A 115,343-nucleotide genomic window follows, 5' to 3' on the forward strand; every position below is an offset into this window, starting at 1 on the left:
GTCGTATCTGGTGCCTATTTTGGTGATAAAATCTCACCACTGTCAGATTCAACTAACTTTGCACCTGTCGTTTCTGGCACTACCTTGTACGAACACATTCAACATATGCTTTACACCACTCTTCCGGGATTTGTAATTGCATCTGTGGTGTTCTTCTTCGCTGGTCAAAGTGCTGATATTTCCAACATTCACGAACCAGAGAAAGTCGTTCAAATCATCTCGGGTTTAGATAATCTCTACAACTTCAACATCCTACTTCTTATTCCACCAGTCATGATCCTGTGGGGCGCGTTGACGAAAAAGCCTGTCCTGCCATTGATGCTTGGCGCTTCAGCTATCGCAATTGTTTTAGGTATGGCTTTCCAAGACTTTAGCCTAAATCAAGGCTTCCAAGCTTACGTCGATGGCTTCAACCTAGCGATGTTTGAGGCCAACGGTCACTGCGTAAATGGCTTGGTTCCTGATATCGCGAAACTGCTTAACCGAGGTGGCCTATTCTCGATGATGAGCACAATTCTATTGGTGTTCTGTGCCTTTGCCTTCGCGGGTATCTTGAGCCTGACAGGTGCACTAAACGTGGTGCTAGGTAAGTTCCTGCATGCAATTCACACTACAGGTCAGCTGATTGCTTCGACTGTAGTGGCAACTATCACCGTGGTTTTCACCACTTCTGATGGCAAACTGGCACTGTTGATTCCGGGTGAATTGTTTCAAAACGCTTACCGCAAGATGGGCTTAGACACCAAGAACTTGTCTCGCACCATCGAAGATGCAGGCACCATCATTGAACCGTTAGTCCCTTGGACTGCCGCTGGTATCTACATGGCAGGTACATTAGGCGTGGCGACATTAGATTACCTACCATGGGCGATTCAATGTTACACCGGTGTGATCTTCGCTCTGATTTACGGCTTCACTGGCTTTGGTATCGCAAAAGCAAAGCCACAGCAAAACGAGCAACAGATTTCTGACGAGCATTCAAATACACCAGCAGTAGAAACAAAATAAGGTAAATCATTGATGAACGCTTTCGACCAAATTCTGAACCGCAAGGAAAGTGGCTCTGTTAAATGGGACTTTATGCAGCAAAAGCTGGGATTAACAGGAACGGATTTGCTCCCAATGTGGGTATCTGACTATGATTTTAAGGCGCCACAAGTGGTGTTGGACGCACTACACCAACGTGTTGAGCATGGGATCTTTGGTTACGCGGAACGCGATAACGCGTATTACCAAGCGACAATCGATTGGTACCAGAACCAACATGATACTCATATTCAACGCGAGTGGATTACCACAGTGCATGGTGTACTTCCTGGGCTTGCGATGGCACTGCAAATGCTCACCGAAAAAGGTGACAGTATTGTGGTGCAGAATCCGGGCTATGGTTCTTTCCGTAAGACCATCGAACTCAACGATCGTGTTGTCGTTGAGAACCCATTGACGGAAACTAAAAGCGAATATCAACTCGACTTTGACCATCTTGAAACCTGTTTCTCCAATGGAGCAAAAGCGATGATCTTTTGTAACCCACACAATCCAACAGGGCGAGTTTGGTCAGAAAGTGAAATCACAAAGGTAGCCGAGCTGTGTGAGCAGTACCAAGTGTGGCTGCTAAGTGATGAAATATGGGGCGATTTAGTGGTTGGCGATGCGCAGTATTACTCTGCTTTGCGCTTGCCACAAGCGCTCACTAAACGCCTGATTGTGGCAACCGCTGCAAGTAAGACATTTGGTTTGTCTTCACTGCGTATCTCTAATTTTATGATTCCAGATGAGTCACTTCGAACTCAGTTTATTCGTAGGCTAGACGCACATGGCATGGACGTTTTCAACAGTCTCTCTATGAGTGCCGCGACTATTGCTTATCAAGAATGTTCTGGTTGGTTAACCGAGCTAAAAGACTATCTTCGCGCAAACATTGCTAAGCTTGAGCAGTTTTTGCAGGCGGAACTGCCTGTGGTGAAATTTACTACGCCGCAAGCCGGGTATTTGGCTTGGCTAGATTGCCGCGCCCTCAACCTGACAGACACCGAGTTGGAGCAAAAGTTTGTCGCGGCGGGGCTTGTCCCAAGTATGGGGATTGCCTTTGGCAAAGAAGGTTCCGGTTTTGTCAGACTTAACCTCGGCTGCCCAGTTAGTACATTAGAACAAGCAATGCAACGCTTGAAGCAAGCACTGAGTTAACTCCAAATAAAAGAGGTCGCAGTTCGCGACCTCTCTTGCATCCAAGAATCGTACTATCGACTTGCTAGCTCTTCAAAGATTGCTTCAGCATCAACGATACCACCAGAGATAGACAAAGTACTGAATGGGACTAAGTCTTCCGGAGACGATGGCTTCTTCACCAACAACTCTGGATAAGTACGTGATTTACTCATTAGCAGTTCTTTCAACTCTTTCGCTGATAGCTCTGGGTAATGAGACCACACTAACGCAGCAACACCAGAAACCACTGGCGCAGCCATACTTGTGCCACTGTATGCTGCATAGTTGTTGTCAGGTGTTGACGACAATACTCGATAACCAGGAGCGAAAACATCTACCGTTTCCTGACCAAAGTTACTAAAGCTGGCGACCATAGAGTCATCTGCATATTTTGCCGATGCACCGACATCCATCCAAGTCGAAATTGGACGAGACCATTTATGCTTAGCGAAACGGTTAGGGAAGCTAGGCTTAATATCGTTATCCGTTTTGCTGTTACCGGCAGAGTGAACAATTAGTACACCTTTACGCGCTGCATAGCGGAATGCGTGGTCAACAATATGCTTACGTGGTGAATAGCTCTTACCAAAGCTCATATTGATGATTTTTGCCCCGTTATCAACCGCATAGCGGACTGCATTCGCGATATCTTTATCACGCTCATCCCCATTTGGTACCATACGTACAGCCATGATCTGCGCGTGATCGGCAATACCATCAATACCCAAGCCATTGCGGCGTTCTGCTGCAATGATACCCGCGACGTGAGTACCATGTGCACCAACTGGTCCCTTGACATCGTTATTGCCGTAGCCTTTCTCCCAAGGGTTGGTGATATCATCCATAACGATATCTCTGCGGGTATCGAAGTCTAGGTTGTAGTGATAATCCAAAGACTCCTTATAACGGCTTGTACGTGACTCTAGATATTCAAATGAATACCAAGAATCAAACACACCAAGTAACCCTTGAGCCGCTGCAACTACATCAGCATTCGAGTGAGAAAGCAGAACTTGCAGTCCATCAACGGTAAAGTCTTTATGCTCTACTAGAGCAAGAATCTGAGCCTTGAATTGGTTCGCTTCTTCTGTAGCGGCTGTTACTTGTTCTAGAGCAGAAGTGTAATATTCAACATTCTCTAAATAATCCGCTTCAACACCTTGATAGTATTTACGTTTCTTCGGTGGAATCCAATGATGGTTTTCTTTTAGCTCTAGATACTTTTTGTACTCACGGGTCACTTCTAACGTATCTTGATCAACGTTAATGCCTAGTGAATTACCTAGGTAGTTCCAGCCATGTACATCATCAATGTAGCCGTTACCGTCGTCATCGATACCGTTGTCAGGGATCTCATCTTCATTGGTCCAAAGTTTGTTTTTTAGATCTTCGTGGTCAATGTCTACACCCGAATCTAAAACCGCAACAATGATAGGCTGTGGCTTAAGTGGCGGCCTCAAAAAGTCATACACAATATCTGCACCCACACCTTGGAAGTTCGAGTAGTTTGCAGACATATTGAACCAATCACCTCGTTGATCAGATGGTTCACTCAACATACGCATTGAGAAAAATGCTGGTTGAGCTGGCTTGGGCGAATAGTCTTCTACAATGTTGCCTTTGACGTCTGTGATGAAAGGAGAGTTAGCTGGAGTTGGATCAGCACTGACGTTGGCTGAAACCGACGCTGAAGCCAAAATAGCCACAGCAAGAGCGGAAAGTTTATATCCGTTATTCATTATGTTACATCCTATATTATTTTTATGCTTAAAAAGCGCGCAAAAGATAAAATGCAATACTACGAATATCATTCATGAAATTGATTAATTGAGTTTAAGATCTCATTGTGAGTGTTATTTTTCCTCCAAAGTTTGAGCCACATTCTATTGATACTTTTAATACAAACTAATAACAAAAATCTTAATTATCATACATTTAGTATGACAACCCATAAATTAGCATAACGAAACGTTGCGGGTTTCTTCATTACGAATACAGACCAATGTCATTCATCCTTAAATAGAGCCGTTGACACCAATTTATGACTGCTTATCTCAATCCAACAACTATTCGAAATCGACATAGTATTGTTTCTCGACGATTCAAACAGGAGAAAAGTAATGAACGGACAATTGGTACGATTAGTTTTAAGATGGACACATATCTTATGCGCTCTTTTAGTTGGGGCAGCCCTATACTCCCCCTTAAAAGCCAATGAAAGTTTTATGTGGGTCATTCTGTTCGCTCTTTTACCTTTGGTCGCATTAACGGGGGTATTGATGTGGAAACAAGGTAAAGTCATGCAAATGCTCAAACGAGTAAGTTAATCAGATAGCAACTGATCGCAAACCGTGCTTTATTGCTCTCGCGGCTGAAAACTCAGATTAGAGACTTTATAGTCTTTAACGGTATAGGAACGTTTCACGTAACGGCTTAACTGCGCGTTTGAACCCCACAGCCCTTGATAATAAGCTGAGTGATGAATTGAGCAGCTTGGTGGTAATCGTCGCTATCGAGTTGCTCCTTGTTCATCACATTACAAATTTGCCAACCAAAATCGGCATACGTTTGGGTGGCGGCCCAGATGGTAAACATCAAGTGATGAGCTGGAACGTCATCCATAAGCCCCTGCTGTGACCAGGTTGAGAATTTATCGATGATCATTTGTGACTGCTTAAACAGCTCTTGAGCGATGTCTTCTGGTAAGGCCTTCGCCCCAGACATCACTTCATTAGCAAATACCTTTGACGCATGAGGATGGTCACGTGAAATTCGCAGTTTTGCCTCGATATATTCAGTTAAAGCTTGAACTGGATCGCTAAGCTCTTCAATCGGTTTAGATGCCTCTAACAGCGGTTGGGTAACGGTCTTTAATACCGCGTAATAGAGCTTATCTTTGGAGCTAAAGTAGTAAAATACATTCGCTTTAGGAATATCAGCCGATTTGGCAATATCTACCATTTTTGTCGCGGCGTAACCATGAGTCGCAAACTGTTCACTTGCAACTTCAATGATGAGTTGCTGATTTTTCTGCCTAATACGACTCATTCGATATCCCTATACTTCTCAAGCGATTCCAGTGTAAACAATATGTTAGTGAAGGCAAGGTTTGAAACTGTACTGCATAGTCTGTGTCACAGTCATGGGTAATACGCCCTAGCGACCAGGCCACACTGCATCTTAAACAATTAAAATGGCGACCTACTTGTCGCCACTTGGTGCAGTCCTCTCAACTTACAATGTAAACTAACGCCAAACACCCCACTCGCCAGTGGTTCCAGGCTCTTCACCTTTGGTCCACCATTGTGCTGTCCACTCTTTACCGTCATGGGTTACCACATCGCCGCTATTGTAGACTTTTTCTTGGTCCCACAAGTTAGTAGGTTCAACTGGGGGAGGAGTATCGGCTTTGATTAACGAAAGCGCATAGCTGAAGGTATTGTTCGGTGCCAGTACCTGATTGGCATATATGTTATTGGCATCAAACATATAGTGGTTCATCTCTTGGTGCCAAATCCCCACATACCAGTCACCTGTTTGCTGAGAGTTAAACTGATCAGCAATTTCAGCCGCCCAAGTCGTGGTATTGTTGGCACTAATAGCTAAAGACACATCAGCAATTTCTGCACCAGTGGCATCAAAAGTACGAAAACGGATCGTATCTCCAGATTCTACCGGACCAAACCCTTGTGGCACAAAGTAGCCTAAGGCCGTCAGATTGTTATTCGGATCCGTTGGGTCAGTAGGATCGGTTGGAGGATTGGTTCCACTGCCTCGCAAGGTGATATCACTACAGTTGTAGAAACCCTCGCCAGCGACATCAATTCGTTGCCAGCGAGTATAAAGAATTGCGTCTCCAGAGCGATCAGCGGGGAACGTCACTTTCATCCGATAACGCTTCTGATCATCCACTGCAACATCACCTGCGGTATCAATTAGCTCAAGGTCATCCCACGTTAAAGGTAACGTAGAGTCGTAACTTGGCCTGGTTAAGTAAAACTCCCAATAAGAAGGGTTATGTGGAGCTTGGCCGTAGAAAACAAAATCAATCTGGTTGTTTGCGTCTAAAGCAACATCCGTACGCTGCCAATGGGGCGACGTGACGTTGAGCCCTTTCTTGGCAGAATCTCCCGCCGAGCACAGTTCTCCATCAGGCACTATGGCTTTAACATGGGCCATATCTCGATAGTTTGCTACATTCGCTGCGACCTCACTTCGCTGTACAAATGGGTATGCACCAGATTGGTCGTAAGCTGCCTGACACGCCTGATTAGGGATTTCATCGGTCCAAAATCCACCATCTTGATAACAAGTGTTCTGACGAGCGCTTGGAAATTCCGCCCAGCCATGAGCACTGACATTCAATGAACAGAGTGCAGCAAGAGCACTCATATTCATTAGGGTTAGATTTGCTTTCATTTTTTGATCCTTTTTAATTGCCAACTGACTGTGCAAACAAAGAACAATCACTGTGTTTGCATCACAAAGCTAGCAGGATGAATGCATTCTATCGGTTTGATTGGGAAGATGAATTGTTAGAGTTTTGCCTGCTTTCCAAGATTTTTGTCGATTGGCTCAAGTGTTGAATCACTCTTTCGAGTCACTTCAAACTCTTAATAAAATGCGGCTCTTCTTCAAAACTGAAGCTCTCACATGTCTTTTTACTCTCTAATCTTAATAACTGTATTATTCTTAAAGATAAAGATGGGCGGGTATTCTATAAAGCTTACTGGGGACTGTCGTACATGCAAAACATCGTCAAAATCATCACTTTTATCGGTCTCACTTTTTTACTCAGTTGCTCCGAGCCTGTTACACCGATCAAAATCGGCGTTGTTCTGCCTTTAAGCGGAACGTATAGCGTGTATGGAGAACAAGCACTAAAAGGGGCTCAATTGGCGGTTGAACAAATCAATACCCAAGGAGGGGTAAAGCGTCGCCATATAGAACTTATCGTCCGCGACAATAATACTGATCCCGCTAAAACCGTCTCTTACAGCCGTGAGCTTATTCAGCAACACAATGTTCATGCTTTGATGGGGCCTGTAAGCAGCTCCTCTCGATATGCGATGAGTGATATCGCCAGTAAGTACAAAATCCCTATGCTATACGGCATTGACTATGAAGGGGGGCACTACGATGATTATCTCGTTTGTTACAGCACCATTCCGGAACACTACGTTGATCCAGTCATTCCCTATTTCATCGCTACGAATAAAACTAAGTTTTACATCTTTGGTTACGACTATATCTGGCCACACCGTATGTCACAGCGTGTCAAAAAGTCGGTCAACGACAATAAAGGCCAAATCACTGGAGTGGAGTTCACTGCCTTTGGCGTTCGTAATTTTCGGCCTGTTTTAGAACGCCTAGAGGCTTCAGGAAGCGATATGTTGATGTTGATTCTTCCAGGTACAGATGGATTCGAATTTATTAAACAATTTCGTCGTTTTCCATTTAGTAAGCCAATAGATATCGTTGCTTTTGCGGCTGATGAAACTTATCTCATGGAGTTAGATGCGGAGCATCTAGAAGGGATCTACACTCCTCTTCATTTCTTTAGTCAACTGTCGTCAGATTTCACCAAAGCATTCATCAAACAATTTAAACAATTTCATGGCAAAGCATCCTTGGTCACCTACTCGTCTAAGGCTCATTATGACCTCATCTATTTGCTTAAAGAAGCCATAGAAAAGTCTGACATCGCAACTCATCAACAGGTAATGGAGAACTTACACGGTTTTTCTCGATATGCTGGTGCAGAAAAAATCACTCTTAGAGATGACAATCATTTTGATTTGCCAATGTATCTAGGCCAGTTTCAGCAAGGGCGACTTGAGGTCATCAAACATTTTGGAGTTATCACTCCCCCAGATCAAAGACTAGGGGCCCAATGAGCAGACTAAGCTACAAGATTTTTCTGTTATTTGTCCCTTTGATCACCTGCATCTTTTTGTTTGGTCATGGCTATTATGTCGCCCGGAAAAACCTCATGTTGGAGCATATTAACCAGACAAGTCGTCTAGCCACGGCTCAAGTCGCTGCAGATATAGGCTATTTTGCAGAAAGACGTTTAGGTGAGTTTGACGAGATCAGTGATTTGTTACAGCAATGCCACCAACTAGAGTTGACAACATCGCCACGTTCCATTGCCAATGCTCTCAGTTATTCAATGGGGTTTTCCGCTGTTATTGTTTCAGATACCAATGGCCATGTTACGCAGTTTACACTCTCCTCGAATCCAAGTAATCGCTATGTCCTCAGAAAGAAACTTAGCGGAGACACATTACTCGATAACCACACCTTGTCTCTGTTAAGCAAATCATTGGCCCAATGGCAAACTAACGGCCCTATCCGCGAACGGCAAATGAAACGATTGGTTAAACAACTCTCAGAGCTAAATAGCCGTGGAGAAGAGAACTCATATACCAGTAGGAACCTCACCCAAGAGCTAATCAAACTTCGAAGGGTTAAACACTTACCAACCACTGTCGTGACACTTATCGATGCACCGGTTATCAGTAAACTCGGACTAATCTATGACTCATCGACATATTTTTTTTCTCGCCCCCTTGTCGACTGTAAGCAAGAATTGGCAGGCTATTATACCGTAGTGGTCGATAGAACCATTTTAGAAGACCACCTATTCACGGTAAAACAAAGCTTCCTTGAACAAGGGTTGCACGCTGTAGATCTTGCTCTGGTGCGGAACAAAGATGCGCACATCATTACTGGCTATCGTTATCTTAATCAAGACTTGCTCAAACGCCACAAGTTAAACTCCAGCGCACTTCCCATTATGCGTGATGATCTAGGTGGTATGCTGACAAATCAAGCAGTGCTAATCAATCCGACATTAGCCTCTTCCCTGTTGTTAGATAAAGATGTTCGCGATAACGCAAACGTGACAGGTGTCAGCGTCGTTCTTTTCGTAGATCAAGATGAAATAAATAGGGTAACCCAAACTATTAGGCAAGAGGTCACTCTCTACATTGTTACTGCTATTTCACTTTTCTTGATTCTATTTTGGTTTGTCTCCCGTTATGTTGCTATGCCAATTATCGGACTACGTAAGCAAGTACGTTTGTTAGCAAGTGGAGGATATCCAAAATTAGAGCGAACTCAACGAAAGGACGAAATTGGAGAATTACTCAATGCATTTGAAAAAATGACTCAAACTATTCGCCACAAAGAGCAGCAATTAACCAAGCTAGCTCAATATGATCCTCTTACTGGTATTTACAATCGTAGGGCGCTTATAGAGGCAGTGGAGGATATAGAGATACTCCCCCACCATACCACTGTCATTTTAATGCTGGACTTGGACCACTTTAAGCGTGTCAACGATAAATATGGTCATGCTGTGGGTGACACGGTTCTGCGCTACGTGGCCTCTTTGATTAAGCAGGAAATTCGTAAAAGCGACATTTTTGGCCGAATGGGTGGAGAAGAGTTTATCGTGATTCTTCCTGAAGCTCAGCTCGATAAAGGATTACAAATCGCCGAAAGAGTTCGTAAGACGATAGAAATATTCTTAAAAGATTCGCTACCGGATGCACCTTCAAGCCCTCTAACTGTCAGCATAGGTGTCAGTGCGTGGCAAGGCGGCAGCTTTTCAAAGGCCCTTGCCAAAGCAGATAGGTGTTTGTATCGCGCTAAAGAGCAAGGGCGTAACCGTGTGGTTTATGAAGACAGATGAGAATCTAAGTAAGCTTGTGCGTGTTCTTTACCCATGTATTTGCCTAACGTTCGCACGGGTACCGTCGTTAGGTCTACAACGATCAAACCGTCTAGTGCAAAGTTGAATGCTGGGTCTACATTAAAGCACACCAGTTTGCCGTTCATCCCTAAGTACTGCCTTAACAACACAGGCAACCCCATACCTTGCTCTAGACGACTCAACACCTTAGACAACAGTGGTAACTTAGACAATGAACTGAGCATATCCGGACGCCAGAATTCCTGGCCACTTTTTTCTAGCGGAGTTGTCGGTGCCACCAGCTTAGCTTTTTCATCATCGTAATAGTGGACTGACATTACCGATGCGATCAACTGCCTAGCAACTGGGCTGTAGTCATTGCTAATACTCACCGGTCCAAACAAATGAGTGTACCTCGGATTACGCTGGACAAAGCCTGCAATGCCTTTCCATAAAAGTAGTAAGGAGTGCATATTGCGCTGATACTGCTTGGCCACCACAGATCGCCCGAGTTCAATAGACAGACCTAAGCTCTCGACAAAAGCTTCGTCGTATTTGAACAAGCTCGTTGAATACAGCGAACTAATGCCCCCCTTAGCCATTAACTCATCAACTAAACCCAAGCGATAAGCGCCAACTAAGTCACGACTGGCTCGATTCCAGACAAAAAGCTGATGATAGTGCAGATCAAACTGGTCAATATCGCAACTTCGACCACTCCCTTCGCCGACTTCCCTAAAGCTCTCTTCACGTACACGACCTATCTCACGCATCATGCTCGGCATTTTGGGCGTAGGTGCACAGTAGACTTCGAAGTCACCTTGCTCCAACAGTTTGTACTGCTCGAGTCTCGACAGCTCATCTTCTAATGCCTCCACAGATACTGGAGCAATGATAGGCTCAGCATTCTCATCTTGCAGGGTTGGCGCTTGGTCATTATCCATACTTCCCATCAGATAAGTGTTTAAGCGAAAGTACTGAGTAATATCCTCTTCGTTATCAAAATCTTTAATTTCACTGTAAGGGATGGGATTTCCCACAGAAACAGAGATGGTTTCTCCAGACTTATTGAGTAACTCGCGCCCTAGCAATGCCGTTCTAAGCAGTGGATGAATTCTTCCAGCCTGATAAAACAGTTTACTGTTCATTCCATTGATAAATAGAGGTACAGTGGTCGCCTGAGCATGTTTAACAAACTTGGCTACCGATTTACTCCAAGCTTTATCTGTAATCTTGTTCTCATTCGCTTGCCACGAAGACACCTCTCCAGCAGGAAAAAGAATCAGCACTCCCCCTTGCTTTAGATGATGGTTTGCCTCTTTAATGGCTCGTCGATTGGTTTGTTTAGCTTTCTCACCACCAAATACATCAACACCTATGAATAGCTCATCAAGTTCAGGGATACGTTTTAGCAACTCGTTGGCGAGCACTTTGACATCTTTACGCACTTTAGAAATCAATGAAGCGAGAATAATCCCTTCGATACCACCAAATGGGTGATTAGCAACAATCAAAACCGAGCCTTCAGTTGGGATATTGTCAAGGCTGCCATGATTAACCTGATACTGAGTTCCGATTCGAGCCAACGCCTCATGCATAAACTCAAAACTGTCTTCAGGTAAAGCATCTTGCTTGTAAAGCGAATCAAGCGTAGAAAGGCCCGTCGCCCACTCTACAACAGACTCGCCAATACCAAATGGCGTTTTACGTGGTAATCGAAAAGGACTATCAATCATACTAAGCTCCTTTTACTAAAAGGCTGTTAGTGAACGTACCTTTGGTTTTAACGTCGCGAATAAATAGGAATACCCCGCAACTCCAAACGATACATGCCATACCAAATAGTAAGCCTCCATCATTGCCAACCACTTCACCCATCGAGTTAAACTCTGGCATTACGATACCTAGCGGTGTAAACAAGTGGAAGAAAATCGCGCCCGTCATAATGCCAGCACTCATCGCAGCACCCACACCATGTAAGCGAGTAAACAGCATGATTGAGGCTATTAACTCAGCAAAACCAATCAAGTAACCACCATAGACTCCGAACCACTCTATACCCGACCACTCACCCAAGGTGCCGAAAATATGATCGGTTTCGTATGAGCCAGAAAACTTAAAAAACAGTGATTGAACAAACACAAAAGCGATAAATGCAGATGGAATATGCTTTAGCGGAGAAAACTTCATGGAATAGATCCTTATTATTATTGAATGAGTGTTGGCCAGTTTTTATCAGCAGCGGAAATATGACCGGCGCGGTCGTCATCCCACCAGCTTTTAACATCTGCGTCATAGTTCAGGTAAAGCTTGCCATCGACGATTGCCCACTGCTTTGGATCTGCTGAAGCAAAATCATTCTTGGCAGAAACCGCCCATGCACAGTAACCACCATATTGCGGCGCATAGGCTTCTGGATCTGCTTTAAATTTGTCGAGGTTTTGTTGTGAAGAGAAGTACCAGTCGGCACCTTTGTATTCAGTTTGCCATTTGCTGTCCCCCTTCACTGGCTTACCCTCGGAAAAATAGGCAACCGTGTCATAACCACTGACAGCTTTATTGCTGAAGATTCCGGTATAAATTTCGTCGGCGGCAAAGGAAGGAACGCTAACCAACATGATCAGCAGGGCAAATAACTTTTTCATTTAAAAACTCCTTGTTCAGCAATGTCGTTTTTCATGCAACTTAAACGAGTAAGAAAATCAACATTGCGATGATTGTCGATAGATTGGTATTTCATTTCTTGTCTAGTAGAAGACACGACAACCGAGGTAAAACTTACAGTGCGCGCATCATTTCTTGCCATTAATGGTGAAAGGTGCGGATAACTAGCGTCATAGGTTTGATGAAACAGTCGCCCGACTTCATGATCAGGCAAGGTGGTAACCAGTTCATTAAACAGCTTTAGGCGATACTGGCATGCTTCGTCAAAATGCATAGCAGCAGAAACGATTGGGGCAAACGCATGAGTTCGGCTAAGTTGTTCCCCATCCCAAGTCCAAAGTACGGTTTCGTTGGCGGTACGTCTGGTGTCAAAAGAGACGACAGTAAAAGGGGCAAACGAGCTTAAATCCATCTCCAGTAGACGACTATCTGCAGTCTGACTCGAACAACTGCTTGCGAGGCGTTTTATGATAACACCTCGGCTAGTTAACTCTCCATTTGGCGTCATGCCTTGATAAAAGTTGAGCAGGCAGACCGTGACACCATGTTCATTGGTTGAAATCCAGCTTCCACCACCAACAGGATCTATCGGCATCAGACAATGAACACCGTCAATCAAAACACTTTGAGGCTCAAGTGCAGGTAAGCGAGAGCGTTGCTCATCTCGATTGAAGTAAACTTCATAGTGATTATTGCCATGATAAACCCAAGATAAAGTGCACATTCCTATTGAGCCCTCTGGTAAGTTGCCGTTGTTGGTGCGACACCAAAGTGGCTGTCAGAGTCGATACCACGCAAAGATGCAACGACTTTAGCCATCGCAAAATGATGGGTAGCATGCAGTGCAGCGAATGTTAGCTCACGAACGAATGTTGAAGAGACTTCCTCAACATGGGTTTGCGACAATAAGACTTCCGTTTCAACACTGACGGATTGGTGAAGCTCATTGGATGGCAATTCAAACAACCACTCGACCAACTCTCTGATTTCCTGTTTGGCGACGTCTAAACTTCTTTCTACCGCATGTCCGCGACGACGAACGTTGTAGTCGATTTTGAGCGAATCAAGTTTGATGGCGTGAAATAAGTCGAGCCAGTGACGAAAGTGCTCACCTATCGAGCTACTCACATGCGGTTGAGCAATAAAGACATAATCTTCCTGACTGAGTGTTTCTAAAAACTCATAACCTTGATTGAGTGTTTCAATACATCCCACCACAGCTTGGGAAGGGCGCGTCTGAGCGTTTGTAGCTAAGCGTGTCATTACGTTTTTCATGGTTTCTTCCTAAGCGCGGCGGTTAGTCAGTCATCGGATAAAGCTGAGTTAAGAGTTTCTCTTCCCGCCAAGCCTGCAGCAATGCACCAAGTGTCGGGGTTTTGTGGCCTTGTTTTTTATGCTTAGAGCCAATCTGGTAAAGCAAGCGATATTGTTTTAAAAGCGTAGTAAAGATATCGCTTAGCGGAGTATCGCTGTCCCAAATATGTGCGGCTTCGCTGCTCGCCCCATTGATTTCCAAGATATCGAAACACTCACCATTCATTAGGGTTTGGATATCTTGGAACTTAATATCGAGACGACCATAGTGGAAACCTTCAAAATCGCCGAGAATCTGATCTAACTTTTCTTCCAGAGCTTGTGTGATGAAATGGTTACCATCGCGGAAAATAGCACCGCGAGAATGGCTACCTGCAAACGCCAACTGAAACTCGTCCTTATCAGCGACAACCAAATCGAGATGCTCACTATGGCGAGGAAGATAAAGATGCTGAAGCTTGCCTGCCCTTGGACACTTTTCGATTAGGTCTTTCAGGGTAGAATAACCATCCCCAATCACTCTTGGGGAATACTTCAAAGTTATTGAGATTATTTTTCCCCGTGATTCTCCGGGCTGTCTGACATAGAACACCCCCGCTTCTGCACTGTATTGCGACTTCTCTTGCAGCAAGAAACGACCTGATACTGGAAACGTTTCAATATAATTTTGTAACTGTTGATCAGAATGAATAAGTTTCACTCCAACCCCCCGGCAACCCAAATCAGGTTTCGCCACTAACGGGTATGTCAGATCGGCTTTCTCAAGCTGGGTCTTAGCCTCACTGAGTAAGCTTTGAGTGTGTTGTTCGGTTTTAGTCAAAGTAATAAATGGCAAAATCCATTCTTTGGTTTGTTTGCCGGCAGAAGTGAAAATATCGTGCTTTGACTCTCCGACCATGCCACTCAATTTTATAGCTGGATTGGCGATCAATGGTAGTGCCCAATCACGATGGACGACACTTAACGCCGCACTTTGCAGAACAACAGGTGTGTAGAAAAACCAAGCAGGCAAGAATTCAAACGGAGAAATTACTCGTTTCGGTTCTTGGAGTACAGGCATACCCGCATTGACCATTCCCTGTGGAATCATTTCAACGTTAGCGAGCTGTGTCATACGCATCCCTTAAAAGTGTTTTAGTAATCAGTTTGTTTAGAAGCAACATCAGGCACAAACCCAGTGGAATAAGTAGCCAGCTCACTTGGCTATCTTGAAGCCATTGCGCGTTGCCAAGTTGGAAGAAGGAACCAAAAACCAGCGCTGTCCACAGGCCCGTCGCCGTCAAGACGGCAACAAAGAATTTGATTTTTGGCACATCTAGAAAGCCACTCAATGTAAAACCTATCGTTCGAAGGCCGGGAATAAAGCGAACAATGAACAAGGTCATAAACGCTTGTTGATGAAGCTTACGCTGCATACTCCTTGCTCGCTGATAACGGAACAAACGATAACGAAGAAAACGTACTTTTTGCGCAGCCTTGCCCATCAAATAAAGGCCAAGATCACCAGTGCTGATACCAACGAATATCGCCATCAAGGCAACAGAGGTTGGCATCAATTGCTCGACAGCTAACGTTGCAGCGGTCACTATCGCAAGGTCTTCTAATAAATAAGAAAGTAAAACAATGCCAAAAAACAACATCGAAAGGGGTACATTGTCTTGCAACAGCCAAGCTTCTATTGTCGCCGCTAACTCTGTCATAATTTGCCCCAAACTACCTTTATCTAAAAAACAACACGCAAATGGCGCGTTAACTGAGTGTTACATTCTGCAGCAACGACTGGGTTAGTAAGTTTATGATTAACACCCATTTCATACGCCACATTGATAAAGATAGGATAGTCCGCAGAAAAATTTCACTGTGAGACGATTTTTACTGTTATGAGAGGGTGGGTATATCAAAATTGGCCCACAAAATGTTAAAAACAAGAAACAAACAGGAAAAGGCATCACAGCATGAAATCACTCTCTTTGCCTCAAGCGCAAAAACTCGCATTATTGGCACAAGGGCTACCAATAGGCACATCAAAAGGCAGTGCTTACAGCAAAACTCTCAATGCTTTCGAGCAGCTAGGATATGTGCAGATAGATACGATTTCCGTTGTGCAAAGAGCCCATCACCATACACTTTGGAGTCGTAACCCAAGCTATCAACCGAAGCACCTTGATCAGCTTGTCGCCGACCGTAAAGTATTTGAGTATTGGTCCCATGCCGCCGCTTATCTACCCATGAGCAACTTTCGCTACAGTTTACCGCGAAAGGCAGCTATCAAGTCCGGTCAGCAAAAACACTGGTACTGCAATGATCGTAAATTGATGAACGACGTTTTTAAGCGTATCGAGTCCGAAGGCCCACTGATGGCAAAAGACTTTGAATCGAAGCCGCATAAAACGGATGGGTGGCATACTAAACCGACTAAGCAGGCGCTGGAAAACCTCTATATGCAGGGCGATCTGATGATTGCTCAGCGAAGAGGTTTCCATAAAGTCTACGACTTAACTTCACGCGTGTTACCCAGCAGCGTCGATACTTCCATGCCAACACCTCCGGAACATGCACGATTTCTTGTCATGAGCTACCTTAAAGCTCATAGCTTTGGCACCCTCGCAGAGATGACCTATCAGCTTAAAGACGTCAAACAGCATGTGAAACAAGCGATACATGATTTAATTGAGAGTGGAGAAATTGAGCAGATAAAGATAGGTGGGGGCGAGTATGTGGTGGAAAGCGAGGCACTTCGCCTGCTCGACAAACGCATCAATCGTAAACGGGCCAAGATACTTTCTCCGTTTGATAATCTGCTTATTCAAAGAAAGCGCGCCAATGCCGTCTTCAATTTTGACTATCTGATTGAATGCTACGTTCCACAGGCTAAAAGGCAATTTGGTTACTTCTGTTTACCCATTCTTTGGGATGGGAAGTTAGTCGCACGCGCAGACTGCAAGGTTGATAAGAATAAGTCTGTGCTAAACGTACTTCACCTATTCACCGAGCCTTCAATAAAGGATAAAGCAGCATTTTTAACAGCGTTAGAAGAAGAGCTTCAAGCATTTGCCAAGTTCAACCAATGTGAACACTTTACGATTTTGAAGCTCTCCGAAAACGCTAATTAGTCAAGATAACTTTACCCACTTCCAACTCAAATCTATACTAGCTCGCCTCTCTCTACATACCGATGCGCGAAAGATTGAGTTCTCACTCGCCCACTCATTAGGATTATCTATGTCATCTGCCAATTCAGTTATTGTCCTCGATTTTGAGACCACAGGCTTATCTCCAAATATGGGCGATCGCGCCATTGAAATAGGCGCAGTAAAACTCGTTAACGGCGAAGTGGTGGATACCTTTCAGCAACTGATGAACCCAGGCTTTCGAGTCAGTTCCTTTATCGAAGGTTATACGGGTATTACCAACAAGATGTTGGCAGATGCGCCAAGCTGTGAAGTTGTGATGGCAGAATTCTGCGACTTTATCTCTGACAACAACCTCGTCGCGCACAATGCTTCGTTCGATAAACGTTTTTTGGACGGAGAACTAGAGCGTATTGATCTTTCCTATCAAGGTCATTTTGCTTGTTCACTATTGGTTTCTCGTAGACTGAATCAGGAAGCACCAAGCCATAAACTGGGTGACTTAGTGCGTTTCAAAAATATTGACAATGATGGCGTGCTTCACCGCGCTTTAGCCGACTCGCAAATGACAGCAAAATTGTGGCTAATGATGATTGATGAAATGGAACAACAAGGTATTCACCAACCTTCCTTTGAGCTGATGCAGAAAATAAGTAAGACCAGCAAACATGCGGTGGGTAAGCTCCTCGAGCAGCATCGATAAACTCAATGCCACTAATGAGTCGCTAGGGAGCAAGCAGCTCCCCAATATAAAAACACAGATCCATTTGGCTAATTGTATACTCGAGCAAGGGTTCCCATACCTTGGTAATGATACATTATGGAGTCATGGGGGATAAAAGCAGACTCACCTGGTTCTAATCTTATCTGTGTGTCGTCGGTAGAAAGTGTCATTTCCCCTTCTACACAAAATACGATCTCGGCGCTGCGAACGTACTGACAGCTTGGCGTTTGTTCTGAATACAGGATATCAAAACAAAAATCATCCACTGCGATAGGATAGGTAATCTTACCTTGCTTCTTAACAGGAGTTAACTTGACCTCTTCAGGCTTGATCGATTCAAATTTGGTGTTGTCGATCAGCTCAGCGATATCAATGTGTTTTTGAGTTAGCCCTGCGCGTAAAACATTGTCTGAGTTTGCCATTACCTCAAGCCCTGTACCTTCCACGTAAGCATGAGGAGTCTCCGCGTCAAGAAACATAGCCTCACCAGGTTCTAGCTCGACCGTATTGAGCATTAGCGGAGCAAATAAACCAATATCTCCGTCATAGTAAGTTCTGAAATCCGCGCAGTATGATAACGCCTCTCGGCACATAGCGGTTCTAGTAGGGCGCTCAATCGCACGGTACAATTCGCTGAGCGCTTTCGCTTTACGTTTATCACTCACCGACATCACCGAGGTAAAAAACGCCCTCAAACCTTGGCTCGTCTGATTACTTTCCAGTAGTGAAACTTCATCATTAAAGGTAGCTATCGCGGCTTGCTGAAACAATTCTACTATATGTTCAATCGGACGAAAGCCATTGATTGCTTTATAGAAAGTGAGTGCGTACACAAGCTCTGGTTTATGGTTGGGATCTTTATAGTTTCGATTTACTGCGCCTAGCGCAATACCTTGGGCATTTTCTCGAGCAAAGCCTATTTCAGATTTACGCTTATTAGGATGCACCTGAATAGAGAGCGGGGTTTCTGCCGCAAGCACTTTAAATAGATATGGAAGCTCTCCAAATCGAACCGAAGTATAATTGCCAAGAGCGTCCTTTCGATTTTTCTCAATGAAATCAGACAAAAGGTGGCCTGACTCGGCAATTTTCGAACAGCCTCCCGGGTGCGCCCCCATCCAAACCTCGGCCTGCGGATCATCGTTGGGGTTTTCCATACGAAATAACTCTCGAAGCGACTTTTTACTGCCCCAAGCATAGTTCTGTATGACGTTTTCCAGTTTATACAAAGGCATTACAGACCTCACTCAATATCATCCCGTTACACCACTTAAGACAGAATCAGTAGTGTTTCAAACTTAAACATGTTGTCGAAGCGACAAAACTCGACAGCTCCATGTCGAAGACGCCCAAACGCTTGCTTAAAGCGCTCTTCAATACGCTCCGAAGTCTGCTGCAACTCCTGTTTCTCACCCTCGTCAAGTTCCAGAATTCGATAACTCAATGTGATATGAAAATGATAAGAATCGAACTCTGGCATGTTAATGCCTGTCGATGTTCTCAATCTCTCTCTGCAATTAACTAGTGCTAGTCGCGACGATTCTGTCGCTGGCTTCAATCGAATTGAAGTACCACCAGTTGGGCAGTTGTATACATAGTCAAACTCCATTTCGAAACCTGAATGCGCACCAATCTGGCTAACTTCAGTGGCAAATAGATCGGTCGCATGAGCCAGAGGTGTATCCAACGGCAGTTTAGTAGTCCATTTTTCTGGCGACCTCACTTGATCACAAATCCCTTCAAATACCGTCATGTGCATTGAAGATATCGGCAAGAATGAAAATTTAGCCCCACACTGCATTTGCTTAAGTTCGTTTTGGGCCCATTCAAGCAAAATGATGAGTTCAGAAGATTGGTCGACATGGCAAATAAAGGTATTACCCGGAAATTGCCTTACCGTGCCATCTTGGTTGAATTTTATTCCTACTGCTGGTGCATAGTTCATTATTAGCTCTCCACATAATTTTCGATATATACTACCCTTAATAAATTAATTTAGTTAAGTTAATTTATTAAAATGTGAAATTGTGAGCTTTACAGGGAACTGGTTCCCTTTATTGGTGACAAACCATTACCCGGAAAAGCCCACCAACCTGTCAAACAGACCGTAAAGCTAATCAATAACGCAACAATACATAAGGGTAATGAATGAAAAAGCTAACATGCTTTAAGGCTTATGATATTCGAGGAAAACTCGAGCATGAGCTCAACTACGACGTGGTTTATCGTATCGGCCGGGCATTTGGTCAATATCTGAATGCAAAGAAAGTCGTGATCGGCGGTGACGCCCGAGCCACCTCCGAACCACTTAAACTGGCACTGGCCGATGGCTTGATTGATGCAGGTACTGATGTCATCGACCTTGGCATGACAGGCACCGAAGAAATATATTACGCTGCACAAGTTATGGATGTTAACGGCGGCATTGAAATCACCGCCAGTCATAATCCTATAGATTACAACGGGTTAAAGCTAGTTCGAGAGAATGCCAAACCCATCAGTGGCGACACAGGTCTGAAAGACATTCAGGCTTTGGCAGAAAAGGCTGAGTTTATTGAGCCCCCACAAAAAGGTCGCTATCAACAATCCACTCACCTAAATGAGTACACAGAACACCTGCTCAGCTATATCGATGCCGATAATATCACCCCCCTGAAACTGGTCGTGAACTCCGGCAATGGGGCAGCAGGGCACGTGGTCGATGCCTTGGAACAGCGCTTTAACCAACTGCAGGTTCCTATTGAGTTCATTAAGGTTTTCCACGAGCCGGACAGCAACTTCCCCAATGGAATTCCTAACCCTCTGCTCCCTGAAAACCGCCACGCCACCTCATCCGCAGTACTTGAGCACCAGGCTGATATGGGTATTGCTTGGGATGGTGACTTTGACCGCTGCTTCTTGTTCGATGAAAACGGGCAGTTTATAGAAGGCTATTACATCGTCGGCTTATTGGCTGATGCATACCTAGCCAAGCATCCTGGTGCAAAGGTGATTCACGACCCACGCCTTACCTGGAATAGTATTGATATTATCGACCAAGCTGGTGGTGAGGCTATCATGTCCAAGACAGGGCACGCCTTTATTAAAGAAAGAATGCGCAGTGAAGATGCGGTCTATGGTGGAGAGATGAGTGCTCATCACTACTTTCGCGACTTTGGTTACTGCGATAGCGGTATGATTCCTTGGTTGTTGGTCAGCGAGTTATTGTGTTTGAAAGGCCAAACACTGTCGAACTTGGTGGCTAAACGTATTGCAGCTTTCCCTTCCTCCGGTGAAATTAACTGCAAGTTAGTCGCTCCAGAATCGACTCTTCAGCGCATTAAATCTATCTTTGAGGCGGATGCATTAACGGTTGATCACACCGATGGTGTTAGTATGGAATTTGCCAACTGGCGGTTCAATTTAAGAGCTTCTAATACCGAGCCTGTAGTACGCTTAAATGTCGAAACAAGGGCATGCACTCAATTATTGAAGGACAAAACCGAGCAGCTTTTAGCACTTCTGAGCTCGAACTAATTCCTTTCCCAGAGCTGCCGATTTGGCAGCTCTATCTTATTTGTTACTTAAATTAACGACCTTAATAAAACCCCATCATTTCTATAAACAAGATCACACTTTGATTATCTTTTATCAATAAAACCTCTAACAAAGCTCAAGCCGTGAACACTTTCACAAAAACATTAAATTAACCAAGTTAATATAATTGTCATATTAGTGCCCTACTCTACGCTTTGATAAAAGACAAACTTCGACAATAAAAGGCAATCGAATGTCACGACTAGAACTTAAAAATATCTGTAAAAACTTTGGCGACTTTGTTGCTTCAAAAGACATCAGTTTTGTTGCAGAAGAAGGGGAAATGGTCACCCTTCTGGGTCCATCCGGTTGTGGCAAAACAACGCTGCTGAAGATGATCGGTGGTTTCCATACGCCAGATTCTGGTGAAATCGTGATTGGTGATGAAGTGGTCAACACTGTTTCACCCGAAAAGCGCAACACCTCGATGTGTTTCCAGTCTTATGCTCTTTTCCCTCACTTGAGTGTTGATCACAATATCGCTTTTGGTCTGCAACAGAAAAAAGTGAGCAAACAGGATCAAATAACGCGTGTAGAAGAAGCCGTCACTCAGGTTGATCTAGATGAGCACGCACATAAGATGCCCAACGAGCTATCTGGTGGTCAGCAGCAACGTGTCGCACTCGCCCGTGCCATGGTCACTCGCCCTGCGGTGATCTTATTCGATGAGCCTCTGTCTAACCTAGACGCCAAACTGCGTGAATCAGTACGTTTTGAGATCCGTGAACTGCAAAAGCGCTTTAACCTTACCGCCATCTACGTCACTCATGATCAAGCCGAAGCATTAGCCATGTCCGATAAGATTGTCGTGTTGAACAAAGGTCGTATCGAACAGATTGGCACGCCAGAAGACATCTACTACCGCCCAGCTAACCGCTTTGTCGCAGATTTCATTGGTGCGGCCAACATTATGCCTGCACAGGTCAAATTGCTGGGGCAGGATAATACCTATCAAATCAAGACTGAACTTGGTGATTTTATTGTCGAATCGGATGAGCACCCAAAAAGCGAATACATCTATGTTAGCTGGCGTCCAGAAGATGCCGAAATCGCCACCAGCAAATGTGAAAACAGTTTTGCTGCTAACGTGCAGAAAATGGCGTTCATGGGGAATGTCACTGATTTGGTTTTGCAGCCTGTCGAAGGTTCAACCATGGAAGTGCGTGTTCAGCTACCGAAGAAACCTGTATTTGACAACCAGTCACTAAACTTTTCAATCCCAAGAACAGGTATCCGCTTCTTAGAAGAGGTCACAGCATGAACAACAATCTCACCAGCTGGAAAGTTTGGCTGATGCTGCTTCCCGGTGTCGGCACTATCATGCTTTTGATGGGGTCAACCTTCTATATGGTGATCTCTCAAAGCTTGGGATTTCACAATATGATGGGAGAAAGTGGCTTTTCACTCACTTTCTGGCAAGAAGCGCTCAGCGATGCAAAACTACATAAATCTCTGATTTATTCGATTAAAGTCTCAGTGATCGGTGCACTTGGCGCCGTTGCAATGGCCTATCCGTTAGTACTTTGGCTGCGTAGACCGTTTCCAGGGTCAACGACTATTACTGGTGTTCTTAGAGCACCAATGTTTATCCCTGGTCTGGTTGCAGCGTTTCTCTTAGTTAACGTGATTTCTTACCACGGTATCGTAAACCAAATTCTGCTGGGACTAGGGATCACTGATAAACCAATCCGAATGCAAAACGACGACTTTGGCTGGGGCGTGATCATGCTGCAAATTTGGAAACAGCTACCATTTGCCATGATCTTACTGGCAGGTGCGGTGAACTCTATCCGAAATGATGTGTTGGATGCAGCTTCAGACCTCGGTGCATCTGCGTGGAACAGATTTAAAGGCATCATCTTTCCCATTTCGATTCCATCACTTCAGGTTTCGTTGATCCTAATCTTCATTGGTGCCTTAGGAGACTACTCATTTTACTCTATCGCCGGGCCGAAAAACACTTACTCATTGTCAATGCTCATGCACATTACCTCTACAGAGTTTATGGAATGGAACAAAGGTGCAGTTATTGCCGTGATCATTATGATTACAGCAGTTGTTGTCGCCCTAGCTATCTCTCTGTTAACCGCGCCACTCGCTTATAAGAAAGGGAGATTGAAATAATGACTTCTTTGGTATCTAAAGCTCTACCAAGTGGGAACACGCCAAAAGTGAAAACCAAAAATGGCAAGCTGATCAACAAAATCGCTATCGGTCTGTTTATCGCAGTGAACTTCTTTTGGCTTGGCGTGCCCTTCATTATGGCTTTGCTGTGGTCTTTGGTTGACCCAGAACATCCATGGAGCTATCCAGATGTATTGCCTCAAGTATTGTCATTTGGCCGCTGGACAGACATGTGGGAAAACTCGGGGCTGGTCGAAGCACTACAAAACAGCTATACCATTGCACCTGCTGTGGCGATTCTGACCGTCCTATTGGCCTTACCCACTGCCTACGCTTTTGGCCGCATTGATTTCAGAGGCAAACGAATTGCCGAGGTAATCACTCTGCTACCTCTTGTGATGCCGGGTATGATCATTGGTGTGTTCTTCAGTTCAATGTTGATTGCTCTAGATTTCTCCAACGCATACATAGGTATCGTCGTTGGTCATACTGTCCTAGCGCTGCCCTATGCTATTCGTATTTTGTCAGCGAGCTTTAAGGGCGTGCCTCAAGACTTAATCGACGCGAGCCGAGATTTGGGTGGGAATTCATGGGCTACGTTTAAAAACGCCTACCTGCCGATGCTAAAGCCTGGATTATTGGCATCACTGATCTTCTGCCTAGTGATCAGTATTGAAGAGTTCAACATTGCATTTGTGCTTGGTTCACCAGATTACGTCACTGTACCAACCATTCTCTACTCTTATCTGGGCTACTCATTTATTCGTCCGAATGCCGCGGTGGTTTCCCTGATACTGGTGATTCCAAACGTCATTCTAATGCTGATTATTGAACGTCTGCTTAAAGGTAACTACCTAGCAGAGTCAACAGGCAAGGCCTAGATCATAACGAGCTGTACCCCTACAAACAGAAAAATATAAAGAGACACAACAATGAAAAAACTCCTTCTTACTGCTGCCATAGCAACAACTGCCAGCCTATCGACTAACGCCTTTGCTTATGACCTAAACACCATGACTTGGGAGCAAATCGTCGAGCAAGCAAAAAAAGAAAAAATGGTCAACGCCTACATTTGGTACCTTCAGCCAGAATTCCGTAAGTTTTTCCGTTCATTCGAAAAAGAGTATGGCATCAAGGTGCGTGTGCCAGAGGGAAATGAAGCAGGTAATCGCAACAAACTACTCGCTGAAGCTCGTAAAGATCAAGGCACCATTGACGTTATGGCACTAGATACTGTCAAACTGCCAATGATGATTCAAAGCAATGTTGTCTATGGCCCGCTTACTGATATCATTCCTGGAAGTGACAAGTTGCGCACCAACTTAGTCGGAGTCGATACCCAAGGGTATGCTTACGCGTTTTGGGGTAACCAAACCGGTTTTGCTTATGACCCAATGCGTGTTGATAAGAAAGCGCTACCGCAATCTTTTGATCAGTTAACTCAATGGATTGAAAAACATCCCGAGCAGTTTGGAGTCAACGACCCGAACAAAGGTGGTGCTGGTAATGCGTTCATTCAGCGCGCTATCTACCACGTGTCAGGCAATAGCGATGCTTACTTCCAAAGCACCATGGACAAAACAGCGATGACGCAATGGTCTAAGACGTGGCATTGGTTTGAAGAGCAAAAAGACAACATTATCATCACCGCCTCTAACGCTGACAGCCTGACCCGCATCAACGATGGTGAAATTGCCATGGCTCCTGCATGGGAAGATCATTTAGCAGGTTTACAAAAAGACGGAGCGATCACGCAACGAATTAAATTCTACATTCCAGAGTTTGGCATGCCAGGTGGCGGTAATATTATCATGATTCCAAAGAACGCTAAAAACAAAGCCGCCGCCGCTGTCTTCATTCATTGGATTACCTCAGCGCAGGCTCAGACAGGACTAAACACTGTCTTCGGTGCAGCCCCTCAACACCCAGATGCAGATGACTCCAACGCACTGGTCGATAGCACGCAACGTTCATACAGCTCTGAGTTCTTTACATCAGAGTACGCAACTGAAGCGAAAAAAGCGTTTGTAGAGAATGTATTAATGTAATAATTCAGGCTCGATTTCGATCGAGCCTATTTGATTAGCCACTTGAATCTTAATGCACAGGTGATTAATCAAATAGTAGTGTCCATTGGCAGTATAACCAACAAAATACGTAGAGTTTGTTTGGTTAACCAGCGGATGAATAATAAGAAATTAGACCCAAACGGTTAAGGATTGAATGTGATTGATTTTGGCTCCGGTACACAGCGTCAAATACTATCGATAATTCATCGCAATGCACCAACAACACGTGCCGCTATCGCAGAAAAAAGTGGCCTGACACCAGCAGCGATAACAAAAATCACTAAGAAGATGCTGGATGACGAGTTGATTAAAGTCACTGGTAAGCAGAAAGGCTCACGTGGTCAGCCGGGGATAGAGTTAGGGATAAACCCCAACGCCGCATACAGCCTAGGTATCAATATTGAACTTGAGAAGATCAGTATCGAGCTAGTCGACTTCACTGGTGAAAGCGTCTTCTCACGTGCTATTCGCGGTATTTTTTCTGACCCTGAATCCGCCATTGAGGAGCTGTCTGACTTGCTCAAAGTCACTTCGAAAGCATTCGAGGAAGAGTTTGCCAAGCTGATCGGAATCGGAATGACCACCAGCTGTAACTTTGTTCAAGGCAGCAATAACATCACAATGCCGCCACATTTAAAAAAATGGGAAGAGATCGATATTCCAAAACGTATTGGTGATCAATTTAATTGCCCATGCTGGATAGACAACGATGGTAACGCAGCAGCGCTTGGCGAATCTGTACGCTCAAAACGTGCTCGTCATGCCAACTTTTTCTATCTCTACCTAGGTTATGGTATTGGAGGTGGTCACTTCTTTAATGGCCAAACCTATCGTGGTGCAGGCGGGAACGCCGGTCGTATCGGTAAATTGTTTCCCGATCGCAATAATCGTCCATCTTTGTCTTGTTTATATGACTATCTGGGTATGTCAGATCCAAGCCCACACCGTGAAGAAATCCTATCAACCTTGCTAGCCAAGAACCCAGAAAAAGTCACCGAGTGGAAGAAAAACGCTCAACAACAGTTGGTTTCTGCACTGCAAGCCATTCGCGCCATCTGTGACCCGGAAGAGATCATTGTCGGTGGACTCCTTCCCTCTCAATTAGTGAAAGATCTACATAGTGCAAGCATCAATTCGCTACAGCACTACCTCGAAGATGAAGAAGTTATGCCCAACATCACACCAGCGACACTCTCTGGCGACAAAATGGCCGCAACAGGTGCCGCCATGATACCTCTATACCAGCTGGCCTATTCTACATCATAAACTCATATGGGTGCGCCTAACCGCACCCTTCTAAAAACCTGTTCCCAATCGTGTAAATCGCCCATGAAAAATCAGACACATAGCCCAAAAACTAAGCAAAATTCGTCAAAATGCGACCAAAAGCTAGCAAAACAGCATTGGGTTCCACAAACCATCGCTGCCGGAGCTTACTTTAATTCAGCCCCAATAACTGGGTTCAAAATGGCCCAAGGACCACTTGGCAATCCACTTCACCCTAATACTGAAACGACTTTTGAAACAGATTTAAAAGCTAGATTTAGCGCGACCAAAAAATCGCATCCAGAAATTGAATTAAAACGCATCCATTTTGAAATGCCACATTTCGAGCCAGACTCACTTCCAAGCGTAGATGATTATACCCCTATTGAGTTACCTAAACCGCTAGCAAGTACGTCTGTAACTCTAGCGTGGGCAAAACAGAAGAACCTGAAAAAGACTCGTGTAGGCTATCATTTTACTGGTAACCAACTGGCTAACTTAAGAGATAGACTCGATGCAGGTCCTTCATTTCGTGGTTTAGTCGGCAATCTAGGTTACTTCATGACCCGAGACCTTAACATTGGTACTCATAGATGGTCACACCAGAATCGCTATTCTAATCCTGACTATCAGCTGCCAGAAATACTTTCCTATTTGGGTTTTTACTGCTTTACCGACGCACAAGGCAATATTGAAACGGCAGGATTTGACAGTGCACATAGTGCTGCAATTGGCATTAAACATAGCGGTGAAGTCAAGGTTCTACCTAATATTCGCAACTACGCTTACGACATTACCATCGCGGGCCACACTATCAAAGCAGAGAACATTAACCCACCGATGGACCAGGTTGAACAACTTGACGTAGCCCTGTTTAATCCAAACTACCCATATGAATATCAGGGCTCGCTGGAGACCTTTGCCCCTATGCTGACCGTTAAAGATCGCGTCAATGTTTTCATTAGCAATCAGGGGGAGGGGCAAAAGCCGTATGAGCAAGTAGTTAAGGTTTGGTATGGCGAATGTCCGTTGCCTTCTTTTGGTGCCGTGTTGTCACTTAAAACTGAACAGTTTAACCAACTCTACCCCAACGGATTGCCAGCTAGAACCCCTGTTTCAGTGATTCCTTACTCACGCTCTTGTGATTTCTCAGAATATGCCCAGATTCTAGGTGGGTTGGTGCCCTCGGTCATTGATGGACAAAGTATTGTTCCAACCGGAGCTCAGTTTAGTGCCCAGCAAGCAGAAAAAGCCCTAGATGAAGTCGCAAAAACTGACGCGGCTCTGTCACGCACGGGAAAAGAAACCAATAACTTTGACGCTATCATCCGTGAACCTGGCGGTTTGTTCATTGAAACTGACAACCATGTGGGTTATCTGCTGTTTGATGGGCGGCACGAAATGAGCGTCGGAGTAAACATTGTTGATGTCGCAAACCTTGTGAGTCGCTTAGCGCAATCAGACATCAATTTCTTCGACGGCGAGATAATACGAAATGCCATCTCAATCGATGGTGGTTCAGCAATGAAAGCATACGCGGTCGAGGTTCAAAGCGGCGATGTTTCAATGGATATTTTAAATCGCGTTGCCGCAGGAAGCCGAAATGCTCCTGGGAACGATGAACAAGGCTTAAACCTTTACTCTACAGTTGTTATGGAACTATAAGTTATGAGAATTTTGTTAACTCACTACCGTGTCGGCGAAACGGACGGCGTTTCACTTGAGATGGATAAATGGAAATGGGCGCTCGAGCAACAAGGGCATCAAGTCTTTTACATGGCAGGCAGTTCTGGCAGTGTTAAAGCAGAATGCATCAACGCTCTGCGCTATGAAGACGAACTCAATGCCAAGATTACTCAAGATGCGTTCATTGCACCTCAGTATTTCGAAACCGAACAGTCTCTGCTTGAAGCCATTCACTCTCAAGCTAAAGAGATCGCATCTCAAGCCACGGCAATCATAGAAAAACTCAATATCGATGTGATTGTACCCAACAATATCTTCGCTGTTGGGCACAGCTTACCCGCCGCGATTGGTCTAGAAACAGCTATCGAGAACACTGGGGTTAAAGTGGTCAATCACCACCACGATTTTCACTGGGAACGTGAGAAATTTAGTCAGCCTTGCTACCCAAGCATTCAGCAGATACTCGACAAGCACTTCCCCCCTCAACGCCCACAAGACAAACACTGCGTTATCAACAAGTTAGCTAAGGAATCATTAAAAAATGCGACAGGCTATGAATCGACTGTTGTACCGAATGTGTTCGACTTTGACCATTCAGATTGGAAGATCGATGAATATAATCAAGACCTTAGAAGTGAGTTTGGCATTCGAGAACAAGACATTGTCATCTTACAAGCCACGCGAATTGTGGCACGTAAAGGCATAGAGCTCGCCATTGACCTCATTGCCGCACTAAACAAAAAGCTACCTGACTGGGCCGGTAGGACTCTCTATAGTGGGCAGAAAATTCAGCCAGATAGCCAAATCATCCTTGTGCTTGCAGGTATGAATGAAGAAGATGAATACTACGACAAACTCAAAGCGAAAGCACACCAGATGAATGTGACTTTGCTTGATATTAACCATCGCATCGAGCACTCGCGTGGTAACAAAAGCGGCATCAAAACCTACTCATTGTGGGACGCTTATGTCCACGCTGATATTGTAACCTATCCAAGCTGGCTTGAAGGTTGGGGGAACCAGTTCCTTGAGGGCTTGATCGCCAACGTTCCGCAGGTCGTTTATCGCTACCCAGTATATAAGACAGATATTGAACACTTTGGCTTCCACATCATAGATCTAGGAGAAGAACTAAGTTGGGATGCGAATAATTTGGCTCAAGTGTCTCCAGAACGTATCGACAGTGCCGCAGAGAAAACGGAATCTTACTTATTTGATGATGCACTTCGTCAGCAACATATGCAAGAAAACTACACCATCGGCCAGACTTCCCTTTCCTACAAAGCACTTGGCGATATACTCAGCACAGTATTCTGATCGCAAAGTCAATATTGGCTCACAAGTGGTAAAAGCTAATACGTATTAATCAGTACCTAAGTTCATTGTCAGGCGTGAGCCTACTGCTAAAACAAATACACCCGCAGTTATCTCGCGGGTGTATGTTTAATAGGGAACACTGAAGCTAATTAAACATCTTGCCCGACATCTTCTTCTTCAAGCATTGAGGTAAACTTAATTTCAAACTGATTGAAATTGAATGTGCTTGGGCCATGAACACGTTTGGTGGTGACTTTCTCTTCACCAAACTGGACAGTAACATGGGTAAAGACTTTGTTTTTCACCTCAATAATAGATTCTTCCAAAGCAGCCTCAAGTTCCTGTTCATGGGTATCTCGCACGTGTTTTACTTTTTCTAGATGAGCATTGGCATTACTCTTGTCCGCTTCGAGCTTCTCTTCCTGTTCTGGAGTGCGCTCTGATTTAGGAATTTTCTTTAACTCCAACTCCTTACGCACCATATCCATGGTTGCTTCTTGAGCTTGAGTGTATTGCTCTTTCAACTTCGCTTGCTTGTCTTTGAACATTTGGAAGCGAGCAAACGCATGCACATGCGTGGCGGTATCCCCCTCGACCCCAAGATTTACACAAGTCACTTTGTCGCCAACTTTTGCGCTACCACCGCTAAGTGTTCCTTGCCTTTCATTGGCGTCACATACCACTAAATTGTGTCCGCATCGTATTTCATTGTTCATACAGTGTACGGCTAGGTGAATATCAGTGGCTGCTTGCAATTCGCTAAACTGCGCGTAATTCGCCGTAATTGAACCACCAGATTTCACTACGCAGCTCTTTTTCTCATCTTCGGAAACATTGTGACCTATGATTCCTTTCGCAACCTCTATGTCGCCTTGAGCCTGTATATCTGCAGATTCAATAAAGCCGCCAACCGTCAATGAGCCTGTAGTCCGTACGACCATATCGGACTCGATATTGCCAAATACCACTACATTGCCTTTAAACTTTACGTGCCCAGTAGAAACACCAATTGTCGGTAGACATAGAGCATCTTCTACATCAACACTCTTCTCTTTTAATACAGGCATTCCAGAGACTTCTGCAACCAGAAGGTTTGGGTTAGCGGGCGACACTTGGGTTCCTTTCCCGGCTTTTAGCACAGAGTCATTACCGGGTTTAGGGGGAATTATTTTTCCCTGCACGGTCATTCCAGGTTTGCCTTTTGTAGCAGGGACTCGCTTCATTAGGTGGTCATTGGCCGAAACAGTGATGGTTTCCCCAAGATTCAGCATATCGACTTTGCCGTCGTCACCTGACGCCTTTGGAGCAAGCACTTGTTTGGTTGGGTCTTGAACAAGAGGAATGAATTTAGCATCGACGCCTTGGACAGGATTCTTCCCCTTAGCAACTGGCTGCGTAAAGGTCTCACCAGCCTTCAACTGGTGGCTCATTACCAGCACCTTTTTCAGTGCTAGTTTGTTGATCCCTTTAGTAACATGGGCCTGCGCAAGTGCCTGAACAATCTGAGGGCCTCTGAGTGGTTTGCCTTTATAAGCACCGACCACAACCATACTCGCCAACATATCATGCTCGGACAACACCACTTCAACCGTTGCATCTTGTACTTCAGCAATTGCTATTCCGACGTAAGCTTCACTTTTCATATCCTTTGCAAGATTGATAAATCGCGCGACTTCCTCTTCAAGCAGTTTATACTCCGCTGCATCAATTGCTGTTAGAGCTTCATTTAACCCTCTAGTATCAAAGTTATTATCCACCGTGATATCTGGTGATAACTTTGCGACTACCTGTTCCTTGTCTTCAGAAAAAGCGACAAACTTGTTCCACATGCCATTCTGCCCTATAAACTTCCTATCTTGAGTGTATAGAAGTTATTCCCACAACTGTATCAAGTGTGTAACAATTTAGGGCGTACGTCACTAGAAGGCGTTTTTACACTGTAAATAACGTTAGCTAGAACTCGGAAAGTGATGAGCAGCTCCTAAAGAGTACACAGCTTTGACACGGCAACCTTGCTTTGAATACTCCAACAAGTCACATAATTCGGAAGCAAGAATAATGCCTCTGCCATGAGTCAGGTTCTTGTCTGACAGGTTATAAGTCCTCTCATAATCGAATCCTACTCCGTTGTGTTCAAGTTCAAAACTTATCGTCTGGTTGACAGGTTCATAGTCAACCTTGAGCTCGACCCAAGCAGTGTCATCGAGCTGTTTAATTTTTTCTTCTCTCATCTGATAAAACAGGAAGAAACCATCTGATTGCTCTTTGATTGATGAATCTAGCTTTAGCAAGCCATGTTCAATTGCATTAGCGAATAACTCTGAGAGGACCGAACAAACGAGATCTAAATGCGCACCACTTATGAGAATGCCTGCTAAGAACTTACGTACCTCTGTCATAACGGTCACTTCCCGAAGAATACTACCGTCTAAGCGTAAAGTTGAACTTGATGGCACCTTACTCAATGGAATAATGTCACGAGGTGCTTGTTGAGAATTACCATTCAGAATTGGAAACTTCATGGTAAGTATCGACAAATCATCGCCGACAGATTTGTTAGCAAATTGACGGACAGATTCATACAGAACGGGAATTAAGCTCTGATCGCCAGAAAGTGACGCTTCTAGCCGCTTCTGACCAAACTGCTCTCCACTCTCGTTAGTCGCCTCAATAACACCATCGGTATAACACACAATCTGCTGGTCAGGCTCAAGCTTAAAATGGACAATGTTGGATTCAAATTCGTGTGTATTGAGCACCCCAAGTGGCATATGAGTCGAGGTTAGCCTTCTAACAATAGCTCCGTCGTCGTCAATCAAATAACCATCAGGTAGCCCACCTCCCCACCAAGACACTTCAAACCCATTCGCACGCACTTCAAAAATGCTGGCGGCCAACATCATACCCATTGGCAGGAAACGAACTAACACATCGTTAATTTCACGAGCGATCTCTCCTAAAGAGAGTCCTTTTGCCGCCATTGAAAAAAAGGCCCGAGTCGCAGGAATTGCTGAAATAGCCGCTGGTAAACCATGACCAGTCGCATCGGCAATCATCACGTAAACGCCACCATGAGGCCGATTTGCGACTACGATCAGATCGCCATTGAAAACAGTCGAAGGTGTCGATAAATAGTTAATGCCGTAGATGTTTTTAACTTGAGAACTCATCTCATGCATTAGGTTGGAAAATATAGACTCGGCAATAGCGTAGTCATAACGAACTTGCTCGCGGAACTGGCTAAGTTCATCACGTTGCTCTTTAACCTCATTATGCATTCTAACAATACGGCAATGTGCCTGAACTTTGGCAATTAAAACACTTCTTTCTACAGGTTTAAGAATGAAGTCATCGCCAACCGTTAAACAGCGCTCAAAAGAAACATCATCATCAAGCACCGTTAGGAAAATGATAGGAATATGAACATCAGAAAACGCTTGTTTTATCTCTTCCGCTGTAGTGAAGCCATCCTTGATCGGCATCATGACGTCGAGCAGTATCACGTCAGGCAAGCTGTCCATCTTTTTCATAGCTTCGACCACCCCTTCACCGTTTTCAAAAGTCGTTACGGTGTCTGACAGATGGTTGAGCATGAATCGACACAATTCTCGATTGGTCGCGTGATCATCGACAATCATTACATGCATATAAACCTCCGAGTATTTTACTCAATGGCAAATTTTTTATCGAATCGAGATATGGTCAATATCTTCCTCACTTGAGGTAAAGTGTTGGTAATTCGAATCATACCGTCTTCTTGCCCCAAGTAATTGTGCATATTGAGTAACATACCAAGACCCGCACTATCGATGTAATCAACTTTTCTAAGATCTATAGTGAAGCGAAACTCTTGGCGGTCGTTATAGCACCGACGAAACTCTTGAACCAAATTGAAACCAAAGGCTCCCTCAATCAAGATAGTGATGTGTTTAGTTGCCGAATCAATCACAGTTTCTACTGACATACTCTTCCCCTTTCACCTTATGTTGTAAACGAAAGTTTAATTGTTAGAAAAGCTCTACTTCCCCTTCTTGGATGTTTTCTTGCGATGCAGCCGGAGCGCCTCTGCTTTCTATTTCTAACTGTAGTGCAATTACCCCATCGGTAAAGTCTTGTTGATCAATATCTTGGCGAGCCCACTGCTCGCACAAGCTAGTAAACTGTTGCAAAAACGCCACCGACTGTTTGGCATAATCACCTTGTTGAACAATGATATCGGCAAACTGTAAAGCTCGAATGCCGTTGTCAACTTGCGCATGAAGCAAATCGCCGCTTGAGCGGATCTTGTGAACCTCTTGTTCGACAGTTCGGTTAACCTCCTGAACACCGCGTAGCATGTCATCAACCTTTTCTTTAGATTCAATCGCTTCAGTCATGTCGATTGAAGCCATCTCACCTACTGTCTTATTCGCTTCTTTAACCGTTTTCTGAGCGATGTTAATTTCTGCCTCAATTTCATCATTAAGCTCTTTAGCTTTGAGAGAAAGATTACGCACCTCTTGGGCAACGACAGCAAAGCCACGCCCAGCCTCTCCAGCTCGAGCCGCTTCAATCGCTGCATTTAAAGCAAGAAGATTGGTTTGTTCAGACAGTCCTCTAACTTGCGCCAACAATTTAAATACCGAGTCTAACTTGTCGGACATATCATGAATGCTATGCACAGCCGAAATACTTTTTTCTGAGACAACAACCAACGTATCGACGAAGTGACGAATTATTGCCTCCGTTTTTGGTAGCACCTGGCTGATATCGCTGTCCTTATCTTGATTACCGAGTAAGTTATCTACCAGCTCAGTGGTGATTTGATTTTGACTTTCAGCGAGTTTTTGTAACTCGAAATAGCTTTCATTAAGCGTTTCAACAGATTCGTCAACCACGCTACGCTGATGGTCAAGCGGCTCAATAAGCTGGTGCGCTATCCTACTTAGCATAGGAGAGACTTCTCGAGGTGGTTGGATCTTCGACTTCGCGGCTTTCTCAGTGGTACTTTTTAATGCAACATTTTCGGCTGCACGCTTTGGCAACACAAACCAAGGAATCGCTGCTGCTAACACGGTCAAAGCAACATGAGCAATTGAAGTCGACATACTCATTGCGATGGACAAAAGCACAATTTGTGAGCCAATTGCGATGAAGTATCGGACTTTTAAACTATGGGTTATGGCTTTCATCAGACTTCCTTGAAGTTGTATACCGTCTGACTAAGCGTCAGTCGACAAGTATTGACATATCTGCTTGGGGACCTGAGCTAGATCAAGCACTGATAACGCCGCGTTCATCTCGATAGCAACGCGAGGCATCCCCCAAACAACCGAAGAGGCTTGATCTTGGGCAATGGTTTTCCCACCAGCTTGCTTGATCCGCAACATGCCTTGAGCACCATCCTTTCCCATGCCCGTTAAAATAACGCCAATCGCATTCTTACCCACCGTTTCCGCCACTGCATCAAACATGACATCGACAGAAGGTTTATGAAGATTGACGGCTGGCCTATCATCTTGCTGGCAATACAGATGGTTACCGCGGCGAACAACCACAAGATGTTTATCTCCTGGTGCCACGTAAGCGCAACCATTAACCAAAGGGGCACGATTTACACTAAGTTCTTTTACATCGATTTTGCTACTGTCGTTTAATCTTGCGGCAAATGACGCAGAGAACATAGCGCTGATATGCTGGGTGATAATAATCGGTGGTAGCCCTGCGGGCAGTGCACTAAGCACCTGTTTAACGGCTTCTGTTCCCCCAGTTGAGGCACCTATTGCTATGACCTCTACTTTATGATGACCCTTTGATGGTGAGATAACATGTTCAACTTCCAGCTGTACTGGTGATTTGTTGGCTACGTTCGCTCCCGCCGCCATCTTGATTTTGTCATTAACCAGTTGCTTGTAGTTGACCATCTCTGCGGTGCTTTCCACGGCAGGCTTAGGAAAATAGTCAACCGCACCTAGCTCTAGAGCAGTGAGCGTCGCTTCGGCACCATGCTGAGTTAAAGTAGAGATCATCACAACAGGCATCGGACGCAATCGCATTATGTTTTTCAAAAACTTAACGCCATTCATTTTCGGCATCTCAATATCGAGCGTAATCACATCAGGGTTATGCTGCTTGATGAGTTCTCTCGCCTGAAAAGGATCTTCCGCCATCGCCACTACTTTCAGATCGGGATCAGAGTTGATCAACTGTGACAGCAGCGCTCTAAAAACGGGGGAGTCGTCAACAATGAGTACTTTTATTTTTTTCATTAGAACAGCTCCACATCATCGTCATGTGGACGATGACTTTCTTTATCCAATTGACTGGCATATTTTTCTTCTTGATGCTGGAGGTTGTGAACTTCGGTAAATGGAATGCGTTTAAGCCAGGCTTTACCACTAATCGGATCAAATAACACTTTTCGCGGTTCTAACCCTCCGAGATCTTGAGCAATAACATCAAGCCCTTCTTGTTCGACATAATTAAGAATAAAGGCAATGTTCTTGCCTCCAACCATACTGTTGAGTCCTAACATCTGCGCACCACCAAACAGCTTTACTTGCAGAGCGGCGCGTCGGGCACCTCTCTCAATTAAAGCGTTGATCAACATCTCCATCGCATAACTGCCATAGCGAGAGGCTGTTGACACCACCTCTTCTGGTTTCCATGTTTTTAGCTGTGACTTGTTATCAAATGGCAGCAAGAAATGATTCATCCCACCAACTTGCGCTTCGAGATCCCATATACAAGCAGCAATACATGATCCCAAGCCTGTCGCGATGATTTCATCCTTTTTTTGGCTACAGTACACACCACCAGGTAGCACCTTCACGATATGCTTCCCTTTGGACGGATGATAAAAGCGATTAAAGTGACTGTTTTCGTACTTAGGTGTATCGGTTCTTGCCCAGTTCATGGTGCGTGCCTATTTCTTAACGTAAATGGTGTGCCCTAGATGATGAAAGATATCTAAGTCTGCTGGTACACCCTCTGAATGACCGATAAAAAGTACCCCATTAGGTTTCAATTGGTGGTGAAAACGTTTGAGCAACTTTTCTTGAGTTTGCCTATCAAAATAAATCATCACATTACGACATGAGATGAGGTCGAACTTGTGTTCAAAATCCCACTTATCTAATAAGTTCAGGCGTCGAAAGTGAATAAGTTTTTGTAAACCTGCTTTACATTTAATTTTGCCTTGATACTGACCGGAACCTCTGACAAAACAGGGCTTAAGGTATTGCTTAGGAATACTCGCTATAGCCTCATCGCTATACAAGCCACTCTGCGCATGGGTTAATACTTTCGTATCTAAATCTGTAGCTGTGATCCTGACATCTTCAAAATAGCTAAGGGCATTCGCCCAATGCAAAGATGAAATCAGGCTGTAAGGTTCTTCGCCCGTAGAACATCCAGCAGACCATAGTTTGAGGTTTTTTATCCCTCGCTCTCGCCACTCTTTAATCAAGACCTTCTCTATAAATTCAAAGTGATGGAATTCACGAAAGAACTGAGTTTTATTGGTGGTCAAGCTGTTGATAAACGTCATTTGCTCGGCCGGATCTTGTTCAATGATCGGACGATACTCACTAAAACGCTTCAAACCGAGCCGTCTAAGTTGTCGACTGACTCTGCCATATACCATGGTTCGCTTTCTATCTGAGAAGAATATGCCAACGTTCTTATGCATAAACCACTGAATAAACTTGAAATCTTTGTCAGTAAGTTCAAATTCATCTGCCGCTGGCATTGCTCTCTCAGTTTGAACTAGAACTCTTCCCATTCGTCTCCATCCTCTTCAAGCTTAAAGCTAGAATTGGCGACCTTAGGTGTTCGAATATCTCGAATGTTGGTCTCTCGGCTTGCCCTCTCAGACGGCTTTGATTCAAATGTCGTCACATTGCTGTCCGTCGCAAAGAAGTTCATCAGATGCAGTAACTCTTTACCTTCATCTTTCAGTGATTGACTCGCTGCGGAGGTTTCTTCAACCAGTGAGGCATTTTGCTGGGTCATCTCATCCATGGTGCTAATTGCGCGATTAATTTCATCAATACCTGTTGACTGCTCAAGGCTAGAAGAAGCAATTTGCGCGATAAGCTCTGTCACCTTTTGTACCGCTGCTACTATTTCGTTGAGTGTTTCGCCAGATTCGTCGACTAAACGAGAGCCTTCATCCACTTTCTCGACACTATCGTTGATCAATCCTTTGATTTCTTTCGCTGCTGCGGCACTGCGCTGCGCCAAATTGCGCACCTCACCTGCGACCACAGCAAAACCTCTACCTTGCTCACCTGCGCGAGCGGCCTCTACTGCGGCGTTCAGAGCTAGTAGGTTGGTTTGGAAGGCGATCTCATCAATGACACCGATAATGTCAGCAATTTTTTTACTCGCAGTATTAATTTCAGACATCGCAGATACCGCTTGTCCAACGACCTCTCCCCCTTTACTGGCTTTTTTCGCGGCATCATCAGAGAGTTCATTCGCACCTTTGGCGTTGTCAGCATTTTGGCGTACCGTTGCCGTCATTTGTTCCATACTCGCCGCGGTCTCTTCTAGATTAGACGCCTGCGCTTCAACACGTTGGCTCAAGTCATTATTACCTTCAGCAATCTCAGTCGAAGCTGTTGCCACGCGGGCAGAAGATTGGGTGATCTTGTCGACCATATTCCGAATATTGAGAATTGAAGTATTGACCGCATTAGACAGCCGAGCAAACTCTCCGGTGTTATCTTCAGACATGTTGGTATTGAGATTACCATCTGCCACCTGACTCATAACATCAATGCACTGACCAATTGGTGCAACCATAGTATCGAGTAAACTATTGATTCCATCTCCAAGTTCCTTCATAAAGCCGTTGTAAACACTGGTGTCAATACGTTCGTTTAAATCACCAGCAATGGCTTTTTGAATCAAGGACTCTACTTGTCGCTGCCCATCTTGTTGCTCGGTTATATCAATCCATTGTAAGGCAGGCCCAATATAATTCCCCTCGCCGTCGCGCATGGCGATACAGGTGAGGTTAAACTCCAGACCGCCAACCGCGATATTGGATGAAAATGGCAAGCGATCAGGATTACTAATAATGCTACGCTGGTGCCCTGGATTCTTGTGGAAGATATCAATGTTTTTTCCAACTAGGTTACTCGCATCGAATCCTGTCAGCACCTTTCTAAGGTCGCTTTCTCTGCTGCTGAGTAGTGTTTGTAAAGCAGGATTTAGATAGGTGATAATGCCATCTTTGTTGGCCATCATTAGATTTGTTGTCATACCGGAAACGGCGGAAGCAAGTCGTCCAATTTCTTCTTCTTTTGCACGCTCCTCTGTAACGTCCCGCCATTCAAGCGTGTTACCAATGTAGTTACCTTGAGCGTCGTTGATCGCGGCGACATTAAGCTCGATCTTGATGTCGGCAATGGCAATGTCTGTGCTGTATGGCAGGTTACTTGGATCTGCCAGTAATTGTCTTTGATGAGCAGGGTTGCGATGGAACTCGTCGATGCAACGCCCCAATAACCACTCTTCACTTGCTGTAAACCCAGACCACACGGATCGCATGGTCGCTTCATGCTTTTTAAATAAGCTGATGGTTTCTTGGTTGGCGTAGGTAATAGTTAGATCTCTATCAATCATCACCATAGCGGTTTGAGCTTGATTAACAGCTGCTTGCAAGCGCGATATTTCATTGTTTTGTTTGACTCTTGCTGTGACGTCAGACCATTCCAGTGTATTACCCACATAATTACCTTGAGCATCAATGATGGCCCCAACATTAAGCTCAATTAGGACATCTTTGACCGTAATTGTCGTGGTGTAAGGCAAGTTTGAAGGGTTGGAAAGCATTTGACGCTGATGGCTAGGGTTAGAATGGAATAAGTCGATACAATAGCCAAGAAGGAACTCTTCCGTGGCATGGAAGTTAGGCCAAATAGACTGGAATAAGGCCTCATGAGTTTTGAGAAGATCTACTGACTTCCGGTTTAGGTACGTTATCTTAAAATCGCGATCGATCATCATTAACGCGGTTTGAGCAGCATTCAATGCTGAAAACAACTGCTCTGTGGTTACACCTTGTTCTTGTTCAGGTTCAAAATCTTCTGTTAGCGTATCCTGCGTTGGTGCTTCAAACTGAGCAGCAGGTACTGTTTTCCTATTCCAAAATGCCATGAGTTATCCCTCACTGGTTGCTTCTTCTGACGTATTTCACCAATATAAATAGACACGACTTGACTTACATTGGTATTAGGCCCAACTCTCTTCCTCTTGGTTGGGTACCGGAAGCTCAGCAACATCAAAAAGAGCTTCCATGTGAATAAGTATTAAGTGACCGTTATTAACAGATGCGATACCACGCACGTAGCTATGATCAACACTTGTCGAGACATGGGGCGACGGTTTGATTTCCTCTTCGGTCAGCGGGTAGACCTCTGAAACTCCATCAACAATGATGCCAAGCGGGTGTTTATGTGAGTCGTTAAGAACAATCACGACTGTCGTAGAACTGATTTCGGCTGGCGACAAGTCAAAACGCATACGGAGATCGACAATAGGTACGTATTCCCCTCGAATCTCTAGTACACCTTTCATATAGTTAGGAGAATTAGGGACTTGCCTTACAGCGCTCCACCCTCGAACCTCGCGGACATCTAAAATAGGCACTCCGTACTCTTCTCCCTCAAGAACGAAGCTAAGAAACTCTTCGGTCATAATCATCTATCAGCCCTCAGAATTCGGTCGATATTGAGCAGTTCTTCAGTATCAAGTAGCGACATCACATGATCTCCGACATTAATCAAGCCTTGGAGGTATGGTGTAACAAGAGACTCTCCCACCGCAGGGTAAAGCTCATTACTTCCCTGGCTAACCACATCACTGACCGCATCGACAACCAGACCCATCAAACGCTCTTGCTCATCGTCACTGTATCGCAGCACAATAACCACGGTAGTAGGACGATAGTCATTAGTGCCAATTGAAAAACGCAGTCTTAAATCAATGACGGGCACAATCATACCCCGCAAGTTAATCACACCACGCACAAACTTCGGTGCTCTAGGTATAGGCGTTGGTCTCTCCCAGACACGGATCTCTTCGACATCTTTAATTTCTACACCATACAGCTCATGGTCGAGTTTGAAGCTCAGAAAATCAGCGCTCTCGCTCACTTCGCCACTGACATTTTCCAGCATCGCCGCAGTCTGAGCCTCAATATTCTGCTTAGCCGCTCCCGAGATATCATTGACATTGGTGATGTCACTCGTCACTGTATCCATGTTTGCTCCTTAGGCCGCCACGCCTTTGTGAGTCGTTTCAGACGTTCGTTTTAAGAAGTTCGTAATAAGTCCCTGAATATCTAAAATGAGCGAAACAGAACCGTCACCTAATATCGTTGCTCCAGAAATCCCAGCGACTTTACTGTAATTGGACTCAAGGCTCTTGATGACAACTTGCTGCTGATCAAGCAACTCATTTAGCAACAAACCCACTCGATTACCGGCCCCTTCAACGAAACAAAGGATGCCATTATCCAGCCCATCGCTACTTCCCATTTCTAGTTCATCTTGAAGGCGAAGTATTGGTATGTTCTCTTCCCGTAGGCGGTAGAGTTCAATGCCTCCAGACGCGAGCTTTATACAGTTCGGATCAATTTGGATAGACTCCACAATGGTTAGCAGCGGGATGACATAAACCTCCCTTCCGACTCGCACCAATTGGCCGTCCAGAATGGCTAGGGTTAAAGGCAAACTGATAGTAAAGCTGCTTCCCCTACCCAGCTCAGATTCCACTTCGATATGACCACCAAGCTCCTCAATATTTCTTCTCACCACATCCATACCTACCCCTCGACCAGAGATGTCTGAGACTTCTTCTGCGGTAGAGAAACCGGGGGCAAAAATAAGGTTCATGATTTGCTTGTCAGAATACTCTTCTCGACGAGAGTCCTGTGCAAGCACTCCTTTTTCTAGAGCTTTGTTCCATAGCTTGTCACAATTTAATCCTGCGCCATCATCGTTTATTTCAATGACTATTGAGCCACCTTGGTGATAAGCATTAAGCTCTATTGTCCCAACTTCACTCTTACCAGCTGCAAGGCGTTGTTCAGGTTGCTCTATGCCATGATCGATGCCATTTCTGACTAAGTGAACGAGAGGGTCAACAATGCGCTCCAACACTGTTTTATCCAGCTCTGTTTGTTCACCTTTGATTTGTAGATCAACTTGCTTTTCCAAGCGCCCAGATAAGTCACGGACTAAACGAGGGAATCGACTAAAGGCGAAACTCATCGGCAACATACGAATATTGAGTACGTTTTCTTGTAGATCTTTGCTGTTTTGCAGTAGCTGATCTAGACCCGTTTTGAGCTTTTCCAACTTCTCGATGGTGAAATCATTACCAATTTCAGTCAGCATGGACTGTGTAATGACCAACTCGCCGACGAGGTTAATCAAACTATCAACTTTGTCTATGTCGACTCGAATGGAACTGACGCTGGTATCTGATTTGGCAACCTTAGTCGCCTTGGGCTCTTGCTCTTTCGTCTCTTCAGTAGAAGTTGGAGGTGGCGAGCTGTTCTCAAGAGCCTGTATCTCTGCTTGCGTTGAAGTAGGCTCGGAGCTTTCGTTTTCTTGAGAAGCCGAGAGATCTGCTTGTGCCCTTTCTATCTTCAGGTCACATTCATCTTCAACCCACTCAAACACCTCTCGAATTAACGCTTCTTCGACACTGCCATCAAGGGTTGTTGTCCATGCTAAAAAACACAGTTCAGCTTCGATATCATCTATATCAGGCAGCTTGGTCGTATCTGCAACAATCTGACAAGATTCATCCAAATCCTTAAGTTCACGTAAGATGCGTAGTGGGTCGTTGCCACTAAAAAACATTTCAGGATACGGAGAAAACTGGATACACCACGCTTGATCTACAGATGTTTGATTGGATGGCGAGTTTGATTCAGATTCAATAGAGACATATTCACTGTTTGGTTCATCACCTAATAATGCACTGAGCTTGTCTCCGACCTCTTGCTTTAGCGGTTCATTTACTTCACTACCCTGCTCATGTCCTTCAAGCATGCTGTGTATGCAATCGCCACTTTTGAGCAATAAATCGATGGTTTCTGCCGTTAAAACACGTTCATTGTTACGCACTAGATCTAGGTAAGCTTCAACGTTATGAGTGAATTCGCTGATATCGATCAAATTGAAGGTGCCGGCTCCCCCCTTAATTGAGTGAGCGGCACGAAATATTGTATTGATCGATTCATCTTCTACATGTGATGGATCTAAGTTAAGCAGTACATCTTCTAGCACCTCAAGATTTTCACGACACTCTTCGTAAAACATCTTGCGCAGCTGTTCCATGTCTAAAGCCATATTGTAGCCTCACCAAATGACGTTTCTGTGAGAATTTGTGCTCGTTTAAATTACGCGTTTTAGTGTTTTTAATAGCGTATCTGGATTAAACGGCTTCACTAACCATCCGGTCGCACCGACCGACTTTCCTTGCTGCTTTTTATCTGTACTGGTTTCAGTGGTTAACATCAGAATCGGGATAAATTTGTATTGCGGTTTTTCACGCAATGCTTTGACAAGCTCAAAGCCCCCCATATTTGGCATATTGACATCCGATATCACTACATCAAATTTCGAGGAGCTGACTTTGCTCAACGCATCACGTCCATCATTGGCCGTTTCTACGTCATAGCCAGCATCGCGCAAAGTATGACTGACCATCTGACGTATCGAAACGGAGTCATCCACAGCTAGAATTTTAGTCATATTACCCTTCTCCAACTTCTGTGTTTATATCAAACTGTCCATCCAGACCAAGCGTAATAATGCCTTCGACCAGTGACGGCGTCGGTCGCACTAATTGAATCGTTATCTGATTGGATCTGGCAGAATGGAATAATGAGGCAAGCGCCTGAATACCAGCTGCATCGACGCGACCAACGTGGGACGCATCAATTTTGAGCTGTTCGTGTTGTGCAAGCCATGATTTGTACTGGGATGCAGAGTCGAGAACCGTTGAAATATCCAACGACTCAGGTAATAAACACTCCATGTTTTCAACCTTTACTAATATTATTATTCCTAGCCGATATTAAGCATGTTGCTTAACAATGAGTGTAGGAAGGAATCATTAATTCGCAAGTTGCTGATATACAGAATATGGATGAGTTACTGAGAATAAAATTGGTGTAAAGTTTAATTGTCTTTAGATATGAAAGGATTACATTACGTTTCATATCAGAAAAAAAATGGGATACTTCTGCGAGTTTCAATAATTGCTTCGAAATCAATTCCGTATGTTCAAGCAAGGGATTTGGACTTTACACTGTAAATTGTTCCTAAACTTTCAAGTTTTGAGCGTTTTTACAGTGTAAATTTGTTGCTAGGAAGTCGAACTCAATAACATAGCACGCGTTTGATCTCTAAAAGCCTGCTCTACTTGTTTTCGTCCAGTGTAACCAAAAGAATTACTGCACTCATCCCAACTCCACCGTTGCACGACTTTTCTTATAAACAAATCTGTTGCGCTGTGAAGTAGAGCAGGCGAACTCTTCCACCAAAGATCTAGGAATGGAGCAACGCTATCGAAACTCGCACCTCCTTGGCTGTAGCTCAAAATGAGCGGCTGAACACCAGACTCGGTAACGGAAGCATTACTATTTAGGATTAAACTACGGACAAGTTCAATCTCAAGTTCGCTAAATGTTTCTCCCAGTGCATACTGAGTAACAAGAGAATAACTTCGTTCAATCGATGTCTTCCATTCTACGTCACCATAGATCATGACCAGTGAGTGTGTGCCACTCGCTTGCTCCCGTAGAGTCCCCAATTTAACTGGAGTAAATCCACAATGACGCCAAAAATGAACCAGTTCGCTTGTTGCGCCAAAGCTGGTGGAGTAAAAATCATAATCAGAGCGCTCGATCAGTTGCTGGACCATTTCACTGCCAATGTGCTTTCTCTGTAACGTTGGGTGAACCGCAATTCGCATAATTCTTAAACTGGCCTGCTTAGCTGCCTGTTCAATTCCAAGTTGATTGGCAATTAACGCGGGAACCAAATTCCCTTTAGGGCGTCGCCGACCAAGCTGAATCTGTTCGACTAAGTCACTCTCTAACTTTCCTTCAGCAACGGTTAACATACAAGCAAGACACACACCCTGTTCCAAAATGGCGTGTAACTGAATGGCGTCGTCACTAAGTAATAACATTAAATCATTTGGTGATGTCTGGTAATGAGCATTCACAAGTAGAGCAAAGCAAGAGCGCAAAATCTCAGGTTCAGCGACCAGTCTGTCCTTCTCAAGCTGAATCAGTTGGCCTATTAACTGGCCAGCTTTCCAATCAGGCAATTCAGCATCTAGCAAAAATGATTCAAACAGCCATTGCTCGAGTGGGTCCCCCTCATTCCAACGAATAGGTTGATCAAGGTGAAAAAAACGAGTCCCTGGGCGGTGCATTGTTAACCAAGATCGAAATTTAACGGTAAAACCTCGTCCACATCCTTCATAGCCATGAATAGTCGTTGAGAAGACGGCACGATGATGAACCTCAACCATTTCTTGCAGCATAGGAATAGGAATCGCCGAAGCTTCATCCACAAACAGACAATCGCTCTGACGTTGGCTACGAAGCAATTCATCCGGTGCCACAAACTCAAGTATCGATTGTTTATACTGCAAGCGCCCTTTCTCTGCATGAGCTTGTGGCAACAAACGCTGAGCATGTTCAAAAACAGGCTGAACCGTCGTCAGACTCGGAGCAGTCACTATGATATGGATGGTACGTTGCTGCAAAATGTGCGCAGCAGCAATACCAAGTGCACTGCTCTTCCCCCTGCCGCGATCTGCAGTCATCACAAGAGGTCGCTTTCTGTGGCCTTCGACAACTTTTAGAATTTTCTCTACTGCTTGGTTTTGCTGCTCAAAGCGCAGTCTCGATCGTGTTTCTCCTACGTCGGGTATCAACAGTGGATGATCTTCTTCAATTACGATGAGTTGTTGCAATGCCGCATTCAACCATACTTGGTCAAGTGTTGGCTGAGTCTGATTCTCAGGCAAAATAACAACCAAGCCTCCCCCTCGGACACAGCCAGTTGCCGCGGTAAAACTATTGGCATCGAAGCCATCACGAAAGTCGCAACACAATAGCTTGCATTCTTGACCAAGTAACTGCTGACCTTTTTTAAAGCCAACACTTTTTGCTATTTTTGGGTCGCTCACACCACCTAGCAAGAAGATATCCTCACTTGGCACCAAACTATAAACCGCTTGCAGGCTTTGCTGTTGCCAGCGTTCACTGCCTTTTAAGACAACGCCATAACGATGATTAGACTTAGCAGAAGCTTCTAGCAGTTGAGAAAAGTGGTCTGTGATTGCGGTCATGAGTTAAGGAAAATTCTAAAGGTTGCAATTAGCCACCATTATGGCACAAAAAAAGCCGCAAATAGCGGCTTAATACGATTATGGTATCTGTTAGTTTAGCTTTTTCTCAACTAGGTCTAACAGCTCTTGCATAAGAACATCATCTACTTTTTTCAGGTTTAACGTTAGGCTATTCCCTTTACGGGTATAGCTCGCTCGCCCTTTAACTAACTCGGTTTTCGCCGGAGCAGACTTTTTACTTGGTGATAACTCTTCGATCCAAGTTTCAATCGCCTCTGTCACTTCTTTAGTAATTCGAGCTACACCTTGAGACTGAGTTCGTTGCCACACAAAGCCTTTATCTGAGGTGCACTTATCAAGAAGCTTCCCCTGTTTTTCAGACTCTAAGCCATTAAATTGCTTGTGCAGTTTAACGATAGTTGGGCGACCAAGTTCAGCCACATTTGGATACGCTTGTAGCAGCTCAAGGGGTAAGTCTGCGGCTTTCAGCGCTCCACTCACGAGAGCTTCACTGCACTGGAACATTTTAGCTAGTGCTTTTTGGTCTTCAGCGTCACCGCTTTCCAACTTGGCTAGCATCTCTCTGCCCTTCTCGTACAAAGATAAAGGTTTGTGAGCATTAGCCACATCAGATAAGAACTTAGCGTGTTCAGTGCTTATATTCTCACCGACATAAATCAAGAACTCTTTGTCGGCAAGAGTACATGACATACGGCGGCGGCTACCATCGAGAACCTCGATTTTGCCATCTTCGCGTTTACGCCCGACCGCAGGATACTGTTGACCACGTTCTTTTAGCGTGATTAAGACATCGGATAATGCATGTTCGTTTAAAAAAGATTGCTCGCGGGCGTTTTCTGCAAACACAACGGTTTCTTCTGCAATCTGTTGTGCTGGAATACGCACGAGTTCAAATTGAACTTTCTCTTCACCGGCGACAGCAAGTTCGATAACCTGAGCCTGCTCTTTCGCTGCTTGCTGAGCCTCTTGCGGTGTAGTGACATGGCGCTTATTCGCCTTGCCAAACAATCTTGCGTTTAAATCTGAAGTTTTGATTGCCATTTTTTACTTACCCCTGATTTAATGATGACCAATGACTATGTAGAACGCGTTCAAGCTCTAACGCGCTTTTTTGTACTGCATCTTGCGCAGTAGCAAGGGTTTTCTTACCCCCTTCAAAATCACCCGTCGTTAAGTCAAACACGGTACTGTAAGTATCTGCACAAGTTTCAAATGCACGGCTACGTGGAATCGTTGCCATGGTTACTTGATCGCCGAGCAAGTAATTCATTTCTGTTAGTACCGCGACTTGCTTCTTGTTGTCGTCTTCAAACATTGTCGGCATCAGCCTTACAAATTCTAGGCCTTGCCAATCTTCTGGGAACATCTCGTACACAGTAGGAAGATGCTGGAAGAAGTTAACCGTCGATGCCCAGTCTAAACGTTTTGCCGCGCATGGAATAAGCAGTGCATTTGATGCATACATGGCGTTCCACACTAAAGGGTCAACGTGAGGGCCAGTATCAATCATGATTACATCAAAATCATCAGCAATCTTATCGATCAGCTTTTCTTTTAGTAGCTTAACGATATCAAGTGATTGATTCTGAGAAAGATGCTGCCACGCTTCTGCGTTAAACATTGCATCTTCAGGGAAAGCAGATACTGTTTTTAGATTCGGATATTGAGTAGGTAGCAGCACATTTCTGTGTAAGAACTCGTTATCTACATCAACTCCCTCTGGGACATTATCAAGCATAACATCGACCGCAGAGTAGATATTGTCGTGGTCATTTAAGCTAATCTGAGGATTTAAAAACAGACGCAAAGAGCCCTGTGGATCCAAATCTATAAGGCAAATTCGGTAACGTTTATCTAGATTCAATGCTAAGCAAGCAGCAAGGTGAACCGCAGTCATCGATTTGCCAGTACCACCCTTTTGGTTCTGCACATTGATGATCCAAGGTTTGTTTTCACTGTTATTCTTACGTTCATGGAAGTTTGGAATACCAGCAGCATCCATCAACATATGCGCTTCTTGCAATGAAATTGAATAATGGTTGGCATTATTCTTAGTAAATTGATGGCCAGACTCTTCAAGCTTATTGATTGCATCGTCTAGTTTACGTCGGGTTAAACCAGAACGAGTTTCCATCAATGCCTTCGACATTGGTGGAAAATGTTCGTCGCTGCGTTCTTCCAATACAATTTCGATACGATCAGCCTGAACCTGAGCAGTTTTTTCCGCTAGCTGAATGAGACTATCAATCGTATGTTCTCGTTTCATTTGCCAAATTCCGTTATTAATGACCTGAAGTCCATTGTACAGCATTACCCACAACAGACAATAAAAAGGTGAACGTTCAATTATAGATTTAAATCACATTAAATAGAATTTCGACATAAATTTTAATGCCATTGAGCAATAATGGGTCAGTCCCCAGTTATATAAATGTATAAACTACGCCTCAACAAGACGACAGATTAAAAGTATTACAGTGTCACCTATTTACATTGTAAACATAACAGATAATTATTTTTACAAAAAATTTCATCGGAACGATTAAGAATCAACCCCAATTTACGGAGCATGCATTTTTGACTTAGGTTCAGTAAACAGAAACAAGTATTCGAGCAAAAATATATAAACGAGTATGCGAACGCCTATTGAGGTATACAAAGGTATAGGAACAATGATCAAGGAAGCCTTGGTGATCATGCTTTCAGGGATTTGCGACCAATTAGGAACGATGATCAAGGATAATCGAAGCAGAAAATGTACTCACTAGTGATCCCATTGGAATGATCAAATTACGGAACAATGATCAAGTGTAATAGAAGCTCGGAAGCATGAAAAAATAGCGTCAACTTACGGAGAAATACAGATGAAGTAAGAGTTAGGACTCAATTAAGCCCAGCACTAGCGGATTGTTGAATGACAAGTGAAACAATAACAAATACAGCGCAGATTTCTTGATCATGCTTTCAGAAAACTATTTATCAGTAGATGAATGAGACTTAGCGATGTAGATTGTTGTTCAACTAACGATATCGTATAAATAGCGTTCAATCAGGCTCACAATCTCGCTCACCTTGATCATCGTTTCGTAAAAGTAAGCGGGAGAAAAAGAGGATTTCCCCATTGGAACTAAATAGTTATTCTTCTGGCTGTGGATAAAGTGTGTAGGGATGATGATCATGCTTTCATAATCATATTGATCATTGATTCGAACCAATGATGATCATCGTTCTAATAATATTTGATCATGCTTTCAAACACTTACTGATCATGCTTTCGGACAATCCATGATCATGCTTTCTAAGTCATTTTTTAAAACACATTTAATTACAATAAGTTACGGGCAAGTTAGTGCTCAGATCAATAGATCATATAATCAATTAAGATCAGATTAATCAAAAAGATCAGTTATTTAAAAGCAATAATTTTTTCTTTATTTATGATCTTTTTTTCTTTATTCTTTCGGAACTATAGCGATATTACGGCTAGTGTGACACGGATCTAATAATGAGCTCAGACGAAAAACTACTGATAAAAGCGCCAAGAAGCCACAAAGATGGACACTTATTTGAAGTATCTGAAGTTGCTGTTAATTGGATAGAACAGTACCAACACTTCAAAGGCGTTACGAAAAGTATCGTCGAACTTCTTAATCTCATCTCCTTAAGAGGTTTTAGCAGCAAAGATGGATTAGTTTCTACAACTGAACTGATTGATGCCACTGATGGTCAAGTAACCCGCGCAGCTATCCAGCAAAGGTTACGCGCAGCCGTCAATATTGGGTTATTTCAACAGGTTCCTGTTCGATTTGAAGAAGGTCTGGCTGGGAAAACCATGCTGCACCGTTTCGTGAACCCCAATCAGCTAATCTCCGTTTTAGGTGCAACGAGTCTGGTTACAGAGTCCGTCAAACAAACCGAGAAACAGAAACGCTCAAAAGCTCTGGCGCAAACTCAAGTTAATAAACGATTATTAAACGAGCATGGGCTTAATACACCACCAGCGATGAAAGATGAAGCTGATCAGTTTGTTGTTTCACCAACCAACTGGGCAGGTATTATAGATCAAGCACTTGCGCCACCACGCACTCGTAAAAGTTATCAGAAAAGCATGGTTTCGATCTCTGGAACTCGCGCTGTGATCGAGACACGATCGTCAAAAAATATTATGACGGTGGACGATCTGATGACCTTGTTTGCGTTGTTCACTCTGACGGTTCAGTACCATGAGCACCACCAGCATCAGTACCAGCTTGATGGGACTCATGTACCAAATAAAACGCCATTGTACATTACCGATATTCTTTCTCTGCGTGGTAAAAAGGATAGTGGGCCAGCACGAGACTCTATTCGCGATAGTATTGACCGGATCGAGTTTACGGATTTTCAGTTACATGAGCTAACAGGTCGTTGGTTAAGTGAAAATATGCCAGAAGGCTTCAAGAGCGATCGTTTTAGATTTTTGGCCCGTACCATCACTGCATCGGAAGAAGCGCCTACAGAGGGCGCTGACGGCGAAATACGCATTAAACCGAACCTATACATCCTTGTTTGGGAACCATCGTTTTATGATGAGCTACTGACACGCGACTATTTCTTCTTGTTTCCACCGGAAATTTTAAAACAACATACCTTGGTATTTCAGTTGTACAGTTACTTTCGTACCCGTATGTCGCGCCGTCACGCGGATACCATGCTATTGAGTGAGCTGAACCAAAAGTTGGCGCGAAATATCGAATGGCGTCGTTTTTCGATGGATCTGATCCGTGAGCTGAAAAAGCTCTCAGAAGAGAAGGGCACAGAAGATCTATTCTTGGTTAATCTTTGGGGTTATCACTTAACGATCTCTACCATGATCGAGAATGGCAAAGTGAAAGACTATCAGTTTGATATTAAGTGTGATGCGGAAGAAGTGCTGCGTTACTCGCGAGCACGTACCACCAATGCGGGCAAGCGTAATATGGCACCGACGCTTCCGAACCCGCTTCGTAATGAAATGGTGTCGAAGCAGCAACTCGAAGAGATGTCACAAATTATTGATGGTGAGTTTGAACCCATCCAGCGCAAAGAGCGCGCGCCACGTGGCAAACTTGGACGCCGAGTTAAACAGCGCAAGCACCTAGTAGAGATCAATGCCGATGAGATCACCATTACTCTATCTAAATATACCTCTTCAGAGGCTCTAGAACGCTCTATATCGGCTTTAGCTGCTATGACAGGGCATTCCCATAGCTCAATCCAAGAAGAGTGTCTGGAGTTGATTGACAAGCTAGATTACTTACGTGTCGGTGACCAAGCTATTCCCTATGAGACGTTGAGTAAGATGGTTGAACTTTATAATAGCCAAAGTGAGAATAAGCATTTGTCTATCGAACGCTTGATTGCAGGCCTAGCTGTGCGTCGTAAGGTGTGTAAACAAGTTTTTGAAGGGCATCTAGATGAAAGTGTTTTCAGAGCCCTCGACGAGGTGGCTGTGTAACACAAGACAAGATTCAATCTACTAAAGCCAGCATCTTAATCGCTGGCTTTTTTGCGTTTACTAACTTTGATATACAACTCGTAACATTTTTCGCACCATAAAACAAAGCTACTACATTCCCCTGACAATGAACTGACATAGGCCGGGTGGCGGTTGGATAATATCTATCCCGAATAGACAACCTTTTGTCCTTTCTGATGAATGAGGGATAGGATTATCCCTGATAGATTGGCTCATATTGTTACATTCATTCTGAATATTTTGCGAGTTCTCCGAGCTCGCTTTTTTTTTGCCTAAAATTCAGTGAACTACATACTCATTCCGCAACGATGATCAAGGTAGTTACCCTTGATCATCGTTCCGTCTTTATTTCCAGCAATCCTTTTGTCGCTTCTTAAAAGAAAAAAGGCGCAATTATCAAGACCATTCCTTTCATGTTTTATTGTGAAAATCGATAGTACGCTCCGCTAATTATTTTTTGGTGGAGATGTTTCGTAAATGAATAGAAAAGTAGCAGTACTAACGATTGCGACAGCGCTAGCTGGATGTGGGGGCGGCGATGGAGGAAGTACTCCACCAGTAACCAGTAATAGCCTAGTGAACTTATCAACGCTATCAAATGTGTCGGCTCAACTGCAGACGGTACAATGTAATCAGCTGCAATTGGTTGGCAAGAACTATGTTCAGCCAAATACCGTTGATAGTTGCTGGCTTCTAGAGGTGCCGGAAGACTATACGCAACCTGAAGGTAAAAAAATTAAAGTTGCAGTTGCCAAAACCCTTTCTCAGGGCCCAAAGAAAGGTGCATTTTTGTACCTCAATGGTGGGCCGGGCGGCATGTCCATTGATAGGGCTCAATATAGTAATAATGGTTTTTCCGTTCTATCGGCCAACCATGACATTTACTTTGTCGATCAACGCGGTACCGGGTATTCCACTCCCTCTTTGAGTTGCGAATTTGAAGATTCTGGTACCGCTCAACAGATTAAAGATTGCAAGGACAAACATGTCAACGATGGCGTGAATTTGAACCAATATACAAATGTAAACAATGCGTTAGACTTACTATTGCTAGAGAAGAAGCTCTCTGAAGTTAAAGAAATAGAGGGTGGGTGGAAGCTTTATGGTGTGTCATACGGAACACGTCTAGCCATGACAATGGCGCGTGAAGAGCAAAAGCAGATTAATGCAGGGTATCAGACATCCAATGCAATTCAAATGATGGTATTAGACGGTGTTTTTCCTATCGAAATGAATGGTATTAAGGATATGCCCTGGTCAAACTATGCAGCGCTAGACAGGATTCTAGAAGTGTGCTCACGTAGCACTGGGTACTGCGATGAAGCGAAATTTAAATCGGACCTAAATACAAAATTTGCTCAGATTGATGAGAAATACCATGATTTTTTTGTTAGTTACTTGACCACGACAAGTATGCTTCGCGATGACAGTAAACCGGCAGATGGTGCATTCAACCCAGTTGAATTAATGAAATTAACCAAAGCACAAATAGAATCTGGGTTAGACGTATTGATTGCTCATAAGGCCAAGGCTTATGACCCCACCAATCCAAGCCAATTTGCTGCCATGGGGTTGGCAAATATTTGTTCTGAAGAACCTGTTAAACAGAAGTACTATTCAAGCCATCATGAGAGTCGAGCAAAGTGGGGGGCGGATGTACAAAAAGCAATAGATAATAGTACTCATTATGGGTTGACACTTGAAGCATGCCAAGCCATGAATGTTGAGCCTGTATCTAGTAGCTCTTACGTTTCTATGGAGAAGGTGGATTATCCCGTACTCATTCTCAATGGTGCGAATGACGGTATTACACCACCTGCACTGGCTGATATTTCTGCTAAGAAATTCTCGAACATGCTTAGTTTGACCTACGATCAAGGTTCTCATGGAATTTTGACTGATGCCCAAGATGGGGTACCTTGCCTGAAAAATTTGATTCTTAGTTCGATCAATGAGCCTGAGAATATGCGTAGCTTAGATAGGACATGCCTAAATACTTCTGACTTTAAGTATGTGGCGGATATTGATATCTAACTTATAAGGCCCAAGCCGTGCCCTCATATTTTAGACCGATATGAGGGCGCATTTGGGTGGCTGGCAGATGTTAATGAGGAGCAATCGAAGTTCCTTGATCATTGTTCCGAGATTCATTCCAAGCATGGGCTGCCATAAACTGAACATGGGCATCGATCAACTGATGAGATTCTTCCTGCCAGCTGCAATGACTTTGTTGATTGCAGAACTCCAAGCTTAATACTGTCAGGTGCTGCATGCGCTTCATACACCAATCTTTTAGTTCTAGCTCACTGGCCGGATTCGAAACCACATTTTGCAGTTTGCTATAGGCCAGCTGTAGAAACTGGTACGCTTTATCAGGCGCGTCGTAACGAGCATGATTAAAGATACGCAGGCAACCATCTAACCAACAGGCAATCGCTTTACTCTGTTGATCAGAAATTAACGGCCCCCAAATTTGCTCTGGAGGCGACAGGATCAATGATTCAAGATTATTACCTTGATCATGTTTTCGGTGTTGATACCAGATCCCGATCTGTTCTACCCACGTATCTAATGGACTCATGCTGCCTTAACCCAATGTTTTACAAAGTGATTTGGTCCGACTTGATCAAACCCTTCTTTAACAATCGCACTTTGCTCACGGATCTGATCGGCATCTAAAGAATAGTTTGGTTCATTTTCCACTAATTGACCAAATGGCAGATCGGGGTCGGGGACCGCAGAGATCAGTAGCTTGGTGTATGGATGCTGCGGATCGGTTAAGATCGCTTGAGTATCACCCCATTCAACAATCTGCCCCTTATACATAACGGCCGTTTCTTCGGCAATGTAGTGCGCGGTCGCAAGGTCGTGGGTAATGTACAAAAAGCCAATACCGAGCTCTTTCTTCATTCGTTGCATCAGGTTGAGGACACCTAGACGAATAGAGACATCCAGCATAGAGGTCGGTTCATCAGCAAGTATTACCTCTGCGCCCACCGCGAGTGCTCTTGCCAGGTTCACCCTTTGTCTTTGGCCACCGCTTAGTTCATGTGGGTACTTGTCTAATGTATCAGGAGCGAGTTCCACTAACTCGATCAGCTCCTTCAGCCTAGCGGGAATATCGGCTTTGTTTGCCACTTGTTTGTGTATCTTAAGTGGACGAGTTAAATGGTGCTCAATGGTTTGGGTTGGATTTAACGAGCCAAATGGGTCTTGAAACACCATTTGCACCTTGCTGCGATAATCTAGCAGCTCTTTCTTACTGGTGATTTCATCGATGTTTTTACCGTTAAACAGGATCTCGCCTGAGGTGGTTGGATAAACCTTAGTGATCAAGCGTGCGCAAGTACTCTTACCGCAGCCAGATTCCCCAACCAGCGCTAAGGTACGGCCTTTATGCAAGTTGAGGGTTATCCCTTGCAGGGCTTTAAATCGCTCAACAGACGCAAATCCTCCGCCAATAGTGAACTCTTTAACCACATTGTTAAGTTGAATGATGGGTTGGCTCATGCGAGGGCTCCTTGCTGTTGATGTTTACCTCCGTGAATGTTCGGGAATGAGGCCCATAGTTTTTGCGTGTATGGGTGCTGAGGGTTGTTGCGAATTTGCTTAGACTGATTAACCTCGACAATTTCGCCATGACGCATGATGGCAATGCGGTCGCACAATTGGCTCATCAGAGCTAAATCGTGAGTAATAAACAGAACCGAGAACCCAAACTCTTCACGTAGTTGATAGATTTGCTGCAATATTTCGCGTTGGACCACCACATCGAGCGCCGTAGTCGGCTCATCCATAATGATCAGCTTTGGATTGAGCGATAGAGCAATCGCGATGACTAATCGCTGTCTCATACCACCACTGAACTGGTGAGGATACTCAGTGAGTCGCTGACGAGGAATATTGACTAAATCAAGTAGCTTTTCCGCGCGATCTTTGGCTTGTTCCTCACTCATGCCTCTATGGTGGCGCAGTACATCGGCAAATTGCTCTTGAATTGGCAGCACGGGATTAAGTGAGTTCATGGCACTTTGAAAGACCATGGCAATTTCGCTCCAGCGGATAGCACCGAGATCTTTATCGGATAGCCTAAGTAGGTCTTGCCCCTCGAAATGAATTTCACCGCCAGAGATAAACGCAGGTGGCTTATGTAGACGATTAATCGCAAAAGCGATGGTGCTTTTACCACAGCCTGATTCGCCGGCAAGGCCAAATATTTCACCTTTGCCTATGTCAAAACTGACAGACTTCACTGCGTTGAAGTCGCCGGTGTCGGTAATGTAGTCGATACATAAATCCCGAATCTTGATGATCGGGTCAGCATGAAAGGCATGCGCCTTAGCTAGTTCACTCATAATCTTACTCAAAACATAAAAGGTAATGATTATCATTAACACTTATTTTGTAAGAGAAAAGAAGGATAAGCAAAAAGGGTGAAGTGACTCGAAAAAGCGCTCGGATTATAGGCAGAGCTATATGAAGAAGAGGAACAAGCAAGGCTAAAAGTGAGACTCGGATCGCCTTCATTTTTGTAGGGGTAATCCTCTAAATGTACTGCGCTAAAACCGTCGGCGCAAAACTTATTTATACAAAAAACAGTAAGAGTTTCTGAACTATTAGCACAATCACATTATGGAGCTAAAATTCTTAACAAGGGGCGAGTGGTTTTGCTACAGATTAGTTGTCCCTAGCATGGTTTGTTCGGAGGTTATTATGTCCATTAATTCTATTGACCATGATGAAATGAGTAAAATTGCTGGCAAGTGGGACTTCACGGAAGAAGTAGAGTCACAAAAGCCGACTAAGGGTGCCAAATCTGCCGAAGCTCGTCGTCGTATCGAAGCATTAAAAGAGATTCGTGAGAGTGGGTTAACTATCGAAGAGGCAAAGGAACTAGGCATTTTGCACTAGTTGTGACACACATATGCGATTACCTAAGGGTGGCACAGGAAAGCCACCCTTTGTTTTTGAGAGTTTTTTGATCTAACCCTTCACTCCCACTGCAATTCCTCGCTACATTCGCTTTGGGTGTGGTATATTCCCTCCCCATATTTTTACAGATTTAAATTTTGCTATGTCGATAAACCTGTCAACTCTCCCCGCAAGCGAAAAAAACAAGATTGAACTTGATAAGCAAGCTTCTTTTTTAGTTTGGAAGCTTCGTGAAGCGAAAGCTGTGCCTGATGAGATTGATCAGGAGGCAGCCAAAATTGCCGATGAAGAAGAAAAGGCTTCATTCCTAGAGTCTGTAGCTAAATATAAGCGAGTAATGGGCGTCGCGTAACGTAACCATTTTCTCTGCAAGGCGAGAAATTGAAATGTGCTCGCTTTTTGCTAAAATCCTTCGCGTTAAATTGAATTAGAGAGAACATCCCGATGGGAAGAAGTTTTGAAGTGCGCAAAGCCTCAATGGCTAAAACTGCTGGCGCAAAAATTAAAGTTTATTCCAAATACGGTAAAGAAATTTACATGTGCGCGAAAAATGGCGGTGCAGATCCAGACATGAACTTGTCTCTTAAGCACCTGATCGCAAAAGCGAAAAAAGACCAAGTTCCTGCACACGTTATCGACAAAGCGATTGATAAAGCGACTGGTGGTGGTGGTGAAGACTACGTCCCTGCACGCTACGAAGGCTTTGGTCCTGGCGGCACAAGCGTCATCGTTGATTGCCTAACTGACAACGGTAACCGTACTTTCCAAGATGTACGCCAATGTTTCGTTAAAACAGGTGCGAAAATTGGTGTTGAAGGTTCTGTTTCACACATGTTTGATCACCAAGCAGTATTCCAGTTCAAAGGCGATGATGATGAAATCATCCTAGAGACGCTGATGATGGAAGACGTAGACGTGACAGACGTTGAACTTGAAGATGGTGTCATTACGGTATTCGCTCCTCACACTGAGTTCTTCAAAACTAAGACTGCTCTAAACGGTGCGTTCCCAGACCTGACTCTTGATGTAGAAGAGATCACTTTCGTACCTCAAACTCACACGCCAGTTGCGGGTGAAGATGCAGAGAAATTCCAGAAGTTCTTAGACCTTCTTGATGACTGTGATGACGTGCAGCAGGTGTACCACAACGCTGAGCTGTAATCGCTAAGCGCTGAACATCAGATAAACCAAAAGGGATCGATTCGATCCCTTTTTTCGTTTTCGCGTGTTAATAATAGAGCTGATACCAAACTCGAAAGAGGATTCACTCTGCTTATTTTGTTATTGATGGACCAATGATGACCAAATTTCTTCCTATTATCTTGGCTTGCAGCATAGCTTTTTCCGCTGTTTCAACCGAGCTGGATTTCGTGACGAAAGCACAGCAGCTCTATGAAGCAGGCGATAAAAAACAAGCACAGACTTTGTTTACTCAGGCGGCTGAACACGGCAATGCCGAAGCGCACTTTAGACTTGCTTACCAATACATTTTACCGGATGAAGAGAGTGTCTACCATTTGCAGCAAGCCGCTGAGCAAGGTCATCAACAGGCCCTTGAATACTATCTCGATAAGGTGTTTTTTCGCGCGGGTAGCATCAAAATGTCCGATCCCAAAAACGCACTTGCTACCTACCACAAAGCGAAACAACACAACCCGAACTTATCTCTTTATGATGAAGATCGTACCGTCCAAGTTCTTACTTATGCGGCTGAAGTTCCTGAGCGAGATAGTGATGCCTTTTTCGATATATACCAAGTAAAGGATGAAGATGGCGATTGGCCCTTCTATGACGTGTGGGAACTTGCAGAACAAGCCTCTAAGAAGGGGGGGGTTTTTGGTAACCCAGACCCTGAACTTATCTTTTGGCTGATCACCCGTGGAGGAGAGGTCCCAGCAGAGTTGTCGTATGCGGTGACAGACTATTATCAGCATTGGAAAAATGATCAGGTCGTGCCTTTTAATCTATGTCAGTATGTGACTAGTGGATCTGGGGCTGGCTATTGCGCTGATAGGGATGCCGTAGAGCAGGAGAAACGTCGTCAGAGTGAGATAGCTTCATTAACAGAAAAGCTGCCAGGGGAAAGCCATGCTCTTTTGGAACGTGCCTACAAAGAGATGGAAGACTTTGTCACGCTCAAAGCGCAGCAAGAAGAAATGCATGGTGGAACGGGGCGTACTGCTTGGATAATAAGCTCGATTCAAGAGCAGAAGGATCTTTACCTTTCTATGCTAGATAAAGCTATTCAAGGCGGTATAGAGCCCGTTTCAAATTCGCTCGCTAAAACCGATAGTCAGCTCAACGCTACTTATAAAAAGGTGATGAATCAGCTTAAACTGCCATCTGAAGACTATGCGATGCCAAAACCAGAAGCTGATGATGTGAGAGAAGTACAAAGACAGTGGATCAAGCATCGCGATGCGACATGCCGCTTGATCGCGTTAGTTGACTCAACGTTAAAAGAGCAATGCCTCAACTGGATAACGGCTCAAAGAGAGCGAGAGTTGCAAGGTATTATCACGCCATAATGGTACGAACAAATATGACAAGGGGACGTGAGGTCCCCTTTTTGTTTTTTAAACGCTTTAAGCCTGCGATACTGCGTTCGCGCCTGCCAACCAGTTAGACAACTTTCTAATTTGCGGTAAGACAGTCAAGTTAAGTGTTAGAGCTGCCGGCCATGCCAGAAGAAAGCTATCTAGCCAAATCGCTGGCCACTCGTTACTAAAGCCCAATTTATAGCCCGAAATCAATCCGGACATTATGATGGCCATGGTCAAAGACGAAAGTAGGGCGGAAATCCAAAAATGTTTGCGGCTCATAAATTCTCCTCTTGTTGTTGTTGTTCTGATGTATTTAAGGATATAACTATCCAATAGTGAAAAAAATAAGCAGGTATAGAAGTATGAATTCCATATTTGGAAACATGGATGATCTCTATTTGTTTTGTAGTGTGGTGGAAGAAGGATCGCTGTTGTCGGCCTCCAAAAAGCTTCAGCTTCCTGTTTCGACCATGTCACGCCGCTTATCTGCGCTTGAACAGCGCCTCAATACGCGATTATTGGAAAAGAAGGGCAGAGAGCTCGTTGCAACACAAAGTGGCTCAGAAGCCTTTGAGCTGCTTAGAAGTGGCATGGAATCGGTCGAATCTGGCTTCGGACAAATGCTTTCTGATACGCAGGAAGTGTCGGGCAAGATAAAGCTCGCTATTCCGCACAACTTTTATCGAGCCTTTGTGGGAGAGGTTGTCGAGCAGTTTTTGGCTGATCACCCTAAAGTATCGCTCGATCTGGTACTTAGCCAAGAGCAAGCAGTCCCACAGACTGACCGAGATTTGTTGATCACCTTCGACTTGGCAGAGATGAATGACATGATCGCCAGACCTTTATTTAAAGCTCGCCATGCCTTCTTTTCCAGTCCTGAATACTTAACCAAAGTAGGGGAGGTTAACGATCTTGCCTCTTTGAGTCAGCTTGACTGGGTCAGCGTTGATCATGCTCTAGACATTTCCGTGTATGAGCAAGAGCATCTGGTTGATGTGATGAGCGTGAAGCCTAAGCTGATCGTGAATGATATTTTGGCGGTATGTGGCGCTGTAGAGAAAGGTTTAGGCGTGGCGTCGTTGCCTTTCAGACATGTACATAAAGGGATGAACTTAGTTAGGGTATTGCCTCAGTATCAACGAAGTGTTAGACAAGCCTACTTGGTTTATAAGCAAAGGCGCTATCAACCTAAGGCGCTGAGTTTGTTGGTAGAGCGTTTAATGGCTGGCGTAGAGAAGATGCAAGAGCCAACGGATTTTACACTGTAAAGTCACCTCAATTGGAATTGAAGAGTAAAGGAAATCAAATGGATAAAGTGGTTATTGTAACGGGAGCGGGTAGGGGAATTGGCGCTGAAACCGCAAAACTTCTTGCAAGCCAAGGCTATGCTGTCGCGGTCAATTATCTTAAAAACCACCAGCGCGCCGAGCAAGTGGTTGAGCAGATTGTTTCCTCGGGCGGAGAGGCACTCGCGATTCAGGCTGATGTTTCAGACCAAGCGCAAGTTGAAGCTATGTTTGCTCAAGTTACTCAGCGCTATGGCACGGTCACTCACTTGGTGAACAATGCAGGTGTTCTGTTTACTCAATCAACCTTGAGTGAGATTGACCTAGAACGATTTAAGAAGGTAATGGACTCCAATGTCATAAGTTGCTTCTTGTGCTGCAAGGCGTTTATCAATCAGCTTGATAGTAATGGCTCTATCGTTAACGTCTCTTCTGCCGCATCAAGAACAGGAGCGCCATTTGAATATGTAGACTACGCGGCCTCTAAAGGCGCGATGGACTCGTTAACCAAAGGGCTGTCACTTGAGCTTGCGTCGCGAAATATCCGTGTTAATGGTGTCAGACCAGGCTGTATTTACACAGAAATGCACGCCGATGGGGGGGAGCCAGGACGAGTAGATAGGCTTGGGCCACAACTTCCACTAGGCCGCGGAGGAACGGCATTGGAAGTCGCGAACTCTATTGCTTGGTTATTGTCTGATGAGGCGTCGTTCGTCACCGGCTCTTTTATTGATATAGCGGGTGGGCGATAATCGCTTTCTAGCAAGGGTATTCGCTAAGTCGATGCCCTTAAATTGGGTTAAACCACCAGTGGCAAATGGCCTGTCTTCACTAGTATAACGGTTTCTTGTTCGACGTAAGGAAAGTGCTCACTCATATGCGGACTGCGTATCCAACAGCCCTTTGGATACTGCCCGTGTTCATCGGAGAATTTGCCACTGAGAACAAGGATCTCTTCACCACCAAAATGCTTATGTGGTTGAAACCTTTCTCCGGCAGGCCATTTAACTAGGGCAACATGCTCATGTTCAAAGTTATGTAGAGGCATCACTTTGAGTCCACCAATCCCAGCAAGCCACTGTTGTGTATTTGTATTGACTCGAACTGTCGCATTATCGCGCGCATCAAATTGATTCAGTTTGACTAAGATAACGCAGCCTTTGTCGCTAAATGGAGCGTGGCTACTGCCCGGGGGGTTACGTAAATAAGTCCCTGCTGGGTAATCGCCATTTTCATCGGAGAACACACCCTCTAACACAAAGATCTCTTCACCCATTGGGTGAGGGTGGGTTATAAACTGAGAACCTGCTTCATAGCGCACGATACTTGTCGTATAGCCTGATTCCGCTTCCTCACGTTCGAGTGGCTTACGCCAAACTCCTTGGGCAGGGCTGGCGATCCAAGGCATAGACTGAGTATCAATCACGACTCGCTCAGCAAAATTCATATTGAGCATACTTTTCTCCTTCCCGTTACTGTTCAATTGAAGGCAGTGTTATCGGCATCCAGTAATGGGGTTATTTAGATAAGAATATTTCAGTTTCTTATCGTTTTGGTTATTTCGTTAATGGTTATACTATCCATATACTAAGGCGTTAGATAGTAAGTACTAACTGGTGAGGTAGGTACTTATTGGTGCATCTTTATGAATAACAAAGAGAAAAATTTTTCGAGGAAAGTCGCTCCTCAAAGTAGTGCTCGGATGGTCGAAACCATCTATGGCTGTAAATGGTCGCTAACGGTTTATCAATTGCTCGCTGCAGGTATCAATCGTCCTGGAGAAATGGTGCGTAGTGTTGAAGGGCTGTCGACTAAAGTGCTAAACCAATGTCTAAAGCGTAACGTAGAATTCGGTATTCTAGATAAAGTGGTTTACAACGAGTTGCCACCAAGGGTGGAATATCAGGTGACGGATTTTGGCGAGAAGTTTCTCGCCGTTCTTGAGCAGCTTGAAGCGCTTCAGCAAGAGATTGAGCGTGACATAGAGCGCTAATAGACATGACACATTAGCGCTCTATGTAAAGCTGATTAACCAGTGATTAGGGCGAGGTTCTTTAAGCTTTTGTAGGTCGCAGTTTGTGTCTCAATCGGCTTACACACCGAGAGTAGATCATCAATAAAGTGCCCCAAAGCGCGAGCTTCAACCTTTCTAATACCGCGTTGTTGGGTTTCGGTTAAGTAGTCGTAGACTGATGCGGCGCCAAAATCGCCAAATATCATCTCACCCTGTTCATTGATCAACACATTGTGCGCGTAGAGGTCACCATGACATACCTTGTTATCGTGTAGGTGATTAAACACACCCATCATTTGCTCAACAATCTTTTCAATCTGACTGACCGAAAGAGTGAAGTCTTGTTTAAAAACATCTCGTGTACAGGTTTGTAATGTTGGTGGTAGACCAAGATTAAAGTAGCTATCTGGGATCAATTCCATTACCAAGGCAAGGTGATTGTCCTCGTTTACTTGAGCGATAGATTTCACAAGGTTGTTGTGGTGACCTGTTTGCAGGCAAGCTTGCAGCTCATCGCAAGGATAGCCATCACTGGTTACGTCTCCCTTAAACACTTTTACCGCAACATGGGCTGGGAAGTCGAAATTGGCGTCGAGCCAATCCGCGTGAGAGATCACCCCAGAAGCCCCTTGCCCTAAAACCTGATTAAGCTTGTAAGCGCTTGAAGCAACTTGTGGAACACTTTCTTCAAGACTGGTTCTTTCACAGAAAGGGTTGCCTGCAAAAGCCATCCACGCCAATTTGGGAAGCTCAAGTAGTACGCTAGGGAAGCACTCAAGTTGATTTGCAGACAGGCGTACTAACTCCAAGTTGAGCAACTGGCTAAAGCTGTTGGGTAGTGATGTCAGTTTGTTACCTGCCAAGGCTAATTTTTGCAGGCGCGGGCGATAACCCAAAGATTCTGGCAATTTAGCGATCTGGTTATCAGTCAGAATTAGCCAACGTAGTTGCTCTGGCAATGACTCTTCGGCGACACGAACAATTTGGTTACTTTTAAAACCGACCATCTCAAGCTTGTCACAGCGACCTAAAACCAGAGGCAGGTGAGTAAAGCGGTTGCTGGAAGCAAATACTATCTTGAGTTGCTTTAATTCAGTGAGCCACTCCGGCAGTTCACTTAAAAGGTTGTTTGAAACATCGAGAATTTCCAACGTATCAGCCAAGGCTAAGATCTCTTGTGGTAACTCGGTTAATTGTTCAGAAAGTTGAAGACGCTGAATGCCTGCAAGCTCTCCGCTTTTAAGTTGTTCTACTGTGTGCAAACTGACTGCCTATAGTTGCTCGTGAATAGGAAAAGAGCGCGTATTCTACGCAGGTTGGCAGCAAAAGGCGAGGTGAGCGTTAGGTGGGTATTAGGTTCGACAGTAAAAAAGCCGAGTGGATAAACACTCGGCTTGGCAGGTATGGGTACGGTTATAAAAACGCCTTGTATGGCAGTTCTGGTTCATTTTTAAAGATGTCTTTGAAACCACGGAAATGTTGATAATGCATACGTCCTTTGTCTGTTGGGTAAGTGTACTTACCACCAACCTGCCAGAAGAACGGAGCAAAGCTGTACTGAAGACGATCTTTTTTCATGTTCCATAGCACTTCAATTTCTCGAGGGTCATTTTGGAAGTTGGCCCAGATGTCGTGGTGAAATGGCATAACGACCTCACAGTCTAGTGACTCAGCCGCTCTAAGAATATCCGATGAAGTCATTTTATCAGTGACACCGCGAGGGTTCTCACCATAAGAAAGTAATGCAACATCAATTTGGTACTCGTTACCATGTGATGCATAGTAGTTCGAGTAGTGTGAGTCACCAGAGTGATAAACAGAACCACCAGTTGTTTCGATTAAGTAGTTGACGGCACGTTTGTCCATTCCATCCAAGATCTCTTTGTCGTATGACGATGTACCTTCTGGAAGCGTTACCAGTGCAGTGCGGTCAAATGAGTCGAGAACGCGGATCTTCAAGTCACCCACTTCTAATACATCCCCAACTTTTGCTACAACACAACGCTCTTCAGGAACCCCCCAGCCCATCCATAGATCGACACAAGCTTGTGGGCCGATAAATTTAACGTGCTCGGGGCAGTTCTGTAGGACCGCTGCGGCAACGTTGACGTCAATATGATCAGCGTGATCATGAGAGGCGAGTACAGCATCGATCTCTTTGATCGCAAATGGGTCAAGTGGGAAAATTGCAGTACGCAAGTTTGGTTGAAGCGCTTCTACACCGCCCATACGCATCATCTGGTGTTGGTTTTTCATGAACGCATTCTTTTGCGTTTTCTTACCAGTACCACACCAGAAGTCGATCGAAATATTGGTATTGCCTTCACTTTTAAGCCAGATCCCAGTACACCCTAACCACCACATAGAGAATGTATTTGGTTCTACTACAGTGTTTTCGATCTCTTCGTTTAGCCATGTACCCCACTCAGGGAAAGTGCTTAAGATCCAAGATTCACGGGTTATTTCATTCACTTTGCTCATAACAGTACCTTTAATTTCACGATATTTGATTTATTTAGGGTGTAGGGAGCTAAGCGTCTTAATATGAGATTAAGACACTGAGCTATTTATGGTGTTATTTATCTAATGGGTGGCGTTAAACCAGAATGACTTGTGTTCCTTGAGCTTCAATAGCTTTGACAACGTCAGGGTTGGCATCTTTGCCTGTTATAACGATATCAATCTTGCTCGCAGGGCAGAAAACCATCCCTGTTCTTTGGCCCACTTTCGAACTATCCACGACCACGACTAACTTATCGATTTGCTCAAGCATTTGCTGCTCTGCTACTGCGGTAAGCATGTCTGCTTTATAAAGTCCCGCTTCAGTTAAGCCTTTGCCTGAGGTAAACATCCAGTTACCCGCATACCCTCCTAATGAATCAGGTGCGGGGTTAAGAAAGATGTTTTGCGCTTTATTGTATTGGCCACCAATAATGATCACATCGTCATGATCCTCATTGATTAGATAGCTCGCCAATGGAAAGTAATTGGTGACAATCTGTACATCTTGGCCACACAGTTTTTGGCCAAGTAAAAATGCGGTTGAACCACAATTGATGACTACGCTATCACCCGAGTCACACAAATCAGCAGCGCGTAACGCTATAAGAGACTTCTCTTCATAGTGCTCAGTACTGTTGATGTTTAGTGGTGACCACTTTTTCTTTTGGCTCTCAATACGCTCAGCACCGTTGCGAACTTTACGCAGTTTGCCTAACTCATCTAGCTTTGAAATGTCGCGACGAGCCGTCGCAGGAGAGACATTGAAGCTGTTGATGATATGCGAGACGTTGATCGTCCGATTTTCTTCTAATAACGACAAGATGCCGTCGTGTCTTTGTACTTCGTTCATTCTTATCACCTTTTCAAGCGTTGTGATTACTTGGTGATTGCTTGTGATTTATTTTGATTCTAATAATCATAAGTTTGATTGTCAAATGGGCACGAAACAAAAATATGTCATAAATCACAATTAATTGTAAGTCATTGATAATTAAATGTTTGGTGGTTGTTGGTGTGATCGGTGGCCCAAAAACAGCCATTGGTTAAGGTGAAAATTGATAAAAATCAAAATAGTCACAAGTGAGCATTGAATGATTACTTTTGATTGTTAAAGTCTAATTCGTGAGCAAAAGAGAGCGTATTTCATACATAAATTTGAAAACGTTCTGTCCTACGAACCAAATAAAATTACAAATACTATTAGGGGTAAAGATATGGAGTTCTTATACGACATCTTCTATATATTTTACAGCCAAGTAATGACCAAAGCCCCCTTACTGCTTGGTCTCGTTACTTTTATTGGCTACTGGCTGCTGAGACGCGATCCTACGACGATAATCAAAGGCTCAATCAAAACGATTGTTGGCTTTATGCTAGTCCAAGTCGGTGCGGGCACACTGGTTAAGGGGTTTAAACCCGTTATCGAAAAATTGTCGGAATATCATGGATTGACAGGATCAGTTATTGACCCATATACAACCATGATGGCGACGATGGAAAACATGGGAGATATGTATTCCTGGGTTGGCTATGCAGTACTGCTAGCGTTGGGCCTTAACATTCTTCTCGTCCTTTTCCGCCGCTTCACTGGTATTCGCACCATTATGCTGACTGGTCATATCATGTTCCAACAGGCTGGTTTGGTTGCTGTTTTCTACTTCATTCTTGGCGCTTCCATGTGGGAGACCATCCTATATTCAGCGGTATTAATGGCGCTGTATTGGGGTATTTCTTCTAATATCATGTTCAAGCCTACTGAGGAAGTAACGGGTGGTGCTGGTTTCTCTATTGGTCACCAACAGCAGGTTGCTTCTTGGATTGCGACTAAGGTGGCACCAAAACTTGGCGATAAGAACGATAGTGTAGACCATATCGAACTGCCTAAATGGCTGCATATCTTCCATGACAGTATTGCTGCAACAGCGATCGTTATGACCGTGTTCTTTGGCATCATCTTGCTGTCGTTTGGCCTAGATAACCTACAAACAATGGCGGGTAAAACGCACTGGACAATCTACATCCTAGAAACAGGCTTGAAGTTTGCGGTAGCGATTCAAGTTATCGTTGCTGGTGTACGTATGTTCGTTGCTGAACTGTCAGAAGCATTTAAGGGTATTTCTGAACGCGTGATTCCAAATGCAGTATTGGCTATCGACTGTGCTGCGATCTACGCGTTTTCTCCTAACGCTATGGTATTTGGCTTCATGTGGGGTGCTATTGGCCAATTCCTTGCTGTTGGTGCGCTGCTACTTGCTGACTCTCCAATCATGATCATCCCTGGCTTCATTCCAATGTTCTTCTCGAACGCGACAATTGGTGTCTTCGCTAACCACTTTGGTGGCTGGAAAGCGGTTATGAAGATCTGTTTCGTGATGGGCATTATCGAAGTGGTTGGCTCTGCTTGGGCTATTCAGCTGATTAGCAATCATGGTGTGGAATTCAGTGGTTGGATGGGTATGGCTGACTGGGCTCTATTGTTCCCACCTATCTTTGCCGGTATCTCAATGTCAAAAGCCTTCTTCTGGGTATTAGTCGCACTGTCACTGGTATACATGTTCTTTGCGTCCAAACAGCTTCGAGCAGAAGAAGATGCGCAAGGCGTTGTTTCTGTTACAGAAGAACCTGAAGTGATTGAAGCGGTAGAACAAGCAATCAAAGCGAGCGACGGTGTTCGCCCAGTAAGCATCTTAGCGGTATGTGGTAATGGGCAAGGCTCTTCAATGATGATGAAGATGAAGATTGGTAAATACCTAGAGAAAAAAGGTATCCCTCATGTCATGGACTCATGTGCGGTATCTGACTACAAGTCTAAGCTTGCATCGACTGACATCATCGTCTCATCGAAACACTTATCTGCTGAAATGGAGCCAGGCGAAGGCAAGTTTGTCTTGGGTGTACAGAACATGCTCAATCCGAACTCTTTTGGTGATGAGTTATTAGAAATCATCGACAAGAACTTCGCTGGAGCAAAGTAACCTCTATACAAAACAACCAATAACAACAACTAAGTGCCAGTTATTGCTGGCACTTCACTGGAGATAGAACAATGGGTTTTAAGCAATCACTGATCGACAACAACTCAATCAAACTACAAGCTTCTGCTTCTAATTGGCGTGAAGCTATCACCATTGGTACAGACATGCTGACCGCATCCGGTGCGATTTTGCCAAGCTACCATGAGGCGATCATCAACAGTGTAGAGAAACTAGGCCCTTACATCTGCATTGCACCTAACTTGGCACTGCCTCACGCTCGCCCTGAAGATGGCGTAATTCGAACGGCTTTTGCGCTCGTTACTCTCGAAGAGCCTGTGTTCTTTGAAGGGGAAGATGAGTCTGTTGATGTACTGATTACGTTAGCTGGAAGCTCTTCTGATGAGCATATGGAAGGCTTAATGGAAGTGACCACGGTACTTGATGACGAAGATAGTGAAACGGGCGTTGATCTTAACAAGTTGCGCCGCTGTAGCACTAAAACTGATGTGTTTGACGTTATTGATGAAGCGCTAGCGGAAACGGCGTAAGGAGAAACTATGTATAGCGCACTAAAACAACGTGTCTTTGAAGCTAATCTCAAATTGCCTAAATACGGGTTAGTGACATTCACTTGGGGAAATGTGTCGGAAATAGATCGCGAACTTGGTGTATTGGCAATCAAACCTTCTGGTGTTGAGTACGATGCCATGACTGCAGACGACATGGTGATCGTGGATTTAGAAGGCCAAGTTATTGAGGGAAGACTAAATCCTTCGAGTGATACAGCGACGCATATTGAAATCTATAAAGCGTTTCCAGAGGTTGGTGGCGTAGTGCACACTCACTCACGTAGTGCCACTATCTGGGCGCAGGCTGGGATTGATATTCCCGCACTCGGTACGACTCATGCCGATTACTTTTACGGAGATATCCCCTGCACACGTAAGTTGTCTCACGATGAAATTTCAGGGGCTTATGAGAAAAATACTGGGCTCGTTATCATTGAAGAGTTCAAGCAGCGCGGCATTAATCCTATGGCAGTTCCTAGCGTGATTGTGGCAGGGCATGCGCCATTTTCTTGGGGCAAGAACGCGAATGATGCGGTTCACAATGCCGTAGTACTGGAAGAGATTTCGGCAATGGCGTTGGCAACTCGCTCGCTGAATAGTGGCATTAAAATTCAGCCAGAGCTCTCTGACAAACACTACCTGCGTAAACACGGTGAAAATGCTTACTACGGCCAGCGTTAATCTTTGTTGGAGGAAGAGCCCATGTACAAGGTATTAGCATTAGATTTAGATGGAACAGTGCTAACAGATGAACACACTATCCATCCTGAAGTTAAACGCGCGATTAAAGAAGCCAAGCAGCATTGTAAAGTCGTAGTCGTGACAGGGCGCCACCATACCGCCGCTAGGCCTTATTATTACGAGCTTGAACTAGACACTCCAATCATATGTTGTAACGGCACGTACGTTTATGACTATGCCAATGAGAAGGTTCTCAAGCAGAACTCGATTGATAAGGAAGATGCGCAGATATTTATTGAGCTGGCGCGCGAGTTTCAAGTCAAGATGGTTATGTACATTTCTGACGCCATGACTTACTCGAACTACAACCCGATAACCTACATGCAAGCTTTGGAAAGCTGGGCTAAAACTGCACCACAAGCCCACCGTCCGGAGATATACAAGGTTGACTCATTCAGTGAAACAGCAAAACAGTCAGAGCATGTATGGAAGTTCGTTGTTGAGGGATGCCCAAGCTCAGTGGAGAGATTGTTGGAACACCCTTGGGTTGAGCGACAGTTCAATGGTGAGCGCTCTTGGTCAAACCGAATTGATTTTGCCGCAAAAGGAAACAGCAAGGGCCTCCGTCTTGCTGAATATGTCTCTGAACTTGGTTACCACGCAAATCATGTGATCGCGGTTGGCGACAATCACAATGATATCTCAATGCTTCAATACGCCAATTTAGGTGTCGCAATGCGCAATGCCGACGACACCGTGAAGTCACACGCCAAACTCGTGTGCTCGACAGATAACAATCAAGATGGCTTGGCCCGTCTAATACGTGAAAAAATTAAAGGATAACGATAATGACAAAACCAATGATTCAAATCGCCCTAGACCAAACTAATTTACCTGCAGCCATTGAAGTGGCGAACAATGTTGAAAGCTTTGTTGATGTGATTGAAGTGGGCACTATCCTCGCATTTGCTGAGGGCATGAATGCGGTTTCGACTCTGCGTGCTAATCACCCTGATCATATTTTAGTCTGTGATATGAAAACGACAGACGGCGGAGCTATTCTAGCCAAAATGGCCTTCGAGGCGGGAGCTGATTGGATTACTGTTTCCGCTGCCGCACATATTGCAACTATAGAAGCGTGCAAGAAAGTCGCGGATCAGCACAAGGGCGAAATTCAGATTGAGATCTACGGTAATTGGACAATGGCAGACGCTCAAGCTTGGGTTGATTTAGGTGTCTCACAAGCCATTTATCACCGCTCTCGTGACGCAGAGTTGGCAGGAGTTGGCTGGACCGAACAAGATTTGGAAAAAATGCGTGCCTTGTCTGAACTTGGTCTAGAGTTATCTATCACTGGCGGTATCGTGCCTGAAGATCTTTACCTATTTGAGGGTATCAAGGCTAAAACTTTTATTGCGGGTCGAGCTCTAGCGGGTGAGCAGGGTAAGCAAACTGCTGAAGCACTTCGTGCTCAAATTGACCGCTTCTGGAACTAGGAGTCGTCTATGTATCAAAATCTTCAACGCCACCGAGTCGGTTTGTATGAAAAGGCCCTACCTAACGAGCTAAGTTGGGAAGAAAAGCTTAAAACGACCAAAGAGCTAGGATTCGATTTTTTAGAGATCTCTGTGGATGAATCTGACGAACGTCGCAGCCGCTTAGATTGGGATGATGAAACCATTTATGCTCTGCGTCACCAGTGTGAACGTTATGGGGTTCCTCTTCAATCGATGTGTTTAAGCGCTCATCGCAAGTATCCTTTCGGTTCGGCTGAACCTGAAACTCGCGAGCAAGCCTTACTGCATATGGAGAAAGCGATCTCATTGGCATACAAACTAGGCGTGCGTACGATTCAGCTAGCAGGCTATGATGTCTATTATGAGCCAGCCAATCAAGCGACTCACCAGCGGTTTATTCAAGGAATGAAGCAGTCAGCGAAGCTAGCTGAAAGGGCCGGAGTCATGCTTGCTGTCGAGATCATGGATACCGACTACCTGAATTCACTAAGTAAATTTGAGGTATTAAGCCGAGAGGTCAATTCACCTTATTTCACGGCTTACCCTGACGTTGGTAACATCTCTGGTTGGAACTACGATATCGTAACTGAGCTGAAATTGAGTAAACCACATATCACTCAAATTCACCTTAAGGACACCTATCGAGTGACTTCAGATTATAAAGGGCAATTTCGTGATCTGGTTATTGGTGAAGGTGAGGTGGATTTCAACTCGATATTCGATACCCTCAAGAAGACAGATTGTGTCGTCCCTTTGGTCATTGAAATGTGGGCTCAGGATGACAATTGGAAACAGAATATTCTCACTGCTCAGCGTCGCCTAAATCAAGCCTGTGATCATGCTGACTTGCCAAAGCTATTTGCAGCTTAGCATTGGAAAAGGTGCCTAGTACAAGGGCATCATGCTCCGGCGCTCAATCAGAGCGCCTTTCATCCCCCTTATGGGATAGTGCAGTGTAAGCCCCCCGTATTGCGCTGCACATTTTCAATCGAATGCATAAGATTTGACTTCAAGTCTGAGTTGGAGCACAGTTGCGCTGACTTTCCTATCTATAAGCTGCATACAAGAATGAAACTGCTTCACTTACAACTGTTTTGGTACGAAAAACATCACACTCTACTGGAGATGGAAGATCTACCAAGCTTAACTCCTACTCAAGAACAAGAGCTAAAAGAGTGGGTGAAACAGCGTCGTAAAATTCTAAGCTACGAAGTCCACCAGCAGACTTGGGTAAAAGTAAATATCGATGGCTTTGCCTCACAGATCAGGCTCAACCCAAACGGCACTTTGTCGGAGAAAGATCTTTTCAGTAATAAATCGCTTCAGGGCCTGTGGAAAGTTATGGAAGGCTTCTTGTTTATCAAAGTCATCAGTGGTGAGTTTATTGTTGAGTATCAAATCGTTGGTAGCAACCTAGAGAACATTCACTGCGGTATCGAGTACATCAACGGTAAAGTAAGCACTTACAGTAAGTTTATCGTGACAAAATAGGACAACTTAGGGCGTAGCTTTTAGACCATGCCCAAAGTGTCACTGCTTTCAGTTCAATTGGGCACTCAGCTGACGATAGCTAAGCAAGGACAACAGAGCGAAGAAGGCCGGATCGCTCCAACCGAAGTCGACAAAGATCCCCGTAAATCCAGCATAGCCAGTTATTGCGACACCGAGAAGGTTGGTGACAAGCAGCGCTTTGAGTAGCTGTTGCATTGTCTCTTTGTGCTCTATTGTTCTTAGAAGCAGGCTTACTGCTGCTACGCCTCCGAGAAAGATACTTGTGTGTTGTGACAGGAAGTAAGCGTACTTATCGTTAATCTCAACGCCATACATTGGCCACATCATGGTTGGCAGAAAAAACAGTGCGAATGCAAACGCAGTGTAGATGCTGCCGTGTAAGGTTAAAAACAGTCTATTCGTCATAGCGGTTCCTTACAGACCAACGGGCCCGTGATTGATTTCAGTCAGTGGCTGATTGATGTCAAAAATAACGCCACGTACTTCTGCTACGCCCATTTCTTTCAGTCTAGCGGCATGCATGTCTAGGTAATTTTGTGCACTGACTTCATCTTGAAAAAGATAGATACCACCACCTAGCTTTTCAGATTCATTTTCTGTCCAGATTTTCCAGATCATGCCGGGTTCTTGATTAATTGACTCCGCTAGACCAACCAATGCTTTAGACATCTCTTCGTCCATAGGGCCATGATATTCAAAGTCGACTTGTAGTAATTTCATCTTAGTTTCTCCAATTGTTGACTGTTGTGAACGCGTGTTGCTGTTCGATGGAGATATTGTTGTCTATATAAATTGAACATAAAAGTTCATAATATTGTGTATAAGTGTCTAAAAAACTGACAGGTCATGCGATGAGATTGAAAAGTACGCTTGAGCAATGGGTTACGCTGAAGGAAGTTGATAAGGCGGGCAGTATTCAAGCCGCGGCTTCGGCTTTAAACAAAAGCCATACAACCCTGATTTATTCGATAAAAAAGCTTGAAGATCAACTGGGCGTTAAGCTGGTGGAGGTTAAGGGAAGGCGTGCCACAGTCACAGAGCTTGGTCGTTCACTGCTTAGAAGAGCGAGTAGCATGCTTGAACAGGCAAGAGAGCTGGAAGACTTAAGTCAACAAATCTCAGCGGGTGTCGAGTCAGAGATTACAGTCGCGATGGATCACCTTTGCGACCCGAGCCTGCTCTATCAACCGATGGCAGAGTATCTTAGTCAAAATAGTACCACCTCGATTCAAGTAGTAGAGACTTCGCTATCTAAAACGGCAGAAATGGTGACCAGTGAGCAAGCTGATATTGCGATTATTACCTTGCCGGTGACCAATTACCCGGCCCAAGCTTTCTCGATGACGAGTATGTTGCCCGTTGTCTCAAGTAAACACTCACTCGCAAGTCGGAGTCAGGTTTGTATGGCAGATTTTGCCACTCATTGCCAAGTTGTCATTCGCGATCTGGGGGCTACGCAGATTGATAACAAAGAGCAAAATGTCGGTTGGTTAAAAGCGAATCAGCGGATAACCGTCGACAATTTTGACCATGTATTTCGAGCGGTGGAACAAGGTGTCGGATTTTGCCGCTTGCCAGAGCACATCATCAAGTTAAGAAACAGAGGCCAGCTTAAGGTGCTTAAAGTCGAGCACAATGAAAGGTATCAAGTCCCGCTGCATATTACGCTTCCTAAGGGAGCCAAAACTGGCCCAGCCGCCAAATGTTTCTACGAATTGTTATTATCAAAAGCGGCTAAAGGCTAATCGTAACCCTTTAAAGCATAACAGTGAGTAATTACTTACAACCATTTGTTTACGTCGGTACGACGCAAAAAGTGACCTACCACACGCTGCGTTAAGTTAGTGATTTAATCTTTTTATAAGCTGACATTGGTATGCGATATTTCGATGGTAATTTTAAGATTTACTGGTAAGCGATATGAGAACCGAAAAAGAGAAAATGCTCGCTGGCGAGCCGTATGATGCGTGGGACAAAGAACTATATGACCAACGAATTGAATGTCGTAAAGTACTGCAAAAGCTCAACAATAGTATTCCAGATACCCAAGAGTGGCGCAGCGCGATTGATACTTTGATCCCTGATTCTAAAGACGCTTACGTCGAGCCTCCATTTCGTTGTGACTATGGTTCGAACATAAAACTCGGCAAAAACTTCTACGCTAATTTCAATTGCGTGGTGTTGGATGTGGCTGAAGTGCATATCGGTGATAATGTCCTCTTTGCCCCTAACGTACAAATCTATACTGCAGGTCACCCTCTCGACGTGAAAAGCCGGGTTGAAGAAGGCGTCGAGTTTGGTACACCGATTACTATTGGCGACAATGTCTGGCTTGGCGGTGGTGTGATCGTCTGCCCTGGCGTCACAATCGGTGAAAATAGCGTGGTTGGAGCGGGTAGTGTCGTCACCAAAGACATTCCAGCTAACGTTGTCGCGGCGGGTAGCCCATGTCGAGTGATTAAACCTATCGAACAAGCTTAAGGTTTTTAAAGCGTAGAAGAGTGACAAAGAGAGGTGCTCGCCTTTTACGTTTTTCTTATAGATTAAGCGCCAATATTATTAGTTGAAAAAATAATCAAAAATAGTTCTTTACAATTATCTAAAAAACACAAATAATGCCATCGCTCTGTTGTTCAGAGTTATTAAATGAAACATCCTGTTGTAAAGTAAAACCCTCAGAATTTCCTCTTGTTATCCTCTGTGTTTCCCTTAGCTTCATAGATACATTAAATAATTCAAGCTCCTAGTGCATCGCATTTTTGCGAAATAATTTTATTATTACTAAATAAGGGACATGATATGTCTAACAAAGTAAATGGTTCTGTAAAATGGTTTAACGAAACTAAAGGTTTCGGTTTTCTTTCTCAAGACAACGGTGGCGAAGATGTATTTGTACACTTCCGTGCTATCGCTTCTGAAGGTTTCAAGACTCTAGCTGAAGGCCAAAAAGTGTCTTTCGAAGTAGAGCAAGGTCAGAAAGGCCTTCAAGCAGCTAACGTTTCAGTACTATAACGTTTAGCAAGGGTGCAAGTGGCAAAGCGTCGCTTGCACACATTTATTCATTCTAGAAATACTATTTATAACACTCTTTCGAATACTCCAAATATTTCCTTATACCTCCTCTCTGTATTTGTCGTTGCGCTATTGGACTTCTTCGTCTCATTATAAATTTAGTAATCTATTCCTCTGATATTAGGTAATAGTTCTATTACTTGTCAGAAACTCAAATATATAAAGGCAAAATATGTCACGTTCAATCGGCCGTAAGCGCTTTTGGTTTCAAAAGAACCGTAGCAAACAGCAAAACAATAAGGATTTATGATAGTTACATTTAGCTTATTGGAAAATGAGATCACTTGGCAATCAACACTTCATCAACTCAATAGTGATATTTTGAAACGTCATGTTTTATTCCATGGACGTCTTAGAGATACCAATATTTCCTTTCTCTACTGTGAGGCAACATTTAGCGGAAAAATTATTGATTCAGCCAATGAGGTAGTGGGTTGTTTTTACATGACCGCTTCATAGATTCATCAGTATTGTCATCGCTCTCTCTGGCTCTCCAAAGTTTTGTTCAATTTCTAATTAAAAATCTAAAAAAAGTTCTTTACCTCAACCTTGGTTGAGGTTTTAGCATGCTTCTTGTTGGCTAGGAATTGATAAGGAGAAAGTAATGATTCAATTAGAGCATGTGAATTTAGTGGTTAAAGACATCCCTGAGATGTTGAAGTTCTATCAAGCAGCATTTCCACATTGGTCTGTGCGTGATGAAGGACAAGGGGAGTGGAGTGGCAAGCCGAGAAACTGGCTACATTTTGGTGATGAGTACCAATATATTGCAATGAGTGACCACGGTGAAGGAAACAATCGAGAACTGGCAGGCCATCAGGTAGGACTTGCCCACTTTGCTTATATCACCAATAACATTGATGCGGTGATCGGCCGATTGGTTGAAGCGGGTTATCCTATCGCTAAGCCGGGCGCTGATGAACCTTACCGTAAAAATGTCTACTTCGTTGATCCTGCAGGATTTGAGATTGAGTTTGTTGAATACCTAACAGATGATCCAAAACTGCGTAATTTATCGAGTTAAAGCGCTAGAGCGCAGAAAGCAATTGAGCCTTTCTGCGCGTTAGTGACGTTATTACAGAGGAGTAAATTCGAATTTATCGCCTTTATCGGCAACTTGGTATCCAAGTGCTGTGATTTGTTCTCGGATCTTATCGGCATCCGCAAAGCGCTTTTGTTGCTTCAGTAACAGTCTCTCCTCGGCAAGCTTTATGACCTCGTCGGGTACTATAACCTCTTCAATATGGTCAATATTCAGGCCTAATATCTTATCAAAAAACAACACAGTAGCTTTTATATCTTGGCTAGGGTAGACGCTGTCTAATACATCCCATAACAAAGCGAGAGCCTTTGGCATATTTAGATCTTGATTGATGAGCAGGATAAAACACAACTTATACTCCTCTATCAACTGCCCGTTATCTGCTAGCTTAGCCACCTTGTTTCTCAGTCGTTTTAGTGCTGTTTGCGCTCCTTGTAAACTTTCCCAAGTAAAGCTTAGATGACTTCTATAGTGACTCGTTAATGTTAGGTAGCGATAGGCTAAGGGCTCAAATCCACGCTCGAGTAACGCTTCTAGGCGCAAAGAAGTGCCAGATTTAGAAATTTTCTCTTTGTTAAGTTGTAGAAAAAAACCGTGAAGCCAATAGTTTGCTTGTATGTGCCCGTTTTTTGCTTGGCACTGCGCGATCTCGTTAGTGTGATGGATAGGAATATGGTCCTCGCCGCCAACATGAATGTCGAATTGTTCTCCTAGGTATTTTTCCGCCATTGCGGAACACTCGATGTGCCAGCCGGGAAATCCAACACCCCAAGGGCTTGGCCATTCCATTTGCCTAGCCTGCTCGCCAGAAAACTTCCACAATGCGAAGTCTGTCGCCAGTTTTTTATCAGCCATGTTGACCCTAATTCCGGCCTCTAAACCTGATGTATCCAAACGTGCGAGTCGACCATATTCACTTAATTTACTGGTGTCAAAATAGACTCCATCACGGGTCTGGTAGGTGAAGCCTTTCTCTTCTAGTTCAGTGATGAAGTCTATTTGCTCTTGGATATGCTCTGTTGCTCGGCAGATGGTGGTTGGGGTCAAGATATTGAGCTGCTTTAAGTCCGTTAGGAAAGCTTGCTCAAAATATTTCGCTATTTCCCAGGCAGACTTATTTTGTTTTCTAGCGCCTTTCTCCATTTTGTCTTCACCAGTGTCGGCATCTGAAGTCAGATGGCCAACGTCTGTGATGTTCATAACGTGATTCACTTGATACCCATTGAATGACAACACGCGTCTTAAGGTATCGACAAAAAGGTAGGTACGTAAGTTACCCGCGTGAGCGTAGTCATATACGGTTGGACCACAAGCATAAAGGCCTACTGTATTGCTATCAATGGACTTAAATGGTCTTTGTTCACGAGCCATAGTGTCAAATAACGAAAGGGTAACTGAGGTCATAAATTGTTCCTTCAAATACAAAAAGGCCGCGGATGCGAACATCAGCGGCCTGTGATTAGGTATAGATTTTTGCTAACTAATAGCTACACGAAAGCCGCCGTATATCGAAGCGATTACAGCAGCAACAAACTGGAGAGGTGTAGCTAAACAAATATGTCATTCTTTTACCCTAAAGAAGAGGTGTGAAAAATGCAACCTTTGGATTCACTTGGTTTCGAATTGGTTAGGTTGTTACAATTACAGGCTAAGCAACTTTGAAGCATCATTGAATTGGTGTTGGAACTTGATCATGGCTCGTCCTAAGAAACATCGTCACATCTGCACTCATGCAGCTCATGCTTTTTACAAACCCAATGGTGTGACTATGGATGAGTTACAGATTGTTGAGCTGTTGCCGGATGAATTAGAAGCACTGAGACTTGCTGATCAAGAAGGACTGAATCAGATTGATGCCGCCGTGCAAATGCAGGTGTCGCGCCAAACATTTGGAAACATCATTAAACGCGCTAGGCAAAAGGTTGCTAGCAGCATCATCCAAGGTTATGCCCTAAAACTTCAATAGACTTGAGCTACTCAGGCTCTTTGATTTGATAAAGTGTTCGCTTTGTCCCTTCGCACACATCTTTGCAGTCGCATTCCCTAGTGATGTTTAGTTTCGATAACCCACCGCAACTGCCTTGAATTGGTCGGCGAGAGAACATCACCCCGATCGCCATTAAGGCAATAAAGCTCACGAAAATAAGTACTGTAAGTAGTAACGTCATCGTCTAATCCTCCGGATTGAGCGCCAGTTTGGTTGCGACCGTGCCAAAGCGAGAGTAGCGTTGTTTTTGCCACAAGCTTTTTTCTTTGGTGATATTCGACCGTAATCTAAACTCTCTACTGCAATCAGCTCGGCAAAATTGATGTCGTGCACATCTTGCTTCGCTTTTGTGGCTAACACTTTAACTTTAGATTGAAACAGCCCTTTGAGCATATTTTGGCCAATGTTTCTCACTACAACAACGTCTACTTTGTAACCAGCGATAACCTGTTGCCACTTTTTCTTGGCACTACAACAAGATTCATCCTTAGAGATAGAGAGGTACTGTGTTTGCCGCGTGATGGAATCAATGATGGCGATTTGCTTGCAGCGAGAGAAGTGATTACTTACTGCGTTGTTAATACAAGGAATAGCGTAGATCATGCTGGCTCCAAAATTCGTTGAAATTTGGAGCACTATAGCTATTTATTGTTGGCATATGCCAATAATAAAGTTGGTTTCTTAGTTATCGCATTTCGAGAACAACCAATGTTTACCTACAGTTTCGGTAAACAAGAACCGCTTTTCAGTGGGTTCATGTTTTTGATTAAATAGAAAATGAATGTCTTCTATGTTTCTGCTTTAAGTTCGTCGGAAGTCGATTTTGGGGTAGCTATTATTTATCTTCGGATAACAGTACTTTGCGTAGTAGATTGGCAAGTTGATCTTGTTCATCTGGGTTTAGAACACTAAGCATATTGTTCATATTGGTGACGTGATCGTTCAGGGCGTTATCGATAAGTTCGATGCCTTTATTGGTTAGAATCACCTTACAGCTGCGTCTGTCATGTTCACTGAAAACTCTTTCCACAAGCTCTTGCTTAACCAAATGTTCTATCCGAGTGCTCACTGCCCCAGAAGACAGCATAAGAGTTTTATATAGCTCTGTTGGGGTAATACCATGGGCATCGCTACGGCGCATTGTTGCTAAGATGTCGAACTCAATGCTGCTTAGTCCGTGCTGTGTAAACACGCTGTCCATCTTCGACTTCCACAGATTGCTTGTGCGACGCAAGCGGCCAACAACTCCCATCGGCGAGCAGTTTAAATCGGGTCTTGCTTGTTTCCATTGAGCCAAAATTAAATCGACACTATCTGATGCTGATGGCATTTTTATCTCTCATCTAAATATCTTTTTAAAAAGATACTTGATCAAAAGTTAAGTTGCCATTACTTTATAAAAAGTATCTTTTGCAAAAGATACATTTTATTGAGATTATATGGAGAGACTCTAGTGAAGGATTTACATCAGATTAAAACCATAGTGTTGACGGCATTCGCCCCTATCGTATGGGGAAGTACTTACATAGTGACGACAGAGTTACTGCCAGCGGAAAGCCCTTTGCTTGCGGCAACGATTAGAGCCCTACCTGCAGGTTTGTTGCTCGTATTCTTTGGTAAAGCGCTACCCAGCTCAGCGTGGCTTGCTCGACTCGGGGTGCTCGGTTTTTTGAACATTGGGTTGTTCTTCTATTGCCTATTTTTTGCAGCGACATACTTACCGGGTGGTATGGCCGCTATGGTGATGTCTATTCAACCTGTTGTCGTGATATTACTGAGTTGGTGGTTGCTTGGTGCAAAGGTGTCAGCAATACAGCTCATGGCCTCGGTAGTGGGCATCTTTGGAATAGCTTTACTGGTTCTTAACAGTGCCGCGAAGTTAGACTTAGAAGGTCTCATCGTCGCGAGTGTTGGAACATTAAGCATGGCGAGTGGGGTCGTGCTGACTAAGAAATGGGGCAGACCTACAGGTATGTCTGTGCTGAATTTTACTGGTTGGCAGCTCCTGTTTGGTGGATTAATGCTGCTCCCAGTTGCTATATGGCTTGAGGGGGTACCTCATCAACTAACGCTAATGAACTCTTTGGGTTACTTGTACCTGAGTGTTATCGGGGCTGTAGTCGGGTATTTTCTGTGGTTTAGAGGCATTGATCAGTTGCCTACAACTACGGTCTCATTTCTCGGTTTTTTAAGCAGTGTCTCTGCTTGTATCTTGGGTTATATCGTTCTCGACCAGCATTTGTCTGTATTTCAGTTGCTTGGAGCATTATTGGTTTTAGTCTCTATTGTACTTGCAAGCCAGCGCTCCTCAGACAAATCGACTCTATCTAATCAAACTCCAACCATTCGATCATTAGAGGGAAACTAATATGAATATTACTATCGTATCTGGCAGCCAGCGTGACAATTCGCAGAGCTTAAATGTCGCTCGCTATTTAGAATCATTATCTGCTAAGCACTTTGAAACTATCAATGTTCTAGATTTACATCAGCTTAATTTGCCTCTCTGGAACGAAGGTGTTTGGCAGCAGTCGGAAGAATGGCAACAGTGGACGCCTATTGCAGAGATACTTAAACAATCTGATGCGATTGTTTTGATCACTCCCGAATGGCATGGAATGGCGACACCTGCAATTAAGAATTTCTTGTTGTTAACGACAGATGAAGAGCTAGCGCACAAGCCTGTGTTGCTAGTGAGTGTTTCTGCCAGTGTGAATGGCGTCTATCCGATAAGCGAGTTACGTATGACAGGTAGCAAAAACAATCATGCTTGCTTTTTGCCAGATCATCTGATGTTTCGCAACATCGAAACCTTGATAACCCAAGATCACCAATTGACCGATGATGAGATGCACCAACGTAGTCAATACACTTTGGAATTGCTTGCCCATTACGCTCAAGCACTTGCTCCTATTCATCGCGATATGGTGACTGTCGGAAAGCCATTTCGTTACGGAATGTAGCTACTTTACAGTGTAAAAGCTCAAGTAGGGAGATTGTCTAATAATGGAAGCTGTTCATCGCTTGATGTGTTTGAATTGGTCAACTTAGTAAAGATTCTAGAGTCCAATTAAAAAAGGGTATATACATAGTCTTATATTATTCAATCCGCTGAGTATTTAATGACTCTTAAAGAAGTCCTCCAAATCCGTAATGTTCGCTGCTTCTTAATGTTCCGAAGCAGCTACTTTGCGCGCTTTTATTATCCAGTCTTCACTTTACTCTACTTAGATTATGGTTTGACCCTTTCTCAGTTTGCCATGCTCAACGTAGTTTGGGCAGCAACCATCGTTCTAGCGGAAGTACCATCTGGTGCATTTGCCGATACTCTAGGACGTAAAAAGCTGGTGGTGCTGTCTTCTATTGTCATGTTTATTGAAATCGCCATGATCGCCTTTGTCCCCACTGGCAATCCCACCTTAGTCTTCATGGTATTTTTGGTAAACCGGGTCTTGAGCGGTTTGGCTATGGCATTGGCTAGTGGTGCCGATGAAGCACTGGCTTATGACACGCTTAAAGAGCAGGGAAAAGAAGATCTTTGGCCGCGAGTGTTGCAGATTCAGTTACGTATCGCTTCAAGTGTCGGCATAGTTGTTACCTTGGTAGGCGCCGCAATGTACGACGTTAACTTTATGGCTAATGTCTATCATCTACTGGGATTCTCAGCGCCAGAAACGACTCAAGATATAATGCGCATCCCTGTTTATGCGACCTTGTTTGTCGCCCTTATCGCCATGTACGCAGCATTCAGCATGAGGGAAGAGAAGAAATCATTGCCAAGTGATAGCGGTAAGTTGGCAACGACGATGGCAAGTCTTAAGCTCACTATGAATACGGGTAAGTGGGTGCTTTCAACACCCTATGTTCTTTTTATTCTGCTTTACTACAGCCTGTTTGAGCACACTTCACGTATGTTTTTAACCATGAATAGCCAGTACTATCGAGCGATCGATATCCCCATCATCTATTTTGGGTTGATTGGCGCAGGGATAAGTTTGCTGCAAATTGTATTAGCGGGGCAAAGTCGAAAGTTGGCGGAAAGTATCGCTCCGAGAAGGTTTATTGCCATCATGGGCATCGCGACGATGGCGACCTATTATTGGATTAGCTTAGGCTGGTCTATTTATGGGGTGATTCCGGCGTTGCTGTTAATCTTCATCATAATGACGATGAATATCTTTATTAGCTACCACCTCAATAAAAACACCGAATCACACAACCGAGCCACAGTACTGAGCTTTAAAGGGCTCATGTTTAACCTTGGCTATGGGATGATTGGTATTTTGTATGCTTACTACTACAAATTACTGTCGAAAAACTATAGCCAAGAGCAGATAGAGCAACATATTGACTTCATTGCGTCTCTTTCTTCATTCTTTTACTACTTTACGTTTTTGTTTGTTGCTATCAGTTTGTTTTTCTACGTGAAGGACAAGCAAAAGCCGATTTTCTAAGTCTTGTTAACCTGTTGGGCTAGCTTATTCTTAATGTTTGATCGTATTCAACATTCAATAAAGCGTGAGCTTGCTCTATGGTTCCTGTCACCCAGTTGAGAACTTGGTTTGCGTCAATCATTAGCGGCATGCGGTGATGATATTGAGCGCATTGGGAATTGGGAATTGGGTTTCGTGGTGAGTGTGACCACTTTTGAGTTGTTTTCGAGTGCGATAGCTGCCATGTACAGAGCTCCTTTGTTTGGCTGCTCAAATAGGTATTTCACCTTTCGCCCTTGTTCCTCACGCCACTCATACCAGCCACTGCATGGGACAATCACTCGACTGAACTGAAACGAACTGGCAAAGGTGGGCTTCTGTGAAACAGTTTCTGCTTGGGCGTTAATGATAACTCGCTTTGCCCAGTCAGGCTTAATTCCCCATGCGAGGTTGCGCTGCTGTATCTTGCTGCCATAACTGGCTAAACAAGCCACCTGTTCTGTCGGACGTAAATCGTTGTTGCTATGAGTATTAAAATTTAAGCCAAGCTGTTCACAGACGATATTGCACAAGGGATCGTCGATGACATTGAGTCTTCCGCACATTGCTTCCACCTTTCTCGAGTGAGCCTAGTCAGTATAGCAATCACGCAGGAGCCGTTTTAAAAAGTTAAAAGCCGCGCTAAGTGGCGCGGCTATTTGAGCGATAATTTGTGCCTTTTAGCTTTGGCACTCAGCGGGCGCTGGTCTGTTTTGCCTTATGGCGAGTATCGCTTGAGGTAACAAAGACATCACAATCATGCCGATCATCAAGCTGTACTGGAATGGGGTGAAGGATTCACCGAGCAAGATAAGTCCAGACACGATCCCCGCGATCGGATTGGCGATACCACCGAAGGTAAAGTCGACCACAGACATACGTTGTAATAGCCACACATACATGCCGTACCCTAGTGCCGTGTTAAGCCCGACAACCCATAATAAACCAGACAGGTTGGTCATTGAGAAGTTGTTGAAAATCGCGGCGTATTTTGCGGGATCCATCGCCCCTTGAACACCTGCTGCGATAGACAGAATCACACCACCGAGGATGAGCTGCCAGGTTAAGACTGTCCACCAGTGCATACGGTTTCCGAGTGATTTAGTGATCGAGCTGCCAACTACAATACACATGATCGCCGCGAGCATAGCCCCCAAACCAATCGGATTTAGGCTAATTGAACCTGGGTCAAACAGCATCCAAGCGAGTGCGATCAGGGTGGCACCACATACCGACTGAATCAAGCCTGGGCGATGTTTGTTGATCAGCCAGTTGTAGAGCATCGCAAATACAGGCACTGAGATCATGCCAACACCAGAAATGGCAGAAGGCAAAGTCAGCGCCATGACAAAGATCAGCCCGAAGAAGGTCGCAATATTGATCAAACCTAAGCTAAACAAAATCTGCCAGTCGCCTTTTTTCGGCAGGCTTGGCTTAAATGCCAACAACAGAAGTCCGGCTGGTAGTGCACGGATCGCACCCAGTAATAGGGGAGGCCAGTCCGCAAGTGTGTATTGCGTGACGGCATAAGTGGTTCCCCAAAAGAACGCCGGAATCATGGCAAGTAATATATTCATAACAATTATCTTTACGTTAAGATACTTTCGTGAGGAATGTACGCCTAAAAGCGCTGTTTGTAAAGTATCTTTATGTTAAGATATTCAAAACAGCATTTTGTTACTGGAGACAAATATTCATGGACGCTATTGATAGAGTAGTAGACCAGTGGGCTAAGGAAAAGCCAGAGCTAGAAACTGAACCTATGGCGATAATGGGTCGATTGATGCGCATTGCCAAGTATATGGAGACAGAAGTGGCTCAGCTACATAAGCGCTATGACTTGAAACTTGGGGAGTTCGACGTGTTGGCGACTTTGCGTCGTAGTGGTAAACCTTTTCGCCTCACCCCTTCAGAGCTGATTGATTCTATGATGCTGACATCTGGCGCGATGACGAACCGATTAGATAAGCTTGAGTCTAAAGGTTTGATCAGCCGCGAGCACAGTAAAGAAGACCGTCGTAGTGTGACGGTTGAGCTAAGCCAAGATGGTTTTGTGCTGATCGACAAAATTATTGAAGAGCACGCCGCAGTACAGGAAAAGCTGGTTAAAGGTATTAATGCTAATCAGAAGAAACAGATGAACACTATTTTGAAAGGTTGGCTGACTCAATACGAGTAATCTCTTCGAAAATACGAAATAGAAAAACGCCCTCATTTGCGTATGCAACTGGGGGCGTTTTGTTTTGCTTTGCTTTGTTAGTCAGTGCTAAGAGACGGCGTCATCACAATAAAGCTGGGCGTGGTCAATTCCCCCGAGTGCGCAGCTTTCATCGATATCAGATAAATCACCACTGACCCCGACCGCGCCAAGAATGTTTTTCTCGGCATCGCGAATGAGCAATCCGCCTGGAACGGGAACCATATTACCGTGTGCGAGAACATTAACAGCGGAGATAAATGCAGGTCGATTGTCGGCATCCTGAGCGAGTTTTCGTGAAGAACACCCGAGCGCTAGTGCGCCCCAAGCTTTAGCAATCGCGATATCTGGTCGCATCATGCTAGAACCATCTTGGCGTTGCAAAGAGATGAGTTTCCCTCCACTGTCGAGAACGGCGACCGTGAGCGGTGCGCTTTTGCTCTTGGAACCTGCCTGAAAGGTACCGTCAATGACGGAGAGTGCTTGATCTAGAGTTAAACTTCCCATGTTATCTCCTGTTAATGTTCTACCGCCCTAGCTCGAATAGACGAACTAGGTTGGTATTACGCAGCCCCGTTAAGAAGCTGATAGCTTGGTAAGGTCAGGAAGGTGGCGAACTCTTTCGCTGTTGACAGCTCGAAGAAAAGGTCAGCGGTTTGTTCAAAGCGGCCAGCTGCGAATCGAGCATCGCCCACTTCCTGTTTGATAGTGTTGAGCTCTTGATACAGCCATTGGTGGAAAAGCTCTTTGGTAAAGGTTTGCCCATCATCAAGTTCGACTGAGTGATGAATCCATTGCCAGATATTAGCGCGCGAGATCTCTGCCGTTGCGGCATCTTCCATCAAGCCATAGATCGGCACACAGCCATGGCCTTGAATCCAAGCTTCGATGTAATAAAGCGCAATACGGATATTCTTGCGAACACCTGCTTCATCGCGTGTCCCTTCACACGGTTTTAGCAGCAGATCAGCGCCAATTTCATGTGTTGGGCTGACAAAATCGAGTTGGTTTGGCTTTCCTTCGAGGTTTTTATCGAATACTGACATTGCCAGATCGACGAGCGCCGGGTGCGCAACCCAAGTTCCGTCATGGCCATTGCGTGATTCACGCTCTTTATCCTCGATCACTTTGGCGGTCACTCGCTCCATCTCTGCAGGATCTTTGGCTGGGATGAAAGCTGACATACCGCCCATTGCCAAGGCGCCACGCTGATGACAAGTACGTACTAACAGTTGGCTGTAGGCATTAAGGAATTCTTTATCCATCCCAACCACGTGTCGGTCTGGAAGAATGCGGTCGGTGTGGTTTTTGAGGGTCTTAATGTAACTGAAGATGTAATCCCAGCGGCCGCAGTTCATTGCGACGATATGGTCACGCATGGCGTAAAGCATTTCGTCCATTTGGAATACGGCAGGTAGCGTTTCAATCAGAACGGTCGCACGAATCGTGCCTCGCTCGACACCAAAGTAATCTTCGGTGAAGGAGAAAACGTCATCCCACCATTGTGATTCTTCCATGCTTTCTAGCTTAGGAATGTAGTAGTAAACCCCAAGTCCTTGCTCTGCTCGTGATAGATAGTTGTGGTAGAAGTAGAGCGCGAAATCCATCAAGCAACCAGGAATGGGTTTATCGTCAAATTGGATCGATTGCTCCGGCAGGTGCAGGCCTCGCGGACGGGCAATCAGTAGGGCTGGGTCATCACTGAGCTGATAATGTTTGTTTTTTGCTTCATCGTGATAACTGATCGTGCGGGCATTGGCATCGCGCAAGTTTATCTGCCCTTGAACCATGTTCTCCCAAGTAGGGGAAGAGGCGTCTTCAAAACAACACATAAAGACCTTGGCACCTGAATTCAGTGCGTTGATCACCATTTTGCGATCAATCGGGCCGGTTATTTCTACTCGACGGTCTAACAGTTCAGGTGGCGGAGTGGCGACTTTCCAGCTCTTGTTGTCACGAATAGATTGTGTATCCGCTCGGAAATTCGGTAATTCGCCAGCATCAAAGCGCTTTTGTTGCTCTTCGCGAGCAGCGAGTAGCGCATCTCGACGTGGAGCAAACTTCTTAACTAGCTTGGTTAAGAATGACAGCGCTTCTTTGTTAAGGATGGTTTGGTATTCAGGGTTGTCCATGTTACCGACTACGCGCAGACAGGCGGTTTCTTCTCTTTCTGCTACATCGTTCAGACTCATTGTTCGTCTCCTTTAAACAATATCGAATGATTTTGTGTACAAAAACATGTTGCACGAATACTTATATTTCAATTCATGTAAACAATCAAAGGGTATTTAACATTTATTTTTCATTTGCTCTGTTGGAAAAATATTTTTATGTAAAGATATTTTATATAAAGCAATGATTTCTAGGGTTTTTGGGGTTAGTGTTCGCTTCGAGCAATGGCTCTATGTTGAAAAAGTGTTGCATTTAGGGGTTGCCAAATTCTGAATATGATTCATAGTACACAAAGTATCTTTGAATTGTATACAATCGAAATGGAGGTTCGCATGGCAAAGATGAAGGCAATTGAGGCGGCGGTAGAAGTACTTAAGAAGGAAGGTGTAGACATTGCCTTCGGTGTTCCTGGCGCAGCGATTAACCCAATGTACGCGGCAATGAAAAAGCTCGGTGGTATTGATCACGTACTTGCTCGCCATGTGGAAGGTGCTTCGCATATGGCAGAAGGTTACACGCGTACCAATCAAGGTAACATCGGCGTGTGTATCGGCACATCGGGTCCAGCAGGCACAGATATGATCACCGGATTGTATTCTGCATCAGCGGACTCAATTCCAATCCTTTGTATTACAGGGCAAGCGCCACGAGCTCGCCTGCATAAAGAAGATTTCCAAGCAGTAGATATCGAATCTATTGCTAAACCCGTCACTAAGTGGGCGACAACCGTACTAGAGCCAGCACAGGTGCCACGTGCATTCCAGCAGGCGTTTCACCTAATGCGCTCAGGCAGGCCTGGCCCGGTACTGATTGACTTACCGTTAGATGTTCAGCTGACGGAAATCGAGTTTGATATTGATACTTATGAACCGTTAGAGGCATACCAGCCAAAAGCAACACGTGCTCAGGTAGAAAAAGCCATCGAAATGATGTGTGAGTCTGCTAACCCAGTGATTGTTTCTGGTGGTGGTGTTATTAATGCGGGAGCTGAAGCGCTACTGCAACAGTTCGCTGAAATTACAGGTGTTCCTGTGATTCCAACTCTGATGGGGTGGGGCTCCATCGCGGACGACCATGAACTGATGGCAGGTATGGTTGGTCTGCAAACGGCGCATCGTTACGGCAACGCAACCTTGCTTGAATCTGATTTTGTGTTTGGTATCGGTAACCGATTTGCTAACCGCCACACGGGGTCTTTGGATGTGTATACCAAAGGGCGTAAGTTTGTTCACGTTGATATTGAGCCGACTCAAATTGGGCGTGTGTTCTGTCCGGATCTTGGCATTGTTTCTGATGCCAAAGCAGCACTTGAACTGCTGGTGGAAGTGGCGCGTGAATGGCGTGACGCAGGTAAATTACCAAACCGCAGCGCGTGGGTTGGCGAATGTCAGCAGCGTAAAGCGACGATGTTACGTAAAACTCACTATACCGACGCACCGATTAAACCAATGCGTGTTTATGAAGAGATGAACAAAGCGTTTGGTCGCGATACTTGTTATGTCAGCACGATTGGTCTCTCTCAAATTGCGGCAGCACAATTCCTACACGTGTATAAGCCACGTCATTGGATTAACTGTGGTCAAGCTGGCCCGCTAGGTTGGACGACACCTGCCGCTCTCGGTGTACGTGCCGCGGATCCTAATCGCGATATCGTGGCTATCTCTGGTGACTATGACTTCCAATTCATGATTGAAGAGCTGGCGGTTGGCGCGCAGTTTAACCTGCCGTATATCCATGTTTTGGTAAACAACTCTTACCTTGGTCTGATTCGCCAAGCGCAGCGTCAGTTCGACATTGATTATTGTGTTCAGTTGGCGTTTGAGAACCAGAATGCACCAGAGCTCAACGGCTACGGTGTAGACCATGTGACGGTTGTTGAAGGCTTAGGTTGTAAAGCGATTCGAGTGACTGACCCAGAGCAGATGCAAGAGGCGTTTGCTCAAGCGAAAGAGTTAATGAACAAGCACAAGGTGCCTGTTGTGGTTGAAGTGATTCTAGAGCGCGTAACCAACATTGCGATGGGCGTCGAGATTGACTCAATCAATGAGTTCGAAGCCTTGGCAGAAAGCGCTGACGACGCACCAACAGCGTTAATCAGTAACAGCTAACAGAATAAGGAAATCAAAATGGCAAAGTTTGCAGCAAATTTATCCATGTTGTTTACCGAATTGGACTTCAAAGATCGCTTTGAGGCCGCAGCAAAGGCGGGTTTTAGTGGCGTAGAGTATTTATTTCCTTACGCCTTAGAAGCCGCTCAAATCAAGGAGAAACTTGATGAAAACCAACTTACCCAAGTGCTGTTCAACCTTCCGGCCGGCGATTGGGAGGCGGGCGAGCGCGGTATCGCGGTGGACCCAAACCGAATTGAAGAGTTCCAAGCAGGTGTCGCCAAGGCCATTGAATACGCCAAAGTATTGGGTAATACCCAAATCAACTGCCTCGCAGGGATCGTTCCACAAGGGGTAAGCCAACATGATGCGCATGCGGCGTTTGTTATCAACCTACGTTATGCCGCGCAGGCTCTAAAAGAGGCTGGCATTCGCTTAGTGATTGAAGCCATCAATACGCGTGACATCCCGGGATTCTTCCTCAACACCACTGAGCAGGCGAAAGCGGTGATTAAAGAAGTGGGTAGTGACAATCTGTTAATTCAGTACGACATCTACCACATGCAAATCATGGAAGGGGATCTAGCGCCAACCATGAGTGCCAACATCGACCAAATTGCCCATGTGCAGTTAGCCGACAACCCAGGCAGACATGAACCGGGTACTGGGGAGATTAACTACCCATTCGTCTTGAAACATCTTGATGAGCTTGGTTATCAAGGGTGGGTTGGCTGCGAGTACAAGCCGAAAACCACCACCACTGAAGGCTTAGATTGGATCAACCTATACCGCTAAGTGCGGTCTGTGCCCGCCAAAGGGTGGGCTAACGTTACGGAGAACAGAATATGAAAATAGCATTTATTGGTACAGGTATTATGGGCCGCCCAATGGCAGCGAACTTGCAAAAAGCCGGTTATGACATTGTGCTATCTGATCACTTTAATCCCGCGCCCAAAGACTTGGTAGATGCAGGAGCTCAAGTTGTTAACTCTGCGCAAGCAGCCGCTGAAGCAGCAGACGTTATTATCCTTATGGTGCCAAATACACCACAAGTGGAAGACGTGCTATTTGGCGAGAAAGGTGTTGAAGCTGGCCTAAATGCGGGTGGCGCTGAAGGTAAGCTTGTGATCGACATGAGCTCAATCTCACCAATGGCAACCAAAGCGATTGCTGCGCGCATCAATGAAAGTGGTGCACAGTACCTAGACGCGCCAGTATCAGGCGGTGAAGTCGGTGCGGTTAACGCTACGCTAAGCATCATGGTGGGTGGAGCGCAAGAAGCGTTTGATAAGGCACGCCCTCTATTTGAGGTGATGGGTAAAAACATCACGCTGGTCGGAGAAAATGGTGCGGGCCAAACATGTAAGGTCGCAAACCAGATTATTGTGGCACTTAACATTGAAGCGGTTTCGGAAGCGCTGGTGTTTGCTTCAAAAGCGGGCGCTGATCCAGCACGTGTTCGCCAAGCGCTGCTCGGTGGGTTTGCAAGTTCTAAGATCTTAGAAGTCCACGGCGAGCGTATGATTGAAGGCACGTTTGATCCTGGCTTCAGAATCTCGTTGCACCAGAAGGACTTAGATCTAGCGCTAACGGGTGCCAAAGAGTTGGAAGTTGCACTGCCTAATACGCAGAACGCGCAAGAGCTGTTTGAAGAGTGTGCGGCTCAAGGCGGACAGGACTGGGACCACTCAGCGCTGATTAAAGCGATTGAGAATCGCTCAGGACATTCGATTCGAGATTAGGGTCTACTGCCTCTAGTTTCCGTCTGGATAGCAAGGACTCCTCTCCCTCGCTATCCCATACCAATCACGACAAGCAATTGGTGGTGGTTGGTATCTATATATCAATCTTGCTGACTAGCCGTTGTGGGGGAAATCAGTCGGGTTGATATTACTTAAATCGCGTAGTTTTTCGTCTCCTTTTGTACGCGTTCCCGTTGTAAGGCAACAGGTAGAGGCTCGTTCGGGCCTCGTCTTAGCAGGCACCTCGCGTGCTTACATCGGGATTTTTTCTTGGTTACTCAGCTGCAGGCACTGTTGGCGCAATAAAAGCGCGGGGGAGTTGTGCTATGTTAGCCCTAGGAAGAGTAAGGCTTCGAGTACGAGTAAAGAGATGCAGTTAAATACGTTAATCGCGAGGCAAATCGTTGAGCGCGCGACAAAAATTATCCAGTTTCCTGTCAATGTGATGGATGAGAACGGGATAATTATCGGCTCAAGCGATCCAGCGCGATTGCACCGAACCCATGAAGGCGCCTTATTGGCGATACATGACAACCGAACAGTTGAAATTAATCATACGGTTGCCAGTACTCTGATTGGTGTAAAAGAAGGGATTAACTTGCCTATTTTGCATCAAGACAGTGTGATTGGTGTGGTCGGTATTTCAGGGCAGCCTGAAGAGGTCAGACGCTATGGCGAACTGGTTAAGATGACCGCTGAACTCATCGTTGAGCAAGCTGATTTAATGGCTCAGGTTCAGTGGAATAAACGTCATAGAGAGGAGCTACTGCTGCAGTTAATACAGGGTTCTACCTTAAATGAAACCCAGCTGCTATCGATAGCGGAACGATTAGATTTGGATTTAGCTCAGCCAAGGGTAGCAGCCACAGTTAAGGTGATACCTAAGCAAGGTCAGCCTTTGACTTTAGAGCAGTTGCAGAAGTTGGTGCACCTGTTGGAGTACCCAGAGCGAGACAACATTGTTGGTATTGTGTCTGTCTCTCAAAACGAAGTTGTCGTGCTCAAGCCAGTGACCTTAGTCGACAATACATGGAGCAAAGCTGAAGAGAAAAAGCGGGTTAAACGCCTGCTTAAGCGGATCGCTCAAGAGGCGGACTTTACGGTCAAAATCGCCATGGGAGAGTATTTCCCCGGCCTTACCGGGTTATCTCGCTCTTATGAAACAGCCAAGGCGACCCTAGCTTGTAGCGATGAAAGTAAAGACGCGATCTTGTTTTATCAGGAGCATAAGCTGTCGGTTCTGATTGATAATTTGAAGCAAGATGAGTGGCGTCGTAATCAGATAAGTCACCCGATTGAAATTTTGCAGCAACACGACAGTAAAGATGTTCTGGTTAAGACGTTAAAAGAATTTTTTGCTCAGGATTGCGATCTGGCTCAAACCTGTGCAGCTCTCCATATTCACCGCAATACATTGCGTTACCGAATAGAAAAGATTGAAGAAGTTACAGGTTTAAAAATCAATAAGTTAGACCATAAAGTTCAACTGTACTTAGCCCTAAAATGTGTGTGATTATTTGAAGGTTTTTGTCAATTTGCACAAAAATGCTCGTTTCAGATAATAATAAATCTGTCATTTTGCATAAAGAATTTATTTGTCTCTGCTCTTACTCTTCAGGCAGTTCACAAAATAATCGGAAATAACAACAAAATGATAGAAGTCACTACCCTTGGTGCGTTGACCGCTTTGGTCGTCGCCATTGCCCTTATTTTGAAAAAAGTGCCGCCTGCATACGGCATGATCATTGGTGCCTTAATTGGTGGTGTGGTCGGTGGAGTATCACTGACTGACACGGTTTCACTGATGATTGGTGGTGCGCAAGGTATCGTTACTGCGGTACTCCGCATACTTGCCGCTGGTGTACTAGCGGGTGTCTTGATTGAGTCGGGTGCGGCAACTTCGATTGCCGAAACCATAGTGAAAAAAGTGGGTGAAACACGCGCACTTCTTGCTCTCGCTATCGCGACGATGATTTTGACTGCGGTTGGTGTGTTTGTCGATGTAGCTGTTATTACGGTCGCACCAATTGCACTCGCGATTGCACGCCGCGCTGATATCTCTAAGACCGCAATTTTGCTAGCCATGGTGGGCGGCGGTAAAGCGGGTAATGTGATGTCACCAAACCCGAATGCGATTGCAGCAGCCGACGCGTTTAATGTCCCACTGACATCGGTGATGGCGGCTGGTGTGATTCCTGGTTTGTGCGGCTTGGTATTGGCTTACTTCATCGCGAAAAAACTTGTAAACAAAGGCTCTAAAGTAGATGCGTGTGAAGTGGTAGAGGTGGATCATTCGCGCCTACCCGCTTTTAAGGCAGCGATTGTTGCACCGTTGGTTGCGATTGCACTGCTGTCGCTACGCCCGATAGCTGGTATTAACGTTGACCCATTAATTGCGCTTCCTTTAGGTGGTCTTATCGGCGCCGTAGTCATGGGGCGCTTTGCAGATACCAATCACTTCGCTGTTGCCGGTCTTAGCCGTATGGCACCAGTGGCAGTAATGTTGCTTGGTACAGGTACTTTAGCGGGCATTATCGCTAACTCTGGCCTAAAAGATGGATTGATTGATGTATTAACGGCATCTGGATTGCCTTCATTCTTACTGGCACCAATTTCAGGTGCAATGATGGCATTGGCAACAGCGTCGACAACGGCGGGTACGGCAGTCGCTTCAAGTGTGTTTAGCGGCACAATTTTAGAACTCGGAGTGCCAGCATTAGCAGGCGCTGCAATGATTCACTCGGGAGCGACAGTTCTCGATCACATGCCACATGGCAGCTTCTTCCATGCGACAGGTGGCGCAGTGCACATGGATATTCGCGAGCGTCTGAAGTTAATTCCATACGAGTCTGCGGTAGGTCTGATGATCGCCTTCGTCTCGACCATGATGTTCGGTGTGTTTGGTTTATTTGTTTAAGGAATGAAAATGAAGATTGTAATTGCTCCTGATTCGTACAAAGAAAGTTTAACTGCTATGGAAGTGGCGACTGCGATTGAAAACGGCTTTAAAGATGTAATGCCAGACGCAGAGTTTGTTAAGTTGCCAATGGCTGATGGTGGTGAAGGTACCGTGCAGTCATTAGTTGATGCAACGGGTGGTCGCATTGTCACTGCAACAGTGACAGGGCCGTTAGGTCAGCCTGTTGAAGGTTTCTATGGCTTGTTGGGCGATGGCTCTACAGCCGTGATTGAGATGGCCGCGGCATCGGGTTTACACCTTGTTGAACCAGCGAAGCGTAATCCACTGTTAACGACGACCTATGGGACTGGCGAACTGATTAAAGCGGCGCTTGATGCTGGGGTTAAACATATCATTGTCGGCATTGGTGGCAGTGCGACCAATGATGGTGGTATTGGTATGGCCCAAGCGTTAGGGGCTCGCTTGCAAGACGAACAAGGCGCTGATCTAGCCTACGGCGGTGGGGCGCTTGAAAAGCTTGCCAGCATTGATTTGGCTGGTCTAGATAGTCGCTTAACTGATGTTAAGTTAGAAGTGGCATGTGATGTTGATAACCCACTGTGTGGCCCGAAAGGCGCGTCGCATATCTTTGGCCCGCAAAAAGGCGCAACACCTGAAATGGCAGAGCAGCTAGATAGCAACCTAGCTCACTACGCTGAAGTAATTCGCCAAACTAACGGTAAAGAAGTGATAGACCAAGCTGGCGCAGGTGCTGCGGGTGGTCTTGGTGCTGCTCTACTTGGTCTGTTTGATGCGAGCCTACGCCCAGGTATCAGCATTGTCATGGATGCGGTCAATCTGGCGGAAGTGGTAAAAGATGCGGATTTAGTGATTACTGGTGAAGGTCGTATTGATAGCCAAACCATTCATGGCAAAACACCAATCGGTGTCGCTCGCACTGCCAAACAGTACGACTTGCCTGTGATTGGTATTGCGGGAAGCATCGCGCAAGATTGCCACGTTGTGCATGAGCACGGCATTGATGCTGTCTACAGTGTCGTACTCGGGGCAACCGATCTGCCTACTGCGCTAAAAGAAGCGGCATTCAACGTCGAGATGACCTCACGCAACGTTGCCGCTGCACTGGCAATGACGTTTAAATAACTTCCCTTTACACTGTAAACGGCCGCTAGTTAGCGGCCGTTTTTGTATGCAGGTTGTGAAAGTTGGTTACCTTAAGGTGTTTTTGGACAAGGCAATGTTAGCCACTGCTGATGCAAGTGGTGGCAAGACAGATTTACCCGCTTAGGCTATTTCGAAAAGTACTGGCTCATTGTCTGCTCGACGTCGATTTTTTTCAGCCCAGCGTCGACAATCTGCTTCCACTTTTGGCCTGTTTCATCATTACCGAACGCGACATATAACTGCTTTTCTTCCAAAAGCTTAGCGTTCATCTGTAAAGAAGCTTTTGCCTTGGTAACTTCTGGGTCACTCTGAAGTAAGTAATTGAACACATTTTTGTCTATTACCGCGAGTGGGATACGATTCGCCGCCACCTTTTTCAGGTTTACGTTGTCTGCAGTGACTGGGATTCCTTGAATAGCACCACTTGCAATCATCGCATCTAACTCTTCAGTGTTGATATAACCGCGCACGACACCAATTTTATAACTTTTGAGATCTTGTAGACTCGACCAAGTCACTGGCTTAGATGTGTTCTCTGCAAACCCTAGCGGACCAGTTCCAATGGGATCAGATAACACCAAATCATCAGATTCAAAATAATATTCAGGAAAGTAGCCCGCGTACTTGGGCTGAGTTTTCGCCAAATGGACGGCTCTTTCCCAAGGGTAAAACTCCACTTTTAGTTCGTGCCCCATTGCTTCTACTGCAGCTTTAACCACCGCTACTGAGGCTCCCTGCTCTGGTTGGCTACGACTTGCATAAGGTGGCCACTCTAACGATGTTAAGGTAAGAACCTCTGCCTTGAGTGGTAAAGTCAGAAAGAGAGTAAACAGCGCGATTTTTAAGTGTGTCATGTCAAAGCCCTTCGTGATATCGACGTTTTCAGTATAGGTGCTGAAAAACAAGTGTGTTTTCACTAAGGACGAGTGAATGCAAATAGACTCAACATAACTGAGCCATAAGACAGTGATACGAAAGTGTGTAAACGAAAACCGCTTTAATAGAAGAGATTTTGTTTATAGCTATAACTCGATATTGGACAAAGGTGAGCCAGCGCTGATCTGGCTGACTCGAAGACGGACAAAACTGTTAAATCATGCGGCATCACTAAGACGGAGGCTTTCGAAATAGTCTTCCGCCAGAGCGGTCATTTTGAACTCAGCATCTACTCCAGCGATCTTTTCAACGGCATCTTTAATTTCCTCTAGATCGACACTGAAGAACTCCTTGCGAAGGTTAACTGCATTAACACGTTGAGAATGGAATTCACGGTGCAAAGCTGTTTCGAGTGCAGGCGCATCATCAGTATAAATCATGGCATGTACGTCAAATGGGAATGGTACACTGGCATCACCAAGCTCTTTAACTCTGTCCATAGGCTCTAGCCTGCGCGTTAAACCTATCTTGTAAACATCTTCTCCAAAGGAACCAATGTTACTTATCACGTACACATGTCCCTTACGAGTTTGTTCCGCCATACTCTTGGCACGCTCTTCTTTGGCTTCAGCTTCGGCCAATTGCTGCTCTAGAATGGCTATTCTTTGTTCCATTTCACTACGTTCTTGTTCATTAGCTTGAGCAAGCTCTTGCTGAGCTTTATCAAGAAGGTTTCGATACATTTTTTCTTCTTTCTCAGCTTCAGCAATAGCTTTTTCGAACTCCTTTATTACTCTCTGCTCTTCACGAATTTGCTCTTTGATGAGCTTCTGCTCGGCAATTTCTTCCTGTTTCTTCAGGGTATATTGATACTGAAGCTTACATTCTTCGAATTTTAGTTCGATGTAATCAATATCAAAGCCACACTCCAGTGTCGCAGCCGACTTTTCTAGATTGTTTGCTAGTTTCTCGATTCGTTCCAGCGTACGACCAAATGAGCTTGGAGAAACCTTGCCAATAAGCATGTCACATTCAATATTGAACGCTGTTAGCATTAGCTTAATTTGACCATTGAGGATTTTTTTATTCAAAGACTTATCATTAGAAATAACGGTCGTTTCTGGGAAGGTGACTGCGGTCTTCGCTTTAATCATGTCTTTTTGTTGCTGCCGTATGTCTTTGATCTCTTCAGAATAGCGAGTTGATGTTTCGTAGAGATATTGTGGCATTTCAAAATGACCATGAGCAGCATATTCATCGAGTCGTGAATACAAGTCTATCCCACCCATTATCTCGTTCAGATCCAGTTCGCCTTTTTCAATATTGGCATTAAGTTCATTTAGAGAGTTTTGGGCCGCGTCAAGGGACTGTTGCTGTTCTAAAATACTAACTTTAAGAGAGTCATCTTGTCCTTTCAAAGCTTGTAGGTCGGCAGTTTCAGCGTTAATTTTGGAAAGTGCCTGCTTTGCTATCTCAGTAGTTTGCTGTAGTGATTCATTTGCTTTCTTTAATGTCTCGTGCTCTTCTTTGGCTTTCGTTAACGCTTCATCAATTGACTTGTACTGTCCAACTTTTTTATCCGCAGAGCGTTTCGTCACTATATAGGTCAGCAAAACTGCTAACAAAGATATGCCTGCTAATATCAATAAATTGTTATCCATTGTTTACCTTAAAACCTCTTGTATGAATTGCTTTCTAAGGGCGGCTCGTTCTTCACAGCGGTCTTGGTATTCTTCATTTGCATTTGATAGCGCAATTTTAAATGCTTGCTTTGCTGCGGATTGTTGCTGTCTTACTTGCCGCTTTAATTCTCGCTGAGCTTCACGCACACCTCTTTCATGCTCTCTAAGTGCTTGAGCTTCAGCACGTTGCCGAGCTTTCTCTCTACGCTGAGCTTCGCGGGCGGCTTGTTTGTTGGCTCTATCTATAGCTTTAACAACCTTTATAGCCGTCCTTAAACCACTTCCTCGTCTGGCCAATGCATTTCTCCTCTGAGCAAATTAAAATTATGCTTCCGATGCTAGCACAACAAAATTGGAAAGGTTGTTATTGAAGTCAAACAGATTGCATAACGTCTATAGCTATGAGAGTGCTAAGGTTCCAAATATCTATGTTTCTCACAGGCAGATTAGCCCCTTGCTCTGGGTTAGAAAAAATATTCCAAATGATGGCATGGAGAGCAATGGTTCATGCAGTCGCTGACTCATTTTGGGGCAGGACTAATTTAGGGCAACCTGTCAGATCTAATCACACCTAGGTTAAGAAACTGACAGATTGTATTCAGACTAATTCAAAGATGCTCTTATGGTGTCGAAATAAGCTTTTGTATCAAATGGTAAGTTAAAAGTACCGCTCTTGCTTAAAGTCAAGATTTCATCTGCAAATCTATTTGCCACGGACTTATAGTCCTCAGGTTGGTTTCTGCTATTTAGCTCAAACCATACATTTAAAGGTTTTGCATCACCTGAACTGATGGACTTTTGAAACAAATGATAAGTGTAATCCTTAAATTCAGTCTCAACACATCTAGTTAAAGCGGAACGGTTTAGCTCCAAGAGAATAACCTTTAACTCAAAATCTGACAGTGAAGATAACCACGCATCATTAACGTGTTGTATGCTCCTCTTTTGCAAGCTAAGGCAGGAGTCTGTTCTATCATTTAGCTTTTCGTAAGCAACATCTAACTCACTTGCAATCAGTGAGTTAGAAATTAACAAAAGAAGAAAACTACCTAGTCGCATCATATACACAGCCCCAAAACTTAACTTCTTGTTGGTTCTTACTAAACAAGCGGGCGTCGTCTGCAATGTTGTTGACTAAACGTCTAGTATTAGAGTGAACAGAAGACATCGCAGTACCAAACTGCTCCCAATCATATTCCCCAATTTCTTGGATTCTAGTATGTGGAGCAACTCTCTTAGTAAAAAGCTCGAGAATCGGGATACCGCTCAAAGAGATTGCCAACAAGTTACCCAACTCAACTTTACTCTCTATTTCTTGTAGGTAGCGAGCCATAGTTGGGGATACTTCCATTTCCTGAATTTTGCAATACGTTAAAACGCCTGCCATGTATAGACCTAACAATATCATTAAACTAACCAACCAGTATCATAGCAAAAGTTAAAATAGCAATGCGTCGGTTTTAATAGGCAATTTAACAAATTTCAATAAGATGGAATGGTATGAGACTTTCACCCGTATTACATCATGGGGGTTAGCAGCGAACAGCATGAGAAGAATGGATAACTTTTAGAATCGCAAAAGCTCATGAACAGGATGCGAATAAGTAAAAGGTCTAGGCAACTTCGGGGCATTTTCGTTCTAGAAAGTGCCGAGTGAAACTGTTCAGGACAAAAACGTGTTTCAACTTGGCCTCGTGAATGTGCGAAAGTGGCACTGAATCAGCGCCTTTCAACATTAAATCTCTATTACGTTGTTTCGTGATAGTGATAAAATCTTTACATCAGAATTATCGAGAGCATCTATGTTTATCCACCATGTAAACGGCATTGACTGGCTGGTGATTACCGCCTTTGAAGAACTTAAACCTCTATTTATTGAAGAAGCCGGTTCGATCCCCGCTTGCTTCTCTAGCGCCAGTGAATTGGGTCTGATTGAGCAAGCCAAGCGCGCTTATGGATATTTACCTACACTCAGCGGTGTTATTACCGATACTGGTACTTTTCAAAGCCAAGATAACGATGAAGATTTGAATCCACAGCTTGCCTGCCTAGTTGAGGGGCGTGGTCGAGTATTTATCTATCACGGCAGTTATGTGGCTTTTGTGGATGATGAGCAAACCTTTATTACTCGAATGGACTAAACATTATTCAGTAAGTTGAAATCGGCGAATTGAATGGATCCGGATCCTAGCTTCAATAAGAAAAGCTAGGCTGCGGTTAGCTGGCGGGATGTATCTGTATTTATTCGCCTATCAGCTTTTTTGCTCATCTTTTGGCCTAAGGAAGGTTGAATATATAAAGCTCTCTATGCAGTTTTTGCTGTCCCACTTTTTTTTACTAAAAAGCTTCGTCTTTTTTTGTGTCCTCTCGTCTTACTGGTGTGAACATTCTAACTTTAGAGAGGAAACAAAAAAATGTTGAAAGTTGTTAGCTTCAAAATCTGTCCATTTGTACAACGTGTTACTGCTGCTCTTGAGGCGAAGCAGATTCCTTATGAAATAGAGTACATCAGCCTTAAAGATAAACCGCAGTGGTTTCTTGATGTATCACCAAATGCTCAAGTCCCAGTAGTACTGACGGAAAATGGCACGGTTTTATTTGAGTCTGATGCGATTATTGAATACATCGAAGATGAATATGGTCCGTTAGAGCAGGACGTGTCCAATGAGCAGCGCGCATTAGATAGAGCTTGGAGTTACTTAGCCTCAAAAAATTATCTGGCACAATGCGGAACAATGAGTAGTAAAGATAAGATAACTTTCGAACAGCGAGAGAAGAAGTTAAGAACCGCATTTGAAAAGGTCGAAAAGCAACTTTTAGATAATTCAAAATTCTTCAAGTCTGATACCTTAAGTAACGTTGACATTGCTTGGCTACCTTTATTGCATCGTGCCGCTATTGTAAAAGAACGTACTGGTTACGACTTTTTGTGTGGTTTGCCTAAAACTCAATTGTGGCAGAAAGCTATACAGGGTTCGGGATTGGCTGATAAGTCGGTTTCCTCTGATTTTGTAGAGAAGTTTACAGATTTTTACCTAGACAATACCTATCTGGCTGAGGGTAAGGATGTCCAAAGAGCAGGGTGTAGCACTAGTAACTGTTGCGATTAGTGTTTTTTCTAACAGAAGTGCTCGTATGGGCACTTCTGTTTACAAGTACTAAAAGACAATAAAAGAAATCTTTGGACGAGTATATGGTAGTGAATGTTGAGAAAGTATGGTCTGAGTATCAAAGTAGCCTCAGAGGTTTTTTACATAAAAATGTCTCTGACGCAGATGATGTAGAGGATCTACTCCAAGAGGTTTTAATTAAGACTTATAAAAACCTTCCGAAAGTGCGTGACAACAAGAAGATCAAATCTTGGTTGTTTCAGATTGCCAATAATACCATTATCGATTTTTACCGACAGCGGAGAGTCGAAAGCGATATAGATATGATTGTAAACGAGTTTTGGCACCCCGAGCCTACGCAAGAAGTGTTGGAGCAACTAGCCGAGTGTGTTGTTCCATTCATCAATGTCTTACCTAAAGAAGAGGCTAATTTGTTAACGGCCATCGAGATAAACGGCATATCTCAAACACAGTATGCCGAAAAAATGGGAATTAATTATTCAACACTTAAGTCCAGAGTACAAAAGAGCCGCAAAATGCTCTATAACCTGTTTGATGAATGTTGTACATTTTCTATTGATAGCCAAGGCAATGTGATTGATTATCAAGCAAAAAATAACACTTGCACTGGCTGTTAATATCTCTGAATGGTTATGTGCTTCAGGGGCTCAATAAACGAGTCCAATTTTGTTTTTGTCGCAAAGTTTACGTACACAACCTCAATGAAGGGAACCTCAGCCCACCGACACTTTCAATGAACATAAGACTCCCTTTTTCTGTACGAGAATATGAATAACCGACGCCCAAAACTAAACAGTTTATCTAAAGAAAGTCTCTGTTGGTCAGTGACCAAAGGTATACTTGCTTGAGTAAACTGATTTTGAGTCTCTTACGCATACCTCGCTTGGAGTGACGGCATCGGTTCCTTTTAGAAACGACGTTCAACTCGCTTTTCATTTCGTTTCCATCCACCAGCACAATAACCCCCCTACGCAGTAAGCAAGCAGATCTTTCCAATCAAACGTGGCTCCCAAAATCACCGCTAAAGGCGATGAGGGCTCGATACCAAGCCAAGTTACTACTTGCACTAGTTGTCCCAACTCGACAGCAAACGCAATCACTACCACCAGCGAAACCAGCCATTTGACGGGCATGGATAAGAAGCTTGCCAATAAGTAGTAGAACCAAACCACAGCTAATACATCACCAAGTGTTGGGCGAATAAAGCTGTCGCGGACGCAAAGCGCAATAACAACCAAAGTGATAAAACATACGAGGCTTTTGAGCCCATTTTTTGCAGAAAATCGAAGGTGAATAGTGGACGTTTCTTCCACCATATCGCTTGGCTGACCAGTGAAAGTAGCTTGCTTAAACGTGTTCATGATTCGCCTTTGCGCTTTCATCTGCTTTCTTATTTCGAGCATACCAGTCGATGTTGCGTGTAATGACCATAGTGAAGCTCAAAATCGCGAAGCACAGTAATGTACCCATGACCAATGCGTAACTCTCTGCTTGTAGCAAGCCAAACAGCAATCCGTAGAGAGTGAGCAAGCATGCTCCGAATATCACGCCGTGTTTGGAATTGTTCAACATGCCGCTCACGTACACGCTTAATAGCCCCGTCGATGCTATCGCCGACACCACGTATGCCCAGTTAAAACCTAAGTGTTCACTCATCGAAATCAGCAGCAGATAGAAAAGCGCCAAAGCCAAACCAATGAAGCCGTATTGCACCGGGTGAACTGGACGCGCTTGGAACAGCTCAAGTAAAAAGAAACTTGCAAACACTAACGTGATAACCAGTAATGAGTAGTTTACCGCTCGATGAGACTTCAAATAGTGGTCTACTGGGTCAATCAAATCCACGCCCATTTGTCGCTGTTCTAGTTCATGACAGGCGTTGTTGGATGATAAGCAGCTTTGGAACAGTTGTGCGATATTGGTAGAGAAGTTGTTGCTCGCCCATTGCGCTTTAAATCCGTCGTCAGATACGTCGGACGACACTGGTAAGTAGTCACCGATAAAGCTAGGATGTGGCCATGAAGAAGACAGCTCAACCGTCGTTTGGCTGCCAATTGGTGTCACTTGTAGCTGCCCCATTCCTTGCAGCATGAAGTTAAGATTAAACGCTAAAGGTTGTTCTGTGTTTAGGTCGACTAGTTTCAATGCGCTGTGGAAGCCCTGTGGTAGCTGATCTAGCCCTGTTCCCGGCATTATTACGATATCGGAGCTCGCCAGTGCCATGTCATCGAAACGAATCAATCCGCGACTGTCTTCAATGCCGACTACCAAGCTGATGTTTTCAATATCGAGATTTTTCAGTTCGGCTATGTCGCCAGCATCAAAAGTGCCTTTCAGTGCCACTTGCGCTTTGTATAAACGCGCGCGATAAATGCCGCGATACTTTTCAAAACTGTCCAGATTGGCGCTCATGTCAAAAGTGCTGGGTAAGAGGAATTTACGGCGATCTTTAATCTGTACTTTATCATCTCGGTAACTGGTCTCGGTGTAGTTGACCATAATGAAAGGACCAATGATTCGCTGTTCGCCACTGCTGCTGCGTGCAATGTCGTTTCTGACTTCATCTTGGCGATAGGAGCGTTCTGAGATCAGTCCTGTAACCATTGAAAGGGGGATTTGCAGTAAGACAAACAAAAACAGCACGAAAGCGAACTTCGTGCCGAGTTGGTTATTAAGGATCTTTTTCATTTTTCATTCTCCATTTGCTGATGGCAGTAATCTAAAGTAGCAATTTGGAGAACGAATGAAGCTAATGTGGAGTTTCTATGGAGTTGGCAATGTCAGGGTTACTTTCACGCCGGACTCAATGTTTTCTACACGCAAGTCACCTTTGTGTAGCTTGGTAACTTGTTCAACAAAATTCAGCCCGAGCCCTGTGCTCTTAACGCCACTTTCGCGAGCGAGAGAATAGAAACGCTCAGTTAATCGGGGCATCGCGTAGTTCGGAATGTGAGGGCCAGTGTTAAAAATCGACAGGCAGACTTTTTCTTTCGTAACTTCTGCTTCCCATTCAATACATCCTTCTGAATGAACAAAATCCAGCGCATTGTCCATCAAGTTAAAAACGGCTTGTTTGAGTAAGAAGGCGTCACCGAGCACAGTGAGATGTCTGTCAATATCGATGTTGGCAGTGACCGATTGAGCACTCAAGCGCGCATCCGCCGATGCAACCACTTCACTAACCATTTGGTTTAGCGAGATAGATTCGACTTGTTCTAGCTCGGGACGCTTTTCAAGACGAGCGAGTTCCAACAACTTATCAATCAATGACTGCATGCGATCGCTTTCCCGCTCAATGTTGCCAGCAAAGCGAGCAACCTTTTCTTCTGATAGTGGCATCTGCAGTATTTCGCTCGCGCCTTTAATCGCTGACAGTGGGCTTTTCAACTCATGAGTCAACGTCTGCACGTACTCTTCGACATACTGTTTACCATCGAGCTGGTTGCGCATTTTCTCTAACGCGTCGCTTAGCGTGCCATATTCGTAAAAAATACGAAATGTCGGTTTAGAAACCTTTACGCCTTCGCCCATTTTCGTCGCGTAGTCTTCTAGCTTGTTCAGTGCCGTATGAATTCGCCAAGCGAACAGTCCCCCAGCAAGTAGTACTAAGCCACTCATCCACACCATCCAAAACAGCACATTGCGTTTAGAAAGATCGATGAAGGGTTGCACAGAGCGATTGGATTTTGCAACCGTCACACTGCCAATGATTTCGCCTCTGTGGTAAATGGGCGCGGCAACGTGCATAACGGTTGAAAGAGGGTCTTTTGGATCTTCAATAGTACTACGTGCGCCATACTGACCGCGCAGTGTGAGATACACATCGTTCCATTGTGAGTAGTCTTTACCAACATCTTGCTGCCAAGAATCCGCAATCACAATACCTTGTTTGTCTGTGATGTAAATTCGATGGTTAATCGCCTTTTTGCCAATTTCCCAAATGCGCGCTTGTGGTTCTCGCTGCCCGTAAGCCGCTAGCAGTTTAGAAAAGCGACTCTCAGATAATTTGCCGTTAGCAACGTCTTCTTCTGCTAATACCGCAAGCAGGTTCGCCATATCCACCAGCGTTTCTTCAGTGGTTTGGCGCACGGTCGGCTTTAGCTCTTGAACTACGGTTTTACTCACCGTGTAAGCTGTCATTCCTACTAAGATGAAGTAGAGAAAAAACAGTCTTAACCCAAGCGGAATCCTTGGCCAGCGATTCATCATTCACCTTTAATGCAGTAGAAGTAACCAAAGCCACGCTTGGTACAGATTCGTTCAGACATCTCGAACGGCTTCAGTTTATGGCGAATGGCTTTAATGTGGGTATCGATATTGCGCTCGTATGCGGCCTCTGGTGCCATGTCTGCGGCGACCATGAGTTGCTCTCGACTCAAAACATTGGAAGAAACCGAAATCAGCTTATCGAGGATCTTGAATTCGACCGCGGTTAGCCCGAGCATTTGTCCGCCGACACCATAATCGAAGTTTTGCGCGACCAAATTATGGTTAAGTTGAGCTTGTTCAGTAATGGTACTGAGTTCTGGCTTAAGCTCTGTCATCGGCGCTTTGGTTTTGATTCGAAGCTTGATACGAGCCAGCATTTCACGAGGGCTGAATGGTTTAGTCACGTAATCATCCGCGCCAATCTCTAAACCAACCACGCGATCAATTTCATCGCATCTCGCGGTTAGAAAGATAATAGGTATATCAGAAAACTCACGGATGGTTTTGCACAGTTCAAAACCATTGCCATCAGGTAAGCCTACATCTAACACGAGTAACGCTGCTGAATTGCGCTGCAAAAAGGTCAAGCCTTCTCCCGCTGTAGCAAACCACTCTACGTGGTAGCCATCCATTTCTAATACATGAATCAGGTTTTCTGCGATGGCAGATTCATCTTCAATAATGACGACGGTCAATTGGTCGCTCAATGTCTTAACCTCGTTGACGATGTGTATTTTTGTCGTGGGGTTATCCACTACTTTGGCGCAAAGGCTAGCGGATTGATACGATAAAGGCAAAATCCGTGAAGCAATATATAAGGGAAGATGAGAAATGGACTCGGATTTAAAATTCCGTTTTGTCACATTTCAATAGTCAAAGCGATGTATCATCGCTTATAGAAGGCCGGCGGAAAAGCTATTCAAATCCTCTTGATTAAATAGCTCTCCATAGGTTGGTAGTTTCCGGAATATTTACGGATAGTACGTTGCATTTGTTATATCGAGAGATGGTAGTACGTAGTTAACTATTAGCTCTAGAGGATAGTCTTCATCCTGTTGTTGATAATTTCCCGATGTGATCAGAAAAATAAGCTGAAGCTCAGGTATGATGAACATGTCTTGACCACCTGACCCTCTCATGCCCGCGATAGACAATCGTTTATCTCCAATTTTTATCAATGGAAACCACCAGTTATGTCCATACTGAATTTTTCTATCTTCCCAAAAACGTCCTTTGGGAATTAAACTGGCATCGGCCCATTTTTCGGAAAAAATGCGCTGATCGTTCCATTGCCCTTTATTCAAATACAGTTGCCCCAATTTGGCAAAATCTCTAGACGTCAAATACAGCCCTGAAGAGCCTAAGAAATCTCCTGTGATTTCATGAGGAAACCAATGGTAATTGACAATATTAAGAGGGGAGAACAGCGCCTCATTGGTGTAGGTTTTCAAATCTTTTTCCGTAACCCTCTCAATCAGACCGCCTAAAAGTACACTCATCGCGCCTTGATAGACATATTTTTCACCAGGAGGATAGCGCATGTCTTTGTTGAAGATATACCTATAAGGGTCGTTAGATAACCACATGTTCATAGCATCGCTATTGATGTCATTCCATTCCGACCAATTCAGACCGCTGTTAAAGTCCAGAGCATGCCTTATTAGAACGTTTCTCTTTAGTTCAATGTTTGGGATTTCTTCGTCTAGATAGTAGTTAAAAATGGGGGCATTAATGCTAGGAATATCTTCTTGATATAGTAGGTGGCCAATTAGGGTTGCTGTAACTGTCTTTGTTACAGATTTCATGTGGTGAAAAGTATCAGGAGTTGGAGGGTACGGATCAGGCATGGGAGTGCCGTCTGGTGAACTCCTATTTAAGTAGTATTGTTCGTAAACAAGATTACCATTTCGAACTATTAGCATTGACTGAACTTTTTGGGATGAGTTTTGGTCAACATCCTTGTGTAACTTGATTAGTTGTTTTGGATTGAAACCTTCCTGCTCTGGCAAACTTACAGCCCAGTCATTTTGTGTCCCTTCTTGTGTCCAAGTAAACGTGTTTTCATTCAATAGGTTAGTGTGATAAACATACGAAGAGACCAACACCAAAATGATTATTGCCAACCAATTAGCTTTGTGACTCAAAAATCCCATTTTTTTCATTTTACTTCCAATGTAAGTCTTGCCGCAGCGGTTGACTATCACGTTAGCGTATTACTGAATTCGTTTTTTCGAGACACAACAAATAACTAAATAATTTAGAGCGCTTAATGTTCAGGTGGCCTCTTGTAATGTCGCCGTAGCCTAGCAGTGATCTTTAAATAATCATCGCTGCTTTAAGGCTCTTTCACGGAAATGTGTCAGCGACTTCAGCAGTACAGTCTGCCTCTGAGTAGTTACGTTAAGGGGGGAATGGGACAAAACTGACTTAGACGCCTAGCCCGAATTTATTACAGCAGGGTTCCTACTAAAGAACTCAACTTTGGCTGTCTTTGTATTTGAGGCTGGTACTTTACAAAGATCACTTACTCTGGTGCGCTTTTGACCAGCACCTAATCCTATTTATTTCCTCCTCCTCAATTCCTAACGATTCCAAAAAGTTTTGATGATTTTCTGGATCTAGCAATTCGAATTGCTTGTGCCACTCATGCATGTCATCTTCATTTAAACCAGATGTCCTCATTACCTCTGTCCATTGCTCTTTAGTTATTGGTTTTTCACTGACTAATGAAGGTGCTCTTAACATAACGACAATAGCGGCTTGCTGCTTTTTTAACCTTTGAATTTCTTCACCTAATGATGAAAATTGCCCACGTAAAATTTGTTCCCTCTCCTTCTCACTGTTGTTATCCAATAGCGTCGAGATTTCTTGTACGGGGACACCAAACGCGCGATATGAAATAATTTTACTCAGTCTATCGATCTCTTTTTGTCCATACTGTCTATAACCACTCGCGGTACGTAAACTAGGATATAGCAGCCCTTCACGTTCGTAATACAGTAATGTTGTTCTAGATATGCCGAATTTTTTAGCAAGCTGTGTAACAGTGAGCATGACTTACCCTCAGAATTTAGAGTTGGACAGAATTCGTTTGCTAATAAACGTTGGAATAATAGCACTAAGTAAAATGATCAAGCTGCCTAGTATTGCAAAAGCGTCAGGTACTTCGGAGAACAAAAAGAAACCGATAACTAGTGAGTATATGATTTTCACGTATTCCACGTTGGCGACAACATTCGCTTCAGCCCATTTGTAAGCGCTAACCCCAAACCACTGTGCTACTGATGAAATCAAACCAACCAATACCAACAACATAAGATCAGGGAGTGTTGGCCATACCCAAGCATATAATGCAGGCACCAAGGCAATAAGACCTACAAAAATAGCCTGATAAGAGAGTAGTGTTATCTTAGGTTCTGTCTGAGCGACTTTTCTCACGCAAATTACCGCTATTGAAGCACCAAACGACGCCACAATACCAAACATTACGTAGGCGAAATTGGCATCTTCAAAGGTTGGCTGTACAACAAGCATCACTCCGACAAACCCTGCGACAATCGTAAAAACTCGATTGAAACCAATAGTCTCAGATAGAAATACTTTAGAAACCAGCGCGACAAAAAGTACTTGAACAAATCCAAGAGCTGTCGCGTCAGCAAAAGGTAAACCGCTAACGGTTAAAAATCCAAAATACAAAGCGACGAAAGCTCCTGAAACCCTCAATAAATGCAACCCTACTTTGTTCGGTCGAATCAATACTTTGATATTAGATGCAATGACAGGAAACAGCAGTATTACGAATACAACCTGGCGGAATAAAAGGATTTGAAAAGGATCAATTCGTTCACTCAGCGTCCGTACAAGTACACCGACTATAACAAACAAAGCGGTTGAAATGAGGGCCAGTAAAATTCCCTTATTAACTGGAGACAAGGAATGTGAGAAGTGTTCTAGCAAAGGATGGCTCTTAGCTTTGTTTATGGTCTGTTGTGTTACTGACATGATTACCTCTCTTGTTTGAAATCAACAGAATGATAAAGCCTTCACTTATAGACGGGTCAAGAGACGAAAATATCACTTTGACCTGTCCACAGGTGAAAGCTTTAAGGTGGCATTCACTCAGATGGATTCTAAGACCGATTCCTCTGAAATCAGAGCTCAGGCACCAATCTAGATAAATAGGTGATCAGGTATTTATTCTGGTTGGCAGGAAAGCTTGTGTATCTAATTAACAACCATTAAGGAACGCCACAATGTTTAAGAAAGGCCTTACTTTTTTTACGACTTCAGCTATAGCAGCAGTCACTTTGGCCAGTACTCATATCCTTGCAGCCTCAAGCAGCCATTCATCTCATTCGGGTCACTCGGACAATACGGTGAGTTCTTATGGGTATAAAGGAATTGAAGAAACAAGAACATCGACCTTCGAAATCCCACTCCCAAAAGAAGAAGCATTCTATTTGTTTACTCCAATAGGTGAGAAAAATTGGGTGCCTCCATTTAACCCTGCTTTTTATGGTGGAAAAGAAGAACCCAAAAGAGGTAGAGTTTTTTCTACATTGTTAGACGGGCAGTTTATTGTCTGGCAGATAACTGATTATGACCCAGAAAACAACGAAATCGCTTATTCGAGATTTATCCCTGAACGAGATGTGACTCTACTCACTGTTGATGTCGATCAGCTATCGGGGCAAAAGTCACTTGCCACAGTTACTTATTACTATACGAGTACTTCAGAAGCAGGTGATGAGTATGTACAAAAAATGGCTCACAACTTCGATGATTATATTCTTGAATGGAAAAAGGCTGTCGATAAATATCTTGAATCCGGTCGGTAATCTATCTCGCTGAAGGCTTTGATAAAAAAGGCATCGGTTAACAGATAAACCTATGCCTGACCCTGTAAATAATTCTGTGTAACTGTCGGGGTTACATGTAATCAGTGAGTCGGTCTTCGAACATAATCATAAAGCGGTTTAGAGCTTGTCGCCAGTTTCTAATCGACATCGTCCACTTCTTGGAAGCATCTCGGATAGCTAGGTAGATCACCTTTCTAGCTGATTCATCCGTTGGGAAGAGCTTGCGCTTCTTAATCGCTTTTCTAATAACGCTGTTGAGGGATTCAATAGCGTTAGTCGTGTAAATGGCTCGGCGAATATCCTCTGGGTAGTTAAATAGGGTGTTGAGGTTGTCCCAATGCGCCGTCCAAGAGCGACTGATTTGAGGATACTTACTATCCCATCGGTCAGAGAACTGCTCTAGAGCCAGCAGAGCCTCATCTTCTGTGGCTGATTGGTAGATTTTCTTCAGGTCAGTCGTCACCGCTTTGTAGTCTTTCCAAGGGACGTATTTGACCGAGTTTCGCACCATGTGGACGATACAGAGCTGTATTTGCGTCTCTGGGAACGCAGTGTTGATGGCGTCAGGAAAGCCTTTTAGTCCGTCAACGCAAGCGATAAGGATGTCTTTTATCCCACGGTTTTGAAGCTCAGTCAGCACGTTAAGCCAGAACTTGGCACCTTCCGTTTCAGAGAGCCACATACCGAGCAGTTCTTTTTGGCCTTCCATGTTCACGCCTAATGCAAGATAGACTGCTTTGTTGATGACTTGCTTGTCTTGACGCACCTTAACCACGATGCAATCGAGATAGACGATAGGGTAAATTTCGTCGAGAGGTCGCGACTGCCATTCAATCACTTGCTCAAGCACCGAGTCGGTTACTTTCGATATCAGCGTTGGCGAGACATCAGCATCGTATATTTCCTTGAACGTTGCGACGATTTCACGCGTAGTCATGCCTTTCGCGTACAGGCTCAATATCTTGTCGTCCATGGATTGGAATCGAGTTTGGTGCTTGCGGACGAGTTGAGGTTCAAAACTAGCTTCACGATCTCGAGGGACGTCAATATCGACCTCTCCATCATCGGTGATGATTGACTTACCCGAGTAGCCATTGCGGGAGTTGGAGCTGGTTCTAGATTGGTGTTTTTGATATCCAAGGTGCTCATCGAATTCAGCGTTTAACGCCGTTTCAACGGTCACCTTGGTTAACATTTTTCGGAAGTCATCAAGATCAGATTCTGTCTTAATTGACTTTGCTGCTTCACGAGCAAAAGCTCCGAGTGCTTTCTTATCCATATTGTCCATCCTTAGCCTTTAGGCTTAAGTCTAGACAGTTACACAGAATTCAGGACACTCTTATGTGATCAGAAAAATAAGCTGAAGATCAGGTATGGTGGACATGTTTTGACCATCCGACCCTCTCATGCCCGCAATAGACAATCGTTTATCTCCAACTTTAATCAATGAAAACCACCAGTTATGTCCATACTGAACATTTCTATCTTCCCAAAAACGTCCTTTAGGAATTAGACTGGCATCGGCCCATTTTTCGGAAAAAATGCGCTGATCGTTCCATAGCCCTTTATTCAAATATAGTTGCCCCAATTTTGCAAAATCTCTAGACGTCAAATACAGCCCTGGAGAACCTAATAAATCTCCGTTTCTTATTCTAGTCGTGTTGAAACATAGCTAACTAGTTGTTCAATTGGCACTTGGTCTATTTTATGATCTTTTCGGTTTTTAATAGAAACCATACCTTGAGCTGTTTCACTGTCACCAATAGTGACGATAAAGGGAATCTTTTTGGAGTGGAAACGTTTCATCTTCCTACCAACTGAACTTTGGCTGAGATCTGTAAGCACAGGTATGTCATTCTCTAGAAGCTTTTCAGCTACGTTTTTAGCAAAACCACAACTAGACTCCTTTACGGATGCGATTGCTATTGGTAAAGGATGTAACCATAAAGGTAAGTCACCCTGAGACGTTTCCAGTAAGATACCAATCCAACGTTCGATAGAACCATACATTGCTTGGTGCATGATCACTGGAGCCTCAAACTCACCTTGTGCATTGACATATTGAACGTCGAATCTGTTGGCGAGATTGAAATCGAATTGAATCGTTCCACACTGCCAACTTCTTCCCATTGAATCCGTTAAAGACAGTTCAATTTTTGGTCCATAAAATGCGCCCTCTCCTTCTTGTAGTTCGACTGTGAGATTTTCATTGCGACAAGCTGCAATGAGGACATCTTGCGCTCGAATCCAATCTTCGTGCTCGCCTAATGCTTTGCTAGGTTTAGTCGATATTTTCACTTCGATCTGTTGATACCCATAATTGTTATAAACTTTACTAGCTCGCTGGAGGAATTGGCGAACTTCATGCTCAGTCTGCTCCCATTGACAAAATACATGGGCATCATCTTGAGTAAACTGACGTGCACGCAAGCAACCGTTTAACGATCCTGATGATTCATTGCGATGAACGAGTCCAAACTCAAACAATTTGATAGGTAGTTCTCTATGACTATGAACTCCACGCTTGTACAGCAAAATGTGGGCAGGGCAAGACATTGGCTTGAGTACGTATCTGTCGTGACATTCATTGCTTCCTCCAAAGAACATGTTGTCAGCAAACATAGCCATGTGACCGGATTTTTCCCACAGTTCCTGCTTCATAAAGACAGGAGTATTGACCTCTTCGAATCCACTTCTACGGTAAACTGCTCTCATATGACTTTTAATTCGTTCAAAAAGTCGCCATCCATTAGGGTGCCAAAATATCATGCCAGGTGCTTGTGGCTCTGAGTGGAATAAATCAAGTTGCTCTGCTATTTCTCGATGTGTCTTCATATTTCATCTCCAGTTGAGTCTGAGTGAAATACAAAGCCTAGATACAAAAAAACCTCTGGCGATGACTCACTCAGAGGTTTTCGATTGACGCAAAAAACTACCCCCTGAGTATCCTCATGGTGGTAGTGGCGGTGATTGCATCTAGATAAGTTCTTTTCATAGCCAATAGTACTAACATCAACGGTTAAGCCTTTCAAGCATAAATTTGATTGAGTCTTAGACGATATTAATGTCAGTAGCTATATGATAACGTCAATTATCTCATTGAATTGCTTGTACTTGGTGTTACCTCTATGACTGACTGATTAAAGCCACATCCCAACGAGCATGCCGATGAAAAAAACACATAAAATACGTGTTGGAGCAGGGTGGGTGTCACCAGTAATTGGTTGTTTTATTTCAGGGTTGACTAAATAGTCCTTCCCACTCAATGTGTAAAGTGCATAGCCTAAAGGGTCCATAAAATCTCTCCTGCTTTCTCTGTCTCTGTTGGTTATTATTGTTGAATAAACAGGAAGTAATAATGATATGGTAGAAAATCAAAGTTCACCTTTTATCACTCAGATCCACTTACAGCGATTACAGCAGTTAAGCAGACATTACCCGCTAAATAAGGCCTCAGCTACGGATGTCCAGACCCTAGCGGAGCAACTTAGCTGCTCTGAGCGTAATGTTGCCAAATTAATGAAAACACTGGCGAATATTGGCTGGCTTTCTTGGAAGCCGGGTAGAGGGCGTGGCAACAAATCAGAGATCAGCCTGCTAGAAAGCTTTGAGTCAGCAATGATGAGTGTCCTTGAGCAGCATTGCCACAAAGGACATTTGAGTGAGGCAGCAAGGTACGCGGATCACTTTGGTTATGAGGAGATGTTTCGTAATAGGTTGCCAAGCTGGCTGTCTCAGGCACAGGAAAGTTTAAAAAACCTGAACACCCTCATAACCCTAGTTCCTTATTCTCTTCCTATTATGCATCCGTTGTGGGCGTATAGAGCCAGCTCACGACTTTATATTGAGGCCATGTTCGATACTTTGCTTAGATACGATAATGAGACAGGGACTATACGACCACATCTAGCGCATTACTACGAGTTTAGAGGGGATGAACTTTGGCTACGAATTAGACCGGATGTCTATTTTCACAATGGTGAAAAACTGACTGCGCAGCATGTAGCGAAATGTATCGAAGACCGAGTGAGCAAACCACACACCTATCAAATTCTTTATCGCCACATATTGGAAGTGGTTGCCGAAGGCCTTTGGGTGGTGGTCAAGATGTCCCAACGGCATGAGTCTATCCTACATTTACTTTCCGAAGCCCATGCACCAATCTATCTAGACAGCGCAAAGTTGGGTACCCCATATGGAACAGGCCCCTATATGCTTGAAGCATGTTCTGAGCATCACTGGGTTTTGGTCAAAAACACTGATTATTTTGCAACAGGTGGGTTTATTGAGCGTGCAGAGTTTTGGACTAGTGATGGTGCTGACCGTAGTGTTCAAGGGCATATTGTCCATCATAGGTGTCCGGCCTCCCAAGAGATGGGAGCAGATAAGATCTCGTTGCAAACAGGGTGCGATGTTATTGAATTTCAACATCACCGAGCAGTGCTTTCAATGAATGAGAAGGCATGGATCTTTCACCAAGCGAGAGATTTTTGTCGACAACAAGCCAATGAGTTTCTTCCTATTGCCAACTCGATAACAGGTTACCATCAAAACAAAGGTGTGTTTCTCTATCACCCCAAGCAAAGCAAGCCTACTCGAGCACTCCGAGTATGTATTACTGGGGAGACAGAGCCGAGACTCCAGTTAATAGAGTATCTTCGACAGCAAGGTGTGGAGATTGTTCTGGTTAGCGTTGAGCAGTCAAAACAGACATGGATTGATTTTGCTGTAGGGGGGTATGTTTTCCCTAATAACAATGTATTTGGTTACTGTAAATGGTTGCTTACTAGTTCTGCGTTTACTTCTTGTTTATCGGCGGATCAGCAGCAAGCGTTTCTCTCTATTGTTGATCAACTGATGCTCGCGAGTGATACCGAACAAGACTTTCTCAATGAGCTCCATCGTTGTGAGGATTGGTTGATCCAGAATGGTGTTTTTGTACCATTGTGGCGTGATTCTGAGAGTTACGATGTTTCCAATTCTCTGCACGGTTTAGAGACGGACAGCGCTGGAATTATATCGTTACAAAAACTCTGGTTTGATAGCTGAACTCGTACTACAAATGTAGGTAACACTAATTGTTTCGGTAAGCTATTTTTGACCTAGGGAAAGGGTGAAAGAATATGATTTATCGAATGCTGGCCGATCTTGTCGTCATACTTCATCTATTGTTTATCATCTTCGCTTTGTTTGGAGGTGTGTTAGTGCTATGGCGTCTCTATATGCTGTATATCCATATTCCTGCAGCACTATGGGCTGTTGCGATAAGTTTTAAAGGCTGGATTTGTCCTTTAACACCACTAGAAAACAAACTCAGGTTTTCTGCAGGTGCGGAAGGCTATCCGGGAGGGTTTGTCGAGCACTATGTCATTCCCATAATTTATCCGGTTGGATTGAGTACTGACATTCAGGTTTTTCTGGGTATGGCGGCAGTGGGAATAAATATAGTGGTTTATGGGTTTGTCTATTGGCGACATAAGAGTAAGCCTTGTGGGAGGCAAGAATGAAA

General features: G+C 44.3%; 114 protein-coding genes (2 of these 114 cut by a window edge). 52 read left to right on the plus strand and 62 right to left on the minus strand.

Annotated elements, in window-relative coordinates:
- Together nhaC and ZX61_RS17220 are read left to right on the plus strand one after the other, a co-directional pair.
- Window positions 1-1,008, plus strand: partial view of a Na+/H+ antiporter NhaC gene (gene nhaC, locus ZX61_RS17215; protein ID WP_049845830.1) — the 3' portion only. Its footprint begins 468 nt before the window's first position; only the last 1,008 of its 1,476 coding nucleotides appear in the window; the start codon falls outside the window, past its left edge; it ends in the stop codon at window positions 1,006-1,008.
- Window positions 1,009-1,020: 12 nt separating this feature from the next.
- Window positions 1,021-2,187, plus strand: coding sequence for a MalY/PatB family protein (locus ZX61_RS17220; RefSeq protein ID WP_049845831.1), 1,167 nt, complete (start codon window positions 1,021-1,023; stop codon window positions 2,185-2,187).
- A 53-nt stretch (window positions 2,188-2,240) separates the two neighbouring features.
- Here ZX61_RS17220 and ZX61_RS17225 read toward each other — a convergent pair whose 3' ends face one another.
- From ZX61_RS17225 to ZX61_RS17240, 3 genes are all read right to left on the minus strand, one after another.
- Complete coding sequence (locus ZX61_RS17225) at window positions 2,241-3,947, minus strand: S8 family peptidase (RefSeq protein WP_049845832.1); 1,707 nt, start codon at window positions 3,945-3,947, stop codon at window positions 2,241-2,243.
- A gap of 694 nt (window positions 3,948-4,641) precedes the next feature.
- Complete coding sequence (locus ZX61_RS17235) at window positions 4,642-5,256, minus strand: TetR/AcrR family transcriptional regulator (RefSeq protein ID WP_049845834.1); 615 nt, start codon at window positions 5,254-5,256, stop codon at window positions 4,642-4,644.
- A gap of 198 nt (window positions 5,257-5,454) precedes the next feature.
- Window positions 5,455-6,627 carry a lytic polysaccharide monooxygenase gene (locus ZX61_RS17240; RefSeq protein ID WP_049845835.1) on the minus strand — a complete coding sequence of 391 codons (1,173 nt, stop codon included), beginning with the start codon at window positions 6,625-6,627 and terminating at the stop codon, window positions 5,455-5,457.
- A gap of 326 nt (window positions 6,628-6,953) precedes the next feature.
- Here ZX61_RS17240 and ZX61_RS17245 point away from each other — a divergent pair, with 326 nt between their 5' ends.
- Together ZX61_RS17245 and ZX61_RS17250 are read left to right on the plus strand one after the other, a co-directional pair.
- Window positions 6,954-8,105: a substrate-binding protein gene (locus ZX61_RS17245; RefSeq protein WP_049845836.1), complete on the plus strand. Its 1,152-nt coding sequence runs from the start codon at window positions 6,954-6,956 to the stop codon at window positions 8,103-8,105.
- 95 nt (window positions 8,106-8,200) lie between these two features.
- Window positions 8,201-9,907 (plus strand): sensor domain-containing diguanylate cyclase, encoded by a 1,707-nt coding sequence (locus tag ZX61_RS17250; RefSeq protein WP_235431349.1) that lies wholly within the window; start codon window positions 8,201-8,203, stop codon window positions 9,905-9,907.
- Here ZX61_RS17250 and ZX61_RS17255 read toward each other — a convergent pair.
- Genes ZX61_RS17255 through ZX61_RS17285 form a run of 7 tightly spaced genes read right to left on the minus strand, consistent with a single transcriptional unit; the run spans window position 9,892 to window position 15,585 of the window.
- Window positions 9,892-11,643 carry a lysophospholipid acyltransferase family protein gene (locus tag ZX61_RS17255; protein WP_049845838.1) on the minus strand — a complete coding sequence of 584 codons (1,752 nt, stop codon included), beginning with the start codon at window positions 11,641-11,643 and terminating at the stop codon, window positions 9,892-9,894. The genes ZX61_RS17250 and ZX61_RS17255 overlap by 16 nt on opposite strands.
- A gap of 1 nt (window position 11,644) precedes the next feature.
- A complete protein-coding gene (locus ZX61_RS17260) occupies window positions 11,645-12,097 on the minus strand; it encodes a hypothetical protein (RefSeq protein ID WP_049845839.1) in 453 nt (150 codons plus the stop codon).
- A 17-nt stretch (window positions 12,098-12,114) separates the two neighbouring features.
- On the minus strand, window positions 12,115-12,552 hold the full coding sequence (locus ZX61_RS17265; RefSeq protein ID WP_049845840.1) for a YHS domain-containing (seleno)protein: 438 nt from the start codon (window positions 12,550-12,552) through the stop codon (window positions 12,115-12,117).
- Window positions 12,549-13,295 (minus strand): NRDE family protein, encoded by a 747-nt coding sequence (locus ZX61_RS17270; protein WP_049845841.1) that lies wholly within the window; start codon window positions 13,293-13,295, stop codon window positions 12,549-12,551. Before ZX61_RS17270 ends, ZX61_RS17265 begins: the two co-directional genes overlap by 4 nt.
- Before the next feature lie 2 nt (window positions 13,296-13,297).
- Window positions 13,298-13,834 carry a hypothetical protein gene (locus ZX61_RS17275; RefSeq protein ID WP_193395091.1) on the minus strand — a complete coding sequence of 179 codons (537 nt, stop codon included), beginning with the start codon at window positions 13,832-13,834 and terminating at the stop codon, window positions 13,298-13,300.
- 34 nt (window positions 13,835-13,868) lie between these two features.
- Window positions 13,869-14,999, minus strand: a complete 1,131-nt coding sequence (locus tag ZX61_RS17280) for a D-alanine--D-alanine ligase (RefSeq protein WP_049845843.1) — start codon at window positions 14,997-14,999, stop codon at window positions 13,869-13,871.
- Window positions 14,983-15,585, minus strand: coding sequence for a DedA family protein (locus ZX61_RS17285; protein ID WP_049845844.1), 603 nt, complete (start codon window positions 15,583-15,585; stop codon window positions 14,983-14,985). The genes ZX61_RS17280 and ZX61_RS17285 overlap by 17 nt, the downstream gene beginning before the upstream one ends.
- Window positions 15,586-15,840: 255 nt before the next feature.
- Between ZX61_RS17285 and ZX61_RS17290 the strand changes: the two genes are divergently transcribed.
- The gene (locus ZX61_RS17290) at window positions 15,841-16,998 is read left to right on the plus strand and encodes a winged helix-turn-helix domain-containing protein (protein ID WP_049845845.1); all 1,158 of its coding nucleotides are present in this window, start codon (window positions 15,841-15,843) and stop codon (window positions 16,996-16,998) included.
- Between the two features lie 109 nt (window positions 16,999-17,107).
- A complete protein-coding gene (locus ZX61_RS17295; protein WP_049845846.1) occupies window positions 17,108-17,719 on the plus strand; it encodes a 3'-5' exonuclease in 612 nt (203 codons plus the stop codon).
- Window positions 17,720-17,787: 68 nt separating this feature from the next.
- Here ZX61_RS17295 and manA read toward each other — a convergent pair whose 3' ends face one another.
- Both manA and ZX61_RS17305 read right to left on the minus strand, forming a co-directional pair.
- Entirely contained in the window at window positions 17,788-18,975 is a 1,188-nt protein-coding gene (gene manA / locus ZX61_RS17300) for a mannose-6-phosphate isomerase, class I (RefSeq protein WP_049845847.1), read from the minus strand.
- A 35-nt stretch (window positions 18,976-19,010) separates the two neighbouring features.
- Entirely contained in the window at window positions 19,011-19,685 is a 675-nt protein-coding gene (locus tag ZX61_RS17305) for a DUF1868 domain-containing protein (RefSeq protein ID WP_049845848.1), read from the minus strand.
- Window positions 19,686-19,888: 203 nt separating this feature from the next.
- Between ZX61_RS17305 and ZX61_RS17310 the strand changes: the two genes are divergently transcribed.
- From ZX61_RS17310 to ZX61_RS17345, 8 genes are all read left to right on the plus strand, one after another.
- Window positions 19,889-21,256 carry a phosphomannomutase/phosphoglucomutase gene (locus ZX61_RS17310; RefSeq protein WP_049845849.1) on the plus strand — a complete coding sequence of 456 codons (1,368 nt, stop codon included), beginning with the start codon at window positions 19,889-19,891 and terminating at the stop codon, window positions 21,254-21,256.
- Between the two features lie 253 nt (window positions 21,257-21,509).
- Window positions 21,510-22,577, plus strand: a complete 1,068-nt coding sequence (locus ZX61_RS17315) for an ABC transporter ATP-binding protein (RefSeq protein WP_049845850.1) — start codon at window positions 21,510-21,512, stop codon at window positions 22,575-22,577.
- Window positions 22,574-23,440: an ABC transporter permease gene (locus ZX61_RS17320; protein WP_049845851.1), complete on the plus strand. Its 867-nt coding sequence runs from the start codon at window positions 22,574-22,576 to the stop codon at window positions 23,438-23,440. The genes ZX61_RS17315 and ZX61_RS17320 overlap by 4 nt, the downstream gene beginning before the upstream one ends.
- Entirely contained in the window at window positions 23,440-24,321 is an 882-nt protein-coding gene (locus ZX61_RS17325; RefSeq protein ID WP_049845852.1) for an ABC transporter permease, read from the plus strand. Before ZX61_RS17320 ends, ZX61_RS17325 begins: the two co-directional genes overlap by 1 nt.
- Window positions 24,322-24,372: 51 nt before the next feature.
- On the plus strand, window positions 24,373-25,488 hold the full coding sequence (locus tag ZX61_RS17330; RefSeq protein ID WP_049845853.1) for an extracellular solute-binding protein: 1,116 nt from the start codon (window positions 24,373-24,375) through the stop codon (window positions 25,486-25,488).
- Window positions 25,489-25,665: 177 nt separating this feature from the next.
- Window positions 25,666-26,775 carry an ROK family transcriptional regulator gene (locus ZX61_RS17335; RefSeq protein ID WP_049845854.1) on the plus strand — a complete coding sequence of 370 codons (1,110 nt, stop codon included), beginning with the start codon at window positions 25,666-25,668 and terminating at the stop codon, window positions 26,773-26,775.
- A gap of 63 nt (window positions 26,776-26,838) precedes the next feature.
- The gene (locus ZX61_RS17340; protein ID WP_235431350.1) at window positions 26,839-28,440 is read left to right on the plus strand and encodes a hypothetical protein; all 1,602 of its coding nucleotides are present in this window, start codon (window positions 26,839-26,841) and stop codon (window positions 28,438-28,440) included.
- Between the two features lie 3 nt (window positions 28,441-28,443).
- On the plus strand, window positions 28,444-29,778 hold the full coding sequence (locus tag ZX61_RS17345) for a glycosyltransferase family 4 protein (protein WP_049845855.1): 1,335 nt from the start codon (window positions 28,444-28,446) through the stop codon (window positions 29,776-29,778).
- Window positions 29,779-29,927: 149 nt separating this feature from the next.
- Here the strand turns inward: ZX61_RS17345 and ZX61_RS17350 are convergent, their stop codons facing one another.
- From ZX61_RS17350 to ZX61_RS17425, 16 genes are all read right to left on the minus strand, one after another.
- Window positions 29,928-31,607, minus strand: a complete 1,680-nt coding sequence (locus ZX61_RS17350; RefSeq protein WP_049845856.1) for a DUF342 domain-containing protein — start codon at window positions 31,605-31,607, stop codon at window positions 29,928-29,930.
- A gap of 120 nt (window positions 31,608-31,727) precedes the next feature.
- Window positions 31,728-33,425, minus strand: coding sequence for a SpoIIE family protein phosphatase (locus ZX61_RS17355; RefSeq protein ID WP_049845857.1), 1,698 nt, complete (start codon window positions 33,423-33,425; stop codon window positions 31,728-31,730).
- A gap of 17 nt (window positions 33,426-33,442) precedes the next feature.
- Window positions 33,443-33,742, minus strand: coding sequence for an STAS domain-containing protein (locus ZX61_RS17360; protein ID WP_049845858.1), 300 nt, complete (start codon window positions 33,740-33,742; stop codon window positions 33,443-33,445).
- Between the two features lie 43 nt (window positions 33,743-33,785).
- A complete protein-coding gene (locus ZX61_RS17365) occupies window positions 33,786-34,949 on the minus strand; it encodes a methyl-accepting chemotaxis protein (RefSeq protein ID WP_049845859.1) in 1,164 nt (387 codons plus the stop codon).
- 30 nt (window positions 34,950-34,979) lie between these two features.
- A complete protein-coding gene (locus ZX61_RS17370; RefSeq protein ID WP_049845860.1) occupies window positions 34,980-36,026 on the minus strand; it encodes a protein-glutamate methylesterase/protein-glutamine glutaminase in 1,047 nt (348 codons plus the stop codon).
- The gene (locus tag ZX61_RS17375) at window positions 36,026-36,673 is read right to left on the minus strand and encodes a chemotaxis protein CheD (RefSeq protein ID WP_049845861.1); all 648 of its coding nucleotides are present in this window, start codon (window positions 36,671-36,673) and stop codon (window positions 36,026-36,028) included. Before ZX61_RS17375 ends, ZX61_RS17370 begins: the two co-directional genes overlap by 1 nt.
- A gap of 9 nt (window positions 36,674-36,682) precedes the next feature.
- Window positions 36,683-37,540: a CheR family methyltransferase gene (locus ZX61_RS17380; protein WP_049845862.1), complete on the minus strand. Its 858-nt coding sequence runs from the start codon at window positions 37,538-37,540 to the stop codon at window positions 36,683-36,685.
- Complete coding sequence (aer2, locus tag ZX61_RS17385; RefSeq protein WP_049845863.1) at window positions 37,525-39,924, minus strand: aerotaxis transducer Aer2; 2,400 nt, start codon at window positions 39,922-39,924, stop codon at window positions 37,525-37,527. Before aer2 ends, ZX61_RS17380 begins: the two co-directional genes overlap by 16 nt.
- A 75-nt stretch (window positions 39,925-39,999) precedes the next feature.
- On the minus strand, window positions 40,000-40,470 hold the full coding sequence (locus tag ZX61_RS17390) for a chemotaxis protein CheW (protein ID WP_049845864.1): 471 nt from the start codon (window positions 40,468-40,470) through the stop codon (window positions 40,000-40,002).
- The gene (locus ZX61_RS17395) at window positions 40,467-41,030 is read right to left on the minus strand and encodes a chemotaxis protein CheW (protein WP_049845865.1); all 564 of its coding nucleotides are present in this window, start codon (window positions 41,028-41,030) and stop codon (window positions 40,467-40,469) included. Before ZX61_RS17395 ends, ZX61_RS17390 begins: the two co-directional genes overlap by 4 nt.
- A gap of 9 nt (window positions 41,031-41,039) precedes the next feature.
- Window positions 41,040-43,130 carry a chemotaxis protein CheA gene (locus tag ZX61_RS17400; protein ID WP_049845866.1) on the minus strand — a complete coding sequence of 697 codons (2,091 nt, stop codon included), beginning with the start codon at window positions 43,128-43,130 and terminating at the stop codon, window positions 41,040-41,042.
- A gap of 45 nt (window positions 43,131-43,175) precedes the next feature.
- Window positions 43,176-43,535 carry a response regulator gene (locus tag ZX61_RS17405; RefSeq protein WP_049845867.1) on the minus strand — a complete coding sequence of 120 codons (360 nt, stop codon included), beginning with the start codon at window positions 43,533-43,535 and terminating at the stop codon, window positions 43,176-43,178.
- A gap of 1 nt (window position 43,536) precedes the next feature.
- Window positions 43,537-43,821: an STAS domain-containing protein gene (locus ZX61_RS17410; RefSeq protein WP_049845868.1), complete on the minus strand. Its 285-nt coding sequence runs from the start codon at window positions 43,819-43,821 to the stop codon at window positions 43,537-43,539.
- 330 nt (window positions 43,822-44,151) lie between these two features.
- Window positions 44,152-46,152, minus strand: coding sequence for a tRNA(Met) cytidine acetyltransferase TmcA (locus tag ZX61_RS17415; protein WP_049845869.1), 2,001 nt, complete (start codon window positions 46,150-46,152; stop codon window positions 44,152-44,154).
- A 90-nt stretch (window positions 46,153-46,242) separates the two neighbouring features.
- Complete coding sequence (locus tag ZX61_RS17420) at window positions 46,243-47,214, minus strand: ParB/RepB/Spo0J family partition protein (RefSeq protein WP_049845870.1); 972 nt, start codon at window positions 47,212-47,214, stop codon at window positions 46,243-46,245.
- Between the two features lie 7 nt (window positions 47,215-47,221).
- A complete protein-coding gene (locus tag ZX61_RS17425) occupies window positions 47,222-48,439 on the minus strand; it encodes a ParA family protein (RefSeq protein WP_049845871.1) in 1,218 nt (405 codons plus the stop codon).
- Between the two features lie 1,239 nt (window positions 48,440-49,678).
- On the opposite strand from ZX61_RS17425, the gene ZX61_RS17430 reads away from it, so the two are divergent.
- A complete protein-coding gene (locus tag ZX61_RS17430; RefSeq protein WP_049845872.1) occupies window positions 49,679-51,649 on the plus strand; it encodes a replication initiator protein RctB domain-containing protein in 1,971 nt (656 codons plus the stop codon).
- Between the two features lie 498 nt (window positions 51,650-52,147).
- Window positions 52,148-53,704, plus strand: a complete 1,557-nt coding sequence (locus ZX61_RS17435; protein WP_049845873.1) for an alpha/beta fold hydrolase — start codon at window positions 52,148-52,150, stop codon at window positions 53,702-53,704.
- A gap of 70 nt (window positions 53,705-53,774) precedes the next feature.
- Here ZX61_RS17435 and ZX61_RS17440 read toward each other — a convergent pair whose 3' ends face one another.
- The 3 genes from ZX61_RS17440 to ZX61_RS17450 are packed head-to-tail and all read right to left on the minus strand — an operon-like array spanning window position 53,775 to window position 56,025.
- Window positions 53,775-54,251, minus strand: a complete 477-nt coding sequence (locus ZX61_RS17440; protein WP_049845874.1) for a hypothetical protein — start codon at window positions 54,249-54,251, stop codon at window positions 53,775-53,777.
- Window positions 54,248-55,180 (minus strand): ATP-binding cassette domain-containing protein, encoded by a 933-nt coding sequence (locus ZX61_RS17445; protein ID WP_049845875.1) that lies wholly within the window; start codon window positions 55,178-55,180, stop codon window positions 54,248-54,250. The genes ZX61_RS17440 and ZX61_RS17445 overlap by 4 nt, the downstream gene beginning before the upstream one ends.
- On the minus strand, window positions 55,177-56,025 hold the full coding sequence (locus ZX61_RS17450; RefSeq protein ID WP_049845876.1) for an ABC transporter ATP-binding protein: 849 nt from the start codon (window positions 56,023-56,025) through the stop codon (window positions 55,177-55,179). Before ZX61_RS17450 ends, ZX61_RS17445 begins: the two co-directional genes overlap by 4 nt.
- 358 nt (window positions 56,026-56,383) lie before the next feature.
- Here ZX61_RS17450 and ZX61_RS17455 point away from each other — a divergent pair, with 358 nt between their 5' ends.
- The 4 genes from ZX61_RS17455 to ZX61_RS17470 all read left to right on the plus strand — a co-directional run bounded on the left by ZX61_RS17455 (window position 56,384) and on the right by ZX61_RS17470 (window position 59,130).
- A complete protein-coding gene (locus tag ZX61_RS17455) occupies window positions 56,384-56,581 on the plus strand; it encodes a PA3496 family putative envelope integrity protein (protein ID WP_004746308.1) in 198 nt (65 codons plus the stop codon).
- 163 nt (window positions 56,582-56,744) lie between these two features.
- Window positions 56,745-56,954, plus strand: a complete 210-nt coding sequence (locus ZX61_RS17460) for a DUF3283 family protein (RefSeq protein WP_038202197.1) — start codon at window positions 56,745-56,747, stop codon at window positions 56,952-56,954.
- 92 nt (window positions 56,955-57,046) lie between these two features.
- Entirely contained in the window at window positions 57,047-57,763 is a 717-nt protein-coding gene (locus ZX61_RS17465) for a YebC/PmpR family DNA-binding transcriptional regulator (protein ID WP_049845877.1), read from the plus strand.
- A gap of 134 nt (window positions 57,764-57,897) precedes the next feature.
- Complete coding sequence (locus ZX61_RS17470) at window positions 57,898-59,130, plus strand: lysozyme inhibitor LprI family protein (RefSeq protein ID WP_235431351.1); 1,233 nt, start codon at window positions 57,898-57,900, stop codon at window positions 59,128-59,130.
- A 57-nt stretch (window positions 59,131-59,187) separates the two neighbouring features.
- Here ZX61_RS17470 and ZX61_RS17475 read toward each other — a convergent pair whose 3' ends face one another.
- A complete protein-coding gene (locus ZX61_RS17475; protein ID WP_004746301.1) occupies window positions 59,188-59,424 on the minus strand; it encodes a DUF2798 domain-containing protein in 237 nt (78 codons plus the stop codon).
- Window positions 59,425-59,507: 83 nt separating this feature from the next.
- Here ZX61_RS17475 and ZX61_RS17480 point away from each other — a divergent pair, with 83 nt between their 5' ends.
- On the plus strand, window positions 59,508-60,413 hold the full coding sequence (locus ZX61_RS17480) for a LysR family transcriptional regulator (RefSeq protein WP_049845878.1): 906 nt from the start codon (window positions 59,508-59,510) through the stop codon (window positions 60,411-60,413).
- A gap of 38 nt (window positions 60,414-60,451) precedes the next feature.
- Entirely contained in the window at window positions 60,452-61,183 is a 732-nt protein-coding gene (locus tag ZX61_RS17485; RefSeq protein ID WP_049845879.1) for a glucose 1-dehydrogenase, read from the plus strand.
- Window positions 61,184-61,230: 47 nt separating this feature from the next.
- Here ZX61_RS17485 and ZX61_RS17490 read toward each other — a convergent pair whose 3' ends face one another.
- Window positions 61,231-61,887 carry a cupin domain-containing protein gene (locus ZX61_RS17490; protein WP_049845880.1) on the minus strand — a complete coding sequence of 219 codons (657 nt, stop codon included), beginning with the start codon at window positions 61,885-61,887 and terminating at the stop codon, window positions 61,231-61,233.
- Between the two features lie 189 nt (window positions 61,888-62,076).
- Between ZX61_RS17490 and ZX61_RS17495 the strand changes: the two genes are divergently transcribed.
- Window positions 62,077-62,424: a winged helix-turn-helix transcriptional regulator gene (locus tag ZX61_RS17495; protein WP_049845881.1), complete on the plus strand. Its 348-nt coding sequence runs from the start codon at window positions 62,077-62,079 to the stop codon at window positions 62,422-62,424.
- A gap of 35 nt (window positions 62,425-62,459) precedes the next feature.
- Here the strand turns inward: ZX61_RS17495 and ZX61_RS17500 are convergent, their stop codons facing one another.
- The 3 genes from ZX61_RS17500 to ulaR form a co-directional block, all read right to left on the minus strand.
- Entirely contained in the window at window positions 62,460-63,707 is a 1,248-nt protein-coding gene (locus ZX61_RS17500; protein WP_049845882.1) for a leucine-rich repeat-containing protein kinase family protein, read from the minus strand.
- Between the two features lie 151 nt (window positions 63,708-63,858).
- Window positions 63,859-64,926: an L-ascorbate 6-phosphate lactonase gene (ulaG, locus tag ZX61_RS17505; RefSeq protein ID WP_049845883.1), complete on the minus strand. Its 1,068-nt coding sequence runs from the start codon at window positions 64,924-64,926 to the stop codon at window positions 63,859-63,861.
- Between the two features lie 115 nt (window positions 64,927-65,041).
- Entirely contained in the window at window positions 65,042-65,797 is a 756-nt protein-coding gene (ulaR, locus tag ZX61_RS17510; protein ID WP_049845884.1) for an HTH-type transcriptional regulator UlaR, read from the minus strand.
- A gap of 364 nt (window positions 65,798-66,161) precedes the next feature.
- Here ulaR and ZX61_RS17515 point away from each other — a divergent pair, with 364 nt between their 5' ends.
- The 7 genes from ZX61_RS17515 to ZX61_RS17545 all read left to right on the plus strand — a co-directional run bounded on the left by ZX61_RS17515 (window position 66,162) and on the right by ZX61_RS17545 (window position 72,180).
- The gene (locus ZX61_RS17515) at window positions 66,162-67,922 is read left to right on the plus strand and encodes a PTS ascorbate-specific subunit IIBC (protein WP_049845885.1); all 1,761 of its coding nucleotides are present in this window, start codon (window positions 66,162-66,164) and stop codon (window positions 67,920-67,922) included.
- Between the two features lie 71 nt (window positions 67,923-67,993).
- Window positions 67,994-68,470, plus strand: a complete 477-nt coding sequence (locus tag ZX61_RS17520; protein ID WP_049845886.1) for a PTS sugar transporter subunit IIA — start codon at window positions 67,994-67,996, stop codon at window positions 68,468-68,470.
- Between the two features lie 9 nt (window positions 68,471-68,479).
- Window positions 68,480-69,172 (plus strand): L-ribulose-5-phosphate 4-epimerase, encoded by a 693-nt coding sequence (locus ZX61_RS17525; RefSeq protein WP_049845887.1) that lies wholly within the window; start codon window positions 68,480-68,482, stop codon window positions 69,170-69,172.
- Between the two features lie 21 nt (window positions 69,173-69,193).
- Complete coding sequence (locus ZX61_RS17530; protein ID WP_049845888.1) at window positions 69,194-70,015, plus strand: pyridoxal phosphatase; 822 nt, start codon at window positions 69,194-69,196, stop codon at window positions 70,013-70,015.
- 5 nt (window positions 70,016-70,020) lie between these two features.
- The gene (locus ZX61_RS17535) at window positions 70,021-70,668 is read left to right on the plus strand and encodes a 3-keto-L-gulonate-6-phosphate decarboxylase UlaD (protein ID WP_004749371.1); all 648 of its coding nucleotides are present in this window, start codon (window positions 70,021-70,023) and stop codon (window positions 70,666-70,668) included.
- A 9-nt stretch (window positions 70,669-70,677) separates the two neighbouring features.
- A complete protein-coding gene (locus tag ZX61_RS17540) occupies window positions 70,678-71,559 on the plus strand; it encodes an L-ribulose-5-phosphate 3-epimerase (RefSeq protein WP_049845889.1) in 882 nt (293 codons plus the stop codon).
- 198 nt (window positions 71,560-71,757) lie between these two features.
- On the plus strand, window positions 71,758-72,180 hold the full coding sequence (locus tag ZX61_RS17545) for a hypothetical protein (RefSeq protein ID WP_049845890.1): 423 nt from the start codon (window positions 71,758-71,760) through the stop codon (window positions 72,178-72,180).
- Window positions 72,181-72,228: 48 nt separating this feature from the next.
- On the opposite strand, the gene ZX61_RS17550 is transcribed toward ZX61_RS17545, so the two are convergent.
- Both ZX61_RS17550 and ZX61_RS17555 read right to left on the minus strand, forming a co-directional pair.
- Window positions 72,229-72,606, minus strand: coding sequence for a hypothetical protein (locus ZX61_RS17550; RefSeq protein ID WP_049845891.1), 378 nt, complete (start codon window positions 72,604-72,606; stop codon window positions 72,229-72,231).
- Between the two features lie 9 nt (window positions 72,607-72,615).
- Window positions 72,616-72,921: a monooxygenase gene (locus tag ZX61_RS17555; RefSeq protein ID WP_049845892.1), complete on the minus strand. Its 306-nt coding sequence runs from the start codon at window positions 72,919-72,921 to the stop codon at window positions 72,616-72,618.
- A 131-nt stretch (window positions 72,922-73,052) separates the two neighbouring features.
- Between ZX61_RS17555 and ZX61_RS17560 the strand changes: the two genes are divergently transcribed.
- From ZX61_RS17560 to ZX61_RS17575, 4 genes are all read left to right on the plus strand, one after another.
- A complete protein-coding gene (locus ZX61_RS17560; protein ID WP_049845945.1) occupies window positions 73,053-73,946 on the plus strand; it encodes a LysR family transcriptional regulator in 894 nt (297 codons plus the stop codon).
- A gap of 175 nt (window positions 73,947-74,121) precedes the next feature.
- On the plus strand, window positions 74,122-74,682 hold the full coding sequence (locus ZX61_RS17565; RefSeq protein WP_049845893.1) for a sugar O-acetyltransferase: 561 nt from the start codon (window positions 74,122-74,124) through the stop codon (window positions 74,680-74,682).
- Window positions 74,683-75,000: 318 nt separating this feature from the next.
- A complete protein-coding gene (cspE, locus tag ZX61_RS17570; RefSeq protein WP_049845894.1) occupies window positions 75,001-75,213 on the plus strand; it encodes a transcription antiterminator/RNA stability regulator CspE in 213 nt (70 codons plus the stop codon).
- Between the two features lie 664 nt (window positions 75,214-75,877).
- Complete coding sequence (locus ZX61_RS17575) at window positions 75,878-76,297, plus strand: VOC family protein (protein WP_049845895.1); 420 nt, start codon at window positions 75,878-75,880, stop codon at window positions 76,295-76,297.
- Between the two features lie 51 nt (window positions 76,298-76,348).
- Here the strand turns inward: ZX61_RS17575 and cysS are convergent, their stop codons facing one another.
- Complete coding sequence (gene cysS, locus ZX61_RS17580) at window positions 76,349-77,719, minus strand: cysteine--tRNA ligase (protein ID WP_049845896.1); 1,371 nt, start codon at window positions 77,717-77,719, stop codon at window positions 76,349-76,351.
- Between the two features lie 289 nt (window positions 77,720-78,008).
- Here cysS and ZX61_RS17585 point away from each other — a divergent pair, with 289 nt between their 5' ends.
- Window positions 78,009-78,281 carry a DUF134 domain-containing protein gene (locus tag ZX61_RS17585; RefSeq protein ID WP_049845897.1) on the plus strand — a complete coding sequence of 91 codons (273 nt, stop codon included), beginning with the start codon at window positions 78,009-78,011 and terminating at the stop codon, window positions 78,279-78,281.
- A gap of 7 nt (window positions 78,282-78,288) precedes the next feature.
- Here the strand turns inward: ZX61_RS17585 and nqrM are convergent, their stop codons facing one another.
- The 3 genes from nqrM to ZX61_RS17600 form a co-directional block, all read right to left on the minus strand.
- A complete protein-coding gene (gene nqrM, locus ZX61_RS17590; protein WP_004747401.1) occupies window positions 78,289-78,483 on the minus strand; it encodes a (Na+)-NQR maturation NqrM in 195 nt (64 codons plus the stop codon).
- Window positions 78,480-78,905, minus strand: coding sequence for a NifB/NifX family molybdenum-iron cluster-binding protein (locus ZX61_RS17595; protein WP_049845898.1), 426 nt, complete (start codon window positions 78,903-78,905; stop codon window positions 78,480-78,482). Before ZX61_RS17595 ends, nqrM begins: the two co-directional genes overlap by 4 nt.
- A 232-nt stretch (window positions 78,906-79,137) precedes the next feature.
- A complete protein-coding gene (locus ZX61_RS17600; RefSeq protein WP_049845899.1) occupies window positions 79,138-79,632 on the minus strand; it encodes a MarR family winged helix-turn-helix transcriptional regulator in 495 nt (164 codons plus the stop codon).
- A 123-nt stretch (window positions 79,633-79,755) separates the two neighbouring features.
- On the opposite strand from ZX61_RS17600, the gene ZX61_RS17605 reads away from it, so the two are divergent.
- The 3 genes from ZX61_RS17605 (at window position 79,756) to ZX61_RS17615 (ending at window position 82,756) form a co-directional block, all read left to right on the plus strand.
- Entirely contained in the window at window positions 79,756-80,670 is a 915-nt protein-coding gene (locus ZX61_RS17605; protein WP_049845900.1) for an EamA family transporter, read from the plus strand.
- 1 nt (window position 80,671) lies between these two features.
- Window positions 80,672-81,265: an NADPH-dependent FMN reductase gene (locus ZX61_RS17610; RefSeq protein WP_049845901.1), complete on the plus strand. Its 594-nt coding sequence runs from the start codon at window positions 80,672-80,674 to the stop codon at window positions 81,263-81,265.
- A 159-nt stretch (window positions 81,266-81,424) separates the two neighbouring features.
- The gene (locus ZX61_RS17615; RefSeq protein ID WP_049845902.1) at window positions 81,425-82,756 is read left to right on the plus strand and encodes an MFS transporter; all 1,332 of its coding nucleotides are present in this window, start codon (window positions 81,425-81,427) and stop codon (window positions 82,754-82,756) included.
- 113 nt (window positions 82,757-82,869) lie between these two features.
- Here the strand turns inward: ZX61_RS17615 and ZX61_RS17620 are convergent, their stop codons facing one another.
- Together ZX61_RS17620 and ZX61_RS17625 are read right to left on the minus strand one after the other, a co-directional pair.
- Window positions 82,870-83,340: an SOS response-associated peptidase family protein gene (locus ZX61_RS17620; RefSeq protein WP_235431352.1), complete on the minus strand. Its 471-nt coding sequence runs from the start codon at window positions 83,338-83,340 to the stop codon at window positions 82,870-82,872.
- Between the two features lie 114 nt (window positions 83,341-83,454).
- Window positions 83,455-84,351, minus strand: coding sequence for a DMT family transporter (locus ZX61_RS17625; RefSeq protein WP_049845903.1), 897 nt, complete (start codon window positions 84,349-84,351; stop codon window positions 83,455-83,457).
- A 119-nt stretch (window positions 84,352-84,470) separates the two neighbouring features.
- Here ZX61_RS17625 and ZX61_RS17630 point away from each other — a divergent pair, with 119 nt between their 5' ends.
- On the plus strand, window positions 84,471-84,953 hold the full coding sequence (locus ZX61_RS17630; protein WP_004747390.1) for a MarR family winged helix-turn-helix transcriptional regulator: 483 nt from the start codon (window positions 84,471-84,473) through the stop codon (window positions 84,951-84,953).
- Between the two features lie 87 nt (window positions 84,954-85,040).
- Here ZX61_RS17630 and ZX61_RS17635 read toward each other — a convergent pair whose 3' ends face one another.
- Both ZX61_RS17635 and aceB read right to left on the minus strand, forming a co-directional pair.
- Complete coding sequence (locus tag ZX61_RS17635; protein ID WP_004747389.1) at window positions 85,041-85,478, minus strand: GlcG/HbpS family heme-binding protein; 438 nt, start codon at window positions 85,476-85,478, stop codon at window positions 85,041-85,043.
- Window positions 85,479-85,534: 56 nt separating this feature from the next.
- Complete coding sequence (gene aceB, locus ZX61_RS17640; protein WP_049845904.1) at window positions 85,535-87,163, minus strand: malate synthase A; 1,629 nt, start codon at window positions 87,161-87,163, stop codon at window positions 85,535-85,537.
- Window positions 87,164-87,475: 312 nt separating this feature from the next.
- Here aceB and gcl point away from each other — a divergent pair, with 312 nt between their 5' ends.
- From gcl to ZX61_RS17670, 6 genes are all read left to right on the plus strand, one after another.
- On the plus strand, window positions 87,476-89,251 hold the full coding sequence (gene gcl / locus ZX61_RS17645) for a glyoxylate carboligase (protein ID WP_049845905.1): 1,776 nt from the start codon (window positions 87,476-87,478) through the stop codon (window positions 89,249-89,251).
- Between the two features lie 18 nt (window positions 89,252-89,269).
- Complete coding sequence (hyi, locus tag ZX61_RS17650) at window positions 89,270-90,046, plus strand: hydroxypyruvate isomerase (protein WP_049845906.1); 777 nt, start codon at window positions 89,270-89,272, stop codon at window positions 90,044-90,046.
- Window positions 90,047-90,096: 50 nt separating this feature from the next.
- Window positions 90,097-90,993: a 2-hydroxy-3-oxopropionate reductase gene (locus tag ZX61_RS17655; protein WP_049845907.1), complete on the plus strand. Its 897-nt coding sequence runs from the start codon at window positions 90,097-90,099 to the stop codon at window positions 90,991-90,993.
- Window positions 90,994-91,363: 370 nt separating this feature from the next.
- Window positions 91,364-92,506 carry a sugar diacid recognition domain-containing protein gene (locus ZX61_RS17660; RefSeq protein ID WP_049845908.1) on the plus strand — a complete coding sequence of 381 codons (1,143 nt, stop codon included), beginning with the start codon at window positions 91,364-91,366 and terminating at the stop codon, window positions 92,504-92,506.
- A gap of 138 nt (window positions 92,507-92,644) precedes the next feature.
- Window positions 92,645-93,910 (plus strand): GntP family permease, encoded by a 1,266-nt coding sequence (locus tag ZX61_RS17665; protein ID WP_004412799.1) that lies wholly within the window; start codon window positions 92,645-92,647, stop codon window positions 93,908-93,910.
- Window positions 93,911-93,919: 9 nt separating this feature from the next.
- Window positions 93,920-95,056 (plus strand): glycerate kinase, encoded by a 1,137-nt coding sequence (locus ZX61_RS17670; protein ID WP_049845909.1) that lies wholly within the window; start codon window positions 93,920-93,922, stop codon window positions 95,054-95,056.
- Between the two features lie 146 nt (window positions 95,057-95,202).
- Here ZX61_RS17670 and ZX61_RS17675 read toward each other — a convergent pair whose 3' ends face one another.
- From ZX61_RS17675 to ZX61_RS17695, 5 genes are all read right to left on the minus strand, one after another.
- A complete protein-coding gene (locus ZX61_RS17675; RefSeq protein ID WP_049845946.1) occupies window positions 95,203-95,931 on the minus strand; it encodes a substrate-binding periplasmic protein in 729 nt (242 codons plus the stop codon).
- Window positions 95,932-96,171: 240 nt separating this feature from the next.
- On the minus strand, window positions 96,172-97,614 hold the full coding sequence (locus tag ZX61_RS17680; RefSeq protein WP_049845910.1) for a DUF4041 domain-containing protein: 1,443 nt from the start codon (window positions 97,612-97,614) through the stop codon (window positions 96,172-96,174).
- A 3-nt stretch (window positions 97,615-97,617) separates the two neighbouring features.
- Entirely contained in the window at window positions 97,618-97,932 is a 315-nt protein-coding gene (locus ZX61_RS17685; protein ID WP_049845911.1) for a hypothetical protein, read from the minus strand.
- A gap of 306 nt (window positions 97,933-98,238) precedes the next feature.
- Window positions 98,239-98,697, minus strand: a complete 459-nt coding sequence (locus tag ZX61_RS17690; protein WP_049845912.1) for a hypothetical protein — start codon at window positions 98,695-98,697, stop codon at window positions 98,239-98,241.
- Complete coding sequence (locus ZX61_RS17695) at window positions 98,681-99,022, minus strand: hypothetical protein (protein WP_049845947.1); 342 nt, start codon at window positions 99,020-99,022, stop codon at window positions 98,681-98,683. The genes ZX61_RS17690 and ZX61_RS17695 overlap by 17 nt, the downstream gene beginning before the upstream one ends.
- A 415-nt stretch (window positions 99,023-99,437) precedes the next feature.
- Between ZX61_RS17695 and ZX61_RS17700 the strand changes: the two genes are divergently transcribed.
- From ZX61_RS17700 to sigZ, 3 genes are all read left to right on the plus strand, one after another.
- Window positions 99,438-99,776 carry a hypothetical protein gene (locus ZX61_RS17700; protein ID WP_049845913.1) on the plus strand — a complete coding sequence of 113 codons (339 nt, stop codon included), beginning with the start codon at window positions 99,438-99,440 and terminating at the stop codon, window positions 99,774-99,776.
- Between the two features lie 273 nt (window positions 99,777-100,049).
- Window positions 100,050-100,745 (plus strand): glutathione S-transferase family protein, encoded by a 696-nt coding sequence (locus ZX61_RS17705; protein WP_049845914.1) that lies wholly within the window; start codon window positions 100,050-100,052, stop codon window positions 100,743-100,745.
- Between the two features lie 89 nt (window positions 100,746-100,834).
- Window positions 100,835-101,383 (plus strand): RNA polymerase sigma factor SigZ, encoded by a 549-nt coding sequence (gene sigZ, locus ZX61_RS17710; RefSeq protein WP_049845948.1) that lies wholly within the window; start codon window positions 100,835-100,837, stop codon window positions 101,381-101,383.
- A gap of 315 nt (window positions 101,384-101,698) precedes the next feature.
- Here sigZ and ZX61_RS17715 read toward each other — a convergent pair whose 3' ends face one another.
- The 7 genes from ZX61_RS17715 to ZX61_RS17745 form a co-directional block, all read right to left on the minus strand.
- Entirely contained in the window at window positions 101,699-102,127 is a 429-nt protein-coding gene (locus ZX61_RS17715) for a ribosomal maturation YjgA family protein (RefSeq protein WP_049845915.1), read from the minus strand.
- The gene (gene creD / locus ZX61_RS17720) at window positions 102,114-103,454 is read right to left on the minus strand and encodes a cell envelope integrity protein CreD (protein WP_049845916.1); all 1,341 of its coding nucleotides are present in this window, start codon (window positions 103,452-103,454) and stop codon (window positions 102,114-102,116) included. Before creD ends, ZX61_RS17715 begins: the two co-directional genes overlap by 14 nt.
- Before the next feature lie 75 nt (window positions 103,455-103,529).
- Window positions 103,530-104,972 (minus strand): two-component system sensor histidine kinase CreC, encoded by a 1,443-nt coding sequence (gene creC / locus ZX61_RS17725; protein ID WP_049845917.1) that lies wholly within the window; start codon window positions 104,970-104,972, stop codon window positions 103,530-103,532.
- Window positions 104,972-105,682, minus strand: coding sequence for a response regulator (locus tag ZX61_RS17730; RefSeq protein ID WP_049845918.1), 711 nt, complete (start codon window positions 105,680-105,682; stop codon window positions 104,972-104,974). Before ZX61_RS17730 ends, creC begins: the two co-directional genes overlap by 1 nt.
- 264 nt (window positions 105,683-105,946) lie before the next feature.
- On the minus strand, window positions 105,947-107,137 hold the full coding sequence (locus ZX61_RS17735) for a serine hydrolase domain-containing protein (RefSeq protein ID WP_049845919.1): 1,191 nt from the start codon (window positions 107,135-107,137) through the stop codon (window positions 105,947-105,949).
- Between the two features lie 358 nt (window positions 107,138-107,495).
- Entirely contained in the window at window positions 107,496-108,029 is a 534-nt protein-coding gene (locus ZX61_RS17740; RefSeq protein WP_049845920.1) for a MerR family transcriptional regulator, read from the minus strand.
- 9 nt (window positions 108,030-108,038) lie between these two features.
- Window positions 108,039-108,977, minus strand: coding sequence for a DMT family transporter (locus tag ZX61_RS17745; protein WP_049845921.1), 939 nt, complete (start codon window positions 108,975-108,977; stop codon window positions 108,039-108,041).
- Between the two features lie 251 nt (window positions 108,978-109,228).
- On the opposite strand from ZX61_RS17745, the gene ZX61_RS17750 reads away from it, so the two are divergent.
- A complete protein-coding gene (locus tag ZX61_RS17750; RefSeq protein ID WP_049845922.1) occupies window positions 109,229-109,813 on the plus strand; it encodes a hypothetical protein in 585 nt (194 codons plus the stop codon).
- 91 nt (window positions 109,814-109,904) lie between these two features.
- Here ZX61_RS17750 and ZX61_RS17755 read toward each other — a convergent pair whose 3' ends face one another.
- The 4 genes from ZX61_RS17755 to ZX61_RS24255 all read right to left on the minus strand — a co-directional run bounded on the left by ZX61_RS17755 (window position 109,905) and on the right by ZX61_RS24255 (window position 113,130).
- Window positions 109,905-111,113 (minus strand): IS256 family transposase, encoded by a 1,209-nt coding sequence (locus ZX61_RS17755; RefSeq protein WP_049845923.1) that lies wholly within the window; start codon window positions 111,111-111,113, stop codon window positions 109,905-109,907.
- A gap of 60 nt (window positions 111,114-111,173) precedes the next feature.
- Window positions 111,174-111,407 (minus strand): hypothetical protein, encoded by a 234-nt coding sequence (locus ZX61_RS17760; RefSeq protein WP_150115026.1) that lies wholly within the window; start codon window positions 111,405-111,407, stop codon window positions 111,174-111,176.
- 74 nt (window positions 111,408-111,481) lie between these two features.
- On the minus strand, window positions 111,482-112,669 hold the full coding sequence (thrS, locus tag ZX61_RS17765) for a threonine--tRNA ligase (RefSeq protein WP_049845925.1): 1,188 nt from the start codon (window positions 112,667-112,669) through the stop codon (window positions 111,482-111,484).
- Window positions 112,670-112,974: 305 nt separating this feature from the next.
- The gene (locus ZX61_RS24255; protein ID WP_157633184.1) at window positions 112,975-113,130 is read right to left on the minus strand and encodes a hypothetical protein; all 156 of its coding nucleotides are present in this window, start codon (window positions 113,128-113,130) and stop codon (window positions 112,975-112,977) included.
- Window positions 113,131-113,197: 67 nt separating this feature from the next.
- Here ZX61_RS24255 and ZX61_RS17770 point away from each other — a divergent pair, with 67 nt between their 5' ends.
- From ZX61_RS17770 to ZX61_RS17780, 3 genes are all read left to right on the plus strand, one after another.
- Window positions 113,198-114,883, plus strand: a complete 1,686-nt coding sequence (locus ZX61_RS17770) for an SgrR family transcriptional regulator (RefSeq protein WP_049845926.1) — start codon at window positions 113,198-113,200, stop codon at window positions 114,881-114,883.
- A 74-nt stretch (window positions 114,884-114,957) separates the two neighbouring features.
- Entirely contained in the window at window positions 114,958-115,341 is a 384-nt protein-coding gene (locus ZX61_RS17775) for a DUF2784 domain-containing protein (RefSeq protein WP_049845927.1), read from the plus strand.
- A protein-coding gene (locus ZX61_RS17780) for an alpha/beta hydrolase (RefSeq protein WP_049845928.1) crosses the window boundary here: on the plus strand, window positions 115,338-115,343 show its beginning. It continues 750 nt past the right edge of the window; the window shows 6 of its 756 coding nt (coding positions 1-6); its start codon is at window positions 115,338-115,340; its stop codon lies beyond the right edge, outside the window. The genes ZX61_RS17775 and ZX61_RS17780 overlap by 4 nt, the downstream gene beginning before the upstream one ends.

The sequence above is a fragment of the Vibrio sp. VPAP30 genome, from assembly GCF_001188205.1.
Classification (GTDB): domain Bacteria; phylum Pseudomonadota; class Gammaproteobacteria; order Enterobacterales; family Vibrionaceae; genus Vibrio; species Vibrio bivalvicida.

Excerpts from the sequence above, each read along its gene's own strand:
- ZX61_RS17775 (WP_049845927.1), top strand. The coding sequence starts at position 114,958 with ATGATTTATCGAATGCTGGCCGATCTTGTCGTCATACTTCATCTATTG.
- ZX61_RS17695 (WP_049845947.1), bottom strand. The coding sequence starts at position 99,022 with ATGGCAGGCGTTTTAACGTATTGCAAAATTCAGGAAATGGAAGTATCC.
- ZX61_RS17560 (WP_049845945.1), top strand. The coding sequence starts at position 73,053 with ATGAGATTGAAAAGTACGCTTGAGCAATGGGTTACGCTGAAGGAAGTT.
- ZX61_RS17425 (WP_049845871.1), bottom strand. The coding sequence starts at position 48,439 with ATGAAACGAGAACATACGATTGATAGTCTCATTCAGCTAGCGGAAAAA.
- ZX61_RS17225 (WP_049845832.1), bottom strand. The coding sequence starts at position 3,947 with ATGAATAACGGATATAAACTTTCCGCTCTTGCTGTGGCTATTTTGGCT.
- ZX61_RS17495 (WP_049845881.1), top strand. The coding sequence starts at position 62,077 with ATGAATAACAAAGAGAAAAATTTTTCGAGGAAAGTCGCTCCTCAAAGT.
- ZX61_RS17285 (WP_049845844.1), bottom strand. The coding sequence starts at position 15,585 with ATGACAGAGTTAGCGGCGACAATAGAAGCTTGGCTGTTGCAAGACAAT.
- ZX61_RS17265 (WP_049845840.1), bottom strand. The coding sequence starts at position 12,552 with ATGAAAAAGTTATTTGCCCTGCTGATCATGTTGGTTAGCGTTCCTTCC.
- ZX61_RS17260 (WP_049845839.1), bottom strand. The coding sequence starts at position 12,097 with ATGAAGTTTTCTCCGCTAAAGCATATTCCATCTGCATTTATCGCTTTT.
- ZX61_RS17715 (WP_049845915.1), bottom strand. The coding sequence starts at position 102,127 with ATGAACACGTTTAAGCAAGCTACTTTCACTGGTCAGCCAAGCGATATG.
- cspE (WP_049845894.1), top strand. The coding sequence starts at position 75,001 with ATGTCTAACAAAGTAAATGGTTCTGTAAAATGGTTTAACGAAACTAAA.
- aceB (WP_049845904.1), bottom strand. The coding sequence starts at position 87,163 with ATGAGTCTGAACGATGTAGCAGAAAGAGAAGAAACCGCCTGTCTGCGC.
- ZX61_RS17485 (WP_049845879.1), top strand. The coding sequence starts at position 60,452 with ATGGATAAAGTGGTTATTGTAACGGGAGCGGGTAGGGGAATTGGCGCT.
- ZX61_RS17250 (WP_235431349.1), top strand. The coding sequence starts at position 8,201 with ATGTTGGAGCATATTAACCAGACAAGTCGTCTAGCCACGGCTCAAGTC.
- ZX61_RS17370 (WP_049845860.1), bottom strand. The coding sequence starts at position 36,026 with ATGAAAAAAATAAAAGTACTCATTGTTGACGACTCCCCCGTTTTTAGA.
- ZX61_RS17625 (WP_049845903.1), bottom strand. The coding sequence starts at position 84,351 with ATGAATATATTACTTGCCATGATTCCGGCGTTCTTTTGGGGAACCACT.
- ZX61_RS17705 (WP_049845914.1), top strand. The coding sequence starts at position 100,050 with ATGTTGAAAGTTGTTAGCTTCAAAATCTGTCCATTTGTACAACGTGTT.
- ZX61_RS17740 (WP_049845920.1), bottom strand. The coding sequence starts at position 108,029 with ATGCTCACTGTTACACAGCTTGCTAAAAAATTCGGCATATCTAGAACA.
- ZX61_RS17375 (WP_049845861.1), bottom strand. The coding sequence starts at position 36,673 with ATGAACTGGGCAAGAACCGATACACCTAAGTACGAAAACAGTCACTTT.
- ZX61_RS17255 (WP_049845838.1), bottom strand. The coding sequence starts at position 11,643 with ATGATTGATAGTCCTTTTCGATTACCACGTAAAACGCCATTTGGTATT.
- ZX61_RS17665 (WP_004412799.1), top strand. The coding sequence starts at position 92,645 with ATGATAGAAGTCACTACCCTTGGTGCGTTGACCGCTTTGGTCGTCGCC.
- ZX61_RS17675 (WP_049845946.1), bottom strand. The coding sequence starts at position 95,931 with ATGACACACTTAAAAATCGCGCTGTTTACTCTCTTTCTGACTTTACCA.
- thrS (WP_049845925.1), bottom strand. The coding sequence starts at position 112,669 with ATGAAGACACATCGAGAAATAGCAGAGCAACTTGATTTATTCCACTCA.
- ZX61_RS17305 (WP_049845848.1), bottom strand. The coding sequence starts at position 19,685 with ATGAACTATGCACCAGCAGTAGGAATAAAATTCAACCAAGATGGCACG.
- ZX61_RS17550 (WP_049845891.1), bottom strand. The coding sequence starts at position 72,606 with ATGACGAATAGACTGTTTTTAACCTTACACGGCAGCATCTACACTGCG.
- ZX61_RS17220 (WP_049845831.1), top strand. The coding sequence starts at position 1,021 with ATGAACGCTTTCGACCAAATTCTGAACCGCAAGGAAAGTGGCTCTGTT.
- ZX61_RS17410 (WP_049845868.1), bottom strand. The coding sequence starts at position 43,821 with ATGGAGTGTTTATTACCTGAGTCGTTGGATATTTCAACGGTTCTCGAC.
- ZX61_RS17745 (WP_049845921.1), bottom strand. The coding sequence starts at position 108,977 with ATGTCAGTAACACAACAGACCATAAACAAAGCTAAGAGCCATCCTTTG.
- ZX61_RS17475 (WP_004746301.1), bottom strand. The coding sequence starts at position 59,424 with ATGAGCCGCAAACATTTTTGGATTTCCGCCCTACTTTCGTCTTTGACC.
- ZX61_RS17530 (WP_049845888.1), top strand. The coding sequence starts at position 69,194 with ATGTACAAGGTATTAGCATTAGATTTAGATGGAACAGTGCTAACAGAT.
- aer2 (WP_049845863.1), bottom strand. The coding sequence starts at position 39,924 with ATGGCATTTTGGAATAGGAAAACAGTACCTGCTGCTCAGTTTGAAGCA.
- ZX61_RS17585 (WP_049845897.1), top strand. The coding sequence starts at position 78,009 with ATGGCTCGTCCTAAGAAACATCGTCACATCTGCACTCATGCAGCTCAT.
- ZX61_RS17310 (WP_049845849.1), top strand. The coding sequence starts at position 19,889 with ATGAAAAAGCTAACATGCTTTAAGGCTTATGATATTCGAGGAAAACTC.
- ZX61_RS17350 (WP_049845856.1), bottom strand. The coding sequence starts at position 31,607 with ATGTGGAACAAGTTTGTCGCTTTTTCTGAAGACAAGGAACAGGTAGTC.
- ZX61_RS17395 (WP_049845865.1), bottom strand. The coding sequence starts at position 41,030 with ATGGATACAGTGACGAGTGACATCACCAATGTCAATGATATCTCGGGA.
- ZX61_RS17735 (WP_049845919.1), bottom strand. The coding sequence starts at position 107,137 with ATGAAAAAAATGGGATTTTTGAGTCACAAAGCTAATTGGTTGGCAATA.
- ZX61_RS17450 (WP_049845876.1), bottom strand. The coding sequence starts at position 56,025 with ATGAGTGAACTAGCTAAGGCGCATGCCTTTCATGCTGACCCGATCATC.
- ZX61_RS17430 (WP_049845872.1), top strand. The coding sequence starts at position 49,679 with ATGAGCTCAGACGAAAAACTACTGATAAAAGCGCCAAGAAGCCACAAA.
- ZX61_RS17635 (WP_004747389.1), bottom strand. The coding sequence starts at position 85,478 with ATGGGAAGTTTAACTCTAGATCAAGCACTCTCCGTCATTGACGGTACC.
- ZX61_RS17340 (WP_235431350.1), top strand. The coding sequence starts at position 26,839 with ATGAAAAATCAGACACATAGCCCAAAAACTAAGCAAAATTCGTCAAAA.
- ZX61_RS17435 (WP_049845873.1), top strand. The coding sequence starts at position 52,148 with ATGAATAGAAAAGTAGCAGTACTAACGATTGCGACAGCGCTAGCTGGA.
- ZX61_RS17660 (WP_049845908.1), top strand. The coding sequence starts at position 91,364 with ATGCAGTTAAATACGTTAATCGCGAGGCAAATCGTTGAGCGCGCGACA.
- ZX61_RS17755 (WP_049845923.1), bottom strand. The coding sequence starts at position 111,113 with ATGGATAAGAAAGCACTCGGAGCTTTTGCTCGTGAAGCAGCAAAGTCA.
- ZX61_RS17600 (WP_049845899.1), bottom strand. The coding sequence starts at position 79,632 with ATGCCATCAGCATCAGATAGTGTCGATTTAATTTTGGCTCAATGGAAA.
- ZX61_RS17545 (WP_049845890.1), top strand. The coding sequence starts at position 71,758 with ATGAAACTGCTTCACTTACAACTGTTTTGGTACGAAAAACATCACACT.
- ZX61_RS17325 (WP_049845852.1), top strand. The coding sequence starts at position 23,440 with ATGACTTCTTTGGTATCTAAAGCTCTACCAAGTGGGAACACGCCAAAA.
- ZX61_RS17565 (WP_049845893.1), top strand. The coding sequence starts at position 74,122 with ATGAGAACCGAAAAAGAGAAAATGCTCGCTGGCGAGCCGTATGATGCG.
- ZX61_RS17690 (WP_049845912.1), bottom strand. The coding sequence starts at position 98,697 with ATGATGCGACTAGGTAGTTTTCTTCTTTTGTTAATTTCTAACTCACTG.
- creC (WP_049845917.1), bottom strand. The coding sequence starts at position 104,972 with ATGAATCGCTGGCCAAGGATTCCGCTTGGGTTAAGACTGTTTTTTCTC.
- ZX61_RS17420 (WP_049845870.1), bottom strand. The coding sequence starts at position 47,214 with ATGGCAATCAAAACTTCAGATTTAAACGCAAGATTGTTTGGCAAGGCG.
- ZX61_RS17655 (WP_049845907.1), top strand. The coding sequence starts at position 90,097 with ATGAAAATAGCATTTATTGGTACAGGTATTATGGGCCGCCCAATGGCA.
- ZX61_RS17445 (WP_049845875.1), bottom strand. The coding sequence starts at position 55,180 with ATGAGCCAACCCATCATTCAACTTAACAATGTGGTTAAAGAGTTCACT.
- ZX61_RS17355 (WP_049845857.1), bottom strand. The coding sequence starts at position 33,425 with ATGCATGTAATGATTGTCGATGATCACGCGACCAATCGAGAATTGTGT.
- ZX61_RS17380 (WP_049845862.1), bottom strand. The coding sequence starts at position 37,540 with ATGGGAAGAGTTCTAGTTCAAACTGAGAGAGCAATGCCAGCGGCAGAT.
- ZX61_RS17480 (WP_049845878.1), top strand. The coding sequence starts at position 59,508 with ATGAATTCCATATTTGGAAACATGGATGATCTCTATTTGTTTTGTAGT.
- ZX61_RS17670 (WP_049845909.1), top strand. The coding sequence starts at position 93,920 with ATGAAGATTGTAATTGCTCCTGATTCGTACAAAGAAAGTTTAACTGCT.
- ZX61_RS17360 (WP_049845858.1), bottom strand. The coding sequence starts at position 33,742 with ATGTCAGTAGAAACTGTGATTGATTCGGCAACTAAACACATCACTATC.
- cysS (WP_049845896.1), bottom strand. The coding sequence starts at position 77,719 with ATGACCTCAGTTACCCTTTCGTTATTTGACACTATGGCTCGTGAACAA.
- ZX61_RS17390 (WP_049845864.1), bottom strand. The coding sequence starts at position 40,470 with ATGATTATGACCGAAGAGTTTCTTAGCTTCGTTCTTGAGGGAGAAGAG.
- ZX61_RS17470 (WP_235431351.1), top strand. The coding sequence starts at position 57,898 with ATGATGACCAAATTTCTTCCTATTATCTTGGCTTGCAGCATAGCTTTT.
- ZX61_RS24255 (WP_157633184.1), bottom strand. The coding sequence starts at position 113,130 with ATGGACCCTTTAGGCTATGCACTTTACACATTGAGTGGGAAGGACTAT.
- ZX61_RS17455 (WP_004746308.1), top strand. The coding sequence starts at position 56,384 with ATGTCCATTAATTCTATTGACCATGATGAAATGAGTAAAATTGCTGGC.
- ZX61_RS17615 (WP_049845902.1), top strand. The coding sequence starts at position 81,425 with ATGACTCTTAAAGAAGTCCTCCAAATCCGTAATGTTCGCTGCTTCTTA.
- ZX61_RS17280 (WP_049845843.1), bottom strand. The coding sequence starts at position 14,999 with ATGACACAGCTCGCTAACGTTGAAATGATTCCACAGGGAATGGTCAAT.
- ZX61_RS17555 (WP_049845892.1), bottom strand. The coding sequence starts at position 72,921 with ATGAAATTACTACAAGTCGACTTTGAATATCATGGCCCTATGGACGAA.
- ZX61_RS17460 (WP_038202197.1), top strand. The coding sequence starts at position 56,745 with ATGTCGATAAACCTGTCAACTCTCCCCGCAAGCGAAAAAAACAAGATT.
- ZX61_RS17315 (WP_049845850.1), top strand. The coding sequence starts at position 21,510 with ATGTCACGACTAGAACTTAAAAATATCTGTAAAAACTTTGGCGACTTT.
- ZX61_RS17405 (WP_049845867.1), bottom strand. The coding sequence starts at position 43,535 with ATGACTAAAATTCTAGCTGTGGATGACTCCGTTTCGATACGTCAGATG.
- nqrM (WP_004747401.1), bottom strand. The coding sequence starts at position 78,483 with ATGACGTTACTACTTACAGTACTTATTTTCGTGAGCTTTATTGCCTTA.
- ZX61_RS17620 (WP_235431352.1), bottom strand. The coding sequence starts at position 83,340 with ATGTGCGGAAGACTCAATGTCATCGACGATCCCTTGTGCAATATCGTC.
- ZX61_RS17680 (WP_049845910.1), bottom strand. The coding sequence starts at position 97,614 with ATGGATAACAATTTATTGATATTAGCAGGCATATCTTTGTTAGCAGTT.
- ZX61_RS17515 (WP_049845885.1), top strand. The coding sequence starts at position 66,162 with ATGGAGTTCTTATACGACATCTTCTATATATTTTACAGCCAAGTAATG.
- ZX61_RS17750 (WP_049845922.1), top strand. The coding sequence starts at position 109,229 with ATGTTTAAGAAAGGCCTTACTTTTTTTACGACTTCAGCTATAGCAGCA.
- ulaG (WP_049845883.1), bottom strand. The coding sequence starts at position 64,926 with ATGAGCAAAGTGAATGAAATAACCCGTGAATCTTGGATCTTAAGCACT.
- ZX61_RS17630 (WP_004747390.1), top strand. The coding sequence starts at position 84,471 with ATGGACGCTATTGATAGAGTAGTAGACCAGTGGGCTAAGGAAAAGCCA.
- ulaR (WP_049845884.1), bottom strand. The coding sequence starts at position 65,797 with ATGAACGAAGTACAAAGACACGACGGCATCTTGTCGTTATTAGAAGAA.
- ZX61_RS17345 (WP_049845855.1), top strand. The coding sequence starts at position 28,444 with ATGAGAATTTTGTTAACTCACTACCGTGTCGGCGAAACGGACGGCGTT.
- manA (WP_049845847.1), bottom strand. The coding sequence starts at position 18,975 with ATGCCTTTGTATAAACTGGAAAACGTCATACAGAACTATGCTTGGGGC.
- ZX61_RS17275 (WP_193395091.1), bottom strand. The coding sequence starts at position 13,834 with ATGACACGCTTAGCTACAAACGCTCAGACGCGCCCTTCCCAAGCTGTG.
- ZX61_RS17440 (WP_049845874.1), bottom strand. The coding sequence starts at position 54,251 with ATGAGTCCATTAGATACGTGGGTAGAACAGATCGGGATCTGGTATCAA.
- gcl (WP_049845905.1), top strand. The coding sequence starts at position 87,476 with ATGGCAAAGATGAAGGCAATTGAGGCGGCGGTAGAAGTACTTAAGAAG.
- ZX61_RS17575 (WP_049845895.1), top strand. The coding sequence starts at position 75,878 with ATGATTCAATTAGAGCATGTGAATTTAGTGGTTAAAGACATCCCTGAG.
- ZX61_RS17540 (WP_049845889.1), top strand. The coding sequence starts at position 70,678 with ATGTATCAAAATCTTCAACGCCACCGAGTCGGTTTGTATGAAAAGGCC.
- ZX61_RS17610 (WP_049845901.1), top strand. The coding sequence starts at position 80,672 with ATGAATATTACTATCGTATCTGGCAGCCAGCGTGACAATTCGCAGAGC.
- ZX61_RS17465 (WP_049845877.1), top strand. The coding sequence starts at position 57,047 with ATGGGAAGAAGTTTTGAAGTGCGCAAAGCCTCAATGGCTAAAACTGCT.
- ZX61_RS17245 (WP_049845836.1), top strand. The coding sequence starts at position 6,954 with ATGCAAAACATCGTCAAAATCATCACTTTTATCGGTCTCACTTTTTTA.
- ZX61_RS17330 (WP_049845853.1), top strand. The coding sequence starts at position 24,373 with ATGAAAAAACTCCTTCTTACTGCTGCCATAGCAACAACTGCCAGCCTA.
- ZX61_RS17525 (WP_049845887.1), top strand. The coding sequence starts at position 68,480 with ATGTATAGCGCACTAAAACAACGTGTCTTTGAAGCTAATCTCAAATTG.
- ZX61_RS17240 (WP_049845835.1), bottom strand. The coding sequence starts at position 6,627 with ATGAAAGCAAATCTAACCCTAATGAATATGAGTGCTCTTGCTGCACTC.
- ZX61_RS17365 (WP_049845859.1), bottom strand. The coding sequence starts at position 34,949 with ATGAAAGCCATAACCCATAGTTTAAAAGTCCGATACTTCATCGCAATT.
- ZX61_RS17770 (WP_049845926.1), top strand. The coding sequence starts at position 113,198 with ATGGTAGAAAATCAAAGTTCACCTTTTATCACTCAGATCCACTTACAG.
- ZX61_RS17415 (WP_049845869.1), bottom strand. The coding sequence starts at position 46,152 with ATGACCGCAATCACAGACCACTTTTCTCAACTGCTAGAAGCTTCTGCT.
- ZX61_RS17700 (WP_049845913.1), top strand. The coding sequence starts at position 99,438 with ATGTTTATCCACCATGTAAACGGCATTGACTGGCTGGTGATTACCGCC.
- ZX61_RS17320 (WP_049845851.1), top strand. The coding sequence starts at position 22,574 with ATGAACAACAATCTCACCAGCTGGAAAGTTTGGCTGATGCTGCTTCCC.
- ZX61_RS17490 (WP_049845880.1), bottom strand. The coding sequence starts at position 61,887 with ATGCTCAATATGAATTTTGCTGAGCGAGTCGTGATTGATACTCAGTCT.
- ZX61_RS17270 (WP_049845841.1), bottom strand. The coding sequence starts at position 13,295 with ATGTGCACTTTATCTTGGGTTTATCATGGCAATAATCACTATGAAGTT.
- ZX61_RS17595 (WP_049845898.1), bottom strand. The coding sequence starts at position 78,905 with ATGATCTACGCTATTCCTTGTATTAACAACGCAGTAAGTAATCACTTC.
- ZX61_RS17520 (WP_049845886.1), top strand. The coding sequence starts at position 67,994 with ATGGGTTTTAAGCAATCACTGATCGACAACAACTCAATCAAACTACAA.
- creD (WP_049845916.1), bottom strand. The coding sequence starts at position 103,454 with ATGAAAAAGATCCTTAATAACCAACTCGGCACGAAGTTCGCTTTCGTG.
- ZX61_RS17295 (WP_049845846.1), top strand. The coding sequence starts at position 17,108 with ATGTCATCTGCCAATTCAGTTATTGTCCTCGATTTTGAGACCACAGGC.
- ZX61_RS17535 (WP_004749371.1), top strand. The coding sequence starts at position 70,021 with ATGACAAAACCAATGATTCAAATCGCCCTAGACCAAACTAATTTACCT.
- ZX61_RS17235 (WP_049845834.1), bottom strand. The coding sequence starts at position 5,256 with ATGAGTCGTATTAGGCAGAAAAATCAGCAACTCATCATTGAAGTTGCA.
- ZX61_RS17290 (WP_049845845.1), top strand. The coding sequence starts at position 15,841 with ATGAAATCACTCTCTTTGCCTCAAGCGCAAAAACTCGCATTATTGGCA.
- hyi (WP_049845906.1), top strand. The coding sequence starts at position 89,270 with ATGGCAAAGTTTGCAGCAAATTTATCCATGTTGTTTACCGAATTGGAC.
- ZX61_RS17400 (WP_049845866.1), bottom strand. The coding sequence starts at position 43,130 with ATGGCTTTAGACATGGAACAGCTGCGCAAGATGTTTTACGAAGAGTGT.